This window comes from Amycolatopsis vancoresmycina (assembly GCF_000716785.1).
Classification (GTDB): Bacteria; Actinomycetota; Actinomycetes; order Mycobacteriales; family Pseudonocardiaceae; genus Amycolatopsis; species Amycolatopsis vancoresmycina.
The window spans coordinates 169,456-276,238 of the sequence record NZ_JNYY01000013.1; the positions used below are offsets into that span (position 1 = coordinate 169,456).

Genomic DNA, 106,783 nt, shown 5'->3' on the forward strand with positions numbered 1-106,783 from the left:
GTGCGCTCCCGGACGTCCCGCTGATCGTGCTCACCGCGATGGGCCGCAACCCGTACTGGGCGCAGTTCGGTTCCGAGGAGCTCATCGCGGCGGCCCAGCGCGGAATCCGCGACCTGCACGCGTCGATCGCGGCCGCGGTCCCGCGGGGCGAGCACCGGGTGCTGGACGACGCCGCGCACCAGTTCCTGCACATCCAGCGCGAGGACGCCGTCGTGCAGGCGATCCGCGACCTCAGCTGACCGCGCGGCCGGCGCCCTCGAACCGGGTCGAGGCCTTCCGCAGCGCGTCCAGGCACGCCCGCACCGCGCCGGTGTCCTCCTCGCCCGCCCGGCAGATCGCGAAGATCGTCCGCGTCAGTGCGGGGCGGGTGGTCAGGATGCGGACGCCGTCCGGGAGGCGGTCGCGGGCCAGGCGGGGCACCAGCGCCGCGCCGACGTTGCCCGCCACCAGGGCCAGCTGGGTCGGGTAACCGCCGACCGTGCAGCTGATCCGGGGATCCAGCCCCTGCTTGCGCAGCACCTGCACCAGCCACTCGTGGCAGCCGGACCCAGCGGTCCAGCCGATCCACGGCAGATCGTCGACCTCGGACAGATCGACGGTCCGGCGGCGGGCCAGCCGGTGCCCGGCCGGCAGGGCGAGGTCGGCGACGTCGGCGAACAGCGCGGTGCCCGTGGCCGACGGCGGGATCGCGGTCGGGCGGTCGGCCCAGCTCTCCACGACGGCGACGTCGAGGTCGCCGGACACGACCCGGGGGATCGTCTGCTCGGCCTCGCCCTCGTGCAGCGTCACGGCCAGCCGCGGGTGCTGCGCGGCCAGGGTGGCCAGCGCGGGGGGCAGCAGCGCGTGCACCGTCGTCGGGATCGCGCCGACCCGCAGCGGCCCGATGACGTCCTCGCGCAGCAGCTCCAGGTCCGCCTTGGCCTCCGCGACCTGCGCGAGGATCCGCTCGGCGTGCCCGGCCAGCACCTGCCCCGCCTTCGTCAGCCGGACGCCGCGGCCGCGCGGCTCCAGCAGCGGCTGCCCCGCTTCCCGTTCCAGTTTCGCCAGCTGCTGCGACACGCCGGACGGCGTCACGTGCAGGGACGCGGCCGCCGCGGCGACCGAGCCCTGGGTGGCGACGGCGTGCAGCGCCCGCATCCGCTCGAGTCCGAACACGGTAGGGATGCTACCGAAATTCCCGCAGAAACATTCGCTTGTCCTTGACAGTTGCCGCCCGCACGCTGGAGACGTGACCACGACCGCCTCCCGGCCCGCCCGGACGCTCACCGGCCGCCTCGACCCGCGGCTGCTCGCTGCGCTCGGCAGTTTCTGCATCGCGCTGTCGTCGGTCTTCATCAAGATCTCGCACACCAGCGGCAGCACGAGCGCGTTCTGGCGCTGCCTGCTCGCCCTGCCGGTGCTGCTCCTGCTGGCCCGGCGGGAACGGCGGCAGGCCGGCCCGGCACCGCGCCGCCGCGTGCTGCTCCCGCTGCTGGCCGGCACCGGCCTCGGCCTGGACTTCGTGCTCTGGGGCGAAGCGATCCCGCGGGTCGGCGCCGGCATCGCCACGGTCCTGCTCGCCGTGCAGGTGGTGATCGTGCCGCTGCTGGCGTTCGCGTTCCTGGCCGAGCGGCCGTCGAAGCGGTTCCTCGCCGCGGCGCCCGTGCTCGCCGGCGGCATCGTGCTGGCCGGCGGGTTCGCCGGCACCGGCTCCTTCGGCCCCGATCCGGTGACCGGAGCCGTCGCCGCGCTGCTCGCCGGCGCGGGGTACGCCGGCTACCTGTTCCTGATCCGGCTCACCGGCGGCACCGGCTCGCAGGCGCACTCGCTGGTGCTGGCGACGGTGTCCGCGGGCGCGGTCGCCGTCGTGCTCGGCCTCCCGACCGGCACGCTCGACCTGACGCCCGGCTGGCCCGCGTTCGGCTGGCTGGCCGCGCTGGCCGGGATCGGCCAGCTGGCGGGCTGGCTGCTCATCTCGGCCGCGCTGCCGCGGATGTCGGCCACCACCGGGGCGACGCTGATGCTGCTGCAGCCGGTCGGCGCGGTGCTGCTGGGCATCGTCCTGCTCGGCGAGACGCCCGGGTGGGCGCAGCTGGCCGGCTGCGCCGGGGTGGTCGCCGCGGTCTGCTTCGCCGGCGGCGGAAGATCTGCGCGCGAAGGCCGTCCCGGCTAACGTCGCGGGCATGCGGGTGCTGGTGGCCGGAGCGTCGGGGTTCGTCGGCAGCCGGTTGTGCCCGGCGCTGGAGGCAGCCGGGCACGAAGTCCTCGCGATGACCCGCCACCCCGCCAAGTACCGCGGCGCCGGGAAGGCCGTCCGCGGCGACGTCGCCGACGTCGGTTCCCTGCGCGACGCGCTCAAGGGCGCCGAAGCCGCGTACTACCTCGTGCATTCACTCGACAGTGCGGACTTCAAGCGCCGTGACGCCGACGCCGCGCGAGCGTTCGCCCGGGCCGCGGCCGGCGCGGACCTGCGCCGGATCGTCTACCTCGGCGGCCTCGGGGACGACGACGATTCCCTGTCGGAGCACCTGGCCAGCCGCCGCGAGGTCGAACGGCTGCTGGGGGAGACCGGCGTGCCGGTGACGGTGCTGCGCGCCGGGATCGTGATCGGCCACGGCGGCACGTCGTGGGAGCTGACGCGCCAGCTGGTCGAGCACCTGCCGGCGATGGTGACCCCGCGCTGGGTCGGCACGCGCACCCAGCCGATCGCGGTCGCCGACGTCGTCCGCTACCTGGTGGGCGTGCTCGACCACCCGGACGCCGCCGGCCGCACGTTCGACATCGGCGGCCCCGAGGTGCTGGCCTACCGGGACATGCTGCAGCGCGTCGCGGCGATCCAGGGCCGGCCGCTCGTGATCTTGCCGGTGCCGCTGCTGTCCCCGCGGTTGTCGTCGTACTGGTTGTCGCTGGTCACGGACATCGACGTCACGACCGGCCGCGCGCTGATCGACTCGATGACCAACGAGGTCGTGGTCCGCGACGACGCGATCCGCCGGATCGTCGAGTTCGAGCCGATGGGCTACGACGAAGCCGTCCTGCAGGCGCTGGGCGAGCGGGCGAAGAGCCGGCGGACGGCGTGAAGCCGCTCCTCGCCGCGGTGACGGCCGCCGGATCCGGCCTGCTCGGCGCGTCACTGGCCAGCCGCCCCGGATCGCGCCGCTTCCACGTCCTGACGGCGTCGGTGGCGGCGACCTGGCTCGCCGGAGCCCACGCGGCAGGCCCGGTGCCACGGGGCCGCCGGGACGTCGTCCAGCCGGCGGCGGTGGGCGCGGGCGCGTTCGCGGCGTTCTACGGGTGCGCCCTGGTGGCCCGCCGCATCCCCCTGTTGCGCCGCGCGATCACCGGCGTGCTCGACCACGCCCACCGCGGCCCGACATCGTCGGTGGCGGCGACAGCCCTGGTCACGGGCGCGGCGGAGGAGGTGTTCTTCCGCGGAACGCTGTACGACGCCCTCGGCCCCGGCGGAGCGACGGCGGCGTACGTGCTGTCGACGACGGCAACCCGGAACCCGGCGCTCGTCCTGGCGTCGGCGGTGATGGGGACGCTGTTCGCCTGGCAGCGCGGGCGGTCGGGCGGAGTGCAGGCGCCGTTGCTGACGCACGTGGTCTGGTCGGCGCTGATGCTGGCCTTCATGCCGCGGCTGTTCCCGCCGGACTGAGTCAGCCGTTGTCCGGAAAGCGCGGCAACCGGACAGAATCCTTCGAAACCGCCTCGGCTGTTCCTATCCTGGAACGAACCCTGTGCGTGGAGAGGGATGTCGATGCGGACATTGCTCGTGCTGCTGCTCGTCCTCGGTTTCCCGGTCCCCGCTGCCGCGGCGGCCGCGACCGTCTGCGTCACCTACTGCGACACCCGAGATCCGTCGCAAGCCGCGCGCGAAACCTTTCCCCTCCCGGACAAGGTGATCAACGGCCGAGTCCTGCGGCTCCACGCCGACGATCCCGACGGCATGGCCTGGGCGAGCATCGACCAGGGCGTCCCCGGGGACGCCGTCTGGCTCGACCGCTCCTGGGACGGCGGTGCCACCTGGGACGGGCTGCTGGGCAAGGCGAGCATCCCCGGCACGTGGACCGGCACCCGCACGCTCATGTACAACCTCACCGATCCCGCGCACCACCGCCGCGGTCTCGTCCGGGCCTGCGGGGACGCGCAGGCCGTCGGCTGCACCGCGTGGATCTACCCCGACGTCTGCGACACCGCGTGCGACCGCAGCGCCCCGGCGGCGGGGGACAGCCAGCCGGTCGCCGCCACCACGCTCTCCGGCCGCACGATCCGGCTGCACTTCGACGGCCGCGGCCTGGCCTGGGCAGGCATCGAGACCGGCGGGGCCGGGGACGAGGTCTGGCTCGACCGGTCCTGGGACGCCGGTGCGAGCTGGCCGGACGGCTCGTCCCTGGGCCGCACCAGCGTGCCCGCGGGCGCCACCGCCACCCACACGGCGGCGTTCGCCACCCGCGACCCCCGCGGACGGCTCTCCGGCGGCGCGGTGCGGGCGTGCGGGCGCGAAGCCACCCACGCCCAGGGCAGCTGCACGGCCTGGGCGCGGCCGGCGACGACCCGCGCGGCCGGCGCGCTCGACGCCCTGATGTGGTCCTACGACCCGTTCACCGCCTGGTGGCCGTCGAGCTGGTGGAACTCCGCGGTCGCCGTCACCGCGGTCGCCGAGGCGGGCGGGGCCGACGCCGCGCTGGCCCGCACCTTCGACGTCAACCGCGTCGCCTTCCCGGCCGGCGCCCGCAGTTCCGATCCGATCGACGGGCACTTCGTCAGCCGCGCCATCGACGACAGCGCCTGGTGGGGCCTGGCCTGGATCGCCGTCTACGACCGCACCGGCGATCCGCGCTACCTCACCGAGGCGACGACGATCGCCGGCTACGTCCACGGCTTCTGGGACACCGGCACCTGCGGCGGCGGGGTCTGGTGGGACCGCGAGCGGACGTACAAGAACGCCGTCACGTCGGGCCTGTACCTGCGGCTGACCGCGTCCCTGCACCGGCGGATCCCCGGCGACACGGTGTGGGGCGCGCGGGCCCGCACGGCGGGCGACTGGTACCTCGGCAGTGGCCTGGTCAACGCCGCCGGCCTGGTGAACGACGGCTTGACGGCGTCGTGCGCCAACAACGGCCAGACCGTCTGGACGTACAACCAGGGCCTCGGCATCGGCGGCCTGCTGGAGCTGTGGCGCGCGACCGGTGTCCAGTCCTATTTGGACGCAGCGGAGCGGCTGGCGGACGCGGCAATCGCCCGGCTCACGTCGAACGGCGTGCTCGTCGAGTCCTGCGACACCGGCACGGGTTCCTGCGACGACAACCAGAAGCAGTTCAAAGGCATCTTCATGCGGTACTTCGGTGATCTCGCCGCCGCGACGGGCTCGGCGACCTACCGGGCGTTCGCGCAGAAGCAGGCCGACGCGCTGTGGACGGGTGACCGGGACGCGCTCAACCGGATCGGCCAGCGCTGGACCGGCACTGCGCCGAACGTGACGGACTGGCGCACGCAGGCGTCCGGGCTCGAAGCGATCCTCGCGGCCGGCTAACAGATACGGGGTTCCCGGCAGGCTTCCGCCGCGCTCTTGCGGGTCGCCTGCTGCAGCAGTTCGTAGAGCGTCTCGCGCTGGTCGTCGCTGAGGGCGCTGAACACCTCGTCCTCGACCGCGGTCAGCGCGAATTCGGCCCGTGCGAGCAGCTTTGCGCCGACGCCGGTGAGCTCGACGACGTGGCGGCGGCGGTCGGCGGTCGAGCGGCGGCGCTCGACGAGGTTCTCCGCTTCGAGGTCGTTCAGCAGCCCGACGACGTTCGTGCCGTCCATCTCGAGGATCTTCGCCAGGTCCTGCTGCGAGCTCTCGCCGTGGTCGCGCAGGACCGTGAGCGCGATGAGGTGCCGGGGCCGGATGCCGAGCGGCGCGAGCACCGTCTCGCTGCGCAGCCGCAGCCGGCGCGCGACGTGGTCGATCAGCGCGCCGCTCCGGTGGGGTGGCTGGTTGACGACCGGCAGCGAGGACATGTGCCCAGTATATGGGCACAGCGATGGTCGGTGTGCTATGAATGGCTTGTCCTACACCAACGATCTATGGACGGCTAAGAACATGGCGCATCTCCTCCACATCGACTCGAGCATCCAGGGCGAGCGCTCGGTGAGCCGCCGCCTCACCGCACGGGCCGCCGCCGCGTGGCAGGCCGCGCACCCCGGCGGCACGGTCACCTACCGCGACCTGGGCGCGGACCCCCTCCCGCACGTCGACACGGCCGGCGGCCAGGCCGGCGTGGTGCCACCCGAGCAGCACACGCCGGAGCAGGCGGCGGCGTGGGCGCGGACCGTCGCGGTCGTCAACGAGGTGAAGGCGGCCGACACCGTGCTGCTGGGCCTGCCGCTGTACAACTTCGGCGCGCCGAGCAGCGTCAAGACGTGGGTCGACCACCTCATCGCCCGGGGCCTTTCGGTCGACCCCGAGACCTCCGCCGGCCTGCTCGGCGGCCGCGAGTTCGTCGTGCTGGCCAGCCGCGGGGGCGGCTACGGCGACGGCACTCCCCGCGAAGGCTGGGACCACGCGCAGCAGTGGCTGCCCCACGGCGTCGCGCTGACCGGCCTCGAGCCGCGGTTCATCACGGCGGAGCTCACGCTGGCGCCGGTCCGCCCGGCGCTGGCCGAGTTCATCCCGCTCGCCGAGGAGAGCCTCGCGGCGGCGGAACGCGCCATCGACGAGCTGTGGGTGCCTGCCCGCGTCTGACCGGTCAGGAGCCGGCGGCGGGCCCGAGGGTCAGCAGCTGCTCCAGGAACCCGCCGATGCCCAGCTCGCGGTCCACGAGGTGCACCTCGAGGATCCAGTGCGACGTCTGCCCGTTGCGGTCCGGCCGCCGCATCGGGTAGTCGCTCCCGGGCGCGATGTAGGACTCGAGGCGGTCACCGTCGATCGTCTCGTGCGGGAACTGCCCGACCAGGTGGCCCGCGATGGCGCCGCCGAACTCCCAGCCCGCCTCCCGCGCCAGCTCCACCATGTGCGCGTACAGCTCGGCACCCGTGATGTCCGGCCGCGCGGCGAAGTACGCGCGGCCGGCGTCGAACACCACCGGCAGGGTGTCCCGCAGCCGGAGCTTGACCGGGTCGTCGCCGAGCACGTACGTCCGGCCGAAGTCCGCTTCGAACTCCTCGAAGATCGGGCCGAAGTCGGCGAACACGATGTCGTCCTCGGCGAGGACCCGGTCCGGCGGGTTCTCGCGGTACGGCCGCAGCGTGTTGACCCCCGCCCGGACGATCCGCTTGTGCCAGTACCGGCGGATGCCGAGCAGCTCACCGGCCAGGTCGCGGATCGCGTCGCTGGCCTCGGTCTCCCGGACGCCGGGAGCCAGGATGCCGCGCTCGACCACCGCCGCGAACAGCTCGACCGCCTTCTCCTGCGCGTCCAGCAGCCGTTCGGCGCGTACCGTCTCGTCCTCGACCAGCTCGCCCATGGCCCCGACGGTAGCAACGCCCGGCGCGGGCGGTACCGTGCCGCGGCGGGCGGACTGGCAGACTGCGGCGTGGAGCCGCACCTGGGCGAGGAAGGTCAGGTTTGAGCGCGCACACCTCCCAGATGGACGACATCCGGCTCGTCGCGCAGCCCAGCGCGCTGCCGGTCACCGAGCTGTTCGTCCGCCTGATTCTCACCGACTGGTCCCTGCTGCCCATGCTGGAGCAGGTGACGGCCACCGCGAGACGGCTGGTCGGGGCCGTGATCGACGCCAGTGACCCGAAGGCGCCCGCCTTCGTCACGCTGCGGCTGCGGCTGCGCGCCGAGGTGCTTTCGATCGAGGTCGACGACGACGTCCCCGGCCGGCCCGACACGCCGGCCCGGCCCGGCGAACGGCTGGGCGTGTCGCCCGCCGTCGGCGGCGGGCGCACCACCTGGTGCGAACTGGCGCTGCCGGGCGGGATGACCGCGCGCCAGGTGCGCCTGCCGCGGCGCCAGGACCGCCGGACGCTGGTCGACGAACCCGTCTCCGGCGACCCGGTGGCCGCGGATCCCGAGGTGCTGGAGCGCCTCCTGACCCGGCTGAGCGGCTGGTCCGGCCAGGGCTGAACACTTCCGCCCGCGCGTCCGTGCATCCAGGCAGGGGGTGACGTGGACGCGAGGAGGCAGCCGCCGTGCGGATCGTGATCGCGGAAGACGACGCCCTGCTGCGGGAGGGGCTGGTGCTGCTCCTGCGCAGCGAGGGGTTCGAGGTCGCCGCCGCCGTCGACCACCCCGGTGACCTGGTGACGTCGGTCGCGGCCGAGGCCCCGGACCTGGCCGTCGTCGACGTCCGGATGCCGCCGACGTACACCGACGAAGGGCTCCGCGCCGCCCTCGAAGCCCGCCGCCGGGCACCGGGCCTGGCGATCCTCGCGCTTTCGGCGTTCGTCGAAGACGGCTACGCGGGCGACCTCCTGGCCGCGGCCGGCGGCGGAGCCGGCTACCTGCTCAAGGAGCGCGTCGGCAAGCCGGACGAGTTCCTCGACGCCCTCCGCCGCGTCGCCGCCGGCGGCACGGTCCTGGACCGAGACGTCGTGGCGGTCCAGCTGGCCCGGCCCCGGCCGGGCGACCCGGTGGCGACGCTGACCGCGCGCGAGCGCGAAGTCGTGGCTCTGCTGGCCGAAGGCCACTCGGTGCCCACGATCGGCAGGCTGCTCGGCATCGGCACCGCCGCGGCCCGGCAGCACGCCGGGGACGTCAGCACGAAGCTGCGCGTCCCCGACGGCGCGATGCTCAGCTACCTGCGGGCGTGAGGATTTCGGCCTGCCGTTCGCGGTATCGGGCCACGTTGGCCAGCTTGACATCTTCGTAGCCGCGGACGAGGTCGGGCAGCTCCGCGAGGGCCCGCGCGTTGCCGCGGTCGCCGGCGTGCAACGCCTGCAGGACCACCCTGCGGTAGTCCTCGACCAGCTCGCGCTCGACCTGGCGCACCTCGGCGCGGCCGAACGGGTCGAACCGGGTGCCGCGCAGCCGCCGCAGCGCGTGCAGCAGCCGGAACGCCGGGCGGAACCACGGCCCGAGGGCGATCTTCCGCTTCATGCCGAGCGCTCGCAGCACCGGCGGGTGCAGCCGGTAGGCGTACTGCGTGCCCACTCCGAATTGCTCCTCGAGACCGTCGGTGAACGCGGGGTCCAGCGACAGCCGGGCGACCTCGTACTCGTCCTTGTAGGCCATCAGCTTGTACAGGTGCTTCGCGACGGCCTCGGTGATCTCCGTCGGCCCGTTCTCCAGCACCCGCACCCGCTCGACGAACTCCGCGTACGCGCGGGCGTAGGCCTTGTTCTGGTAGGCGACCAAGTCGGGGATCCGGATGTCGAGCAGCCGCGCCAGCTCGGAGCCGGGCTCGGCGTGCACCAGGGCTTCCATCGCGTGCGGCTTCGTCGTCGCGGGCGCCGGGCCTTCCGCCTGCGGCTCGGCGACGAGCCGCCGGCCGTGGCGGAACGCCTGCAGGTTCGCCGCGACCTGGGTGCCGTTCAGCTCGATGGCGCGTTCGATCACCGACGCGGGCAACGGGATGGCGCCGGTCTGGAAAGCGGCGCCGAGCTGCAACACGTTCGCGAATTGGTCGTCGTCGAACAGCGCCTCGGCCAGGCCGCGCGCGTCCAGCGACACCGTCCGCGCCGCCGCTGCTTCGAGCGGCGCGAGCACGCTGCCGGCGTCCGGGAAGGACACCGTCGTATCGACGACCATCCGGCCGGTCGGCACCTCGGTCGTGGAGACGACGGCGGTCGTGCGGGCCGGGTCGGCGACGCCGAGGTTCGCCGCGTCCGCGCCGACGAGCGCGTCGCAGGCGAGGTAGAGGTCGCACTCGCCGGCGGCGAGCTTCGGGGCCTGCTCGACCGGCTCCGCCGTCACCTTGAGGTCGGAGACGACCGCGCCGCCCTTCTGGGCGAGCCCGGTCTGGTCGAGGGTGCGGACGTGCCGCCCGTCGAGCACCGCCGCCGTGGCGAGGATCTGCGTCACGGTGACGACGCCGGTGCCGCCGATCCCGGTGATCCGCACGGTGAAGTCCTTCTCGGCGAACCCGGGCGCCGGAGTTGCGTCGGCGGCCAGCTCGGCGGTCTTCCGGCGGCGCTTGCGGCCGGACGGCACCACGGTGACGAACGAGGGGCAGTCGCCGGCCAGGCAGGAGTAGTCGACGTTGCACGACGACTGGTGGATCGCGGTCTTGCGGCCGAATTCGGTGTCCACGGGCTGCACGGACAGGCAGTTCGACTTGGTGCCGCAGTCGCCGCACCCTTCGCAGACGCGTTCGTTGACGACCACCCGCGTGGCGGGCGCGGTTTGCTTGCCGCGACGGCGTTTCCGGCGCTTCTCGGCCGCGCACTCCTGCTCGTGGATCAGCACGGTGACACCCTTGATCGCGGCCAGCTCCTCCTGCGTGCGCAGGATTTCCGCGCGGTCGCGGACTTCGACGCCACGCGGCAGCTTCCGGTGCTTCGCCGCCGCGTCGCTGGTGATCACGACCCGCTTCGCGCCCTCGACGAGCAGCAGCTCCGCGACCTTCTCGACGGGCAGCCCGCCGACGGCGTCCTGGCCGCCGGTCATCGCCACGGCGGAGTTGTAGAGCAGTTTGTAGGTGATGTTCACCCCGGCAGCGACCGCCGCGCGCACGGCGAGACTGCCGGAGTGGGTGAACGTGCCGTCGCCGATGTTCTGGACGAAGTGCTCCGCTTCGACGAACGGCGCCATGCCGATCCACTGGGTGCCTTCGCCGCCCATCTGCGTCACGCCGAGCACGGTGCCGACCTGGTCGGGCTCCATGAACAGCGCCATGGTGTGGCAGCCGATGCCGCCGCCGACGAGGGTGCCTTCGGGGACCTTCGTCGACGAGTTGTGCGGGCAGCCCGAGCAGAAGTACGGCGTCCGCGCGAGCAGCGGGACGGCGATGCGCTCACGGCGGCGCCGTCCCCGGTAGGCGTCGACCGACGGGATGCCGGCGGGCAGCACCCTGGCCAGCCCGGCGGCGATGCCGTCCGGGTCCAGCTCGCCGAGCTCGCTGAACAGCGTCCGGCCGTCGTGGTCCTTCTTGCCGATGATCCGCGGCGCGTTCGCACAGCCGTACAGGACCTCCTTGAGCGCGGTTTCGACGAACGCGCGTTTCTCCTCGACAACGATGATGTCGTCGAGGCCGTCGGCGAATTCGCGGACGATCGTGGGCTCAATCGGGTGGATCGCGCCGAGCTTGAGCACGCGGATGCCGTGCTTGTCCAGGCCCAGCACGCGCATGGCCTGCTGGAGGTCCAGATAGGACTTTCCGGCGGAGACGATGCCGATCCGGTCGGCGGCACCGCGTGCGGTGATCCGGTTGACCCCGCTCGCGCGCAGGTACTCGAGGGCGAGGGGCAGCCGGACGGTGAAGAGGCTGCGTTCCAGCTCGGCGAGGCTCGCGCCGAGCAGCCGGGACGTCGGCGTGTGGCGGTACCCGCCGTCGAGCCCCGGCACGCTCCACTGTGGACTCACTGTGGCGGTGCCGGAGGCGTCGGCGACGTTGGCGACGACCTTCAGCGACGTCCACAGCCCGCTGGCCCGCGACAGCTCGACGGCGTGCATCCCGAGGTCGAGCACGTCCTGCGCGTCGGCGGGGAAGAGCACGGGGATCGCCAGGTCGGCGAGCGCGAGCTCGGACGCGCACGGAACGGTGGAGGACTTGGCGTTGGGATCGTCGCCGACGAGGGCGACGGCGCCACCACGCGGATCGGTGCCGGCCAGGTTGGCGTGGCGGAGGGCATCGGAGGCGCGGTCGAGACCGGGTGCCTTGCCGTACCAGAAGCCGGTGACGGCTTTGCGGCCGCCGGCTCCCGCGACGAGCTGGCTGCCCATGACGGAGGTCGCGGCGAGCTCTTCGTTGAGCCCGGGCCGGTGCACTACGTCGTGCTTCTCGAGCAGAGTCGAGCGGCGCCCGAGTTCGAGGTCGTAGCCGGCGAGCGGCGAGCCCTCGTAGCCGGAGACGAAGACGGCGGGATCCCCACCGCGGGCCCGGTCGTGCCGGACGCGGTCGAACAGCAGCCGGACGAGGGCCTGCAGCCCGGTCAGGTGCACGGTCCCCGCCTCCCGCAGGTAGCGGTCCTCCAGCGTGAACGTCTCCACGGCGCGGCTCCCTTCGCCTCGGTGCGCTTCGGGGGAGGGTGCGATGCAGACCACACTGACGCAACAGGCTTCGCTGTTCTGCTCGTCTTGGCGCAAAATTCGGCGATCTATGGTGTCATTTGACGCCGAATTTTGCGTGTAGGCTCTCTTGCATGGCCGAAGAGCTGCTCGACGCGACCGACCACGAGATCCTCGCCCTCCTGCGCGAGGACGCGCGCCGGACGCTGTCCGACATAGCGGACCGGGTCACCCTGTCCACGGCGGCGGTCAAGCGCCGCATCGACCGGCTGCGCGAGACCGGCGTGATCACGGGGTTCACGGTCCAGGTCGACCACGCGAAGCTCGGGTGGGGGATCGAAGCGTTCACGGAGCTGCGGTTCGTGGGGAACACGAAGGTGGCGGAGATCCTCCGGACGACAACGCGGATGCCCGAGGCCCAGGCGGTGTTCACGATCGCGGGCGACCCGGACGCGCTGGTGTGGCTGCGGGTACGGGATATGGCGCACCTGCAGAAGACGATCGACGAGATCCGGCGGCAGCACCAGGTGACGGGGACGAAGACGTTGATCGCGCTGGAATCGTGGTCGCGTTAGTACTCGGCCGCATCAGCACATAGGGAATCCACAGCTCGCCTCCGGGGACGTTTCCGCGACGCTCGGGTGACGCCCTGCTGGAACTCTTACCCGTGCCTGTGTAGCGGGAGAGGAGTCCCTCAATGCCGCCGCCACTGTTGGGCCCGGTGAAACGGCCCGTTGCGGTGACTCCGGCGGTGGCGACCCCGGCTGTGACGACTCCGCCGACACCGGTCAGGACCCCTCCGGTCCCGAAGAAGCCGCCGCCACCGGCCGCGTCGAACGCGGCAATGCTGGCCGCGTTGCGTGTGGGCGACAGGAAACCGCCGGCCGAGCCGACGCCGGAGGAGTTGCAGGCCAAGGTCGGCAACGGTGCGGTGGCGGCCGGGCTCAACCGTAGTCCGGGCACGGACCCGAAGTTCGGGGTGCTGAAGAAGGACGTCGCGCGGAAGAAGCGCGCGGTCGCGACGTCGCATCCCCCGGCGAGCAAGGAAGCGGCGTCGGCGCAGGACGCGTCGGTGCCACCCAAGGACGACGCGGTCGCGCAGGGCAAGACGGCCAACGCCGAGAAGATGAACGACGCGAAGCCGAAGGACTTCGACAAGGACGCGTTCATCACGGCCGTCGAGAAGGCGATCGCGGACAAGGCGCCGAAGAACCTGGACGAGGCGGACAAGTTCGCCGACTCCGACAAGCCGGCCGCGATCAAGCAGGACGTGCAGGGCAAGGTCGGCGAGGGCAAAGCGGACTCGGCCGAGCAGATCGCCACCACCACGGCCGCGCCGCCGGACACGTCGGCCGCGGAGGTGAAGAAGGTCGTGCCGATGGCGGCCGACCAGCCGCCCGGCGCGCCGGGCGCCCCGGATCCGGCGAAGGCCACGCCGGACACGCTGCCCCCGTCGGCTACCGACATGTCGGCCGGTCCCGCCGCGGTGAACCGGCGGATGGCCGACGCGCAGGTGACCGAGCCGCAGCTGCGCAAGTCCAACGAGCCGGGTTTCACCACCGCACTCGAGGACAAGAAGACCGCGGAACACCACTCCGAGACCGCACCCGGCCGGCTCCGTGAACACGAGGCCGCACAGCTGAACGCGACCACCGCGCAGGCCAAACGCCTGGGCACGAACGCGATGGGCGCGATCGCGGTCCAGCGGGTGCGCACCGGCGCGAAGGTCAGCACGGGCAAGACCGGCGCGAAGTCCCGCGACGAGGACAAACGCGCGCAGGTCACCGCACTCCTGCAGAAGTGCTTCGACACCATGAAGACCGATGTCGAAACCATCCTCACCGGGCTGGACAAGCTGGTCGACGACCAGTTCACCCGCGGTGAGAAACAAGCCCGCGACGCGTTCACCGCCGAACACCGCCGCAAGATGGACGACTACAAGCACCGGCGCTACGGCGGCTGGGACGGCTGGATCAAGTGGGGCCACGACAAGTTCTTCGGCCTGCCCGAGGAAGCGAACCTGATCTTCGTCGAGGCCCGCGACCACTACGTCACGGCCATGCGCCAGGTCATCTCGGACGTGGCCGACACCATCGGCCGCGAGCTGGGCCGCGCGAAAACCCGCATCGCGAAGGGCCGCGAGGAGCTGCAGAACGAGATCAAGACGCTCCCCGAGGATCTGCAGGCCATCGGCAAGGAAGCGGCCGCCGGGTTCTCCGACCAGTTCGACGCATTGACCCAGTCGGTCGATGACAAGGCCGGCGAGCTGGTCGACACCCTGGCCACCAAGTACACCGACGCGGTCAAGTCCGTCGATGACGAGATCGCCGCGGAGAAGGAGAAGAACGAGGGCCTGGTCGACAAGGCCATCGACGCGGTCGCGGGCGTCATCAAGACCATCATGGAGCTCAAGGACCTCCTGCTCGGAATCCTCGCGAAGGCCGCGCAGGCGGTCATGGGCATCATCCGCGACCCGATCGGCTTCCTGGGCAATCTGATCACCGGCGTCGGCGGCGGCCTGAAGCAGTTCATGAAGAACGCGGGCCGCCACCTGGAGGCGGGTGTGCTGGCGTGGTTGCTGGGCACCGCGGCCACCGCCGGCATCCGGCTGCCGACGAGCTTCGACGTCATGGGCATCCTGACGTTGCTCGCGACCCTGCTCGGGTTGACGTGGGCCAACATCCGGTCGCGCATCGTGCGCAAGGTTCCCGAACAGGCGGTCGCCGCGGCGGAAACCGCCGTGCCGCTGGTGCTGGAAGTCCGGAAGCGCGGCGTGGCCGGTATGTGGGACGACCTCAAGACCCGCGTGGGAGATCTGAAGCGGGACCTGATCGGCAACCTCGTCGACTACCTGCTGCCCACGATCATCATCGCGGGCATCACCTGGATCGTGTCGCTGTTCAACCCCGCCTCGGCGTTCATCCGCGCCTGCAAGATGATCATCGACATCATCCGGTTCATCGTCACCAACGGCCGCCAGATCATCGAGTTCGTCAACTCCGTGCTGGACGCGGTCATCGCCATCTCGAAGGGCAGCACCGGCGGCGTCGCCGCCAAGGTCGAAGCCGCGCTGGCACGGTCGATCCCGGTGCTGATCGGGGCACTGGCCGCGATCCTCGGTATCGGCGGCATCGCCGGCAAGGTCAAGCAGATCTTCCAGAAACTGGCCCGCCCGGTGAACAAGGCCGTCGACTGGGTCGTCGACAAGATCGTCGGCCTGGTCAAGAAACTCTGGGCGAAGCTGAAAGCCCCAGGCAAGAAGGTCAAGGACAAGCTGAAGGCCGGCGCGAAGAAGGTCAAGGACAAGGTCAAGTCCGCCGGAAAGAAGCTCAAGGACAAGTTCGGCCGGAAGAAGGCTCGGCCCGACCAGGACAAGGACCGCGAGCCGGAACCAGGCAAGAAGAAAGGCGAGGCCAAGCCCAAGGACGACGACAAGGCGGAGGAAGCGCCGCCGCCGACAGTGGAGGTCCCGTTCCAGCTGGCCGGCGCGGCCCACACGCTCACGTTCACCCCGAAGGGCGAGGACGTCGACGTCGTCATGGCGTCCAACGTCGCCAGACTGCAGGAGAAGTTCCAGGACGCGCACTGGGCGCTCGCGCACCTCGACGCCTACATCGGGTCGATCCAGGACGAAACGGTGAAGGCGGCCTACCACGCCCAGTTCGGTGCACGACTGGAACAGATCGTCGGCGAGGACATCTCGGCCTACAAGGCCGCGTACAAGAAGATCTTCCAGCACCGTGAGCGCGAGGGCAAACCGGTGTCCCGCAAGACCCGCACGGAGGCGCGGCAGAACATCCAACCGCTGATCAAACGCGCACAGCAGTTGTTGCACGACATCATCGCCTGGGCCGGGAAGCAGGGCATCCAGGACCTCAGCCGCAAGGAGATCGAGAACACGATCGACACCAAGGGCAAGGAGATCTGGGAGAAGCGGTACAAGGAGATCAAGGCGGAGGTGGACAGGACCATAGCCGGCTTCAACGGTCGGTATCGAGGCAAGGAGCTGCACTACGTCGGCAGCATGAGCCGCGGTTATCGCGGCCCGCACAAGGGCCTGACCCGGTTCAACCTCAAGGATTTCGACGTCGACCTGTTCGTCGTGGACGCGGAGGAGTTCGACCGGGTCAGCCGGGAAGGCGTGCATCGGGGAGACCCCCTATACGTCGACAAGGACAAGGTGTTCCCGACGCCCGAGGACACCCCGGACCTGCTGGCGATCAGCCTCGACATCATGAACGCGCTGAAAGTCATCTTCCCGGACAACCCGGGCATCGAAGACACCACGATCGTCCTGCGCAGGAGCGCGAAGTAGACTTGCACCACCCGGCTACCTGGAGAACGCATGAAGCGGACGGTCCTGCATTTCAGCGTCCGACGTTATTCGGAGATGTCGCTCGAGGAGATGGCCACCCGGGTGGAAAAGGCTCTCGGTTGTCGTTTCGAGAAGGGCGAGCTCAACGACGGCGACGCCTTCATCGCGCATTTCCTCGGGCTGAACGTGCACCTCTACGACTGGCGGGGACTGGGCGACCGGGTCGTGTTCGTCCTCGCGAGCGTGCTCGAGGAGTACGGCATGCTGCGGGGGCCCGGCGGGGAGCACGTGGAACTCGAGGTACAAGAGATCGGCGACGCGATCTCAGCACTGCTCGCCGTCCGAGAAGGCGGCGACTGGCACCCGGTCAGCGACGAGGAGGTAGCCGCCGAGCGCGAACACGGCGGCCGGATCAACGAACGCTTCCGCCGCCAGGAAGAAGAAGGGGCCAGGCGCATCAAGAAGCGCTACCGCTAGTACTGCAACGGCAGTCGGGTGAGTGGGTAGCCGCTGCCCTTTGCAGCGCGAACACGGAACGGCCCGCAGCCCCACAGCTACGGGCCCACGCCCACGTCCGCCTTACCCCCGCAGCAAAACTCCGGAAGTCCGCTCCCGCGCAAAGAACGTCTCCGGCCATTCGATCGAGTCCGGTGGCGCATCGATCGCGGTCGCCCTCCGGCGCAGCTCCGTCAAGTAGTCCGTGTCCAGCACCGCTCGCGCCGACAATGGCTCGCGCAGCAACAGATCCGCCGGGCCCTCGTACAAGTACGCGTCCACGCCCGGATACCCTCGCGTCCCCGGCGGGTACTCGCGGTTCACCGGGAAGTACGTCGTCTCCAACGCCCCGAGCCATGATCCCTGCAGGGGCACCAAGGCAGGCCACGATCCCAACTGCCGCTCCAGCCGTGCGTTGTCCGAAGTGAACCCGCGGTGGTCTGCGATGACGTACGCCGCTCCCGGGTACTCGCGCTCGATCTGGGCCACCGCTCCGCTGCCGCCGTCGTGGGTCAGGTGGCCCAAGCCGAACAGCATCAATGCCTTGCGCCCCTTCTGCAGCACCTGCGTCTTCACCACCGAGACGATCGACGCGTCCCGGTCCAGGAACGGCTCCAGGTTCGCCGGTGTGTGGACCCTGCTCCAATCGATCGGTGGGTCGGCTGCTAGCACCCGGATCTTCCGCGCCGCCGGCTGCGTTGTGTTCACCTGGCGGACCAAAGCGAACAACTGCTCGTAGAACGTCGAAAACCCACAACTCGGCTGGGTTGTGTCGCGCCAGACATGGCTGATGTCCGGGACGTCGCCGCCTCCGGTGTACGCGTCCAGCAGTGGCTGGAGGCGCGTGTTGCCGCACTCCACCACGATGTCGTTCACCCGGCCCGGAAACCGGGGGTCGCGGATCAGGTCGAACACGAACGGGCCGACGTCCGGGCTGGACTTGGCCACGATCGAGTGGGTGTCGAACGCCGCCAACAGTGCGGCTGCCGGGTCCGGGCGGGCGTTGGGCTGCCCGGTAGCCGGGGCCGCGGACAGCGTGAGGGCCGCGAGTACGGCCAGGAAGAGTCGCATCAGATCGTTTCCCCATTGTCTTAAGACAGTAAGACAGTGAGGGCAGCATCCAGGGTGAGCGCCAGCGTTGTCAAGGGTGGGTCAGTGGCGGAACGCCTCCGCCAGCCACCACGATCCGCCGTCGTCCGCGATCTTCGCGTCGATGACCAGCGGTTGCGCTCGCGGTCCCGTCAGCCACTCCCGTACCGCCGACAGGTCCTCCGGCCGGCGCACCGTGACGCCCGTGCAACCGAAGCCGCGGGCGATCGCCGCCAGGTCCGTGTCCGGGAAGCGGACCGTTGTCATGTCGGCGTCGCCGAAGTGGTGGACCTCGGCGCCGTACGCCGCGTCGTTGTACACGATCACCACCAGGGGGAGGTGCAGGCGGACTGCTGTGTCCAGTTCGGACAGTGCCATGTGGAATCCGCCGTCGCCGGTGCCCAGGACCGGGAGGCGGTCCGGGCGGGCCAACGCTGCTCCGATCGCCGTCGCCAAGCCCAGGCCGATGCTCTGGAATGCCTGTGTGAAACAGAACCCCTGCTCGTCGGGTACCGACAGGTACGCGCTCGGGTAACCCATGAAGTTGCCCGAGTCGATCGAGACGATCCGGTCGGCCGGCAGCAGCTCGTCCAGCTGCCTGCTCAGCGTGCGCGGGTCGATCCGGCCGTCGCCGGAGAGGTCTTCGTGCTCCACGTCGTTCCAGCGGCCGGTCGCTATCCGTGCCGCGACGTCGTCCGTGCGGTAGCCGGACTGCGGGGGAACCGCAGCGAGCACCTCCGATGCGGTGCAACCCACGTCACCGACGATGCCGAGGTCGATTGGGCGGTGTGCGCCCAGGGCCGCCTGCTCGACGTCGACCTGTGCCAGCTTTGCGTGCGGGCTGAGCAGCTTGCCGTGGCGGGTCGTCCACATGTTCAGCGCGCACCCCCAGCCCACGACCAGGTCCGCGCCCACGATCAGCTCGGCCGCCACCGGGGAGGCGAACCCGCCCGAGATGCCCAACGCGAACGGATCGTCGTGGAACAGGCCGTGCGCAACGGCGGACGTCGCCGTCAGCGCGCCGCACCGTGCGGCCAGCTGCCGCAACGGTTCGCGGCTCGCGCGGGCGCCGCGGCCGGCGATGAACACCGGCCGCTCGGCGGCCGTGAGGAGGTCCGCGAGCGCCGCCACCGATCGCGCGTCCGGCCGGATCGGTGCCGGTCCCGGAATGTCCGGCAGCGGGGACTCCGGCGGTGCCGGCTCGGCCTGGACGTCGAGGGGCAGGTTCAGCACGACCGTCCGCCGCTGCTGCACCGCCGTCCGGAACGCCCGCACCGTGTCCGCCACCGCACTCGCGGCCGAATGCACCCGCTCCGGCACCGCGCCGACCGCGGTGGCCAGGCCGTCCTGGTCGATGCGGAAGTTCGACAGCACCGAAGCCCCCGCCGAGTCGGCCGCGAGCACCAGCATCGGCGTGCGGCTCTTCGCCGCCTCGGTGATCCCCGTGACCGCGTTGGTCAGGCCGCAGCCCTGGTGCAGCGACAGCACCGGCACCTTGCCGCTCATCCGTGCGTAGGCGTCGGCCATGCTCGCCGCGCCACCCTCGTGGCGGGCCGCGACGAACCGGACGCCGCCCGCGCGCAGCGCGTTCGTCACCTCGAAGTTGCCGCTGCCCACCACGCCGAACGCCATGCCGGCGCCCAGTTCCGCCAGGGTCCGGCCGACCAGTTCGGCGACGTTCACCGCTCCACCAGGGCCAGCACGCGGGCAGGACTGCCCGACCCGCCGACGATCGGCAGCGGCGAGACCACCAGCAGCACGCCCGTCGGCGGCAGCGAGGCCAGGTTCTGCAGCTGCGTCAGGCCGTGCTTGCCGGCGCCGAGCAGCAGCTCGTGACACGGGAACATCGGCTCGAGCCCCGGTGCCTGGCCCGCGTCGGTGCCGACCGTCTCGACGCCGAGCCCGGTGATCGGCGTCTCCTCGGCGAGCCAGCGGGCGCACTCCGGGGACACGCCCGGCGTGTGCGAGCCGGACTCGTCGGCGTTGAGGAACGCCGCCTGGTCGGCGCTGCGCGCGTCCCAGCCGGTGCGGTAGAGCAGCCAGCCGCCGTCGGGCAGCGGGCCGTGCTCGGCCGTCCAGGCGCGGACGTCGTCGACCGACAGGAGGAAGTCCGGGTCCGCGGCCGCCCGGGCCGAGAAGTCGAGCACCACCGCCGGGGCCACCAGCGTCTTCAGCGGTACCTGTGAGACGTCGTGACCGTCTTTCCCGGACACCCAGTGCACCGGGACGTCCAGGTGCGTGCCGGTGTGCTCGCCGGTGTGGATGTCGTTCCAGTACCAGCGCGGGCCGCGTTCGTCGTAGCGGCTGATCTCCTCCAGCCGGAACGGGATGGTGTTCGCGAACGGCTCCGGCAGCTGCAGGATCGGCGTGCTCGAACTCAGGGGAGCAGTCAGGTCGACGATCTCGATCGTCCCGCCCGCGATCGCCTTGCTCAACCCGTCCAGCAACGACATGCCTGCCTCCCGGTGTGTGCGTTCCGGCAGCCTATGACGAAGGGCGGGTCCTTGACAGCGGCTCGCCCGAAGGTGTTGTCTTAATGTCGTAGGACAATAGGAAGGTGTCGGGTGATCGAGTTCGTCCTGGACGGCCGCTCCAAGGTCGCCACGTACATGCAGCTCGTCGTGCAGGTGAAGCAGGCGCTGCGCGTCGGCCTGCTGCGCCCCGGCGACCAGCTGCCGAAGGTGCGCGACGTGGCCCAGGCGCTGGCGATCAACCCGAACACCGTGCTCAAGGCCTATCGCGAGCTGGTGCTGGAGGGGCTCGCCGAAGGACGGCCCGGGGTGGGCACGTTCGTCACCGGCAGCCTGGCCGGCCCGTCGCTGGCGAACCAGGCGGAGCTGCGCGACGAGCTGGTGGCCTGGCTCGGGCGCGCCGAAGCCGCGGGGATGTCCGGCGACGACATCGCCGCACTGATCGAGACCACGATGCGCGGCGCACGGGCGCCGCAGGACCTGGCGTAGGGGAGTCGGATGGAACTGGCGGTGGAGACCCGGGGTCTGGGGAAGCGGTACGGGCGCACCTGGGCGGTGCAGGACTGCACGCTCGAACTGCCCGCCGGCCGGATCGCGGCCCTGGTGGGCCCGAACGGCGCGGGCAAGACGACGTTGCTGCACCTGCTCGTCGGGCTGCTGCGGCCCGACGCGGGGGAGGTGCGCGTGTTCGGCCGCGACCCGCGGGCCGTGCTCGCCGACGTCGGGTTCGTCGCGCAGGACACCCCGCTGTACCGGGACTTCACCGCCGCCGAGCTGGTCACCATGGGCGGCAAGCTCAACCGCCGCTGGGACGCCCCGCTGGCCCGCGACCGGCTGGCCAGGCTCGGCATCCCGCCGGACAAGCCGGTGGGGAAGCTGTCCGGCGGCCAGCGTGCCCAGGTCGCGCTGGCCATGGCGCTGGCCAAACGGCCGCGGCTGCTGCTGCTCGACGAGCCCATCGCGAGCCTGGACCCGCTGGCACGCCGCGAGTTCATGCAGACACTGATGGGTGCCGTCGCCGAAAGCGAGACGACCGTGCTGCTGTCGTCGCACCTGCTGGCCGACCTCGAGCGCGCCTGTGACCACCTCGTCGTCCTGCAGCAGTCGCGGGTGCAGCTCACCGGCGGGGTCGACGAGCTGCTCGACACCCACCGCACCCTCGCCGGCCCGCGGGCCGGCAGCGGGTCCATCGCCGGCGTCGCGGCGGTCGTCCGCGCGAGCCACACCGAACGCCAGTCGACGCTGCTGGTCCGCCGCGGCGAGGGCCCGATCGATCCACTGTGGACGGAGCATGGCGTGACCCTGGAGGACGTGGTGCTGGCGTACCTCGCCGAAGCCGACGCCCGCGTCCCGGCGTCCGCCTGGGAGGTGCCGGCATGATCTGGCTGACCTGGCGCCAGCACCGCAGGCAGGCGCTGTTCACCCTCGGCGCGCTGGCCGTGCTCGCCGCGATCATGGTGCCCACGGGCCTGGCGATGCACACGAAGTACGACAGCCTCGGCCTGGCCGCCTGCCGGGCCGCGCTCGGCACCGCGCCGATGATCACGCAAACCGAGGCGGTGGCCCGCTGCGAAAGCCTCGGCCACCAGTTCCAGGACCAGTTCAGCGGCCTGCTGTTCGTCGCCGTCCTGTTCGTCGTCCTGCCCGTGCTGGTCGGCGTGTTCTTCGGCGCGCCGCTGGTCGCCCGCGAGGTCGAGCAGGGCACCCACCGTCTCGTGTGGACGCAGGGGGTCAGCCGCCGGCAGTGGGCGCTGGCGAAGTTCGGTCTCGTCGGCGCGATCACCGCGGTGCTGGCCGTCGGGTACGCGCTGGGCGTGTCCTGGTGGTTCCAGCCGCTGGCCGGCGCGACCACCGGCCGGCTGACCTACCTCACGTTCGACGTCCAGGGGATCGTGCCCGTCGCGTACACGCTGTTCGCGCTCGGTCTCGGCATCTTCGCCGGGACGTACTGGCGGAAAGTCCTGCCCGCCATGGCCGTTTCCCTGGCCGGGTTCGCGGCGGTCCGGGTCGCGGTGGAGGTGCTGGCCCGGCCGCGGTACCTGCCGGCGCAGACCCTTTCGTTCTCCCCGTCGGGCACGCAGACGCCGAATCCCGCGTCGGGTGACTGGGTGATGCAGCAGGGTGTCCGCAACGCGGCGGGGCAGCTCGTGCTGCCGGACGCGCAGATCGGCCCGTGCCCGCCCACCGGGTGCGGGGCCGGCCCGGGTGCCGGGGACGCGGGACCGGGTGCGTACAACTGGCTGCAGTACCAGCCGGGGGACCGGTTCTGGCTTTTCCAGGGCATCGAAGCGGGAATCTTCGTGCTCCTGACCGCCGCGCTGGTGTTCTTCGCGCTCCGCCGCCTGCGCACCATCGCCTGATCCGGCGCGGGTTCTCCACCGGACGCCGGCGCGGGTTCGTGAGTTCTTTACGCGGCCGGGGTGTTCTGCGGCCGATCGGGTGATCTGCCGGGGTAAGCGGGGGAACCCTCCCCGGAGTGTCGGTACAGCGTCGTACAGTCACACCCGGTGAGGGAGGACAACGGTTTTTCGGCTGGGCGCACGGGGGGTTCGGAACCGTGGCGGGTATGCCTGCTGAGTTCGTCGGGCCGGATTCTGGGCGCCGGGATGCTGCTGGCCGAAAGCACCGTGCTCACCTGCGCCCACGTCGTGCAGGCCCTGGAAAAGGAAGCGCTTTCGGGGCAGCACCTGCGGGTCCGGTTCGTCGGCCTCGACGGCATGCCGGAAACGCGCGCCGAAGTCCGGCCCGGCTGCTGGGTGCTGCCGTCGGCGGACCGCCGCGGTGACGTCGCCCTGCTGGACCTGGAAGAACGGTTTCCGCAGGTGCCCGGCGCGCCGCTGGTCCGCCTCGGCGTCGTGCGCGACCGGGCGGTCCACACCTACGGCTTCCCGCGCCCGCACGACCACGGCCTGTGGGTGAACGACGCCGTGCTGGCCGGGCCGGCGGGAGAATGGGTCCAGGTCAATTCGAAACTGCCGGGTGAACGGGTCCGCCGCGGTTTCAGCGGTGCCGGCGTGATCGACAAGGCGACCGGCGCGGTGCTCGGCATGGTGGTCACCGAATACACCGATGAACAGGTCGGAACGGCCTTCATGCTCCCGGTCGAGGTGATCATCCGGTACGTACCGGAAGTGGCCAGGTGGGTGGGCCCGCCCCCGCGGCCGCCGTCCGGCCCGCTGATCGTGCTCATCGGGGAAATCGGCTCGGACGTGCTGCCGTACCTGCTGGCGCAGGTGCGGCGGGAGCGCCGGGTGGCGCAGCGGGTGCCCGGCGAGCGGCTCGCCGCGATCGTGGACGCCACCGGCCGGACCGCCGAGAAGGTGGCCGAGGACGTCAGCGCCGGCATCAGCACCGAAGAGGTGACCACCGTGCTGGCGACCACGCCGGAAGCGGTCGCCGTCGCGGTGACCGGCATCGACGCGGCCCGCGCGCCGGAAGAGGTGCTCACCGGGACGGTCAAACCGTTGGTGGACAAGGGAGCCACCGTGCTGGCCCAGTTCGCCGCGCCGGACTCGCCCGGCCTGCGCCTGGCCCGCCGCTGGGAGAACGAGCGGAACGCGCACGGCCTGGAGCGGCTGGCGCTGCTGGTGGACATGGTGGAGCACGAGGAGGAACGGACGCGGGAACTGGTCGTCCGGCTGGGTTCCGCGATGGCGGTGCCCGGCCGGTCGGCGGACCTGCGCCTGCGGCTGGGCGCGCTGCGGTCGGCGGGTGAGCGGATCGAACCGGGCCGGGTGCGGCGCGCGCTGGCGGGGACCGAGCGGGACGCCGAGGCCGCGTGGCGGGAGCTCGGCCGGCTGCACGCCGACCTCGGCGTGCGGGGCGCCCGGCACGACGAACTGCACGGGCGGCTGCGCGGTTACAACGCGAAAGCCACCAGCGCGGGCTTGATGGAGGACGAAGAGCTGGCGGAGCTGTACCGCCCGGCGATGGCGGCCCTGACCACGCGGCCGGACGAGCCGGAAGCCGCGGCCGGGCTGGTCGAGCGGTACGTGCGCGCGGTCCGCCGCCGGCTGGAGGGCGCGTGACGGCCGCAACGGTGTGGTGCCACGGGCAACCGGTCGGGCCGATCGGGTTCTGCGAGATCTGCGGCCGCCGCCGGGTCCCGGCCGAGCGGCCGGCCGACGGCCCGACGGCGGTGAGCACCCGCCGCAGCGTCGAATTCCGGGCCGGTGACGCGGATTTCCAGTCCCTGCCGGCGATCGAGGTGCCGGACCCGGAGAAGCTCGTCCTCGCCGAGCCCGACTACCCCGAGCAGCACCGGTTCTGCGGCCGCTGCGGTGAGCCGGTCGGCCGCGCCTACGCCGGTGAGCCGGCGTTCGCCGAAGGGTTCTGCGAAGAGTGCGGCGAGCCTTTCTCCTTCCTGCCCAAGCTGACGCGCGGCGAGCGGATCGGGGAGCGCTACGACGTCCTCGGGTGCTTCGCCCACGGCGGTCTCGGCTGGATCTACCTGGCCGCCGACACCGCGCTCGGCGGCCAGCACGTCGTGCTCAAGGGCGTGATCAACAGCGGCAACGCGGTGCGGCGCGCGCAGGCGCGGGTCGAACGGGACGTGCTCGTCCGGCTCGACCACCCGAACATCGTGCGGATCACCGACTTCGTCGAGTACGGCGACGAGCCGGAAACCTACCTGGTGATGGAGTACGTCGGCGGGCGGTCGCTGCGGGATCTGCTGCAGCACGGCCCGCCGCCGCGGGTCGAGCACGTGATCGTCTACGGCCAGGCGATCCTCGCCGCACTGGGCTACCTCCACGGCGAGGGCCTGCTCTACTGCGACATGAGCCCGGCGAACGTGATCCACGGCGACAAGCGCGTCAAGGTGATCGACCTCGGCGCGGCCCGCCCGGTCGACGCGCCGGCCGGCCCGAGCGTCGGGACGAAGCGGTACCAGGCGCCGTCGCACGAAATCGCCCGGTACGGCCTGACCGTGCGGTCGGACCTGCACGCCGTGGGCGCGACCCTGCAGGACCTGCTCGCGGCCGCGGGCGAGGACACCGACTCGGACCGCATCGCCGGCGGCGTCGACTCCCTCCGGAGGGTGCTCGCGCGGGCGGTCGTGTCGTACGAACGCCGGTTCGCCGGCGCGGCCGAAATGGCGGAGCAGCTCGAAGGCGTCCGCCGGGAAATCCTGTCGCTGCGCGACGAACAGCCCCGGCCGGCGGTGTCGGCGCTGTTCGAGGACACCGCGGAACTGCTCGACGAGGGCCTCGGCGCGGTGCCCGGCCTCGACCACTGGGTCACCGGCGACCACGCCGCCGACCAGCTGGACCTCGGCCTGCCGCGGGCGGCCGACGGCGCCGGCAGGCTGCCGATCCCGCGGGTCGCCCCCGACGACCCGGCGGCCGGGTTCATCGCCGCCGCGGGCGCACCCGGGCCGCGCCGCTGGCTGGACAAGCTCGGGATGTTCGGCGAACGCTCGGTCGAGATCGCGTTCGCCCTGACCCGGGCGCAGGTCGCCCTGCACGAACCGGGCGAAGCCGCGGTGGCCCTGTCCGCGGCCGAACAACTGCTCGGCGTCGAGGCCGAACGCGACTGGCGGGCGGCCTGGCACCACGGCCTGCTGGCGCTGGCCCGGGGCAACGCCGAGGCCGCCGCGGCCAAGTTCGACAAGGTCCACGGCAGCTGGCCCGGCGAGATCGCACCGAAGCTGGCCCTGGGGTTCTGCGCCGAACTGCGCGGGGCGACCGCGCAGGCCGAGCGCTGCTACCGCTCGGTGTGGCACCGCGACCACGCCCAGGTCAGCGCCGCGTTCGGGCTGGCCCGCTGCGCGTTGCGGAGCAAGGACCGCGACGCCGCGGTCGCGCTGCTCGACACCGTCCCGCCGATCTCGCGCCACTACGACGCCGCGCGGATCGCCACCGTGCGGATCCGGGCCGGCCGCCTGCCGTCCGGGCCGCCCGGCCGCGACGACCTCGGCGACGCGGCGCGGCGGCTGCCCGAGCTCTACCTCGACCGGGAAGCCCAGGACCGGCTGGAAGCGCTCGTCCGCGAGGCCGCACTCGCCGCGCTCGGCCGCGACGAAGGCTGGAACGGCGGCGCGCTCCTCGGCGAGCGCGTCACCGAACGCGGCCTGCGCTCGCTCCTGGAGCAGTCCCTGCGCCGGCTCGCCGAACGGGCGCGGGACCGCAACGAGCACGGCCTGCTGGTCGACCTCGCGAACGCCGTCCGGCCGAAGACGAGAAGGTGATCGGATGCCCGACCGGGACCGCCCGTCGTTCACCCTCCAGCTGAGCCAGCGAAAGTACCTCGCGCCCGGCGACGACCGGATGGACGTCGTGCTCACCGTGCGGGTCGGCGAGACCGGCGCCGTCGCCCCCGAGCCGCCGCCCACTGCCGAGCTGCTGCTGGTGGACTGTTCCAGCTCGATGGACTGGCCGCCGACGAAGATCGAGGCCGCGCGGCACGCCTGCCGGGTGGCCATCGGCGCCCTGCGTGACGGCGTGCTGTTCGGCGTGCTCGAGTGCACCGGACGCGCGCGGCTGGTGTACCCGGCCGCGCCGCCGCTGGCGGTGGCCGGCGAGCGGACCCGCCAGGAGGCGAAGGACGCCGTCGCCCAGCTGATCGCCGGGGGCGGCACCGCGATGAGCACGTGGCTGGACCGGGCCCGGGAGCTGTTCGCGGAGACGCCGGCCGCCATCCGCCACGCCGTGCTGCTCACCGACGGCCGCAACCAGTCCGACCGCGTGGGCGCGCTGGAGGCCGCGCTCGGCCGCTGCCAGGGCGAGTTCGCCTGTGACGCCCGCGGTATCGGCGACGACTGGGAACCGCGGGACCTGGACCGCATCACGTCCGTGCTGCGGGGCAGCGCGGACGCCGTCCTGGAGGACGCCGAGCTCGCCGCGGACTTCCGGCGCCTGGTCGAGCGGGCGATGGGCCGGACCGTGCCCGACCTGCGGCTGCGGATGACCACCATGCCCTACAGCCGGCTGCGGTTCGTCAAGCAGGTCTTTCCCACCGAGGTCGACCTCACCGCGCAGTGCCGGACCGAAGGCCGCGTGCTCGAATTGCCCACCGGGGCGTGGGGCGAGGAACTCCGCGAGTACCACCTCTGCCTCGACGTCGCGACGGCGGAGCTGACCCGGTACGAGGACCTGCTGCTCGGCACGGTCACCCTGGTCGAAGGCGCCGGCGACCCGGCGGGCGAACAGCAGGCCGTGGTGGGCTTCCTGACCGACGACCTGGCGCTGTCCGGCGTGCCGGACGAACGCGTCGCCCGCGTCACCGGGCAGGCCGAGCTGGGGAACGCGGTGCGCGCGGGCTGGGACGCGTTCGAGCGCGACGACCGGACGGCGGCGGCCCGCGAATGGGGGACCGCGGTCCGGCTGGCGACCGAGCTGGGCAACGAGGAGATCCTCAAGCGGCTGGGCCGGCTGATCGACGTCCGCGACGACGGCGGCGTGACGTTCAAGGAGGGCGTGCGCCCGCGCGACGGTTTCTCGCTGGTGCTCGGTTCGACCATCTCCACCTACACCGGCGCGGCCGAACCCGCCGCGGCCGTCCCCGCCGAAGTGGACGGTGCCCCGCGCGAATGCGTCCGCTGTGGACACAAGGGGCGGCCTTCGGCGAAGGTGTGCAAGCACTGCGGTGCCCCGTTCGAGGCCGGCGGGCCGTCGTGACGGCGGCCAGCACGACCCGGCAGACCCTGTGGTGGCTGCGGCTGGGCCTGGTGGCCGGCAGCGTGCTGGTGCTGGCGACCGCGCTGGCGACCTTCCTCGGCGTGCGCTCCAGCATCGGCGAGGTGCGGGACCGCACCGCGCCCGCGGTCCTCGAGGTGTCACTGGCCAAGGAAGCGATCGTGGCCGCGCACGGGGCGGCGGTGACCGCGTTCGAGACCCGGCAGGCGCGCCTGACCGGTCCCAGCGAGCAGTACGAGGACGAAATCGCCCGGACCAGCCAGCAGCTCGCCCAGGTCGCCGAGCACAACGCGGCCGGCGCGGCGGGCAGCCAGACGCTGCGGCTGATCGAAGGGCTGCTGCCGTCGTACAACGGCTTCATCGGGCAGGCCGACGCCCACTTCCGCCAGGACGACGGCGGTGCGCTCGCCGCGAGCAACCTGCAGTCCGCCTCGGACCTGCTGACCGCGCCGGACAACGGGATCCTCGCCCGGCTCGACGCGCTCGAAGGCGCCCAGCGCGCAGCCCTCGACGAGCAGCTCGGGGCGAACTGGCTGAGTCCCGCGATCACGGCGTTGTGGGCGGTGCCGCTGGTCCTGCTGCTGGCGGCGCTCCTGTGGGCCCAGCGGTTCCACGCCAGGCGGTTCCGGCGCACGGTGAACACCGCGCTGCTGGCCGCGACGGTGGCGTGCGTGCTGCTGGGTGCGGGAACGGCCCTGCTGCTGGGCATCCAGTCCGACGCCCGTGACGGCGGTGCCGCGCTGGAACACGCCGTCGACGCGCGGTCCGCGGCCACCACGGCCGCCGCCGGCCGGGCCCGGTGGACCCTCGCCCAGGTGCTGACCGCCCAGTGCGGCACCGAAGGGGTCGCCGCCTGCGGGGACACGGTGACCGCGTTCGCCGCCGGGACGCCCGTCCCGCCCGCCGTCACGGCCCCGCCGCCGGGCGCCGTCGACGAAGCGGCGTTGCTGGGCCCCGGCCTCACCGAACCGGGGTGGAACGGGGTCCTCGGGTACGGCATCCCGGTGCTGGCCGCCGGGATCGGCCTCCTCTCGGCCGGTGGCCTGCAACCGCGGCTCGACGAGTACCGGTTCCGCGCGAGGAGGGAGCCGTGATGATGCGCTGTGTCGGCTTGGTGCTGGCCGTCGTCCTCCTGGTCTCCGGGTGTTCCGCCGGGACCGGCGCGGAGCCGGTGACCGTGCTGGGGTCGTGGACCGGCGACGAGCAGGCGGCGTTCCTGCGGGTCCTCGACGGGTTCACCAAGGAGACCGGGATTCCGACGAACTACCAGGGCACCCGCGCGCAGAGCCAGGTGCTGCGCGGCGACCTGCAGCAGGGCACCCCGCCCGACGTGGCGGTACTGTCCAACCCGGCCGAGCTGGCGGGGTACGCGCGAACCGGGCAGCTGAAGCCACTGGCCGGCGTCCTCGACGCGGGCGCGACCGCCGCGTACAGCCCGCAATGGCGGAAACTGCAGCAGCTCGGCGGGACCACGATGTACACGGTCGTGGTGAAGGCGGACCTGAAGAGCATCGTCTGGTATTCCCCGGACCGGTTCCGGGAAGCCCCGCCGGCCAGCTGGGACGCGCTCGTGGCGACGGTCCGCCGGCTCTCCGCCGCCGGGCAGCAGCCGTGGTGCCTCGGCATGGGGGCGCCGCCGAACTCCGGGTTCCCCGGCACCGACTGGCTCGAAGACATCCTGCTGCACCAGGCCCCGGAGAAGTACGGCAAGTGGGCGGCGGGCGAGGTGGCCTGGACCGACGAGGTCGTGCGCACCGCGTGGCAGAGCTGGGGCACGCTCGTCCTGGCACCGGGTGCGGTCGGTGGCGGCAGCACGGCGGCGCTGCTCACGTCGTTCGCCGACGCCGGCCGGGGCCTGTTCGCCGATCCGCCCGGCTGCCTGCTGGAGCACCTCGGCTCGTTCGCGATCGGCGGCTACCTGGGGGCCCGGCGGCCGGCCGGGCCGCCCGTGCCCGACCGGGACTTCCGGTTCTTCCCGTTCCCAGGCGCCGGGAAACCCGCGCGCTCCGAGGTGTCGGCCGACCTCGCCGGGATGTTCCGCGACACCCCGGCCGCGCGCCGGCTCATGGTCTACCTGGCCGGGGAGCAGGGCCAGCGGATCTGGCCGTCCGGCGGGACGACGTTCTCGGTGCACCAGCGTCTCGTCGGCCAGGACGTCTACCGCAGCGACGTGACCCAGCGGATCGCGACGACCCTCGCCAAGGGCACCGACCTGTGCTTCGACGCGTCGGACCTGATGCCGTCGGCGATGACCAGCGCGTTCTACCAGGCGGTGCTGGAGTACCTGGCCCACCCCGACCGGCTGGACACCCTGCTCGGGGAGCTGGAGCAGGTGCGCCGCGGCATCGGCCGCGAACAGTGGCTCGACCTGCCGTGCTGAACCCGTGCTGAAGAAGGAGATCCGGTGCAGGAGTTCGTGCGTTTCCCGCTCGCCGACGGCGGTTCGGTGGTCGTCGAGGTCGAGGGCGAACCGGGGCTGGAACCCGCCTCGGTGCCCTCGGGCGTGCTGCGCAAGGCGACCACGACCTTCGAGCACGCGCTGGGCGAGGTCCGGGTGGCCGCGGCCGCCGCGCTGGCGGAGTTCCGCGGCCTCGGCCCGGACGAGGTCGAGCTGAAGTTCGGCGTCAAGCTCGACGCCCAGGCCGGGGCGGTGATCGCGCGCACCGGCCTGCAGGGCCAGTTCGAGGTCAAGCTGAAGTGGGTACGCGGCGAACCGTCCACAGAGGACACAGCCGCGGAGCCGGAGGCGTGAGCCGCTACGGCTTGTAGCCGACGACCCCGGCGACGCACCGCGCCGAGTCGCTCAGCGGGGTGAGCCGGGGGCCGTCCGGCCACCATTCGTCGCACACCGCCATGCCCGGCCCGGACGTCGCGTTCGGCTGGACCAGCTCGAGGCCGTCCATCAGCGCCTCGATCTCCGCGCGGGTCCGGAAGCGGCCGGCCCCGAGCGGGCCCTGGACCAGGATCTGCTCGATGCGCTTGGCGATCGCGGTCAGCTCCGGCACCTCGGGGTCGAAGAAGTGCGAGAGCACCACGTACGAGCCCGACGGCAGCGCGTCGATGTACTGGCGCATGATGTCGAAGACGCCGTCGCCCTCGAAGTGGTGCATCGTGCCCACCTGCAGCAGCGCGACCGGCTCGGAGAAGTCGACGTGCCGCAGCACGTCCTCGTGGCGCAGGACCTGCGGCGGGTCGAAGATGTCGGCCTCGACCATGTGCGTGAAGTCGTTCTCGACCAGCAGGGCCCGGCCGTGGGCGAGCACCACCGGGTCGTTGTCGACGTAGACGACGGTGTTGTCCTTGTCGATGCGCTGCACGATCTGGTGGGTGTTCTCGGCCGTCGGCAGCCCGGACCCGCAGTCGACGTACTGGCGGATCCGGGTCTGGCCGGCCAGCATCCGCAGCGCGCGGTTGTGGAACCCGCGGTTGCCGCGGGCGATGTCCACGGCTTCCGGGACCGCGGTGCGGATCTTGTCCATCACCACGCGGTCGACCTCGTAGAAGTTGTTGCCGCCGAGGAACCCGTCGTAGATCCGCGCGATGCTCGGCCGCGCGGGGTCCACCCCCACCGGCTTCTGGCTGGGGGACAGCGTGGACGGGACGTCGGACATGGCGACCTCGCAGGACTTCGGCGGGTGGCGTTGCGCCACCCAGCGTAGTAGGTCGCGTTCCCCCGGTTGACCCGGCCCGCTCAGCCGCTGGGCCGCAGGCGCTGGTCGGGGATGTCGGCGGCGCGCTGGGCGCGTTCGCGGCGCAGCCGCTCGAGGTGCTGGTCGATCCGCCGGTCGAGGTCCCGCGCGGCCTCGGACAGGTCCGTCAGGTCGCGACGGGACGCCGGGCGCCCGGTGACCGCCCCCGTGTCCACTTCGTCCCCTGCCCTGTCCACTACCGGCACCTCCCGGATCGGCCTGGCCCCGCCTCTTGGCGTTACTGCCCCATCGGGGGCTTGCCAAAACCCCACCCCGCGTGAGCCGTGGCACGCGGGCGCGAGCGCCGACGGGCCGGATTTTCCGCGAAACGCCCTGGTCACAATTTTGACCAGGTGGTAGAAATTGAGCAGCCGTGGCGGACGGCCGCCACCGGGAACTGGAGGAGCTGGGGATGAGCCTGCCTTCCGTACAGCTGTATTCGGTCCGCGACGCCTTCGCGGCCGACCCCGCCGACACCCTGCGGCGGCTCGCCGCGATCGGCTTCACCCAGGTGGAGCCGTACGGCGTCGTCGAAAACGTCGAGGCGCTGCGGGCGGGCCTGCCCGCGAACGGACTGACCGCCCCGACCGCGCACGCGCGCCTGCTCGGCGCCGACCAGCCCGCCGTCTTCGCCGCGGCGGCCGAACTGGGCATCGGCCTGGTGATCGATCCGTGGGTCCCGGCCGAGCAGTGGCAGGACCCGGCCGACATCGCGGCCACGGCGGAGGGGCTCAACGCCGCCGCGAAACTCGCCGCCGAGCACGGCGTCCGGGTCGGCTACCACAACCACTGGTGGGAGCTGCAGTCCCGGATCGACGGGCGCAGCGCGTTCGAGGTGTTCGCCGACCAGCTCGACCCGGCCGTCGCTCTGGAGGTCGACACCTACTGGGCCACCGCGGGCGGCGAGGACGCCCCCGCGCTGCTGCGACGGCTCGGCGACCGGGTGCGCGCCATCCACGTCAAGGACGGCGGGCTCGCCACCGACGCCACCGGCCAGGTGCCGGCCGGCCAGGGCCGGGTGCCGGTCGCGGACGTGCTCGCCGCCGCGCCGGACGCCCTGCGGGTGGTGGAGTTCGACGCCTTCGACGGCGACCTCTTCGAGGCCCTCGCCGCCAGCCACGCCTTCCTGACCGGCGCCGGCCGGTGAGCGGCGGGCCGGTCGGCGTCGGCATCATCGGCGCCGGTGTCATCAGCGGCACCTACCTCGAGAACCTGACCGCCTTCCCGGATGTCGACGTGCGCTGGGTCGCCGACCTCGACACGGACCGGGCGGCGGCCCGCGCGGCCGAGTACGGCGTCGGCCGCTCGGGCGCCGTGGCCGAACTGCTCGACGACCCGGACGTCGAGCTCGTCGTCAACCTGACCGTGCCGGTCGCGCACGTCGAGGTCGGGCTCGCCGCGCTGGAGGCGGGCAAGCACGTGTGGGCGGAGAAGCCACTGGCCCTGGACCGCCAGACCGGCCGCAAGCTGCTCGATCGCGCCCGGGAGAAGAACCTCCGCGTGGCCAGCGCTCCCGACACCGTGCTCGGCGCCGCCCTGCAGACCGCGCGGCGGGCTGTCGACGCGGGCCGGATCGGCCGTCCCCTGACCGCGCTGGCGCTGTTCCAGGTGCCCGGCCCGGAGGTGTGGCACCCGGCGCCGGAGTTCTACTTCCAGGCCGGCGGCGGCCCGCTGCTCGACATGGGCCCGTACTACCTGACGTCGCTGGTGCACCTGCTCGGCCCGGTCCGCCGGGTCACCGCGGCCGGCGCCCGGGCGCGCGACACCCGGGTCATCGGGTCCGGGCCGCGGGCGGGCACGGCGTTCCCGGTGTCGGTGACCACGACGGTCACCGCACTCGTCGAGTTCGAAAGCGCTTCCGCGCAGCTGGTGCTGAGCTTCGATTCGGCGCTCAAGCGGGCCGGGCTGGTCGAGCTGACCGGCACGCTCGGCACCGCCGTGCTGCCGGACCCCAACCGGTTCGACGAGCCGACCCGGCTGCACCTGCTCGGCCACGAGGAGCCGGAAGAGCTGGCCCCGCAAGGGCACGCGGCTTCCCGCGGCACTGGCGTGCTCGAGCTGGCGCGGGCCATCCGGGCCGGCGTGCCGGAGCGCGCGTCCGGCGAGCTGGCCTACCACGTGCTCGACGCGATGCTCGCCATCGACGAGTCCATCACCCGCGGGCAGAGCGTGGAGGTCGCCAGCACGGTCGCCATCCCGCCGCCGCTGCCGGTGGGCTGGGACCCGTACGCGAAGACCCTCTAGAGCGGGACGGTGAGGAGGTTCTGCAGGTAGAAGCGCAGCGAGCCGACCAGGTCGACGTCGCCGGGGACGGTCAGCCACTGCACCTGCAGGCCGTCCATCAGGGCGATGAACGTCAGCGCCGCCAGCCCGGGCTCGACACCCGTGCGCAGTTCGCCGCGGGCGGCGAGGGCGTCGAACGACTCGTGGACGCCGTCGCGGGCGGCCCGGTAGTGGCGCACGAAGTACTCGTGCGCCGGGTGGTCCGGGGCGACCGCTTCGGCGGCGAGCCGGGAGTAGAGGTCGACGATCCCGGGGTGGCGGACGTTGTGCTCGGCGAGCGCGACGAAGTGGCGCAGGACTTCGAGCCCGGGCGGCACGGTGAGCTGCTCGCGCTCGGAGTCCTCGGCGTCCCGGCGTTCGAGCACGGCGGCGAGCAGGGCCTCCTTGGTGGGGAAGTAGTAGAGGAGGCCGGCGTGGGAGATCCCGACGCGCTTGGCGATCTCCCGCAGCGACGAGCCGTGGTAGCCGAGCTCACCGTAGGCTGCGGCCGCCGCCGTGATGATGTCCTCGCGGCGGATCCGGCCCTTCAGGTAGCCCCCGGTCACGGGGTCGCGGTGGTCTCGGCGGCGTGCACGGCACCATCATGCCGCAGGGCAATTTCGCACATTCGGCGTGAGCGGACGAACAAACCGGTTGTGCGAACGCGGGTGGCTTGCGAACATCACGGCGTGAAGAGCGCGGAACGGCAGCGGGTCATCGTGGAGCGGCTGCGCGACGCCGACCAGGTGGGCGTCGCCGAGCTGGCCGAAGCGACCGGCGCGTCGGAGATGACGGTCCGCCGCGACCTCGACCAGCTGGCGTCCCGCGGTGTGCTGCGGCGGGTGCACGGCGGTGCGGTCCCGGCGGCGCCGTCGGGGATCGAACCGCCGTTCGCGGCCCGCGCGACGGCGGCGGTCGCGGCCAAGCGGGCCATCGCCGCCGCGGCGGCCGAGCTGATCCGCGACGGCGAAACGATCGTCCTCGACAGCGGCACCACCGCTTTGGAGCTGGCGCGGCTGCTGCGCGGGCGCCCGGTCACCGTGATGCCGCTGTCCCTGCACGCGGTCCGGGAGCTGGCCGAGGCCCCCGGCGTCCGGCTGCTGCTGCCCGGCGGCGAACCGCGGCCGGGGGAGCAGGCCCTGGTCGGGCCGCTGACGCTGGCGTCGCTGCGCGCCCTGCGGTTCGACGTCGCCGTGCTGAGCCCGTGCGCCTTCGGGCTCGACGCCGGGCTCACCGCCTTCGACCTGGGCGACGCCGAGGTCAAGCAGGCCGCCCTCGACGTCGCGGCCCGGGCGATCGTGCTCGCCGACGGCGCCAAGTGGGGCCGGGCCGCACTCGCCCACGTCTGCCCGGCCGACCGCGCCGACGTGGTGATCACCGACCCGGGCGCGCCCGAAGACCAGCGGGCCGCGCTGGCCGACCGCGGCGTTCTCGTGCACGTCGCCGTTCCTTGGGAGAGCCGATGACCGTCCTGCCCCGCCCGCGCGCCGCCCGGTTCGCGACCTTCATGTTCTTCGGCCTCAACGGGTTCGCGATGGGCATGTGGGTGGTGCACATCCCGAACGTCGAGCGCGCGACGGGCATTTCGCACAGCACGCTGGGCGCGCTGCTGCTGGTGCTCGGCGGCGCCGCGTTCGCCGGCATGCAGGTGTCCGGCCCGCTCGTCGACCGGCTCGGCCACCGGCGTATGGTACCGGCCGCCGGCATCCTGATGGGCCTCGCGGTGTGCGGGCCCGGGTTCGCGACCTCCTGGTGGGCGCTGGGCCTGTCACTGATCTTCTTCGGCTTCGGCAACGGCGCGATCGACGTCGGGATGAACTCCCACGCGGTCGTGGTGGAACGGGCCTACCCGCGCCCGATCATGGCGGCCTTCCACGCGATGTGGTCGATCGGCGGTGCGTTCGCCGCGGTCATCGGCGCGGCCACGCTCGGCGCGGGCGTTCCCACCGGCGTCACGCTCACCGGCACCGGCCTGGTGTGCGTGCTGCTTTCCGTGGTCTCGGCGCGGTTCCTGATGGAGCCGGCCGACGCCCCCGCCGCGTCCGCCGAGGCTGCCGAGCCGGTGCGGACGCGCCGGACGCCGGGCCGCGTGGTCTGGCTGCTCGGCCTGCTGGCGCTGGCGCTGATGCTGTCGGAGGGCGTGGCGAACGACTGGGCCGCGCTGCACATGGAAAAGGTGCTGGGCACGTCGGCGTCGACGGCGGCGCTGGCGTACGGCGCGTTCGCGGTGGCGATGACGACCGGCCGGTTCCTGACCGACCGCGTCGCGGCCTGGGCGGGCCCGGCGGCGATCGTCCGCTACGGGGCGACGCTGGCGGCGGTGGGCCTGACGACGGCCGCGGCGGCGCCGTGGGTGCCGGTGTCGCTGGTGGGCTGGGCGCTGTTCGGCCTCGGCCTTTCGGGCGGCGTGCCGCAGCTGTTCACCGCGGCGGGCAACCTGGACACGCGGGCGTCGGGCGCGCTGATGGCCCGGGTGGTCGGCCTCGGGTACGTCGGGCTGCTGGCCGGCCCGGCGCTGATCGGCGGGCTGACGCGGTGGATGCCGCTGAACGTGACCTTCGCGGTGCCGGTGGTGCTGTGCGTGCTCGCCGCGCTGTTCGCCGGCGTGCTGAGCCCGAAGCCGGAACCGGCGGAGCAGCCCGTCGGCTGAGCTCGCGTCACCGGTGGTGGGCGACGGTCTCGTGCGCCCGGTCCGCGCCGGTGGCCGGTTCGGTGTGGATCACCACCGCGGTCAGCCGCGGGATCGTGTGCAGCAGCCGGTGTTCCACCTCGTGGGCCAGCGCGTGCGCGGCCTCGACGGTCAGGTCCGCCGCCACCGTCACCGCCAGCTCGGCCCGCAGGTGGTGCCCGATCCAGCGCATCCGCAGGTCCCGGGTGCCGAGCACGCCGCCGACACCGCGGGCCGTGCGTTCGGCCAGCTCGACCGACGCCGGGTCGACGGCGTCCAGCAGCCGCCGGAACACCTCCTTCGCCGCGTCGCGCAGGACGAACAGGATCGCGACGGTGATCCCGAGCCCGACGATCGGGTCGGCGGCGGGGAAGCCGAACGCGACCCCGGCCGCGCCGGCTACGACGGCCAGTGACGTGAAGCCGTCCGTGCGCGCGTGCAGCCCGTCGGCGACCAGAGCGGCCGAGCCGATCTCGCGGCCGATCCGGATCCGGTACCGCGCCACGAGTTCGTTGCCGGCGAACCCGATCACCCCAGCGACGGCCACCACCCACGGGTGCGCGACCGGCTGCGGATCGAGCAGCCGCCGCACGGATTCGTAGCCGGCGACCGCCGCCGAAGCCGCGACGGCGAGCACGACGACCACCCCGGCGAGGTCCTCGGCCCGGCCGAGCCCGTAGGTGTAGCGCCGCGTCGCCGCGCGGCGGCCGAGCAGGAACGCGATGCCGAGCGGCACGGCGGTCAGCGCGTCGGCGAAGTTGTGGACGGTGTCGCCGAGCAGCGCGACCGAGCCGGTGACGAGCACGAGCGCGAGCTGCGCGACGGCGGTGACGGACAGTGCGGCGAACGACCACCCGAGCGCCCGCATCCCGCGCCGGCTGGTCTCGAGGGCGTGGTCGACGCGGTCTGCGCTGTCGTGAGTGTGCGGCCGCCACTTCGCGTGGCGGTGCCCGTGTCCGTGTCCGGTCATGCATCGAGTCTATCTGCGCAGGCATGCAGATACGCAAGTAGTAAGGTCATGGTCATGCACACGTCGCTGCCGGACTTCGACATGCCCACCGAAGAGCAGGTCCACCTGGCGGCGGAGTCGTTCCGGCTGCTGGCCGACCCGACCCGGATCAAGGTGCTGTGGGCCCTCCTGCAGGGCGAGTCCTCGGTGGCCTGCCTGGCAGAGCTGGCCGGCGCGGCCCCGACGGCGGTGAGCCAGCACCTGGCGAAACTCCGCCTGGCGGGCTTGGTGAAGGGTCGCCGCGAAGGAACGTTCGTGTACTACTCGGCGGCCGACAACCACGTGCGCGGCCTGCTGGCCCAGGCGCTGCACCACGCGGACCACGTGGACCGCGACCTCCCGTCGGGCGCCCACGCCCACCACCCGCGGTCCAGCTGACCGGACATCGAGGCGTTTTCGTCGCCCGCCACACCGGGTAGTCCACGAGGTGATCGCCGTCCGAGCCGTGGGCGGCGCCGCCTGGCGGAGGGAAGTCCGATGTCGACCGCACCCCCGGTGTCACCCGAGCCCGTCCAGCCCGAGCCCGCCGTGCCGGAACCCGGCCCGCCCGCGCCGGAGCTGCCGCATCCGGAACCCGGCGTGCCCGTGCCCGATCCGCTGCCGCCGGAAACCGAACCCGGTCCGGAGCGCGAGTAACTACGGGTTCGAGATCATATGAGTTTCGTATGATCTCGTGTACTGTCGCGGGCATGACAACAGCGCAGAACTACCGGCGGATGGTCAACGCCGGCAACCGGATCGTCGTGGGGTTGCAGCGGCTCGGCGTCGCCTTCGGCCCGATGCAGCTGCTCACCGTGCCCGGCCGGCGCACCGGCGTCCCGCGCACGTTCCCCATCGCCGTCATCCCGCTCGACGGCGAGCGCTACATCGTCCAGGCCTATCCGAAGGCGGCCTGGGTGGCGAACGTGCGGGCCGCGGGGGAGGTGACGCTCACCCGCGGCCGCCGCTCGGCGGCCGCGCGGCTGGCCGAGCTGCCCGTCGAAGAGCGGCGGCCCGTGCTGCGCCGGCTGGTCGGCACGAGCCCGCCGAGCGTGGGGAAGCGGTTCGTGACGACCGGCCTGGCCGACGCGCCCACGCCGGACGGCGTCGCGGCGGCCGCCGAGCGCATCGCCGTCTTTCGCGTCGAACGGGCCTGACAGTCAGCGGCGGGTGCCGCCGAGGGCGCGCAACAACTGGTCCGCGGCGCGGCGCGCGGCCGGTCCCGGGGTGATCGTCCGGTCGCCGTCCGGCTGGGGTGCCGGTGCCCCGGCGAGCAGTTCCACCAGGGCGACGGCGAGCTCGCGGACCTTGACGTTGAACTCCTGGCTCGCCCGCCGCAGGGTGGACCACGCCTCGTCGGGGTCGCAGCGGCGCAGGGCGATGACGATGCCCTTGGCCTCCTCCAGCGCCGCCCGCGACTGCAGGAGGTCCAGCATCTGCTCGGTGCGGTCCGGCCGCGCCGCTTCGGCGACGACCAGGGCCATCGCGGCGAGCCGTTCGTGGCGCCGCAGCACGTTCACCGTCTCCTCGGTGGCGGGGCGGTTGAGCGTCACCGACAGGACCAGGAGCCCTTCGCTGTCCCAGGTGGCGGGCAGGGCCGCGACCCCGCGCACGCGCGGCCAGTCCGCCGCGAACTCGGGATGGCGGTCCAGCAGGCCGGTGAGCGTCAGCGCGGGCCAGCGGTCGTCGGCGAAGACGTCGGCCGTCACCACCGGCGCGCCGGTGGTGACGGCGACCTGGACCGGGCCGCCGAACCCGGCCAGCTGCGCGGGCACGAAGGCGGCGGCGAGCCCGTACGTGGCCGCCGTGTGCATCGTGCTGCCGCGCGGGTGCACCGACACCGCGGCGCCGAGGGTGCCCGGCACGTCGGCCGCGATCCGGGCGAGCAGTTCCTCCAGCAGCGGCGTCGCCACGGACGTCGTGGGTGTTCCGGTCACCGCAAACCCTCCTCGGCGCGGTGGAGGCGGGGCCGGGCGCGCGCCCGGCCCCGCCTTCGTCGGGGTCAGGCGTGGATCTGCTTGCGGTCGCCGGCGCCGTCGATCTCGATGCGGCGCGGCTTCGCTTTTTCGGCGACGGGGATGCGGACGGTCAGCACCCCGGCGTCGTAGTTCGCGGTGATGTGCTCGGTGTCCAGGGTGTCGCCGAGGAACAGCCGGCGGGAGAACACGCCGAGCCGCCGTTCGGAGACGTGCATCCGGACGTCGTCACCCGTCGGCAGGGGCCGTCGTTCGGCCTTGACGGTGAGGACGTTGCGCTCGACGTCCAGCTCGACGGCGCCGGGATCGACGCCGGGGAGGTCGAAGCACACCACGAACTCGTCGCCGGCGCGGTAGGCGTCCATCGGCATCGAGGCCGGTTTCGACCAGGTGCCGGCGCCGAAGACCTGCTGGGCGAACCGGTCGAGGTCGCGGAACGGGTCGGTGCGCATCAACATCGGGATCCACCTCCTGGAACTCGTCAGCTCTGGTGTCAACACGCGCGTCTGTTCTAGCATGTCGTCAAAACGATGACAAGAACCAGGTCGTCGAAAGGATGACGATGGACGGAACCGATCCCGCCGGCGAGCTCCGGCACATCCACGAGGTCGTCGCGGGCGCCCGGGCCGGCGCGGCGGACCGGGACCAGTTGCTGACCGCGTTGTCCGGCCTGCGCCTGCTGCGCGACGAACTCGCGAGCTGGGAACCGGAGCTGATCACCGCGGCCAGGGCGGCCGGCGCCAGCTGGGTCGCGCTCGCGCCCGCGCTCGGGGTCGCGAGCCGCCAGGCCGCCGAACGCCGCTACCTGCGGCTGCAGCCGTCGCACACCGGGGAGACGACCGGCGAGGGGCGGGTCGACGCGGAACGCGACCGGCGGGCGGGCGACCGGGCCGTCGCCGACTGGGCCCGCCGCAACTCCGCCATCCTGCGCCGGATCGCCGGCCAGGTCAGCGCGCTCGACGGCCTCGGACCGGCCGCGCAGGAAAGCGCCGACCGCATCGGCGCGGCCCTCGGCGACGACGACCCGGCGACGCTGCTCCCGCCGCTGGCCGCCGCCCAGCCGCACCTGACCGGCCCGCACGCGCAGCTGGCCGAAGAACTCGGCGAGATCTCCGCCCGCACCGACCAGCTCCGCCGCGACGCCGCCGGCCACCGCCGCTCCCGCGACTGACGCCGGGTTTGCCCGGCTCCCGGCCGGGCACCCGCCGGGGGAGCGACGGAAGGACGGTGCGCCATGACCGCCACACCCCCGGATCCGGACCCCCGCCGGACGCCGGACCTGGAACCCGGGGGCGGGGTGCCGCCGGGCAGCACGCCCCCGGACTCCGCCCAGACGTCGGGGTTGTCGCACCCGCAGCCGATGCCGTCCAAGGCGATGCCGGTGCTGTGGCTGGTCCTCACCGGCGTGCTGGTGCTGATGGTGGCCGGGCTGGTGCTCTCGCTGGCCGTCGGCTGGCTGCGTGTCTGAGATCCCGCTCGACCGGGTAATCGCCCACCATGGACGACACCCCTGACCGGACCGAAACCCGCGCCGAACTGCTCCCCGAAGAGCAGGCGGTCGACAGCGCGGACCCCGAAGGCCAGGCCCGCGAGGTCCTGCGCGAGTCCGACCGCCGCACCGAGCACCCCGAGGCGACGCTGGGCCGCCGGAAGCCCGAAGACACGGTCTAGCCGGCGGACACCGGCGTCAGCCGCGCCTCCGTCCGCGTCTCGCCGCGCAGCAGCAGGACCGCGCCCAGGCCGAGCACGGCGACGACGGCGAAGAAGTAGAAGCCCCACGGGTAGGCGACCCCCGCGGTCACGAGCGCGCCGGTGACGAACGGGCCGAGGATCGAACCCAGCCGCCCGACCGCCGAGGTCAGCCCGAGCGCGGTGCCGCGCGCCTGCGCCGGGAACGCCTGGGCGACGTAGCCGTAGATCAGCACCTGCGCGGAGAACACGAACACGCCGGTCAGCAGCACGACCGTGTTGAGCAGAAACGCGTTCCCGATGCGCAGGCTCAGCGCCGCCAGCAGGACGGCGCCCGTGCCGAACCAGATCCGCGCGATCGGCCGGATGCCGAACCGGTCGGCGATCGTGCCGGCCAGCACCAGCCCGAGCACCGCGCCGATGTTGAGCACCAGCAGCAGCGTGATCGACGTCGAGATCGGGTAGCCCGCGGTGCGCATCAGCTGCGGCAGCCAGGTGTTGAGCCCGTAGACCAGCAGCAGGCCCATGAACGAGCCCGTCCACACGGCGATGCTGATCCGCCGGAACCGGGCGCCGAGGAGGTCCCTCAGGCTCACCCGCTCCGCCGTCTCGCGGGCCTCGAGGTAGGCCGCGGATTCCGGCAGCTTCCACCACATCAGCGGCACGGCGAGCAGGCCGGCCAGGCCACCGCCGTAGAACAGCAGGTGCCAGTCCTCCTTCGCGTACAGCGCGAGGATCGACGTCAGCACCGCGCCGACGTGGTAGCCGGTCATGGTGAACGTGCTCGCGCTGGCGCGGCGCCGCGCGGGCAGGTTCTCCGACATCACGGTGAGCGCCACCGGCATGCACGCGCCGAGCCCGAGCCCGGCGGCGAACCGGAAGACGCCGAACGTCGCGACGTTCGGCGCGAGCGGCGTCAGCAGGGTGAACAGCGAGAACAGCAGCACCGAGCTGATCAGCAGCACGCGGCGGCCGAACCGGTCGGTGAGCGGCCCGAGGCAGGCCGCGCCGACGGCCACGCCGATCAGCGACACGGTCGCGACCAGGGTCGCGCCGGCCGCGGTGAAGCCGAGGTACCCGCTCTTCAGCAGGGTCGGGATGGTGGCGCCGAGCGCGACCAGGTCGTAGCCCTCGAGCAGGACGGTCAGCCAGCAGAGGACCGCCGTCCACACGGGACGGGCGGGAGACGTCGTCATTGCCGTGCTCCTTCTAGAAGGGGTAACCCGCGATGTCCGCGCGGACGGTCAGCCACTGGGTTTCGGTGAAGGCTTCGATGTTGGCCTTGGCCCCGCCGAAGCGGGAGCCGTTGCCGGAATCGCCGACCCCGCCGAAGGGCGCGGTCGGCTCGTCGCCGACGGTCTGCTCGTTGATGTGCACCTTGCCCGAGCGGACCTCGTCGGCCAGCTTCATCGCGGTGCCGACGTCGCCGAGGATGCCGACGGACAGGCCGTACTCGGAGTCGTTGACCAGCCGCGCGGCCTCGTCGAGGTCGCGGTAGGCGCGCACCGGCGCGACCGGGCCGAAGATCTCCTCGCGCCACGCCGGGCTCGCGTCGTCGAGTCCGAAGAGGACGGTCGGCGGGTAGAACGGCGCGTCGGGCTTCCCGCCGGCCAGCACCCGTGCGCCGGCCGCGACGCTGCGGTCGACGACGTCGGTGACGTGCGCGAGCTGGCGGTCGTCGATGATCGGGCCGAGCGCGACCTCGCCGTCGGCCGGGTTCCCCACGGGCAGCCGCCGCGCCTTCTCGGCGAGGGCTTCGACGTATTCGTCCACCTGGGACTCGTGGACCAGGTGGCGGCCGGTCGTCATGCAGATCTGGCCCTGGTGCAGGAACGACCCGAACGCGCCGGCGGAGGCCGCCTTGGCGACGTCGGCACCCGGCAGCACGACGAGCGCGTTGTTGCCGCCCAGCTCCAGGTGGACGCGCTTGAGGGAGCGCGCGGCGGCTTCGCCGACCTTCCGCCCGGCCGCGGTGGAGCCGGTGAACGACACCACCGACACCTCCGGAGCGTCGACCACCGCGGCGCCGACTCCCGTGTCTCCGGGCAGCAGGTGCAGCAGCCCGTCCGGCAGCCCGGCCGCCTCGAAGACGCGCAGGATGCTGACGCCGCCGGACACCGCGGTGCGCAGGTCGGGCTTGAGCAGCACGGCGTTGCCGAGCGCGAGGGCGGGCGCGACCGAGCGGATCGCCAGGATGAGCGGGAAGTTGAACGGCGAGATCACCGAAACCACGCCGGCCGGTACCCGCCGGGCCAGCGACCAGCGCGGCTCGCCGGTGCTCAGCACCTCGCCGAGGGGGTGGGTGGGCAGGGCGGCGGCCTCGAAGCAGATGCCGGCCGCCATTTCCGTCTCGATCCCGGCCTTGGGCCGTGTCGAGCCGGCTTCGCGGACGATCCACTCCTGCACCTCCGCGGCGTGCGCCTCCCACAGCTCGCCGGCGCGGCGCAGCACGGCAGCCCGTTCGGCGGGCTTGCGCCGGGCCCAGTCGCGTTGCGCCTTCGCCGCGGCCGCGGCGGCCTCGGCGACGTCTCCCGGCGTCGCGACGCCGACGTGGCCCAGGGTGGCGCCGGTGGCCGGTTCGACGACCGGGTGGGTCCCGCCGGACCCGCGGGTGAATTCGTGCTCGAACAGGGTCATGATCACTCCGGTGTGGTCGGTTCGGTGTCGACCTGGATCAGCCGCGGGCCGTCCGGGGTCGTCTTGAGCTGGGTGCGCAGGTGGTCTTCGTCGGCGACCGTGGTGGCTTCGACGCCGTAACCGGCGGCGATGGCCGTGAAGTCGAGCCCGGGGATCTCCGTGCCGGGCACGTCCGGCGTCCCGAGCAGCTCGCCGAACCACCGCAGCGCGCCGTAGACGCCGTTGCGCAGGATCACGAAGGTGACCGGGACGCGGTAGTGCGCCGCGGACCACAACGCCGTGATGCCGTAGTTCGCCGAGCCGTCGCCGATGACGCCGACGACCGGGCGGTCCGGGTCGCCCAGCGCGACGCCGACCGCGGCGGGCAGGCCGAAGCCGAGCCCGCCGGCGGCCGGGAAGAAGTAGGAGCCTTCGCGGCGCAGGTCCATCTGCCGCCACCAGGCCGAGTTCGTCGACGTCGATTCGACGACGTAGCGCGTGTCGGCGGCCTGGGTGTCGCGCAGGGCGGCGAACACCTGTTCCGGGTGCAACGCCGTCTCGCCGGTCCTGGGTTCCGGGGTCTCGACGTAGCCGCGTTGTGCTGCGCGGGCCGGGATGTGCTGCAGCAGCGCCTCGATGACCGGCGCGGGGTCGGCGACCAGGGCCTCGCCCATCGGCGCGCGGGCCGCGGCGCCGAAGTCGTCGGTCACCTGGATCAGCCGGGTGCCCGCGGGCAGGAACCGGCCGGGGACGTGCTGGTGGTAGCGGAACACCGGCGCGCCGAGCACGAGGACGACGTCGTGCCCGGTCAGCGCGGCCGACACCGGCGCGATGCCGGCCGGCAGCACGCCGCGGAAGAGCCGGTGCCGGTTGGGGAAGGGCAGCCGGTGCGGCGACGGCGCCACCCACGTCGGCAGGTCCAGGTGCTCGGCCAGGGCGACGGCCCGGTCGAACAGGCCGCCGGCGTCGATGTCGCCGCCCAGGACCAGCGCCGGGTTCTTCGCCGCGGCGACGGTCGCGACGAGGTCGTCGAGCTGGGCTTCGGTCGGGGCGAGACCGGCTCGGACCTGCCGGTCGAGCACCGGGTTCTCGGCCAGCTCGGCGGCCCAGTCGTCGTAGGGCACCGAAAGGTAGCTGGGCCGCCGGTTCAGCTCGGCCTCGAACACCGCCTGCGCGAGCGACCGCGGGACGTCGGCGGCGCAGCTCGGCTCGCCGGACCAGCCGACGAGGGGACGCATCAGCTGCGTGGCGTCGGTGTTGGCGAGCATCGCCTCCAGCCCGATCGCCGTCCGGACCTGCTGGCCGGCGGTGAGCACCAGGGGAGTGCGCGAGTGGACGGCGTTGGTGAGCGCGCCCATGGCGTTGCCGGAGCCGGCGGCGGCGTGCAGGTTGACCAGCACCGGGCGGCCGGTGGCCTGGGCGTACCCGTCGGCCATCCCGACGACGACGCCTTCGTGCAGGCCGAGGACGTACCGGAAGTGCTCGGGCAGCTCGGCGAGGAAGGGCAGCTCGTTCGAGCCGGGGTTGCCGAAGATGGTGGTCAGGCCACGGCGGTCCAGGAACTGGTGGGCGAGCCGGCGGGCGGTGGGCATCGGTGGGTCCTCCTCGAAGTCGGATCGACCCTATGGAGCAGCGCGCTTGTGTTCCAATAGATGTTGGCTCGTGGCTTGATCGATGGGATCGATAATGCAGGACTTCGACCTGAACCTGGTGCGCACGTTCGTGCTGCTCTACGAGACCCGCAGCGTGACGGCGACGGCCGAGGCCCTGCACGTCACGCAGCCGACGATCAGCTACAGCCTGCAGAAGCTGCGGCGCCGGTTCTCCGACGAGCTGTTCCGCCGCACCGGCGGCGGCCTGGTGCCCACGACGACGGCCCGCACGCTCTACGAACCGCTGCACGGCGCGTTGTCGGAGATCGAGGCGGCGGTGAGCGGCGCGTGGTCGTTCTCGCCGTCGACGGCCCGGGCGGCGTTCACGCTGTGCCTGTCGGACCTGGGGGAGATCTCGCTGCTGCCGCGCCTGATGGCGGCGCTGCCCCCGGTGGCGCCCGGGGTGACGCTGACGGTCCGGCCGCTGGACGTCGACCGCGCGGCCGACCAGCTCGGCCGCGGCGAGCTCGACGCGTTCATCGCGTCGTCCCTGATCAGCTCGCAGCGCGTCGCCCGCATCCCGCTGTTTTCCGAGGGCTACCTGGGGATGGTGGCGGCGGACCACCCGCGCCTCGGCGGCGTGGTGTCGTTGGGCCAGCTGGCCGGGGAACGCCACGTGACGGTGTTCGGCCCGACGGGCCACGACGGCCCCCGCCGCGCGCTGGAGGCGTGCGGCCTGCTGGACCGGGTGGTCCTGGAGGTGACGCGCTTCGCGGCCCTGCCGTACCTGGTCCAGGACGGCGAGCTGGTGGCGATGGTGCCCCGCCTGGTGGCGGAGATGTTCGCGGCCGACCACCGCGTCCGCCTGTTCGAGCTGCCCCTGGAGGTCGAGCCGGCCCAGGTGTCGGTCTACACGCGGCACACGCACGCCCGCAGCCCGGCCCAGCACTGGCTGGTGGGCTTCATGCGGTCGGTGCTGGGTTAGTTCGTCTTGCAGGCGGCGCCGTTGAGGGTGAACCCGACGGGCGCGGGGTTGCCGTGGTCGTAGGAGCCGTTGAAGCCGATGTCGACGGTGGCACCGGGGGCGAGGGTGAGGTTGTAGGAAACCGCTTTCATGGTGACGCGCGAGCCGCTCTGCGAGTAGTCGCCGTTCCAGCTGTGCGTGACCTGCTGCCCGGCGGTGAAGGTCCAGGTGACGGTCCACGGCGAGAGCGTCCGGCTGCCGGTGTTGGTGACGGAGACCCCGGCGGTGAAGCCGACGTTCCACTGATCGGTGACGGAGTACCGAACGGAACAGGCGGAGCTTTCAACGGGCGGCGGAGCAGGGGCTGGCGAGGAGGTCGCCTTCGTCGTCGTGGCCGGCGTGGTGGTGGGGACGGCCGAGGTCTGCCGGAGCACGGTGGGCACGGGCGTCGCACTGACGGCCGACGTCCGGGCAACGGAGGAAGAAGCGGCGGTGGCGGGCGCAAGCGGATCGGGAAGAACGGCGGCTTGCCGCCCGGGCGAGCTCTCGGAGGTGACGGCAATGATGACAAGGCTCCCGACGACGACAACGGCCCCACAGAGGGCGGAGACCCACCGAATCCGCCGCCCGGCCCGCTGCTGCCCGGCGGCGGCCTCCCGCGCCCGCTGCTCGAGCCGTTCCCGGTAACCCTCGCCGGTGTCGTCATCCCGCACCCGGATCTCAGGAGGAGGGCCGAGCAGAGCCCGCGGAGTGGCCCCGGTTTCCCGAAGAAGATCATCAACGGAGAAGCGATCATCACCCGCCCGCCCGGCGCGCGCCATAACGGAACCTCCAGTCCCCTGAGGGCGCTCGACGCGCAGGTTTGCGGCCGAATCCTAGGAAGCTGCGACGGTCTTGTAAACCACGCCGGGTGGCTGGTTGGGGAGCTCTCCTCTTCTGGTCCTGCTGGTCTGGATCGATGCAGGAGGGGCAAACTTGCCGATCTTGCCAGAGGGGCGGGGTGGGGCGATGTGCACCCCCCTGAACGAGGGGTGGGAGGGGCCGTATACTCTTTCTTCAGCAGGTCCGAGTGGCGGAATGGCAGACGCGCTAGCTTGAGGTGCTAGTGCCCTTAACGGGCGTGGGGGTTCAAGTCCCCCCTCGGACACACGCACTATCTACACCCGGGCTGGTCGTCGCATAGACGGCCAGCTCTTTTGGTTCGTAGCGTAGCTCCAGGTTCAGCGCTCGGTACAGGCGGCTCATGCCTGCCGTGGTTGCGTCGGCCAGGGTGCCGCAGACGTCGCCGAGTGCATCGATTCTCGCGTAGATCTCGGCACGGCTTACTGTCGAGTCGGCTGGAACGCTCTCGATCTGGGCTTTCGCGGCTGCTCGTTCCGCCTGTGCCTGGTTGATCGGGTTGACGAGGGCTTCGGGTTCGACGCCGGCCGCGATCGCGGCCTGATACCGCTGAAGCTTCGCCTCTGCGTCCGCCAGCCGGTTTCGTGCCGCCTCCAGCGGTCCACCGCCAGCCGTGCTTCCGTCCGACCCGAGAAGCGCGGCCGCCGTCCGGTCGCGGTTGTCCGGGTGGAACAGCTCGTGAAGCCATCCGTTGATCGCCTCGCTCATTCCCGAGCAGGGCGGCCGGACCATCACGTCGGCGGGAACGGGTGGCGCCCCGACCGCGCCCGTTCCCGCGGATCACCAGGTCCGGCGGTGCGCCCGATGACGGTTCGCTTGGTCATCGCGCGCCCGTTGCCCGGCACGGTTGGCGGGTCTCGCCGCGTCGTCCACGTGTTCCCGGTCCCGGCGGAGGAGACCACGCCGGAGCGGCTGACCGCGTACTGTGGCGAAACCTTCGGGCCCGGCGAGCTTGAGCTGCTGGAACGCCCGCTTGGCATGCCCTGCGTGACCTGCCTCCACCGTGCACCCACCCCGGAAAGTGCGGAACAGCCGGCGATCGAGCAATGACGTCAAGTCCGCGGCCGATCGTGCCGGCCTTCCAACGCGAGCTGGACCCGCTGCTGCTTCTGCCAGTGCGGCTGTTCATCGCGTGCCTGCTGGCCGACATGCGCTGGTGCGACGATGTGGCTGTCCAGGGCGTGTTGCGTCTGAGTGAGCGGAGGTTCGAGCCACACGTCGAGCGGCTGCGCGCTGCTGGGTACGTGGAGGCCCGAACCGAAGGACGTTGCGTAAGGCTCCGGCTCACGAGGCTCGGGCTCGACCGGCTGACCGAACACGTGATCGCTCTCGACAGGGTCGCGGCCACGGCCGCCGAACTCGTCGCCTCGCAGCGCGCAGCATTACGTCCGACCGAGAAGCCGTGACGGCCGCTCCGCCGATGCTAACAGCGTGTACGGGGCCTGTAGTGACGGCTGTGACGGGTTCGAACACGCCCGTCACAGCCGTCCGAAGCAACGTTTCCGCAGGTCGAGGGCTGATCGAAGCTGTCACAGCTCATGTGACGGTGTGACGGCTCGCGAGATGCAGTGTGACGGCTGATCTGCGACAGCCGGGGCTAAGGTCGAAGCCGCTTGATCTCAATGCTGCATATCGCGTAACAGGCGGACGCCGAACGCCGACCACGGTGGGTGAAAGTCTTGGGTGCAACGTTTAGCGGATGGGTGTCACCCGTCCGGGGTGGCGTGTAACCCCAGAGACATGGGCCTGCTGGGGGTAGCGTCGAGTGGTGGAAGTCTCGGAATCGGAGCGACGTCGGGCGCTGGCGGAGGAGTTCAGCCGGCTTGAGGAGAGCGCGATGTATAGCGCTCAAAACCAGTTCGAGCAGGCGAAGCAGTGGCGCGGCATCAATTTGATGCTCGGGCTGCCCGCGAGCGTGTTGGCAGCCGTGTCGGGCGCGACCGCGCTCGCCTCGACGGCCGGCCGTGTCTGGGCCGGTCTGCTTGCGCTCGCCGCTGCCGCGTTCGGCGCTGTCCTGACCACGGTGAACGCGAGCCATCGCACGAATCAGGCATCGTCGGCCGCGAACGCCTACTTGGAGATCCAGACCGCGGCCCGCCAGGCCCGACTACTCGACTTGCCATGTACTGACGTCGAGGAGATGCGGGCCGCGCTGGCAGAGATCACCGCCCGGCGGGACGAGCAGAATAAGACGGCCGAACCACCGAACCGGTGGGCGTGGCGTCGCGCGCAGAAGAATATCGATGCCGGGGGACAGACATACGAGGTGGACTCCGCCGAGACGGGAGCGTGAAATGGCCAAAACTGTTGCTCAGGGTTTCGACACGTTTCTTGAGCGATTAACGCCGCTGGCGTCGCAGCGGACAGCAGCGGCGGCGCACAGGTCCCGAGTTGAAACGTCGTTGAAGAACGCGCTGTCGGTGCTGGCAATGCGCGAAACTGGGTCGTTTCACCACGGTACTGGCGTCCGAAACTACAGCGATGTGGACGTCCTCGTCAGCATCGGCAACACCAAGCCAGGCACGTCCGACACCGCCCTTAACTGGGTGAAGAACGCGCTTTCGGCATCATTTCCCGCAACGACCGTGCGTGTGAGCCGCCCGGCGGTTGTCGTGGAATTCGCAGGAGGTGCGGAGACGTGGGAAGTCATTCCCGGTTTTCTCAGGTCGTCCGATCCGTCAGTGCTATACGATATTCCCGGCGCTGCAAGCGGTTGGATCGAATCGGCACCCACTGAGCATCTGGACTACGTCAACGAGTGCAACCAAAAGAACGGCATCCAGGGCGCAGCCAAGAAACTGGCAAGGCTGATCAAGGCGTGGAAGTACTACTGCAACGTCCCCGTGTCCTCGTTCTACCTGGAGATGCGGGCTGCGCAGCATATGGCTACACAGTCTGCTTTCATTGCGGTATGGGATATGTGCCTGCTGTTGGAAGACCTTCACTCCAATAGCCTGGCTGCGATGAACGACCCGAAAGGTCGCACTGGGCGGTTTCACCCCTGCTCGTCGGACTACCGAAAAACTGACGCGCTCTCAAAACTCTCAACCGCTGCGACTAGGGCACGTAAGGCGCTGGACGCCTACCAAAACGACAAGCTCGACGACGCGTTCCACTACCTCGACCTTTTATTTGGTGGACACTTCCCGGCGCGCTAAGAAAGGGCGCCGGTGCTCTCCGTGGTCTCGCGCCGTATTCACTCTTACAGGGGTAGTATTCCGTCCGATGGTAGTGTAGAAAATTGCGGTGACCTACCTGTATGAGCAGCTCACCGATCGAACCTTCCAGCAACTATGCCAGTCGCTTCTGACGCGCAACTTTCCTGGGACTGTGTGCTTTCCAGTAGGTCACACTGATGGAGGCCGCGACGCCGCTTCGAGCGACAAGGTCACTGTCTATCAAGTCAAGTGGACTGAGTTTCCTGAGCGGATCAAAGATGGTACGAGCTGGCTGAAGAGAGCGCTAAAATCCGAGGAAGAAAACATCCGCGAGCTCTACGAAGATGGCGTTCGCCAGTACGTGATGATGACGAATATTCGCGGGACCGCGGCGCCATCTTCAGGGCAGATTGACCGCTTTAAGCAGATTCTGGATGATACCTTAGGCGATCTAGAAGACATGGCCCTCGATTGCTGGTGGCGGAATACTCTAGATCGACATCTGGATAACGCCCACGAACTCCAGTGGGCCTTTCCGCAAGTCCTGTCGGGTCCGCAGGCATTGAGAATCCTTCTTGAGGACGTCGCAGATGTACGCGCGAAGGCGCGAACCGAAACCTTTCTTGCGTATGTTGCTATGCAGCACGCGGATGATCTGAAGCTCCGGTTCAAGCAGGTCGAGCTAGACACAATCGAAATGATCAAGTTGTTTGTGGATGTGCCGGCGGCTCCAACATTCCCAAGTTACGTCGAGTCTTCGCCGTCTTGGCGAGAGATGATTTCATCTTCAGGTCTGGTCGAGCGTCGAGTCCGAGTGAATTGGTCCGATCGTGATGCCGTGCGAAGCGAACTAGGTCGGATCGAGGCAGTGCCGGCGGCTAGGCTAATTCTAGGACCAAAAGCGTTTAACAGAATCCTCATAAATGGCGCACCTGGTCAGGGTAAATCTACCCTACTGCAGTATTCGTGTCAGTTGCTACGCGCGAGGCTGCTTGATGAATCGATCGACGAGGCGTTTGGGTCCAATGCGCAGGTTACTAGTCAACGCCTTCCAATAAAGCTTGAGCTGAAGGAATTTATCGGATGGCGTCAGCGGTCCAACGGGGAACGCGGTGGATCGCTCGAAGGAATGATAGCCGACGAGATTAGTAATTTGTCGGGCGGGGCCGATTTTACGGTAACTGACCTGCATGGACTACTTAAATCAGCGCCCGGCTTCATTGCGCTCGACGGATTGGACGAAGTTCCTGATCCGACGGACCGCGCCACCGTAGTGGAAGAAATTGAAGCAATGAGTACGAGGCTGGCTAGAATTAGTCCTCGTACAATGATTGTCGTAACATCGCGGCCAGTTGATCAGCGGGCGCGTAGTCTTTCTCAGAAAGATTTCATGCATTTGACGCTGCAGGACATACCGCAGCCGTTGGCGGAGGCTTACTTAGAAAAGTGGCTAGCTGCCCAAAACCTTCCTGCCGAAAATGCGGACATTGTTAGGAGGACATGGGCGCAACGACGCCAGGATCCGCATGTTCAGGATCTCACAAGGAATGTAATGCAACTTTCGATCCTGTTGCATTTGATCAACTCTCGCGGATCGTCACTTCCTGATCGGCGAACGCTTCTGTATGACGACTATGTGCGAACTCTCCTCGATCGAGAGGCGGAAAAAGATGCCCGCGTTGCCATGTATAGAGATGTTCTACTGGACCTACATGGCTATATCGCCGTCCATCTTCATGGAGAGGCAGAAAGAAACCATGGGAACGGACTAATTTCAGAAGTACATCTGAATGTACTTATATCTGAATTTCAAACTTTGCGAGGAGGTGGTGTGTCTCAGGGTGTTGAAGATTTATTTGCTGGTGTGCAGAGAGTTGTGGCGCTCGTATCTCGAAAAGAGGGTTACTTCGAGTTTGAGATCCAGCCGTTGCGGGAGTACTTCGCTGGGCGATTCCTGTATAATTCTGCCCCCTATGTTCTGCCTGGAATAGTAAAAGCGGGACAAAAACATGAGCGTCTTTTTGCCTTGCTGCAGCGCCCCTATTGGAGTAACGTTCTGCGGTTCTTCGCCGGTTGCTTCACGTTCGGGGAGCTTGACGGCTTGACGCAGATGATCTCAAATTCATCTAGTTACATTGATATTTCAACAGCAATGACTTCCAGGCGGCTCATGGCGACCTTGCTGGCCGACCGAGTGTTTGCAGAGAACCCTCTTGCGGAACAGGCGTCCCTTCGATATGCGCTCGATGTCTCCGGTCTTCGACAACTTTCTGCTTCAAACGTCAATTTTTCGCTACCGGCTACCGAATCGGTAAGGGAATTCCTGGCAAAGATTGTCGAAGATGTAAAGGCAGGCGACTACATGGGTGCGCGGGCATATGCGCTGCGAGCGATTGCGCCACGCGAGCTTCTCGTTGACGAAAGTTTGCGCCTGCTTCGGGGGGACCTTACGGACAAGGACCTCAATTTTTTTGGTTTCCTGCGTGTCGCAGAACTGCTGCCGCGAGACGAAGTCAGAGAAATAATTAGAGTCGCTAACGGTTTGCAGCGATTGAAGGTTCTTCAGGTGTTAGGCCAGGGGAACGCAGAGTTTGATCTCGCTGAGAGTGTGCAAGACTTCTCCATGTGCATATTGAATTGCCTTCGTGATCCGAAGACTTCGATGATCGTGGATCGTCGTGTGCTAGCCAATAATCCGATTACGTCTAGCCTTCAGCAGTTGGAATCATATTGGCACTATTTGGTCTATAGGAGTCGTAGGTATAGTGTCAGTGGCGGCTTTGGGAGATGGTCGACTGTAAGGGATAAGTCGCCGGAGGAACCTCAAGTAGTTGGCAGTTATTCTCTTGATCCGGCTGTCATGAGAATGCCACTAGACTTGATTTGTGAACTTCAAAGTCGAACAGGTGACAACTGGCTGACTCGGCGCATGGCTATCGCATATGCAGCGCGCGGCTCGCGGAGGCTTGCTGGCCAGGCTTCGCTTTTTGAGCAAGGAGACAGTCTGTTGATTGGCGTTGATTTAGTCGCGCTGGCAGACTTCCTGCGCAGAGATCAGGCAACGACGCATTGGTGGGTTGATCAGTACGACGCGGTGATTGATTCAGAAGAAATTGAGCGTGCAACGTGGCTCCTCGCCGTTGCTGTCATGTGCGGGCCGGCTCAGCTGGTCTCCCTTGCGAAGGAATTCGAACGAGCTGCATCGACACTTCCTGCTGATTGGATGCGCAGTATTGCCGCTACGGTCGATGATTTGGCGAGTGAATATGGCCCAGGAATGCTGGACCAAAAATTTCTTATGCGGAAGTTATTTTCGGATTCGCCAACAATGCTTTTGACGGTACTGCCGCGATTTGGGCAACGACCAAATTGGTTGTTCGAGTCGGCAGTATCCGCAGTCCAGGCTCTCCCTGAGCATCAGCATCTTCGTGATCGTATCGCAGGAGCCAAACTTAGGCTGGTTGTGAGTCGTGCCAGGAATGAAGCATCGAAGGCCGAACTCAGGAGTCGTCTAATCGATGTCGCTCAGTGTGGACTTGAAACGCCGCTTGTCGGAGGTGATCTGGTGCAAGACGGCTCTGGTTTAATAATGCCAAATGAAATTGCTGCTGAGATTATTCGTACGTCAGATAATTGGCCTGCTTCGGTGGTAAGGATCGCCGATTTGGCACTTCGGTTTGATCGGAGTGTTCGGCCATTGCTCGATATCATTCATGGCGAGGAATGGTTTCGTATGAGCTAAGGTGCCTTGTTCAATTGATCTGATCGAGCCCGTTTTGGTCGGAAAGGTGGGGTAGCTAATGAGCAAGACCGTCTCAGGCACACCATTGCCCCGTGGCAGCTAGTCGGTGCGCCCACGGGCACGAGAGACTGTCACTGTCCGTAGTTTTCCGCCTCGATTTCCGACCAGGGCTTTCGCTTCATGTCCATGTACGTCAAGGCGTCTGTCCGCGTTCCTGGACGAAGTTTGGCCTCGATAGTGGTCCAACCAAGGCGTCGAGCGGCTTCGACACGGTGATGCCCGTTGACCGTGACTCGCTCCCCGTCACTTGGTGCCTCATAGACGAGGATGCCCTCGATCTCGGTCGGGTGGTCGATGAAGTACTGAATCCGCGATTCGTCGAGGCCACTACGCTGTGTGTCGAGGTTGCCCTGGTGCAGAGACTTGATCGGAATTGTTGTCATTACTGGGTCGTTCCCTCCGTTCAAGCCTTGTCGCCGACAGGTTAGCGATGGGAGCGTGACGAGTCACGAGGTGACACGTTCAGTCCAGGGACTGTCATCGTGGTGGGTAACTTCGGGACTTGCCGACGGACTATGCGGAGACCGGCTCACGACGTCACGAGACCACGGCGGAGTTCGGTGCTGCTGGGCATTCGGCGTGCGTCCAGCCTCGAGTGCTGTGCAACTGAAGCGTGTCGGACACGTCATTGCCACATGACGGAAGCTTGGCGAAGTGCCGGTGCTAACACAGATCAACCGCGGAACAGCCGCGTAGTAGTGAGCAAGATTCGGACATTCAATTACCCCATGAGGCACGAGGTGACTTCGGGCCCAATCCGCGGGAACCTGCAGGTCAAGCTGGGAGTTGCAGGCGTGTAGATAGTGAGCAAGATCGTCCTCGGACACAGTATTACCCCACGAATCGCGGAACGCGATCTTGAAGCGTGATCGTTCGTAGTCTAGCTCGAATCGATTTCTTCCAGTCGCCGTCCGGCGCTGTCGTAGATGATGAACAGTCTCGAGTCTCGTAGCGCTGTGGCGACGCGTGTGCTTCCTGTTGGCCCGGCTCAAGCTTGACGACGCCTGCGCTGCCCTGGGCTCCAAGTCTCAAGTCGAGATGGTCTTCGCGGATGTAGAGGGTCCTCGGTCGCGGCTGGCTGGCGCGTTGGGGTGCTGGTGTAGCCGTGGTGGCAGCCGTAGGTCGGACGTCCCCGGTGCCAGTGCGAGTCCAGCCGTCGGCTGCAGACACCGCAGCGGATCAAACCGGCCAGAACGAACCGGCGAGTTCGGGCCGCGGCAGGTGCGGGGTGGCGGTAGTGGGTGCTGTTGCGGAGCACGGCGTAGCGGACTCCGTAGCGGCGGCGGGCCAGGCAGATGAGGGTGGCGTTGTGGTTCTTGCCCCCAGCCCATTCTTCGATCGCGTCCGGCAGTCCAAACCGCGCATTCCGGTTGCCCTGCCGCCGGGTCCTCCAGAGTGAACGGCACGCGCGGCAGTCAGCCGCGCCGGACGTTAGGCTGGCGTCCCGATGAACACAGGCCGGTCAGCGGCCGTCCCCGAGGAGCCGTTATGCCAGCCGATCGGGCCGTGGCCCGGACTCGTCATCCCCGCCACCGGCGCCGCGGCGAGGCCCGGCTGCCGGCCGCCGTTGCGACGCTTGTGGCCATCGCGCTGTACCTGGCATTGCCGGAACAGTTGCTGGTCGCTCCCCGGTTCGTCGTGCCCGCGCTGGAGTTCCTGCTGCTGGTCCCTTTGATCGCGATCAACCCGCGGCGTGTCACCCGGCAGACGCGGCTCTCCCGTGTCCTGTCGCTGTCGCTGGTCGGGGTCATCGGCCTCACCAATCTGGGGCACTGGGGCTGCTCATCCACGACCTGGTAGCCGGCGCGGCCGACAGCGGCCAGGCCCTGCTGCTGGGTGCGCTGCAGGTGTGGCTGACCAACGTGATCGCCTTCGGCCTGACCTACTGGGAGCTGGACCGCGGGGGCCCGGTCAAGCGCACCCAGGCCAGCCGCGCCGACCTGCCGTTGGCCGACTTCCGGTTCTCGCAGGACGAGAACGACGACGCCGTCGAAGAGGTCGCCGAGGGCTCCAGCGTCAAGTCCGACTGGGTGCCGACCCTGGTGGACTACCTGTACGTGTCGGTGACCAACTCGACGGCGTTCAGCCCCACCGACACCATGCCGCTGTCCTCGCGGGCGAAGGTGCTGATGGCGGTGCAGAGCGTCGCGGCGTTGCTGACGTCGTTGCTGGTCATCGCTCGCGCAGTCAGCGTGCTGAAGTAGCTGCCCGGTGGTCATGGACTTCCCCGACGGCGGTCAGCAGCGTCGTCGCGGCAACCCGCCGGCCTGGCCGGATTAGGAGAGCCACCACCGCCGCCGTGGGGACCGCCGAAAGCGCGGCACACAACAGCACGGTGGTGTTCCCGGCGCCGCTGATGAGCACGATCGGCGAGCTGGGCACGTTCCTGGCGCGCGAGGCTGCCGCAGCCACGACGTCGAACGGCGAAGCCGCGGTCCGCGGCGACGGGCCCGGCCGCCTCTAAGCTGGCCGGATGGACGAGCCGACCCCGCCGCGCATCCTCGTGATCGAGGATGCCGAAGCGATCCGGGTGCCGGTCGAGTCCGCGTTGGCCGACGCGGGGTTTTCGGTGCGGTCGTGGCCCGACGGCGCCAGGCTCGAGGCGGAGCTGGCCCGCGCTCGCCCCGACCTGGTCGTGCTGGATGTGATGCTGCCCGGCCGCGACGGGTTCGAACTGCTGCGGGTGATCCGGCGCAGCTCCGCCGCCGGGGTCGTGATGCTGACCGCCCGCGACGGGGTCGAAGACCGCCTGCACGGGCTCGGCGAGGGCGCCGACGACTACATCGTGAAGCCGTTCGTGCTGGCCGAGCTGGTCGCGCGGGTGACCGCGGTGCTGCGCCGGACCGGGCGCACCCGGCCGGCCGTGGAGATCGGCGACCTGGTGATCGACGTCGAAGGCGGGCGGGCCCGCTATGGCGGCGCCGACGTCGAGCTGACCTCCACCGAGTGGAAGGTGCTGCTGTACTTCGCCCGGCACCGCGACCGCGTGGTGTCCAAGACGCAGGTGCTCACGGCCGTCTGGGGCTACGGCGAACTGGCGCCCAACCTCGTCGAGGTCAACGTCAGCACGCTGCGCCGCAAGCTCGAAGCACACGGCCCGCGCGTGCTGCACACCGTGCGCGGACAGGGGTACGTGCTGCGCGGTGAAGCGTGAGCGGGCTGCGGACGGCGTCACTGCGCCGCCGGGTCACCGTCACCGTGCTGGTGGTGCTGGCGGTGGTGCTGGTCGCCGTCGGCCTGGTCGTGGACACGGTGTTCCGCGCGCAGGCCGAGCGCGACGTCACCGCCGTGCTCACCGCCCGGGTCCAGCTGGCGCAACAGCTGGCCAAGCAGAACGCGGCCCCGCAGAACCTGGTGCGGCGCGTCGAAACGCGCGGCGTGCAAGCGTCGCTGTCGATGCCGGACGGCGCCTTCTTCGGAGCGGCGGACCTGCCACCGGACGCCCGGATCCGCCAGGTCCGCGCGACGCTGTCCGGGCCGCCGCGGATCAACGGCGCGAAACTGACGCTCACCGCGGACGAGTCCCTGATCGCGGCGGCCGAGCAGAGCCTGCGGTGGGTGCTGCTGGCCACCGGCGTCGCCGCGCTGGTCGCCGCCGCCGTCGCGCTGCTGCTGGCCGTCCGGTTCGCGCTCGCGCCCCTGGACGCCATGACGCGGCTGGCCCGCTCGATCGTCTCCGGCGGTCGCGGCGGCCGGCTCGCCCCGGAGAAGACCGGCACCGAGCTGGGGCGTGCGGCGGCCGCGTTCGACTCCGCGCTGGACGCGCTCGAGGGCGCGGAGCGGGCGGCGCAGGCGTCGGAGGAGCGGACCCGGCGGTTCGTCGCCGACGCGGCCCACGAGCTGCGCACGCCGTTGGCCGGCGTGCAGGCGGCGGCCGAGGCGCTGCTGCAGCAGGCGCCGGACACGCCCCACGAGCAGCGGGAGCGGCTGCAGCTGCTGGTGGTCCGCGAGTCCCAGCGGGCCGGCCGGCTGGTGGCGGACCTGCTGGACCTGGCCCGGCTCGACGCGGGCGCCGAGCTCGAGCGGGCGCCGGTGGCGCTGCGGGAACTGGTGGCCGCGCAGGCCGAGCAGGTGCGGCTGACCGCCCCGGAAGTAACGGTGGAGGTGACGGGCCCGGACACGGTCGTCCTCGGTGACCGGGCGCGGTTGACGCAGATCCTGGCCAACCTGACCGGCAACGCGGTCCGGGCGATGGCCGGGCGGGGCACGTTGACCTTGGAGGTCACCGGCGACGGGGTGACGGTGACCGACACGGGCCCGGGTGTGCCGGGGCCGGAGCGCGAGCGGATCTTCGACCGCCTGGTCCGCTTGGACGCGGCTCGAGAGCAAGGTGGGTCCGGACTGGGTTTGCCGATCGCGCGCGGTTTCGCCCGCGCGCATGGCGGCGACCTGTGGTGTGAGGCCGCGCCGGGCGGGGGAGCGCGGTTCCGGCTGACCGGGCTGACGCCGCACTTTTAGTCCGGTGGCCGTTATGGGCTTACGCAGGGGACTACCATGTTTCGGTGAACCTGGTGGAGCGGTGGAACGGCCGACAACTCTCAGGCGAACAGGCCGTCCATCCGTCCACTGTGGCCGGTGAGTACCTTGCCGGCGTCGGTGCCGAGGACGTCCTCCAGCACCGTTGCGTAGACGTCGCGAAAGTCCGTCGTCAGCTTCAGATCGCCGTCGTCCAAGTCGGTCAGGCTCGGTTCCGCGCCGTGGAAGCCGCCCTTCACTTTGGAGCCGATGACGAACACCGGGCCCGCGGTGCCGTGGTCGGTGCCCTGGCTCGCGTTCGCCGTGACCCGCCTGCCGAACTCCGAGTACACCAGCACCGTCGCCTGCTTGCCTCGGTCGGACTTCGCCAGCCGCTGGACGAACGGCGCCAGCGCGCCGTCCAGCTCGGTCAGCAGCCGCTGCTGCGTGCCCCGCTCGTCGGCGTGCGTGTCGAACCCGCCCAGCGACACCGAGTACGCCCGCGTCGGGACGCCCGCCTCGATCAGTCCCGCGACCACGTCCAGCTGGGCCGCCAGCTCGCCCTTCGCCTTCTCGCCCTGCTGAGAAGACGGTCCGCCCAGCGTCTGCACGGCCCGGTGCAGATCGGTCACCGACCGCGCCGCCCGCGCCTGCCAGAAGCCTTCACCCGGCTGGGCCGTCCCCAGGTCCGCGAACGCTTTGCCCAGCGCGCCTTCCGGGAGCTTCAGCCCGCCCACCGGCAAGGACGCCGCTGCGGTTCGCTCGCCGGCCAGCAGCGGCGGCAGCACCGGGTCGACCGACACCGCGCGCAGCGGGTCGTCGCCGGTGGCGTCCAGCCAGCGGCCGAGCCAGCCGGTCGGCACCGACGTCTCGGGCGACGCCGTCTGCCAGATCGCCATCGACCGGAAATGGCTGTGGTCGGGCTTCGGGTAGCCGACGCCGCGCAGCACGGCGAGCTGCCCGCCATCCCAGAGCCCCTTGAACCCCTTCAGCCCAGGGTTCAGCCCCAGCCCTTCGCCGAGGTCGAGCACCTCTTCCGGCTTGTACGCCAGCTCCGAGCGGGCGTTCTGGTACGCCGGGTCGCTCGCCGGGACGACGGTGTTGAGGCCGTCGTTGCCGCCGTAGAGGGTGACGACCACGAGCACGCCCGCGTCCGGGTCGAGGGGGTTCACCTGCGCGGCCGACATCAGGTGCCCCCAGTCGACCTGCGTGGCGCCTGCGGCCAGCGCCGCGGCGGCCGTCACGCCGGTCGCGGTGAGGAACCTGCGACGGTTCACCTGCTGCACGATCGTCACCCGCTCACTACGTATTCGGGGGCACAAGCGGCCACTGTGGACAGTTGGCGGACGTTGCCGGCGACGCCGGCCAGCGCGGCGCGGGTCCGGTCCGACCACGCGTCGACCCCGAGCAGATCGCCGATCGCCGCGGCCTTGTCCCGGGCTTTCGCCACCGCCCCGAGGTCGGCGTGCTCGGCGACCAGCTGCGCGGCGTGCAGGCGCGCCACACCCGCCGAGGTCGTCAGCCAGGCGCCGCCGGCTGCCCAGCCTCCGACGCTGGGTGGCTGGAACGGCACCTGGCCCATCCCGCGCAAGGCAGCCAGTAGCTGCGTCCTGGTCTTGTCGTCGAGCTTCGCCGGCCGCACGCCCAGGGCGCGCAGCAGCCCGGCCAGCCACTCGACCGGCTGCTTGACCAGGGACGTCGCGCTGTCGTGGAACGCCGGCTCGTCGGTAATCGCGCGCAGCAGCGAACGGATGTCCCGGTGGCTCCCGTAGGCGGCGACGAGGCGGTTGAGCGTGTCGGCCGGCGGCGCGGTCGTCGACACCAGCCGGAACCAGACGCGCCCCGCGACGAACGGCGCCGACTCCGGGCGGCTCAGCACGAGGTCCACGAAGGACCGCGCGTCGAAGTCACCGCTGGTGCCGAGGATCCGCTTCACGCCGTCGTCGTGCCGCTTGGCGACGAGCTGGGACGCCGTGCCGTCGCGCTTCGCGGTCCAGCCGGTGAGAGCGCGGGCGGCTTCGCGGACGTCGTTTTCGGCGTAGTGCCCGACCCCGAGGGCGAACAGCTCCATGAACTCGCGGGAGAGGTTCTCATTGGGCTTGCCGGCTTTGTTGCTGTTGCCGTCGAGCCACAGCAGCATCGCCGGGTCGACGACCATCGCGCGGGCCAGCTCGGTGAAGCTGCCGAGCGCGTGCTCACGCTGAGCCTGGTTCTGGGCGAGCATCAGCCGCGGGCTGCGCACCTTCTGCTCGCCGGTGGCGAAATGGCCGTGCCAGAACCAGGTCAGCCGTTCGACGGACGCGAGGTCGGCCGCCGCCATCCGGTCCAGCCACCAGCTCACGGCCTGCGTGGCCTGGGCCTGGGTCTGCTTGCGGGCCTGCTGTTTCGTGGCTTTGTCGGCGTTCTTGTCGGGCTTGTCCGGCGGCGGGCCGGGGTCGGGCATCGGTGTCGCGGCCGCCCCGGCGTCCGGGCTGCCGGCCAGCAGCCGGTCGCGGGTCTCGGCGAACCCGCGGTCGAGGTCGCCGGGCCGCGGCCCGAAGCCGAGGCGGTCGTGCAGCCGCCGGACGGCCGCTCGTTCGGAAAGCACCACCATGCTCCCGATGGTGGGACGCGCGCCGGGCGCCCGCGACCACCTGGCGGAAACCTTAAGCCGATCCACAGCTACCGTGGGTCACCGGGCTGGCTGGATCTTCGCCGCGGCTGAGCAGGTCGGGACGGCGTCACGGGCGAGTAACGGATCCCGGCCGCCCGTCGACACATGCCCCGTGGCAGAAAAGCAAGGTGCATCACGCAAGAAGATTGTCGGGTGGGTGGCTGCGGTGGGCACGGCCACCGCGGGTCTGGCGACCTTTCTGACGAATGTGACGACGATCGCTGATTTCTTCAAAAGTGAGGAAGTTTCCGCCGGGGCCGCCACTACGTCGGCAGCGGCCGGGCCGCGAACACGTGTTGTCCCACCGATAGGTGATTCCGGCGTGACCCCTACGCCTTATGAAGCGGGAGAATCGCGTCAGTCCGTGCCGGACCCTTTCCTGGCGACGTGGACCGGAATCGTCTTCCAGCGAGGCGGGCCGTCGACGAAGTTTCCGGTCGAAATCGAGCTCGCCGGAGGGCGGCCGGGGGAGCAGATCGCCCGGGTGCGGTACGACACGCTGGACTGCGGTGGCGTGTGGCGGTTGCAAACGGCGTGGGCCGAGGCGATCCGGTCGACGGAATCCATCCAGTCCGGCCGGTCACACTGCGAGGACACCGTCACCGTCACCCTTTCGATGCAACCGGACGGGCAGGTCTATTACGAATTCCTGGACGCGGAAGGCCGGGTCGGTCAGGGAATCCTGCACAAATCTTGATTGCGTCCAGTGCGCAGTGTGAGGCCCGGGAGGTCCCGGGCGGCGGGGACCCGTACTTCGTAACGACCTAGGACGCCGCGGCGACCTTTCCTGGCATGGGACCACGGAGGAGATGGGTTCTCGTCGGAGTAATCGCGCTGATGCTCAGCGCGTGCAACCCGGGCGCCGGCGAACCTGTCGTGGACGCGGCAACGCGTCAAACGGTGTCACCTGCTCGAGGCGCCGAACTCGAGGCCGGTCCACATCTGAAGGTCACCGTGGGCGCAGGCGCCGTTGATCGGGACGCGATCGTCTCCGTTACGCCGGCGGGAGTCGAGGCGCCCCGGCTGCCGGGGTTCACGTCTGCTGCTCCGCCGGTGGAGATCGCCGTCAGTGCTCCTCTTGTGCAGCCGGTTCGGCTCACCTTCGACGGCGTCGGTGGTCCTGAGGGCGCGGTTCCGGCGTTGTTGCACTATGACGCCGTGGTCGGCTGGTATCCGGTGGAGGTGGGCGAGACCGCCGGACCGATCGTCGCCGAACGGACGGCGCTATCGCCGTTCTCGACCGGATGGATCTCCAGCGCAGCGGAATGGCTGCGCGACCGCGCGGTCGGCAAGGCATCGCCTCCGACCTGCGGGCCTCCTCCGCCCCAGTGGGCTCGGCCGGCGATGGCGAAGTCGGATATGACGACCGGCTGCGTCACCGACAACTCGGGCAAGGTGGAACTGAGGATCCGCAACAACCGGGGCCTCCCGGTCGAGGTGGTCGTACCGCGCGGTGTCGCCTACGCAGACGTCCAAGGCCAGAACGAAACCGTCCGCAAGATCATCCGGGACTACGTGGGCGGAGACAGGGTCGTGCTGATGCCCGGCCAGGACGTCACGATGGGTTGGGCACGCCCGAGTGAAGACACCCAGGTCAGGGTGCAGACGGAGTTCACGGCAGGCACAATCCTGCCGGGCCTGGCGATGGAGTTGCTCGGCCTGGACGACTCGACCTCGTTGGCCGCGCTGGCCTACTTCCTCGCTGATTGCGGCGACGCCAAGACGCTGGCTCTGGACGTTCCCAGCAGTTCAGAGGTTTTGGGCGTCGTCATCAAGACGCTGGTCACCTGTGCGGCCAAGGCCGTTACGTCACCTGGTGGCGCCATCACGGCCGCCGTCTCGGCAATTGCTGCCGCTTACGGACGCGACAACGCCACGGTTGTCGCCGACCGTGAGTTCGCCGGCAAGGTCGACAAGCTGGCCAACGGGCTCCGTCTGCTCGGCAAGTTCGTCAAGGTCTACACCGCGGTGAAGCTCGCCGCGGCTCTCACCCAGGTCGTCGTGGACAGCACCGCGCCGGCGCGGGACCGAGCGTTCGTGTTGAACCTCAGCGGCAGCGCGTCCGCCCAGCGGATAGCGACCTTCACCGGTTACGGCGGCGTCGCAGTCGGCATGACGAAACAGCAGGCTCTGGACAAAAGCAGCACACCGTTGAGTGAACATCGAATCGGTCCGTGCACTTACCTCACGGACTCGGGCGGCGACCGGCCTGGCGGACTTTCGATCCTGCTCAATCGCGACGGCCGGGTCATCGGGATCAGAGTTCCCGCGAACGCCAGAACGGACAAGGGAATCCGGGTAGGTAGTACTTATGCCCAAGCCGAGGCGGCGTACCGGGGAAGACCGACTGAACGAGATGCGGACGCGGGCGGCTACCACCTTCTTGTGACCGGTCCCGGTGGCGCGATCGGGTTTCACTCGCTGAACGAGGCGGGCCCTGTCGAGAGCATCGCCGTCGGCCGGGAGGACTACGCGAAAGGGTTCGAGCTCTGCTCGGACAGCGAACCGCCGAGCTGACCGCGCTGGGTGCCAGTCGAGGCGGCGGCCGCCTTCGCTGCGGGCCGGCCGAGGACGTCACGCAGATGAGCTCTGCCCGCTGCCGCGGCGGCAGGTGCTGGACGGCGACGGTGAAGGCCAGCTCGAGGAAGCCTGCGAGGCGGCGGATTTCCGATCGGTTCGTCAGGGCCGGTCTTCGGCGTCGCGGACGATAGACCGGGCCAGCCACGCGAACACCCGGTCGTGCGCCGGTTTCTGGAGGTGCCAGTACGCGTGGCCCAGCGGCGAGGCCGGGGTGAACCGCACCCGCTGCCGCAGCAGGCTTCCGGGGCCGGCCGGGTCCGCGCGCAGGGTGAGCTCGGCGTCGCCGGGCAGGCGCATGTCGGCGGTCAGCACGAGTTCCCGGTGGGTGTCGTCGCGGTGGCGGACCGTCCAGAAGTCGACGACGTCCCCGGCGACCGGCCGGTGGGGTCTTCCGCGGTAGGCCCCCGGGCCGCCGAGCAGCCCGTCGAGCAGGCCGCGCAGGGCCCACGCCGGTGCGGGCGGGAACCGGCCGTGGTCGCCGCCGAGCGCGGTGATCGCCTGCCACAGCCGGTGCGGGGCGGCTTGCGACGGCCGGGTGCGCTCCTCCTGGTACGCCGGGCCGGCCGGCGCCGGTGGCACCGGCACGCCGAGTGCCGCGCGCAGGGCGTTGTCCAGGCTCGTCGGGCCGCCGGGCGGTGGCGGCAGCACGGATTCGACCGGCGTGTCGGCCGGCAGCAGGTCGTGCTCGAGCGACGCGAACAGCGGGCCCGCGACGGCGGCGGGCACGGGCGAGGTCAGCCCGGCGATCCGCGCGGCGGTCCCGTGGGACCAGAACGGCGACGGCAGGGCGAGCGCGGCGGGTCGCCCCAGCAGGCGTGCGCACCGCCGCACGAGGCCGTCGTAGCTGATCGTCTCCGGCCCGCTGATGTCGAACCGGCCCCGCAGCGGTGGGTGGCAGGCGGCGGCCCGCAGGTAGTGGCGGACGTCGGCGAGCGCGACCGGGCGGCTGCGGCGGGTGGTCCACCGGGGCCGCGGCCGGACCGGCAGCCGGGCGGTGCGCGAGAGCAGCTCGACCCCGGCCGATCCGCGGCCCAGGATCATCGAGGCCTGCAGCGCGATCGCCGGGACCTCGCCGTCGAGCAGGATGCCGGCCACCTCGGAGCGGGACGCCAGGTGCGGCGACGTCGTGGCCGACGGCCGGGGGCCGCCGAGGTAGACGAGCTGCCGGACCCCGGTGGCCGCGGCCGCGGCGGCGAGGTGCTGCGCGATGGCCCGGTCCCGGCCGGCGAAATCCGCGTGGCCCAGCGAGTGCACGAGGTGGAAGACCACGTCCGCGCCGGCGCACACGGTCTCGAGCGCGCCGGGGTCGGTGGCGTCCCCGAGCGTCACGCCGATCCGGCGCGGGAAGCCGGGTGCCGCCGCGCGGGCGAGGACCCGGACCGGGCGCCCGGCGGCGGCGAGGTCGGCGACGAGCGCGCGGCCGACGAAACCGGTCGCGCCCAGCACCGCGCAGCGGGGTGCCGGTGTCATCGCGAGTCCGGCCGGGCCGCGGTGCGCCGGTAGACGGCGGCGAACCGGCCGGCGACCTCGTGGATGCCGAAGCGGCCGACGACGGTCTCGCGTCCGGCGGCGGCCATCGCGCGGGCCCGCGCCGGGTCGTCGGCGGCCCCCCGCACGAACGCGGTCAGCGCGTCCCCGAACGCGGTGAGGCCCGAGGTGTCGGCGAGCAGGCCGTTGCGCCCGTGCTCGATGTAGTGGCCGAGGCCGCCGCGGCGCGGCCCGAGCACCGGCAGGCCCGCGTCCATGGCTTCGACCACCGCGATGCCGAACTCCTCCTTGCGGCTGGGGCAGACGTAGAGGTGCGGCGTGGGCGCGGGGAGCCGGTGGGCGAGGCCGTGTTCGAGCAGGCGGACGTCGTCGTTGCCCAGCGCGGCCAGCATCGCGAGCCGGCCGGCGGCGCCGGGGTGCCGGCGGTACAGGTCCAGGATCCGGTCCAGGAGCCGCTTTTCGTCGCCGGTCGGGTTCGTGGTGTCCCCGCCGACGAGCACGAGCGCGGTGTGCTGCCACAGGCCGCGGGTGAGCCAGGCCTCGACCAGCAGGTCCTGCTGCTTGACCGGGTGCAGCCGGCCCACGCACAGCACGATCGGCAGCGCCCGGGCGGCCTCGGTCAGCCGGGGGAGACCGGCGCCGGGGGCGAACAGCGAGGCGGTGAGCTGCTGCTGGCGGGCTTCGGCCGTGGCCGTCGGGAACAGCCGCGGGATGCCTTCGGCCGGGGATTCCGGCTCCGGGCGCCCGCGCAGCTGCGGGAAGTACTTCACGAGTTCGCCGTCGGGCCGCCCGGGCAGGCCCAGGACCGTGTCGGCGGCCGCGACCAGCCGGTCCGCGGCGTAGAGCCGGTGCAGGTCGAACCGGGCGGCGGCCCGGTCGCCGCCGGGGCCGGGCCGGTGCCGTTCGGCCAGCGAGCGGTGCGGATCGGCGGTGAGGGTGAACACCGTCCGCGCGCCCATGGCCCGGGCCGCATCCACGACCGCGGCGGACCCGTCGTCGGCGTAGCGCACGTGGACCACGTCGGGGGTGCAGCCCGCCAGCCACAGCAGGTGCCGGGCGAGGAACGTGATCGACGGCCGGAGCCGGGACAGCTCCGCCTGCGCCGGCGGACCGGGCGCGTCGACCGGCAGCCGCAGCACCACGTGCCCGGCACCGCCGGAGTCCAGCAGCGTGGTGCGCTCGCCGAGCCGGTCGTGGCCGAGCAGCGTCACCGTGACGACCCTGGCGATTCCCTCGTGGCGCGGCAGCTCCGCCCCCAGGTGTCGCAAGAGGACGGTGAGCCCGCCGCTGGCCCCGGCGCCGGGCTGGTCGAACGAGCCCAGCAGCATCGACTGCGCGACGGTCAGCCCGGGCCGGTCCGCCGGCGGGCAAGTCCACAGTGGACTGCTCGCCGCGGTTTCGTCCTGCCGGGCCAGGCAAACCGCAGTCAGAACGTGTTCGTAGGGGTCTTCGGCGCGCTCGTGGGCCGCGGTCAGTGCGCCGGTCGCCGCCGGCCGCCCGCCGCACTGGGACAGGTAGCGCCAGGCGGCGTGCCGGTACCGGCGGTCGTCGAGCCCGCTGGCGAGCACGGCGCCGACCGGCAGGCAGCGGAGACCGTGCCGTTCGGCCAGCTCCAGCAGGAGAGCGGCCCGGCTCGGCGTGGCGTGCTCGAAGGCCGCGCGGATCGCGGCCGCGGCGGCGAGCGGGCCGTGTGCGGCGACCGCGTCGGCGAAGAGGTCCACGGCGATCGAGGCGGCCAGCTCGCCCGGCAGGCCGGTTTCGGTCGCCGGCACGGCCTCGAGCACCTCGGCGGGGCCGGGGCGGCGCGCTCCGCGAGCCATCGCCCGGAACGCGGCCACCTGCGCGTCCGGGTCGTCCGGCGCCGGCCGCTCACCGGCGTACTCGACGAGGGCGAGGCCGGCGAAGTCCGGGTGGAAGGCCCGGCGGAGCCGCTCGAGCTCGGCGGAATCGGGGGCGCCCGCCCAGGCCCGGAGGGCCGCCAGCGGGTCGGCCGGGACGGGGGTGCGGAGATTCGGAATGGTCACTGCGCTGCTCCGGCAGTCGGGCCGTAGGGTCGGCGGGGCTGGGGAAGGAGTTCGGCATGGTGGGATCGCGGGTCGTGGTGGTGAGCCCGCCGTTCGCGTCGCACGCGCGGCCGATGGCGACGGTCGCCGCGGCGCTCGCGGCGGAAGGCGCGGACGTCACGTTCGCCTGCGCGCCGGCGTTCGCGGAGCTCGCCCGCGAACACGGCCTGGCCTTCGAGCCGTTCGCCTTCGGGGACAACGCGAACACCGGGATCGCCGAGCGCACCCGGCAGGAGGCGGCCGGTGCGCGGCGGCTGGCGGAGTTCCTCGACGCGACTCGCGCCGGGGCCGTGCCGGCGCTGCTGGCGCAGGCCCGGCACCGGCGGGCGGACATGCTGCCCGACCCCGAAGGCGTGCTCGCGTCGGTCCGGGCGCTCGACGACCGCCTCCGCCCGGACTGGTACCTGGTCGACCAGCTCGCCTACGCCGTGACGCTGGCCGTCCACGCGCTCGGCCGCCGCTGGGCGGCGTACTGCCCCGGGCACCCCGGTTACGTCATCGACGGTCCCGGCCGGTTCTTCGGGCTGCCGCCGTATTGGCCGCGCGCCCTCCGGCCGGCCGAGGCGGACCTGGCCGCCTTGCGGACCGAGGTCGAAGCGAACGACCGGACCTTCACCGAGCTGTTCGCCCGCTTCCTGGCCGAGCACGCCCCCGGCCGTCCGGTGCCCCGCAGCGCTTTCGGCCTGACCTCGCCGGAGGCCGTGCTGTTCAACTACCCGGACCTGCCCTGGCTGCCCGCCCTGCCGCCGGCGCCGGCCCGGCTCTTCGCCGGCCATTGCAGCGACGTCGGCGAAGCGCGGCTGCCCGGCGACTGGGCCGGCCGGGCCGGCCGGCTGACCGGCGGCGGACGGCACCGGCTCGTGCTGGTGTCCTTCGGCACCTTCCTCTCCGCCCGCGACGACGTGCTGGGCACCGTCGTCCGGGGGCTGATCGGGGTGCCCGGCGTGTCGGTGCTGGTGGCCGCGGGGAACCGGAAGGCGAGCGTGCGGGCGGCCTTCGCCGCCGAACCCCGGGTCGAGGTCGCCGACCAGGTGCCGCAGCGGGCGCTGCTGCCGCGGACGTCGGCGGTCGTGCACCACGGCGGCAACAACTCGTTCACCGAATGCCTCGCCGCCGGGGTGCCCGCGGTGGCCCTGCCGTTCTCCAGCGACCAGTTCGCGGTGGCCCACGACCTCGAACGCAGCGGAACGGGCAGCGTGCTCGATCCGCACCGGCTGACGGCGCAGGCGGTGACCCACGCGGTCACCGGCGTCCTGGCGAAGGCTCATGAGATCCGGGACGCCGCGCACCGGCTGCTCGCCGGACGAGGGCCGCGCCACGCGGCGCGCGGGCTGCTGTCGGCCATGCGACGTCCTTCCCTAACCGATGCAGAGTCGTTGCAAACGTAGGTCGTCGCGGCCGCTGCTGCCTAACGAGCGAGCCTGTCCTCCGCCCGAGGCGTGCGGTGCCGCCGGGTGGCTCTGTGGCGTCGTCAGGGGATAAGTGCAGGTAGAATCAAAGTCGGGCGACCGTCCCGGATGCTGCTCGGCTCGAGAAGTGGGCTCGAAACTGCATCGGATTTGAATCGTATGGCGCGATGCCGTGCGCTGGAGGTGCCATGCCGCCGAACTTGCCGCCGGGGGTGTCGCTGGTCCGTGCGCGGCTGCGGGACGCCCTCTTCGCCCGGGTGGCGGGACCCGACGGGCCGCGCAACCGCGCCCGCATCCACGGCGCGCCGGGGGAACGCTGGTTCGCGCCGGACAGCGCGATCCGGCGGGTCCACGGGGACACGGCCATGTTCGTGGGCGGCCTGCGCGCGCTGCTGCTGCAGTCGCTGCACCCGCTGGCGATGGCGGCGGTGGCCGCGCACTCGGGCTACCGCGGCGACCCGTGGGGCCGGCTGCAGCGCACGAGCACCTTCCTCGCCGTGACGACGTTCGGCACGGCCGAGGACGCCGGGCGCGCGGTCGAAACCGTGCGCGCGGTCCACCGGCGGGTGCGGGGCGTGTCCCCGGACGGGCGGCCCTACCGGGCCGACGACCCGCGGCTGCTGGCCTGGGTGCACCTCGCCGAAGTCGACAGCTTCCTGCGTGCCCACCAGCGGTACGGCGCCCGGCCCCTCGACGACGCGGGGTGTGATTCCTACGTCGCCGAGACGGCAGTGATCGCCCGCGCGCTCGGGGTGCCCGACCCGCCGGTGACCCGCGCCGGGCTCGACCTCGCCCTGGCGGCGTACCGGCCCGAGCTGCGCGGTACCCCGGAGGCCCGCCAAGCCGCCCGGTTCCTCCTGCTCACCCCGCCGATCCCGTGGCCGGCGCGGCTTCCCTACGCCGCGTTGGCCGCTTCGGCGGTGGCGATGCTGCCGGCGTGGACGCGCCCGGAGTTGCGCCTGCCACGGCTGCCGGTCGCCGAAGCGACCGTCGTCCGGCTCGCCGGGCACAGCCTGGTGAAGGTCGTGCGCTGGGCGATGACCGCGGCCTGAGCGGCCGCCACCGGCACCCGGACGGGTCTCCCGGGAAGCGGCCGGCGCCGTTTGGTTGCGACCCCGCCGGGTACGGCGTGGACGGGGGAGCCCGACGAACGAGGAGCGCACTGTGGAGCAGGATCAGGTAAGCGCCGTGCTGACGGCGGAAGGGCCGTTCGCGTCGGTGTTCCTCGACGATTCACACGACACCGAGGACGCGGACCGGCAGCTCGAGCTGAAGCTGCAGGAGATCGGCGGCCGGCTGGGCGAGCAGGGCGTCGACGAAGCGACGGCCGAGGCGGTCGTGACGGCGATCCGGGACAGCGAGCCGCCGGTCGGCCGGAGTGGCCGCGGGGTGGTCGCCGCCGGCGGCCGGGTCGTGCTGGACCGGCGGCTCGCGGATCCGCCTGCCACCCAGGTCGTCCGCGTCTCGGCCCTGCCCTACCTGCTGCCGTTCTTCTCGCACGGTTCGCCGGAGATCCCGTACCTGCTGGTCAAGGTGGATCACCGGGGCGCGGACCTGGTGACCTACGACCGCGAGGGCCGGGAGGTCGCGACCGAGACGGTGACGGGGGAGGAGGCGCCGCTGCACAAGGTGCGCGGCGGCGGGTTCGCCCACCGCCGGATGCAGGCCACCGTCGAGGAAACCCGCAACCACAACCTGGAAGACGTCGCCGAACGCGTCGCGGCGGTGCACCCGGGGCTGGTGCTGCTGGTGGGGGAGCAGCAGGCGCGGCGGGCGTTGCACGCGAAGCTGCCGAAGGCGGTCCAGGACGTCACCCGCGAACTGGAGGCAGGCAGCCGGGCCCCGGGAGCCTCGGAAGAGGACCTGGAGCAGGAGATCCGGGCCGCGCTGGCCGGTCAGTGGCTGAAGCGGCTGGACGAGCTCGCCGAGCGCTTCCGCATCGGGCTGGGCCGGCCGGACGGGCTCGCGGTGACCGGGCTGACCGAAGTCGTCCGGGCGCTGGCCGAGGCCAACGTGGACACGCTGCTGATCGGCGACCCCGGCGACGCCGAAGCCTGGGTCGGCCGCAACGCCGGCGAGATCGCCCTCGACCGCGACGGGTTGACGGCCTTCGGCGTCGAGGACGGCCGGCTGCAGCGGGCGGACGAAGCCCTGCCGTGGGCGACGCTCGTGTCGGGCGCGCCGGTGACGGTCATGGACGAGCGGGTCGACCTGAAGGAGGGAATCGGGGCGCTCCTGCGGCACACCTGAGCCCGCGGGGCGCGGCGAAGAACATCGGAAAGCCGGGTCCCCGAAACCCGATGGATCGGAGACCCGGCAGCCGGCGATGGGGTCAGGCTTTGTGCTGCATGCTCGACCGGGCCGGGTTGCCCTGGTCGGCGGCTTTCGGGTCCTTCTCGTCCCGCTTGGCCCGGACGCCGGATTCGATCCGGTCGCCGAGCCCCTTGTCGACGTTGCGCCAGTAGTCGAACGCCCGCGTCAGCACCGGCTCGGACACGCCGTTGAGCAGGTGCCCGACGACGTTGTCGACCAGCCGTTCGCGCTGGTCGTCGTCCAGCACCTCGCGGACCATCGTGCCGGCCTGGCCCCAGTCGTCGTCGTCCTCGCGCAGCGTGTACGCCGTCCGGACCATGTCACCGTCGGTGTGCCAGCCCGCGGGAGTCCCGTACCGTGCCGGGTCGGCGTGCGGGCCGCCCTTGGAGTTCGGTGCGTAGACCGGGTCGGAGACCTTGGTGTAGCGCATCGCACCGTCCTTGCTGTAGCTGTGCACGGGCGCGACGGGGGCGTTGACCGGCAGCTGCTTGTAGTTCGCGCCGATCCGGTAGCGGTGGGCGTCCGGGTAGGAGAACAGCCTGCCGAGCAGCATCTTGTCCGGGCTCGCTCCGATCCCCGGCACCAGGTTGCTCGGCTCGAACGCGGCCTGTTCGATCTCGGTGTGGTGGTCGGTCGGGTTGCGGTCGAGCGTCATCCGGCCGACGTCGATCAGCGGGTAGTCGCCGTGCGGCCACACCTTCGTCAGGTCGAAGGGGTTGAAGCGGTAGACCTTGGCGTCGTCGAACGGCATGACCTGCACCTTCAGCGTCCAGCTCGGGTGGTCACCGCGCTCGATCGACTCGTACAGGTCGCGCGTGTGGTAGTCGGTGTCGGCCGAGGCCATCTGGTCGGCTTCGTCCTGGGTGAAGCACTCGACGCCCTGGTCGGTTTTGAAATGGTACTTCACCCAGAAGCGTTCGCCCGCGGCGTTGATCCACATGTAGGTGTGCGAACTGTAGCCGTTCATGTGCCGCCAGGTGCGCGGGATCCCGCGGTCGCCCATCAGCCACGTCACCTGGTGAGCCGACTCCGGCGACAGCGTCCAGAAGTCCCACTGCATGTCGTGGTCGCGCAGGTTGTTGTCGGCCCGGCGTTTCTGCGATCGGATGAAGTGCTGGAACTTCAGCGGGTCCCGGATGAAGAAGACCGGGGTGTTGTTGCCGACCATGTCGTAATTGCCTTCGCTGGTGTAGAACTTCACCGCGAAGCCGCGCGGATCGCGCCAGGTGTCGGGACTGCCGCGCTCGCCGGCGACGGTGGAGAACCGCACCAGCAGGTCGGTCTTCGTGCCCGGCTGGAACACTGCCGCCTTGGTGTACGAACTGACGTCGCCGGTCGTCTCGAACCGCCCGAACGCGCCGCTGCCCTTCGCGTGCGGTTGCCGCTCGGGGACGCGTTCGCGGTTGAACTGCGCCATCTGTTCGATGAGGTAGTTGTCGTGCAGCAGGATCGGGCCGTCGGGGCCGACGGTGAGGGAGTGTTCGTCGCTCTCGACGGGGATGCCCGCGTCGTTGGTGGTCGGTTCGGGACGAATCTGCGTCACTGTGCTCCTTTTTGCGACAACCGTAGGGAACCAGCCGTGCCAATGCCCATGGGTCGCGTACCCGATCCTTTCCGGGCCAAAACGCACTCGGTGCTGCAGGGAGGGGTCACCGAGCCCGGTCCCGCCGCGGAACTGGCGCCCGCCTCGGCATTCGACGCGGGCGCCGAATCCACCGGGCGGCCGCCGTGCGATGTCGCCGACGGGTCGGATGTGGACCGTCGGCGACACTGCCGCGCGGCGGGTGTCAGATCCCGCTGACCTGGCGGATCCAGCCGCGGCCCGCCGCGACGCTGCCGTAGGTGGTGGTGCTGGACCGGTCGCTGGTCGAGCAGACCCCGACCTGGACGCCGTCGTCGATCATCGGGCCGCCGGAGTCGCCGCCGGCCACCGCGCCGTCGAGGGTGTCGGCCGCGATGGCCGGGCCGCCGAAGTAGTCGGTGGCACCGGTGTCGGCGATCCGCACCGAAGCCTGCTTCAGGACGGCCGACTGGTGGTTGCCTTCGTCGGTGGACTGGGTCGCGCCCCAGCCGTAGACGCGGGCCGAGTCGCCTTCCTGTGCGTCCGACGAGCTGCCGGCGAGCCGGGCGAACGTGCCGCCGCCGGTGGTGTTCAGCTTGATCAGGGCGAGGTCGCCGCCGGAGTACACGTACGTCGCGGACGCCTTCGCGTGCACGCCGCCGGAGGCGCTGTTGGAACCGACGTAGAGGTCGATGTCGGTCAGCCGCCGCCCGTTGTCGTCGTACATGCAGTGCTTGGCCGTCAGCACCCACCGCGAGCCGATCAGCGTGCTGGTGCAGAAGAAGGTGTAGCCGTTGGCGTGGCCGTTGAACCGGGTGATGTAGCCGGGGTTCTGGGCCGTGCTGCCGTCGATGATCGACGGCTCGGCACCGGAGGGAACCGGCGTGACCGGGGTGCCGGCCGACGCCGGGGCGGCCGCGAGGGTCGCGAACGCGGCGCATGACACGGCGAGCAGGGCAGCGGATCGGGCGAGAGGACTGCGCATCAGGACTCCTTGGCGGGGACCAGTGGGACTCACTGAACGTAATCGGGTGACGTGTCTCCGGTAACCGTCCGAAGACCGGAGCCGATCAACGGAACAAGACGGATCTTTCGGCGGGTTGTGCGGCTTCCGCCGACGTTCGTCGGGTGACAGGCGTGGTCCGCGCCTGTTAGACCGGTGGTGATCCGGCACGACCGGACGCTTCCGCCACACCGGCGCGATCCGCCGGACGGCACCTCGTTCCTCCGCACCGACGACGAGGATCGCCATGCCGTTGTTCGCGGTGCCGCCGCCGGAGGCCGCCAGGCGGGACCTGGCGCAGGTCCTCGCCGAGGGCCCGTTCAGCCGCGCGCTCTCGCTGGCCATCGACCGCAGCGGCCTGGGACTCGCCCGCCTCGGCAGCCGCCTGACGGCCGCGGGTGTTCCGGTCAGCACCACGACGCTCAGCTATTGGCGCACCGGGCGGACTCGCCCCGAGCGGCCGCATTCCCTGCGCGCGGTGACGGTGCTGGAAGACGTCCTCGGTTTGCCGGCCCGCTCGCTGACCGGCCTGCTGTCCCGCCCCGGCCACTGCGGCGCGCCCGATCCGGTGGGCTGGGAACGCTTGTGGGGTCCGCGCAACGGCGTGCTGCCGGTGCTGCGTTCGTTCGACGCGGCCGACGAGACGTCGTTGCTGGTGCTCAGCCTGCACGAGGCCGTGTATGTGGGCGCCGACCGGTGCCTCGCCCGCCTGCGGGTGCGCGAGGTCGTGCGGGCGATCGAGGAACCGGTCCAGGCCAGGGTGGTGGCTCTGCGTGGCTGCGCCCCCGGCCGCCCGCCGCGGCTGGTGTCGACGCGGTACTGCCGGGCGGTGCGCACCGAAGTCCTGGCGGAGCCGGGGTTCGTGATCAGCGAGCTGGTCCCGGCCCGCCCGCTGGCGGTCGGCGAGATCGCGATCCTCGAGTACGAGTTCGAATACACCGATGACGTACCCGACACGAGCTACGATCGCCGCTTCCGGCATCCGGTGGCCGAGCACCTGGTGGAGGTGCACTTCGCGCCGGAGGCGTTGCCCTCGGCTTGCCACGCTTACCGGCTGGACGGGCCGGCTGGCGTGGAGCGCGAGGTCGCCGCTGTCCCGGTGGCGCCGGAGACGCCCGCCCTCTGCTTCGCGAGCGAGGTGGGCGCCGGCATCCGCGGGCTGCGCTGGGGCTGGCCCTGATCGGCGCCACGGCCGGTCGTCGAGTCCTATGAGGCGTGGAAGATCCAGGGCGGCACGAACACCGCCTTCGAGGTGCTGGACGTGCCGAATCCCTCGCCGGCGAGCAGAAGGCCGCCGATTCCTTCGTGGAACCGGGCCCGGCCGGTCACGGCGATGAGGTCGCCGGCGGTTTCCGGTGTGCGGCAGCCTCTACCGAGTGTGGCCCGCGGGCGGAATTGCCGTCACCTGGGTGATGCAGTCGTTGCGCTGGTGGGCTGATCGCGTTGGGCAAGCGTCGATCGCTGTTCGGTTCGGTGCTAGCGTCCGCATTCGGTGGTGGATCCGGCACTGGGGGCATTCGTGGTGAAGCGGTCGCTTGTCGTCTTCGTGGTGGCTGTTCTCGGGCTGGCCGGGTTTTCCCCGGTGGCGGGGGCGGTTGCGCCCAGCGGCTGCACGACGTCCATCCAGTGGGTGCAGCAGGGCAGCGACTACTTCAACGGGCTCGGCAGCGTGCAGTGCACGAGCGGACGGTACAAGGCGAAGGAGGTCTGCCTCAACAACCAGACCGGCGCCGGGTACGTCATCTACGGCACGCAGGTCGTGAACGCGCCCGCGACGGCCACGGTGCTGTGCCGCACCGGGAACTCCGGGCTGTCCGTGGCCGCCGTGACCGATCCGCCGGACTCGGGGCTCACCGGGTGTGTCTCCTGGACCGAGTGGGTCACCCAGGGCAGCAACCTGTTCTACGGCCGCGGGCAGGCGCAGTGCGACACGGGGCGGTACCGCGTCAAGTCGTTGTGCAAGAACGAGCAGACCGGCGACTACTACATCCTGTACGGCACCCAGGCGGTGACCGCGCCGAGCGCCGTCTCGATCACCTGCAACACGGGCAACACGGCCCAGATCGTGCAGGCGGTCGCGGATCCGGCGGCCACGGGCCTGGCCGGGTGCATGACGTGGAGCGCGTGGATCGTCCAGGGCAGCACCTTGTACTACGGCCGCGGCAGCGCTCAGTGCGACAGCGGCCGTTATCAGGCTCGCCTTGCGTGTCACAACGTTCAGACGGGCCAGGACTACGTGGTCTACGCGCCGGTTGTCACGGCGCCGGCCACCTCGACCGGGACCTGCCTGTCGGGGAACAGCGCGACCGCGGTCACCACGCAGGCGGCCTGACTCGCGCCAAGCGCTACTGGTCCCGCACTTTGGCCCGCAACGCAGAGAGGGTGTCGTCGACCGGGACCGCCCGGCGCCGCCATCACCGGTCGCCCAGCTGGTGGATGGTCAGCGAGCCGATGTCCCTGGCCTGCACCACGGTCCGTCGACCGTGCCGGTGACCGAGCTGGACGTCGACCCGGGGCCCGCCGGTTGCGGGCGCGTCTCGGCGGGCTCGGTCACCACCACCTCCACCGATCTCCGATGCCCGGGACGGGCCGTGCCGACGCCGACGTGGTGACAAGTCGCGTGGAACTCGAGCCCGTTGCGGTAGGCAACTGTCGGTGCGCATCGGCGGGTGGATCGCCGCCCGGCCCGAGCTGCTGGGTGGCCTTCGAAGCGTGATCGCGAGGTGAGCAGAGCCGTGGCGTCGTAGCCGCGTCTGCTCGATGTAGCCGAGCGCTCCTCGTAGAACTTCTCGCGAGAACCCGGCGCCTTTCCGGGCTACCTCACGAGCACAGGGGCGGGCGTTGGCCGGACCGGCCGATCAACAAAAGGCGGCGCCGTCCTCTCCGGTCAGCCTCGGTCAAACTGGACGTTCTTCGCGCAGTAATTTTTCGAGTTGATCGCGATCGTCTGCCTTGGAGGTTGCGGGTTTCGGGTCGGGTTCTGACTTGCTGCGGTCCGGCTGATTCGGTTCCGGATGATCCATACTGCGCTTTCCCATCAAACCCTCCACGATCGATTCCGGTTGACATCCTGCGCCTGCCCGGCACGATCCCACAATGCCACGTCTGCCTCAACTCGAACTCGATCGACGATGACGCTATCCTCGCGAAACAACCCGGCCAACGCTCAAGCGGCTCTGTTTCTTTCAGCTGTTGCGGGTCACCCTCAGCTCCGGCCTGCGCGTCGGGGCCGCCATCCTCGTTCGCCGGGCCCGCTCGACGCCTCCCGCGCCCTGCCCGACCGCGTCGGCCACATGGTCTCCGCCGGCCAGCTCGAGGTCCACATCGACCGCGCCTACGGTCCCACTCTCCTCGCCGCCCTCCGCCACAGCAAGACCGGCCGCCGGTAGCGCTCGAGCAGCACCACCAGCGACAGAAAGTGCTCGTCCAGGCCGGTCTCGGGACTCGAATCCTCAGCGGGTGATCGCTGCGGCGGTGGTCCTAGCTCCGAGAGCGTGGTGTTTGATGTTGGCGTGGAGCAGAAGAAGTCCTCCGAGCGGCTGGTGTTCTTCACCGACGCCGTGGTCGCGATCGCCCTGACGTTGCTGGTCCTGCCGCTCACCGACCTGGTGCCCGAACTGGTCGCGGAGCACAAGCCGGCGGTCGAGGCGGTGACGCACAACTGGTCGAAGATCGTCAGCTTCGTGCTCAGCTTCGTCGTGATCGGCCGCTTCTGGGGCGTGCACCACCGGATCTTCGAGCACGTGCGGTCGTACAGCCCCGCGCTGGTCCGCGTCAACTTCTGCTGGCTGCTGACGATCGCGCTGCTGCCCTTCCCGACCGAGCTGATCGGCGCGTACCAGTCCGAGCGCTTCACCGTGCTGTTCTACCTGGGGACGTTGCTGGCCAGCAGCCTGTGCCACACGACGATGGTGACCATCATCCGCCGGAACCCGGACATCCGCGGGGACGCCGAACCGGTGTCGGACGAGGTGTTCTGGAACCACGCGCTGAGCTCGGTCGTGTTCGCGCTCGCGGTCGTGGTGGGGTTCGTCAAGCCGCCGCTCGGCTACTACGTCCTGTTGCTGCTGCTGTTCCCGGCGAGGATCGCCTTCTGGCTGCGGGCGCGCCGCGCCGACCGGTAGCCCACGCCACTCGGCTCCACCAGCATCGGCAAGGCGATGCCGCGTAGCTGTCCGATGATGGCGATCGCGGCATCGCCGGGCTTCAGGCCGGGGTCGACGACACCGTCCGCGATGCCGGCCTCGATGTCGTCGCGCAGGTCGGCGCGGAAGATCGCGTGACGATCCACGGCTGTAGCCGGCTCGCGCCAGCGTCAGCGAACCGGAGTCCGGCAAAGAAACTTGCGTGCCAACCAACAAGTATGTGTAGAGTGGCGGCACAGCAGGCTCTGGCTCCGGGAAGGCTCCGCGCCGGGTCCGGCGCGGGACGGTGCACGAACCGCCTTCGCCCGACCTCGTCACGGTGGATCTCGAGGGCGAGGGCCTCAGGGAGTTTTCGCCGGCTGATCCTGTCCAGCTCAGCCACGTGGCCGGTGCCTGCCGCTGCGTGGTGGCGATCGGTTGAACCACGACTATTCGAGAGGTGGCCTCGTGTTGCACACTCCGCTCGTTCTCGTCCACGGCAACCCCGAGTCGGCGGCGGTCTGGGGACCGCTCATCGGCGAGCTGGGCCGCGCCGACGCGATCGTCCTGTCCCCGCCCGGGTTCGGCGTCCCCGCGCCCCGCGGCTTCGCCTCGTCGACGACGGCCTATCGAGACTGGCTGGCGTCCCAGCTGGAGCTGTTCCGCGCCCCGGTCGACCTGGTGGGGCACGACTGGGGTGGAATCCACGTCGCGGCGCTGGTCATGAGCCGCCCGGATCTGGTGCGCAGCTGGGCTTCCGACGCGCTCGGCGTGTTCGCGCCCGACTACGACTGGCATCCGCGGGCGCAGGTGTGGCAGCAGGAGGGCGCGGGTGAAGAGTCGGTGCGGGAGTTGTGGGGCGGCGATCTGGCCCAGCGGCTCGCCGTGACGTCGGCTCTCGGGATGACCGGGCGCCTGGCGGAGCGGGTCGCGGCGGGCATGGACCCCGAGATGGGCCGCGCCGTCCTCAAGTTGCTGCGGTCGGCGCGGCAGCCGGCGATGGCCGAAGCGGGACGGCTGCTGCCGCGCGCCGCACAACGCCCGGGGCTCGCCCTCATCGCCGTCGACGACTTCGAGCGAGCGTCCGGGACGCTGGCCCAGCACGAGTGGGCCGCGCGGCAAGCAGGCGCGACGATGGCACACCTCGAGGGCGTGGGCCACTGGTGGCCCGAGGAGACGCCGGCGCCGGTTGCCGTGGCCCTGACGAACTTCTGGGCGGCGTTGCCGGATTCCGAACGAAGCCCGGTTTCCGCGTCCTGACGCCTCGAGCGGGGACATCGGCGGCCGCTGCGGTGTCGGCGGAGCGGCCTACGCGCGCTGCGCCGTCACCACGCGGGCCGCTTCGGCGATCGTGCGCAGGGCCCGACGGGCACCCTGCAGGAGACGATCGTCGAAGTCGGCTCGGAGCCCCGGACCTGGACGGTGCTGCGCGCCGCTTGGCGACGAACAACCGCTGCAGCGCTTCCGGTCGCGATCCCGGGCCGGCTACGGGACGACCACCCGGACCCCGGGCAGCGCGATGCGCACCTCGATGTCCGGAGCCAGGCGGGCGACGGCGTCGGTGTAGTGACGCGGATCCTGGTCGCCCTTGGTGATCAGGCGGTCGCCGAGGTAGCCGCTGTGGAACGCGTAGTGGTGGGGGATCGCGAGCGTCGGCCGCAGCACGGCGGTCAGCTCGGCCGCTTGCTCGGCGTTCATCACCACCTGGGCCAGGTTCGCCGGTCGGATGCAGAGGCCGTTGGTGGGCAGGATCGTCAGGTCGACCGGCCCGAGGCGATCGGGGATCCGGTCGAGTTCGGGCACCCGCAGCGAGTCGCCGCCGAAGAACAGGGTTCGGCCGCCTGCCTGGAGCACGAACGTCACCTCGTGGACGCCGTGCTGGCCGGGGGTGGCGGTGACCGTGAGGTCGCCGACCCGGGTGGACTCCCACGTCTCGACGGTGTGCAGGGTGGTGAATCCCTTGGCCTTCGCGATGGCGGTCACGGTGCCCGGCCCGACGAGTGGGGTGTCCGGGTCGAGGCCGCCGGCGAGGAGGGCGTCGAGGTCGCAGTGGTCGTAGTGCTCGTGGCTGATCACGACCGCGTCGAGCCGGCCCAGTGCGGATACCGGCGCCGCGACCCGTTCGCCTTGGTGGTACGTGGCTTTCTCGGTGAACCACGGGTCGGTGAGGATCCGCAGGTCGCCGAGCTCGATCAGCTGGCACGCGTGGGCGATCCGGGTGACCGCGAGGGAGGTGCTCATGGCGTGGTGGTCCTCTCCGGGAATGGTCAGAGGTCGGTGATGGCGCCGAGGAGTTCTTCGGGCGTCTCGACCTGCGGCAGGTGGCCGGACCGGGGCAGCACGGTGAACTTCGCCATCGGGATGGCCGCGGCGTAGGCCTTGCCGTACTCGGTGCTGACGATCCCGTCGCTCTCGCCCCAGATGACGTGGACGGGCAGGTCGATCGTGCGGAGCCGGTCCAGCAGGGTCGGATCGGACATGGCCGGTCCCGTGTACGAGATCAGCGCCTGGACGTCCGGGCCTGGCCCGGTGCCGCCGGCCGCGGGCGGTGCCGGTGCCTTGCTCGGGTCGTGGAAGGACAGTTTGCTCAGTTCGGCGGGCGCGAGGCCGGCGACGCTGGTCACGGGGTGCCCTTCGACCTCGATCCCGATGCCGTCGACGATCACCGCGCCGCCGACCCGGGGGCTGCCCAGGAGCGCGATCTCGGCGGCCAGCCAGCCGCCGAACGAGTTGCCGATCACCGTGACGTCGCTGAGGCCGAGCTCGTCGAGCAGGCCGACGTAGGCCGCCGCGAGGGCGCGGGTCGAATCAACGCCCGGCGCCCGCGGGGTGCCGCCGAAGCCGGGGTGGGTCGGGGTCAGCACGCGGGAGTGCGTGCGGTGGGCGAGCAGGTCGGCGAAGCCGGTCACGGTCGCCGGGCCGCCTCCGCCGTGCAGGAGGAGGAAGGGCCGGGTGTGGTCGCGGTCTTCGACGGTGACCACACCGCCGGCGGCCGGCGTGCTGAGGGTGCGGGTGGGCCGGAGGCTCCCGGCGGGGACGGGGTTGCTCATGAAGTCGCTCCTTCTGGGTACGCTGTCTAAACAACCTTATATAAACATGCTTAGTCTGGCAAGCCGGAGGTTCGCGGGTGGTGGGTTACGCTGCGTCGGTGTCACCGTCGCTTCAGGAAATCGGGCTCGCTGTGAAGCGGCTGCAGTGGAGTCATCACCGCGAAGCCAACCGCCGGCTGGCCGAACACGGGCTGTCCCTCGTGCAGTGGGACGTTCTCCGGCACCTGCACCAGCAGCCGGACGCCACGCTGCACACCCTGGCGGAGCTGACCTTCCAGACCGACCAGTCGATGGGCGCCCTCGCCAAGCGCATGATCGAGCGGGGCTTGCTGAAGCGGGTGGCCGGGCCCGGCCGGGCCACCCGTCACCACCTGACCGGCGAAGGCGAGCGCGCCTTCGAGGCCGGATCGTCCGTCCTGGAATCCGTCCTGGCCGAGACCGTCGGGACGCTGACCGAGGCCGAGCGGGCTGTCCTGCACGAACTCCTCATCAAAGCCGCCGGGTCGCGGTGACTCCGCCGGGCCCGCGGGGCCGGACGGTCTCCCTTCGTCAGGGCGCCGGTGACCGGCCGGACTCCCGCAGTCAGGCGCGGGCGAGCACCTCTCCGTGCGGGATCAGCAGCCAGCCGTCGGGGTGCGCCGCCCAGTCGAGCCACGCCCGGGCGATGGCGTCGAGGTCGGCCTGGGTGGCCAGCCCGCGGTCGAGGGCCATCGAGCCCACGGAGGAGTGGATCCGCTCGGCCCACATGTCGCCCCACGTCGAGCGTTCCTCCGGGGTTGCGTAGCACCACACGGAAGCGGTCGGCGTGACCTCGGTGAAGCCGGCTTCGTGGGCCCACGCGAGCAGCCGGCGGCCGGCGTCGGGCTCGGCGTCGTTGCCGCGGGCCACGGCCCGGTACAGGTCCTGCCAGTCGTCGAGCCTGGGGTCCTCGGGCCACCACCGGAACGCGCCGTAGTCGGCGTCGCGCACCGCGACGACTCCGCCGGGGCGCGTCACCCGCCGCATCTCGCGGAGGGCGGCGACGGGGTCGGAGAGGTGCTGGAACACTTGGTGGGCGTGGGTGACGTCGTAGCTGTCGTCGGGATCGGAGAGCGAGTACGCGTCGTCGACGGCGAACTCGACGGAAACCCCGCGCCGAGCGGCGTTGGCCCGGGCGGCGGCGAGCGGGGCGTCGGTGATCTCGACTCCGCGCACCCGCCCGGGTGCGACGGCTTCGGCGAGGTCGACGGTGATGCTGCCCGGACCGCAGCCGACGTCGAGCAGGTCCAGGTCCGGGCGGAGCAGCGGCAGGAGGTAGGCCGCCGAACTGGCCGCGGTGCGCGCCGCGTGGCTCGCCACGACGACCTCGGCGTGGCCGTGGGTGTAGACGTCCTTTCCTGCGATAGCCACCCTCCGTCTCGAATATTGAGATAGTGCGTCCGCATGATGAACGCTACCGTGGCCGTCCCGCTCGGGCAACGGACTGCCGTGGACGACGAGGCAAGCTGCGGACTGGTGACGGTTACGGGCGCAGCAGGTGGCCGAGCATCCGCCTGCGGGCCGCCGCGTTGTCTCGCCGGGGGTCGAACACCGCGTCGAGCAGGGTCAGCACCTCGTCCCGGGCGGCTCTGGTGCGCATGATCCGCCGCCACAGCCACAGGTTCAGCGCGTAGCGGCGGGGTGAGGTGGTGGCCAGGCGGATGACATTGGCGACGTTGCGCCGGACCCGGTCCGGAAGCGAGTGCAGGTCCGAATGCTGCTCGAGCAGCATTTCCGGCAGCACGTCCAGGCCGTGCTCGGTCATGAAGCCGAAGTCGGTCCGCCAGGCCGCCGCCCCGAGGTAGTCGACCATCCGGCACCAGCCGCGCAGGAACGTCAGTTCGAGCGGCGCATACGGGGCCGGGTCGATGCCCGCGATCGTCGTGACCACGACGTCGAGACAGGTCTTGTGCGCCTTCCACAGGGCGATCCGGAGCGGCTCCGAATCGGCCGTGGCCGGGGTCTCGTCGACCATCGCGAAGTAGCGCCGCCACTGCTCGACGCTGGGCGCGAGCTCGTCCGGGACCACGCCGCCGCGCACGTACCGGAACCGGGCCGCGCCGGGGGCGTCGGCGATTTCGAGCGGAGCGACCACGCCGGCCCGCTCCGCGCCCAGCCACGGGATCACGCTCAGCGTGTAGTTGCCGTAGGCCCACGGCGCGTCCGGATCGATCGTCCCGTCAGCGCGCGTGGTGGATCCCAGCCGGCCGGTGCGGCACTGCCACTGGAGCTGGAACGCCCAGGCCCACAACGGGTTGTGCCGGTTGTCGGCCCCGAACAGCCCACCGGCGTTCGTGACGTCGATCAGGCGCCGGTAGGCCGCCACCCGGTGCTCGAACCGGAACGGGTCGAACCGGTCCGTCAACTCCGGCGCGGAGACCCAGACCGCGTACAGGTCGAGGTCGGCCAGTTCCCGCGGATGGACTGAGGTCACCCGCGCAATCTTACGCGGTCAGCGAATCAACCCGGCTTTTTGGGCGCAACAGCGGGTCAATCCTCCTGCCGATAACGCAGATTGGTGGTTTGCGGTCGTACGTGTGCCAAACGCACCGATATTCGAGTGCGCGACACGCGGCTCGTTCGCCCGTCGGACTGACGAGCGGCGCGAACAGGCGTGCGGCTATGGTCGTAGCGTGGCTACAGTGCGCGTACGGCGGATCGTGCCGGGTGCGCGACATGCGAGTGGGGCAGTCTCGCCGAACCGACGCTGCGTGTTCGTCCAACGGATGTCGGCTTCTTCGCTCCCATCCTTTCCGGGCTATTGCTGTCGACCCTCCTGACGTGTCGCACCGGCATTGCTAAATTCGACCGGAGAGCCGGAAAATCTGCGGAGGCAATGATGAAGAAAGTGCTGGCGTCCGGGGCCGTATTAGTGCTGTTCGCGCTCGTGTTCGCCGTCGAGTCGAGCGCGTCGGCCGATCCGGCGGCGGATACCGGCCGGGTCGTCGTGTTTTCATCGGAAACGCAGGCGCTCGACACCTGGGATGATCCGGAGGGATGCCGGCGGCTACCGGTCGCCGCGCACGTGCTCGTCAACGAGACCGACCGGGTCGTCGACACCTACGCCGATCCCTTCTGCACGACGCCGGGCGTCTCGGTGCAGCCGGGGTACGGCACGCACGTCGCCCCGGGCACGGGCTCGTTCTCGGTCGGCGAGTGAGGCTCCACGCGGACTTGGCGGTGATCGGGCTGGGCTACGCCGGCCTGCCGCTTGCCGAGGCGGCCTGTCGATCGGGGCTGCGCACCAGGGGATTCGACATCGACGACAGTGTCGTCGCGACTCTGACGGCAGGCCGGTCGCCTGTCGCGGGAGTGTCCGATTCCGGCGTGGCCAGCATGCTGGACGCCGGGTTCACCGCCAGCGGCGACCCGGCGCAGCTCGGCGCCGCGGACACCGTGGTGATCTGCGTGCCGACCGGCCTGACCGCCGATCGCGCGCCGGATCTCGGACCGCTGCGCGCGGCGTGCGCCACCCTCGGCGACCGGCTGCAGCCGGGCACGCTCGTCGTCCTCGAGTCGACCAGTTTTCCCGGCACGACGGAGGAGGTCGTGCTGCCGATCCTCGAACGGTGCAGCGGGCTGCGGGCCGGCGAGGACTTCCACCTCGCGTTCGCGCCGGAACGGATCGATCCGGGCAACACCCGGTTCGGGCTCGTGGACACCCCGAAGGTGATCGGCGGTCACACCCCTCTGTGCGCCAAGTACTGCGCCACGTTCTACAGCCGCTTCGTCGACGCAGTGGTCGTGGCGCGCGGGACGCGAGAGGCGGAGCTCGCCAAGCTGCTCGAGAACACCTACCGGTTCGTGAACATCGCGCTGGTCAACGAATTCGCCCGGTACTGCGCCACGACCGGCGTCGATGTGTGGGACGTGGTGCACTGCGCCGGGACCAAGCCGTTCGGGTTCGCTTCGTTCACCCCCGGCCCGGGCGCGGGCGGACATTGCATCCCCGTCGACCCGGTGTACCTGGCCGCCCGTGCGGAACAGGACGGCTTCACGTTCACCCTGGTGGAGGCGGCCGCACGGGTCAACGAACACCGGCCCGCGGACGTCGTGGACCGGGCCGGGACGCTGCTCGGCGAGCTGCGGGGCGCCTCGGTGTTGCTCCTGGGGGTGACCTACAAGGCGGACGTGCCGGACGTGCGCGAGTCGCCCGCCCGGCCGGTCGCGGCGCACTTGCTGGCGCGCGGCGCGGACGTCGCCTACCACGATCCGTACGCGCCCGGGTTCGACGTGGACGGCCGGCTGCTGCGGCGGGAAACCGATCTGCGCGCCGCCGCGGCGGCCGCGGACCTGACGATCCTGCTGCAGGACCACCAGGCGTACGACCCCGTCCAGCTGGCGAGCGCGTCGCGGCTGCTGCTGGACACCAGGGGCCGGGTTTCCGGCAGCTGCGTCCGGTACCTGTGATCTTCCCGGTCCACGCCGGGCCGGGCAGTTGTTCGTCCATCCAACGAAGGGACAACCAGTTATGACCACCGCAATCAGCGCCGACCGGCTTCGCCAGCGCTTCGCCAAGTGGGACGTCGACGGCAGCGGCACCCTGGAGCGCTCCGATTTCGAACGTGAGGCGGAGCGCGTCGCGGGCAAGTTCGGTGCCCAGCCCCAGTCCCGGGAGGCCGTCGCGCTCCGGGACGCCTTCCGGAACCTGTTCGACTTCCACGCCCGGGAGGCGGGTGTTCCGCCGAACGGCTCGGTCACCGAGGAGCAGTTCATCCGGATCAACGAGAAGCTCATGTTCTCCGAAGGGGAAGCGAGCTTCAACCGGGTTCTGCGGCCGGTCATGCAGGCCATCGTCGGCCTCTGCGACCGCAACGACGACGGCATGATCAACCGGGAGGAGTTCATCGCGTACCTCCAGGGTGTCGGGGTGGACCAGTCCGCCGCGCAGGAGGCCTTCCGCCAGATCGACACCGACAACAGCGGCGAGCTGACCGTCGACGAGCTGCTGGCCGCGGTGCGGAACTTCCACTACGGCAAGCTCGACGTCCCCTTGCTGGGCTGAGCAACGGGGGAGTGCGGGGGCAGTCCGGTCTCGGGCCGCCCCCGCACGTTCGCGTGCCCGGACCGCTCAGCTCGCCGGCCGGAAGACGACCGGCAGTTCCGGGGCCAAAGCGAGATCACCACCCGAGACCGGCACCGGGGCGGCGATGAGGATGTTGTAGTGGTTCGGGAAGTGGCAGGCGTCGAACCCGTGCACGGTGCCGATGCGCCGGTCGCCGATCCACACTTCGTCGCCGCGGTCGATCACGCCCGCATTGTGCAGCTCGGTGAACCCCAGGAAGCCCACCCGGTCGATCCGCGCACCCGGTGCGGTTTCGGCGTGGTCGGTGGTCACGAGTTCGTGGACCTCTCCCTCACGCACGCACCGGCTCGCGTGCGGTTCGAGGGTCATGCCGCGCTCGTCGCGCCGGTGCAGCAACACCTTCACCAGCGCACCGCGGACGGTGCGCTTGGCGCCGTTCTCGTCCGTCACGCCCGACTCACCCGGCTTTCCGCCCGGTAGCAGGACTCCACGAGTTCGAGCGCCGCGAGGCCATCGCCCGCGACGACGGCGCCGGTCCGCAGGAGCCGGGCGAACTCGGCGGCCACACCCCGGTATTCGTGGTTCAGCGACTGCTTGAACCCCGGGTGGCCGGCGAGCAGGTCCGCGTACCGGACGGTGCCGTCGGCCGACGCCACCCGCACGTCCTTCACCTCGCCGGGGAACGACCAGTCCAGCTCCACCCGCGCGGTCGCGCCGCAGGAGGCGCGCAAGGCGACCACGGCCTGCCGGTCCACTCCGCCGTCCCGCGTGATTTCGACGTCGGTGACCGTGACGTCGCCGAGGAACAGGCGGACCAGGTCGAACGCGTTCGGCCCGTTGTCGGCCACGCAGCCGCCGCCGCACCGCACCGGGTCGAGGTACCACGCGTCCACCCCGACGTGGTCCTCGATCCGTTCGAGGTACCGCACGGTCACGTGCCGGACCGGGACATCCACGGCGGCCCGCAGCGCGAGCAGGTTGTCGTTGTACCGCCGGTGGAACGCGGTGAACAACGGCCGTCCCACCGCGCGCGCGAGCCGCTCGAGGTCGACGGCGTCGGACAGCGTGGTCGCCAGCGGCTTCTCGACGCACACCGCGAGACCGGCGGCGAGCGCGTCCCGGCACACGGCGGCGTGGGCGTCGTTCGGCACGGTGACCACGACAGCGTCCAGACCGGCTTCGGTGCACATCCGGCGGTGGTCGGTGTAGCAGGCGACAGGATCGTCGAGCAGTTCCGGCCGCAGATCGCACACCGCGGCGAGGTGCATGTCCGGTCGGGCGGCGATCGCCGCCCGGTAGAAGGCCCCGATCACGCCCAGACCGACCAGACCGACCCGGATCATCGCGGCAGTCCCAGCGCGCGGAGGTCTTCGTGGACGTCCCGGGCGAGGGGCACGCCCTCTTCCCGGTGCCGGGCGGCCCGCTCGGCCTCCAGCCACCCGGGGTAGCGCACCGCGTCCGCGTCCGCCACGGGCGGGCAGTCCAGGAGCGTGCCGAACATCGTGCGGACGGTGCCGGCGAACCCGCCACCGGGCCGCAGCGTCTCCGGGGCGACCACGAGCACCAGGTAGCCGATGTCGTCGTCCACACCGTGCGGTCCGCCGTCGCCGTCCAGTGCCGCGGGGGCCGGCCCGAGGGCGGCGCCGGACAGCGCCGCGGCGAGCAGCTCCACCGCGAGAGCGAGCCCGAAACCCTTGTAGGCGCCGGTGTCCGGGGCACCGCCCAGCCAGCGCAGGTGGGCCTCGCCCCGGTCGAACGCCGCCGGGTCGGTGACCGGGCGGCCCTGGTCGTCGGCGAGCCAGCCGGCCGGGATCGTCTCGCCGGCCCGCGCGGCCGCCCGGACCCGGCCGGTCGGCACCACGGTCGTGCTCATGTCCAGGACGAACGGCCGCCCGGGCCGGGCCGGGGCCGCCACGCTCAGCGGATTGGTGCCCAGCATCGCCACCGCCCCTCCGGGAGGCCGCGCGATCCGCTGGCCGCCGCAGTTGCTCGCGACCACCCCGAGCATGCCGCGCGCGGCGGCGACGGCCGCGTGGTGCCCGGCACAGCCCAAGTGCGTGCCGCCGCGCACCGACACGAGCCCGACGCCGTGGTCGCGCGCCTTGTCCGCGGCGAGCTCCACGGCTTCGGTGGCCGCCCACAGGCCGAGCGCGGTGCGAGTGTCGACCACCGCGGCCGGGCCGGTGTCGCGCACCACTTCCGGTTCGGCCGCGGGATCGCAGCGGCCGCTCTCCAGCAGCGGCAGGTACAGCCGGCGCAGGTTGGCGAGGCCGTGGGACCCGAGCCCGTGCAGGTCGCCGTACAGCAGGGCCGTGGCAGCTGTCTCCGCTCGCGCGGCGGGCACGCCGCGGTCGTGGAACACGCGGGTGGTGAAGGACAGCAGCTCCGCGTACGGCACGCGGATGCCGGTGTCAGGCAGGGTCAGGGACATGGTCCTCCTCGTGGCGCGCCGCGAACTCGGTGAGCACGCGGGTGACGGTGGCGGCGAAGGCGTCGAGCTGGGTCAGTTCGGCGAACTCGCCCGCGGCGTGGGCGTTGTTGCCCGCGAGGTCGCCGGGCCCGAGGACGACGGTGGCCGTACCGGGCACGTCCTGCATCCAGATGGCATCGCAGGTGAAGGCGGGTTCGGCCGGCGGCCAGGCCGCGACGCCCGCCGAGTCGAGCAGCGCGGTCGCCCACCGGTCACGGCAGTCCAGGGCGGGCAGGCCCCGCTTGTGCCACCGCAGGGACACGATCTTCGCGGCGTCCTCCGCGGTCCGGCGCAGCTCTCCGGTCGCGTGGAAGCGCTCGCGGAATTCGGTGAGCCCGGCCCGCAGTGCACGCGCGAGGAGTTCCTCGAGGCGCCGGCCCGCGGCGGCCGTCGGGTAGGACAGGTTGAGCAGCAGGCGGCCGGTGCCGTACACCCGGTTGTGGGCGGTGCCGGTGTGCAGTCCGGCGACGCACACCCGCCCGCCCGGTTCCGCGCCGTCCAGTGCGGTGGCGAAGTGCTGGGCCAGGAAACCGAGCAGCACGGTCGCGTTGTGCCCGGCGCCGGGTTCGTCGTCGACGCTGCCGGCGCCGTCGACGGTCACGCAGGCCGTCATCGCCGCGGTCGACCTGGTCAGGTAGCGCAGGCCGGTGGGTTCGCAGAACACGTTGAGCCGCCCGACGTGTCCCGCCTCGATGAGCGGGCGGGTGCCGTAGACGCCCATGGCGCCGCCCTCTTCCCCCGCGACGGCCTGCACCAGCACCGCGACCCGGTCGCCGAGCACCGGCAGCGCGGCCCGCACCCCGGCCAGCATCGCCACCGCCGGGCCCTTGGCGTCGATGGCCCCGCGGCCGGTGAACCGGACGCCGTCGAAGCCGGCGGGCTCGATCCCGGCGACGGTGTCGAGGTGCACGTTGAACATCACGGCCGGCACGCCGGCCGGTCCGTGACGCAGCACCAGGCTCGGCTGCGCAGCGAGGAAATCCGGCTCTCCGGCGCGTTCTCGCACGGTCAGGGGCACGTCGTCGCGGTCGAGGACGGCCGGGTCCGGCGCGGTGCGGTGGACGGTGGTGAACCCGGCCGCCGTGGCGGCCGCGGCGAAGACCCGCTGCGCCGCCGGCAGGTCGGTGTCCTCGCCCGCCTCCTCGAGCGGGTTGACCGTGGGGATGCGCAGCAGCTCGAGGAGCAAGTCGTGGTCGGCGGGGCTCAGCACGGCGTCGCCTCGACCAGCTCCACCAGCCGGCGTCCGGCGGCGGCGAACGGCGACGCGCCCGTCGAATCGGCCCACCGGCCCTCGTGCGGGCGCGTGGCCAGGTGCGGCTCGAGGGACAGGGCGCCGGCGTACCCGGCCGAGCGGAGGAGCCGCAGGCATTCGGCCACGCCGGCCCGGCCGTCGCCCGGCAGCGTGTAGACCGGGCCGGCCTCGCCGTCGACGGCGTCCTTGACGTGGACGTGGGCCACGAACGGGAGCAGCTCGGCCAGCAGCGTCGGTGCGTCGTAGCCGTGGGCGACCCCGTTGCCGACGTCGAACAGCAGCCGCAGCGCCGGGCTGCCGACCGCGTCGAGCAGTTCGAGGCTGCGCTCGGCGCTGGTCGCGGCCCAGCCGGCGCAGTTCTCGTGCAGCAGGGTGATCCCGGCCCCGGCCGCCAGCTCGGTGAGGACGCGGATCCGCTCGATGACCGCCCGCCGCCAGCCGGGTGCCGGCAGCCCGGCGTTCGGGTACGACATGATGCGCACGAAAGGAGTGCCCAGATCGGCGCACAGCCCGGCCAGTGCTGAAAGTTCGGCGGTGTCCCCGTCGAGCGGGTCGAGCACGGAACCGGCCCAGCCGCCGATCCGGGAGTCGAGGCACACCACGGTGAGCCCGGCCGCGTGTACCGCCCGGACCAGCCGGACGCGCCCGGCCCGGTCGAGGTCGGCGACGGCGTGTCCGTCGACGGTCCGCAGTTCCACCGCGTCCCAGCCGAGGGCACGCACGGCGGCGAGCTGGCCGTCGAGGTCCGGGGCCGCTTCGTCACCGATTCCGGCGAGTCCACCCGCCGGCCAGGTCTCAGTGTGCACGGGCAGGCTCGTTCCCGGGCGAACGGGCGGCGTCGCGGGCCGCGGCCAGCAGCCGCACCACGGTCGCGTGCACGGCGAACTCACCGGGCGGCGCGGCCGCCGCGCCGGTGAAGTACCGGTAGGCCGCGACCAGGAAGGCACCGAGTGCTTCGTCTTCGAACACCTCGCGTGGACCGGCGCCGACCCGCAGCTGGGCGTGGTGGTCGTCGGCGGAAACCGGGTAGTGGCCCACCACCGTCGTGTCCCGCAGGCGCAGGGTGATCTCGCGGCGGCGCACCGGCGAGGTGAGGTCGGAGTGGATGGTCGTCTGCGGGCCGCTGCGGTGCCGCAGCGACAGCCAGGCTCCGCCCAGCGGTCCGGCGTGCGGATCGGTCCACCCGGCGCCGGTCAGCTCGGCCGGTCCGGCGATGGTGAGCGCGACCGCCAGCGCGTGCGGAACCTCGACGTCGAACGCGTCGGCATGCGCCGGGTCGCTCGCCCGGGCGAACCTCGGCTTGTCCTGCCGCACGGAGATCGACGCGAGCGGACCGTGCTCGCCCGACCGCACCAGCCGCGCGAGCCGCCCGGTGAGATCGGCGGCGAGCCACTGCGTCACGACGACCACGTCGAGGCCGTGCTCGGCGCGAAGCCGCTCGATCGCCGCGAGCGCATCGAGGTCGCCGGCGACCGGCTTCTCGACCACCAGCCGCCGGAACCCCTGCGCGGCAAGGGATGTGAGCACGGCGGCGCGGCTCGCGGGTGGGGTGCACACGTGCACGACGGTGTCGCCGGGCGGGACCAACGCCGTGAGCCGGTCGAGCGAGTCCGTGATGATGTCCACACTTCCGTCACGCAGAGCCATTCCGGCCGCGGGATCGACCCCCACGATCGGCTGACATCCGAATATTTCCGGGAATTGCGCGCGCAAGCGCCGCAACACCGGCACGTGCAGGCCGGCGCCGGACCGCCCGAGCCCTGCGACAACGCTGTGCGGCATCGCCGTCCTTTCGTCGTGACGTGGGATTCGCCATGTGTGGCAACGAGAACACGATCGACCGTAGCGCCATGTCCGGTCCGCGGCGACAGTTCGTGGCTCCGGGCCGCTCGGGCAGCTTTGCGCTGTGTTGCCGGGTTGGTCCATTGGATCATGCTCGCGCCTCGTCCGGATGATTCCGGGCCGAAGTCCTCGCCGCACTCGCCGGGCGCGGGCTACGTTCGAAGGGCGTCCACCCGCGACCGACGAGGAGCCATGTCCGTAACCTCCCTGCCCCGCAAGGGAAACGATCCCGCTGCCGGGTCCACGCCGATACCGTTTTTCAGTCAGGCGGCCGGTTTCCGGCGGCTGTGGCCGGAAATCGAGGAGCGGCTGCACGAGGTCGCCGACAGCGGGAAGTTCTCCCACGGTGCCCAAGTGGCCCGGCTGGAGCACCGGCTGGCCGAGTACACCGGCGCGGCCCACGTCGTCGGCGTCAACAGCGGCACCGACGCGCTGATCCTGCTGCTGCGCGCGTGCGGGCTGGGCGAGGGTGCGGGGGTGCTCGTCCCGGCGTTCACGTTCGTGGCGACCGCGACCTCGGTCGTCCACGCGGGCGGACGGCCCCAGTTCACCGACATCGATCCGGCGACGTACCAGATGTGCCCGGAAGCGGCCGAGCGGGCGATCACGCCCCGCACGCGCGCGGTCATGCCGGTGCACCTGTTCGACCGGATGGCCGACGTGGCCGCGTTCGCCACGCTCGCGGCCCGGCACGGTCTCACCCTGCTGGAGGACAGCGCGGAGGCGATCGGCATGCGCCGGCAGGGCAAGCACGCCGGGCTGCACGGTGTGGGCGGCGTCTTGTCGTTCTTCCCCAGCAAGACACTCGGCGCCCTCGGCGACGCGGGTGCGGTGCTCACCGATGACGCCGGGCTCGCGGCGAAGGTCGCCGCGCTGCGGCACCACGGCCGCCCGGGCGCCACGCTCGGCGATTTCCCCGCCATCAGGACCGGCAGCGAACTGGCCGGGGTGAACAGCAAGACGGACGACGTCCAGGCCGCCGTACTCCTCGCGAAACTGTCCGCTTTGGAGCAGGACATCGCCCGGCGGGCGGAGCTCGCCGCCGCCTACACCGAGCGCCTGTCCGGCACCCCCGGTGTGCGCCGGGTACCCGGTCCGGTCACCGGCGGCGGGGACGATCGCGACGTCTGCTACGTCTACGTGGTCGAGGTGGACGACCGAGACGGCCTGGCGAGCACGTTGGCCGCCGCGGGAATCGGCACGGATGTCTTCTACCCGGTTCCGCTGCACCTGCAGCCGTGCTTCGCCGACCTCGCCCACCGGCCGGGTGACTTCCCGCACGCGGAGGCAGCCTGCCGCCACACGATCGCGCTGCCGCTCTACCCGGATCTGACGCTTGCCGAGGTCGATCGCGTGTGTGCGGAGATCCGGCGCCACTACACGGGGAGTGCGTCATGACCGCCACGCTGCCGTTCTTCCCGCCGGACCTGTTCGAGGCCGACCGCGGCACGCTGATCGGGATCGTCCACGACGTCGGCACCGCCCCGGCCCAGCGGTTCATCCTCGGCGACCACACCGCGCGCTTCGAGCGGGCGCTGCGTGAAACCGTCGCCGGTGCCGACGTGGTGGCCTGCAGCAGCGGCACGTCCGCCCTGTCGCTCGTGCTCGCGGCGCTGGACGTCGGCCCCGGCGACGAAGTCGTGGTTCCCGCCTTCGGCTGTGCGCCGATCGCGGCGACCGTGGTCACCGCGGGCGCCACCCCCGTGTTCGCCGACGTGCGGCCCGGCACCATGACGCTCGATCCCGAGCTCGCCGAGGCGGCGATCACCCCGCGCACCAAGGCGATCATGCCCGCCCACCAGTTCTCGGTCATGGCCGACATGCCCGCGTTCGAGGACATCGCCGCCCGCCACGGACTGCGCCTCGTCGAGGACTCCGCGGTCGCCCAGGGCGCCACGCTGCGCGGCAGGCCCGCGGGAACGTGGGGTGACGCCGGGGTTTTCTCCTTCGTCCAGGTGAAGTCGTTAGGGATGCCGGGGGAGGGCGCAGTGGTGGTCACCAGGAACCCGGACCTGGCCCGGACCGTCCGCATGCTGCGCAACCACGGGCAGGACGGCCGGCAGCGCTTCGTCCATCACCGCATCGGATACAACAGCAGGTTCGACGAGGTGCAGGCCGCCTTCCAGCTGCGACGGCTGCCCGGCCTCGCCGCCCGGCTCGCGCGCCGCGCCGACATCGCCGAGTACTACACCCGGCAGTTCGCGCCCCTGGCCGGCCGCGGCATCACGCCACCCCCACCCGGCCGCGACGGACGCTGCTACTACGTCTACTGCCTGCGCTCCGACCGCCGGGACGAGCTGGCGGCGCACCTCGCCGCGCTGGGCATCGGCACGCACGTGTACTACCCGGCCCCGCTGCCCGCCCAGCCCGCGTTCGCGCGGTATGCCCCGCCGGGGGCGGCATGGCCGAACGCGTCGGCCGCCAGCGAAACCATCCTCGCGCTTCCGGTGTACCCCCACCTGACCGACGCGCAGGTCGAGCGCATCGCCGCCGCGGTGTGCCAGTTCGCCGACCGGAAGGATCCGAGACCGTGAACACGACGACGAGTGCGCCCGGCGGCACCCGGGAAGTCACCGAGGAGGAGATCGCCGCAGAGTGGCGGGAACGCGCACGGCGAACCGGTTTGCGCCGGGTCATGCGGTCCTCGCAGCCGGACAGCCTGAACGCCGGCGTGACCGAACAGACCCGTGCCGTCGTGGCGCAGCAGCTCACGCTCGTCGCGGACCGCCTCGGCCGCCGGCCGCGGCACGTCTGGGAAATCGGGTGCGGCATCGGCCGGCTGACGCCGACCATCGCTGCACACGCCGAGCGGGTCCACGCGATCGACATGACGCCGGCGATGCTGGACCAGGCCCGCGTCACCTGCCGCCACCTGCCCGCCGTCGAGTTCGAACGCGTCCGGGCCGACCGCATGCGGCCGCCACTCGAACGGTACGACGCCGCGGTCTGCGTGTGGGTCCTGATGCACGTGCTCGGCGAAAGCCGCCTCCTCGACACCTGCCGGGTGATCGCGGAATCCACCCGGCACCTCACGCTCATCGAGTACGAGCACGCGCGTGTCCCGGTGAGCAAGTGGTCACGCCTGCGGACCCTCGACGACTACGTCCGGCTGCTGCCGGGGGCCGAGGTCGTCGACGAGCGGGTGGTCGACTACGGCGGCGACCGCTCGTTCGCCGCGCTCATCGCGATCGGTGGCCAGGACGCCCGATGACCGACGCGACCCTTCGGGCGACGCCGTCCACCGCGCGCGAGGCCAAGCTCGTCACCTACGCGAGGCTGGCGAAGCTGGACGTGTTCGACTACTACCTGAGCCTGCTGGTCGTCCTGTCCGCGGTGCTGCTGCCGATCGGCGGCTTCGACCTCGCGGTGCTGGTGACGCTCGGCCTGTTCGGGCTCGGTGCCGTCCTGATGACCGCCTCGCTGGTGGCGTTCGACGACCTCACCGGTCACCGCGACGGCAGCGACACGGCCAACTACCGCGCGAACCCGACCTTGCGCCGCGCCCGGCGAAAACCCCTGGTGACCGGCGCGCTGACCGAACCCGAGGTGGTGTGCTTCGGCTGGCTCACGGCCATCGCGGGCGCCGCCGTCTTCGCGGTAGCGGTGGCGACCGCTCCCCATGCTCCACAGTGGACGGTCTGGCTGATCGCGGCCAACTTCGTGGTCGGCATCCAGTACTCCTACGGGCTGAAGATCAGCTACCACGGCTTCCAGGAGGCGTACATCGCCGCACTGGGCTGGGTCATGGTGCTCGCGCCCTACGGCCTGATCACCGGCCGCTTCGACGGGTTCGTCCTCGTCCAGGCGCTGCTGTTCGGGCTCGGACCACTGCTGTTCGGCGTGTACTCCAACACCAACGACATCGCAGGCGACCGCGCGGTCGGCCGGCCCACGGTGGCCGCGCTGACGAGTCCCCGCGGCAACCGGCGGTTCGTCGCGGCACTGTCGCTGGGGGAGTTTCTCCTCGGCGCGGTGGCGTCGGCGACGGGCGTGGCCCCGTGGTGGTTCGTCCTCCTCATGCTGCCCGTCACCGTCCTGCGCATCCGTCAGTTCGGCATCGGGTTCGGTCCCCGCGGCGACATCCTGCGCGCCCGGGCGATCGGGTTCACCGCCCACCGGGTGGGCGCCGCGCTGCTCGTGGCCGCGAACCTCGTCCTGGCGGTCACGAAATGAGCGGAGGACGGGCGACGGACGTCGACGTCGCCGTGGTCGGCGCCGGGATCGCGGGGCTGACCGCGGCGCACGAACTGGCTCGGGCAGGGCTCGCGGTGCGGGTGTTCGAAACGCGGGACCGGGTCGGCGGCCGCATGGCGAGTCACCGCCACGCGGGCTACACGATGGACGAGGGCGCGGAACAGATCCCGTCGAGCGGGTACCGGGCGACGTGGGAGCTGCTGCGCCGGACCGGGCTTCCCGGGGCGGATGTGCCGCGGATCGGCGGTCCCCTCGCGATGTGGCGCGACGGCGCCGCGCACAGCGGGGTCTCCGGCCTCCGCGGGCTCGTCAGGGGCGCCGGATTGGGCGGGCGTGCCCGCGTCGACCTCGCCCGGTTCCTCACCTGGACGGCCCGGCACCGGCGGCGGTTCGACCCCGACGTGCCCGAGTCGAGCCCGCTGGGGGAGACCACCGTCGCCGGCCTCGCCCGCCGGTACCACCCCGACCTCCACGACTACCTGTTCCAGCCCGTGGTCGGCAGCTTCTTCGGCTGGCAACCGGAACGCTCGGCCGCCGCGCCGTTCGTGAGCCTCATGCTCGACGTCGGGCCGCCCTCGACGTGGCGCACCTACCGGGACGGCATGGACACCCTCGCCCGCACCCTCGCCGGGCACCTCGACGTGCGTACCGGGACCACCGTCACGCAGGTCACCGCCGACACCGGGATCGCCGTGCTCACCACCGACCGCGGCCCGGTCACCGCCGGCGCCGCCGTGCTTTGCGTTCCGGCCCCCGTCGCCGCGCAGCTGCACACCGACGAGCGCGAGCCCGTACGCCGTTTCGTGGGCGCGTGCACGTTCACCCCCGCGTTGAAGGTCAGCTGCCTGCTCGACCGCCCACTGGGCCTTCGCGCCCCCAAGGCGCTCTACACGCTGCTGACTCCCGCCGCCGCCGAACCGGTGCTGGCCGGGATCATCTTCGACCACGTCAAGCACCGTGGCCGCGCGCCGGCGGGCCGCGGACTGCTCACCCTGATGACCAATCCCTCGGCGATCCCGGGCCTGCTGGACGCTCCGGACGAAGCCGTCGCCGCCGCCCTCGTCGAGCCCGCGACGCGGTACGTACCCGGCTTGGCCGACGCGGTCACGGCGACGTTCGTCCACCGGTTCCGCCACGGGCTGCCGGAGGCCACCCCCGAAGCGTTGCGCCTCCGGGCGGGCTTCGCCGCCCGGACCGGCGCGTACCCGGTGGACTACGCGGGCGACTGGGAGTTCCTGCGGCCCAGCAGCGAGGGCGCGGTGCGCTCCGCGGCCCGCACCGCGTCACGGGTCCTCGCGCACTCTCGGACGCCGGTACGCGCGAAGGAGCCGGTGTGAAGCCCTACGACATGGGTCTGCTTCTCGACGAGTGCGCCGACCGGGGCGTGCCGACGGTCGTGCACCTCGACCGCCCGTTCGACATCGCCCCGGACGCCGGGACGACCCACGACCTGCCCGCGCTCGCCCGGCTGGTGCGGACCGCCGCAGGCTGGCTGGCCGCGGCCGGGGCCGGGCGCGGCGACCGCGTCGCGATCGTCAAGGACAACCACTGGGACTACGACCTGCTTGCCTGCGCGGCCGTGCGGGTCGGCGCCGTGCCGGCGAAGCTGTCCGGGCACCTGGCCCCCGAGTCCCTCGCCGTCCTGCTCGGCCGGCTCTCGCCGACCGTCCTGGTCACCACGGCCGAAGTGCTGGCCACCGCGGATTCGGCCGGAGTCGACCTGACCGACGCTTGCCGGACGACGGTCACCGTCGACCGTGCGCACCCACGCGCCGTCCACGTCGGCGAATTCCGCCACGCGGTCCCGCCACGACCGGTTCGGCCCCGCGCGGACGAGCCGCTGGTGATCATGCACACGTCGGGCACGACCGGGCTCCCCAAACTGGTGGTGCACTCCACCCGCACGATCATCGGCGCCCTCGCCCGGATGGAGGCCAGCCGCCTGCCGGTGGCCGGCGTGCGCCGCAGCGACACGGTGACGAACGCCAGTTCGTACGCCCACGGCCGGACGTTCTGCTGGACGGCGAGCGTGCTGAGCCTCGCCCCGGCGGAGGTCGTGGTGCTGACCGACACCGACCCGGACCGGGCCGACCCCGTGCTGCGCGCCCACCCACCGACGGTGATCGAGGCATTGCCCGCCGCCTACGCGCGCCTCCAGCCCCTGACCACGCGGCTCGACAACGCCTTCCGTGCCGTCCGGTTGTTCGCGAGCACCTACGACGCCGTGCACCCGCCGACCGTCCGCAGTTACCTCGCCGCGTCGGCTCGCCGACGTCCACTGTGGATGCAGGGGTGGGGGCAGAGCGAGACCGGGCCGATCACCTTCCGCTTCCTGGGCCGGAAGTCCGCGGCTTGGCGGAACGCCGGCCGCGCCATTCCGTTGCGGACGCGGCTGCGTGTCATCGACCCGGCCACGCTCGACCCGGTTCCGCGCGGCCGTCCGGGTGTCGTGCAGGTCCGCACGCCGGCGCGGTGCCTGGGCTACGTCGGCGAGGCCGAGCGGTTCGCGGGCAAGTGCGCGGACGGGTGGTGGAACACCGGCGACGTCGGGGTGCTGACCCGGACCGGATCCGTGTACCTGCTGGACCGCGAGGTGGACACGGTGCCGGGGATGAGCTGCCTCGCCGTGGAAGACGTGGTCGAGGACCGCCTCGGCGCCGTGACCGAATGCGTGGTGCTCGGCCGGACCGGCGCTCCGCCGCTGCCGGTGGTCGTCACGGCCGACGGCACGCTGGACCACGCGGCCTGGTCGGCTGCGGTCGCGGACCTGCCGCGCCTGGCCGAGCCCGTGGTGCTGGCGCGGGACGACGTCCCCCGCACCGGGACCGGGAAAGTCCGCCGCAGCGCGCTGCTCGCCGCGCTCACCGGGAACGCCGCACCAGCGGGTTCCGGTCGCTGGACGTGAAGGAGCACGATGACCCTCGCCGACCGGCACTACGTTTTCGACAACGACAGCACCCACAGCGACGAGCAGCACCGCTGCCTGGCCGCAGCCTACGACCCCGCCACCACGGAATCGCTGGCCGCGACCGGGGTGGGCCCGGGATGGCAGTGCCTCGAGGTCGGCGCGGGCGGTGGCAGCATCGCGCACTGGCTCGCCGGACGGGTCGCCCCCACGGGCCGGGTCCTGGCCACCGACATCAACCCCCGGCACATCCGCCCCGCCTCCGGTCTCACGGTCGAACAGCATGACGTCGTCCGGGACACCCTGCCGGAGCAGCGGTTCGACCTGATCCACGCCCGGCTCGTCCTGCTGCACCTGCCCGAGCGCATCGCCGTGCTCGGCAAGCTGGCGCGAGCGCTGAAACCGGGCGGCTGGCTGCAGCTCGACGAGTTCGACATCGCCTACGGGCCCGCACTGGCAGGTCCGGAAACCGGTTTGTACGAACGATTCCTCGACGCCAAGGCCGCGCTGATGCGGAACGCGGGTGCGCTGGGCAGGTGGGGACGTTCGGTGGGCGCGGCCATGACCGCGGCCGGTCTGGACCGGGTCGAGGCGCGGCCGCACGTGTCGCTGTGGGACCGCGAATCCGCCGGTCTGCAGCTGCTGGTGCACCACACCCGGCACCTGCGGGACGAGTTCGTCGCGGTCGGGTTCTCCGACGACGACCTCGCTCGCGTGCGGGACGTCATGGCGCACGAAGACTTCCGCGCGTGCTCGTGCCTGTTCTACACCGTGCGCGGGCGGCGGCCGGCATGACCGCGACCCTGTCCACCGCGCACCCCGCGGCCCGGCTCGCCGGTGACCACCTCGCCGCGCTCGGCGCGAGTGGCGGCACGGTCGAGCCGGTCGTCGACTGGGCAGGTCCGGTCGAGCTGCCGCTCACCGACGAGGTGCTCGTCCAGGCGGCCTGCGGGATCATGCACGTCCACGGCCGGGCGCGCGGTGCTCCCGAGCCGCTGGCCGTCGACTACGCGACCGCGGTGGCCGGGGTGCTCGCCGCGGCCGGCGTGCTCGCAGCGGAGTTCGCGCGAGCCCGCGGGATACCGGTGTCGGCCGTGCGTACGTCCGTCGCCCAGGCTGCGCTGCTGTCGGTGGGCCAATACTTGGCGTGCGGGCAGGTCGACACCTCTCACGCGGCCGGTGTGCCGCCGCCGTTCGTGTCCGGCGACGGTGTCCGCTTCGAAATCGAAACCCTCCGGGCCGAGGACTGGCACCGGTTCTGGCGGACGATGGGCGCCGCGGAAGAGACGCTGCGCCAAGGGTGGGCGCCGTTCCTGCACCGGTTCGCGACCGCGACCTGCCCGCTGCCCGCTGCCCTGCACGACGTGCTGTCCACGCACTTGTTTTCCGGCATCCACCGCGCCGGTACCGCGTGCGAGGTGAGCGTCGTGCCCATCGGCGACGTGCCACCGGTGCCGGTGTGGTCCCTCACTCCGTTGCCGGGTGGCACCCTGGACTCGGGGGCCGCCCCCGGCCTCGACGCGCCGCTGCGGGGGATACGAGTCGTCGAGTCGGCGCGCCGCGTCCAGGGGCCGCTGGCCGGGCACGTGCTGAGGCTGCTCGGCGCGGACGTGCTGCGGATCGAGCCGCCGGGCGGTGACCCGGCGCGCGGGGTACCCCCGCTGGCCGGCGGGGTGTCCGCGCGGTTCGCGGCGCTGAACGCGGGCAAGGACGCGGTGGAACTGGACCTCACCCAGTCGGCCGGGCGAGCCGCCGCGAAGGAACTGGTCGCCGGCGCGGATGTGTTCCTGCACAACTGGGCGCCGGGCAAGGCGGCGGCGTGGGGTCTGGACGCGCCGGACCTCGCAGCGGTGCGCCCCGGGCTGGTGTACGCGGCGGCGGCGGGCTGGGGCCACCACCTCGGCCGGCGTCCACCGCTGGGCACGGACTACGTCGTGCAGGCGCACAGCGGGCTCGCCGCAGCGTTGCGGCCGTCCGGCGAGCCGCCCGCTCCGTCCCTGATGACGATCACCGACGTACTCGGCGGACTGGTCTGCGCGGCCGGCGTGCTCGCCGGGCTCGGCCGCCGGGACCGGACCGGCGCCGGTTGCCGCGCCGACACGTCGCTGCTGTCCGCGGCGAGCACGGTTCCCCGGACCCGAGGCCGGTACCGCCGTCCGCTGCGGACCGCGGACGGCTACGTCGCCGCCTCCGCCCCGCACGACTCCACTCCACAGCGGACGACCGAGGAGCTGCTGACCCGGCTCCGCGCGGCCGGTGTTCCCGCCGTGGCCGTGACGACCGACCTCGGCGCACTGGGCGCCGATCCCCGCTTCGCCGCCGCCCTGAACCGGCCACCGTGGGAGTTCCGGTGAGCGCGGTGTGGACGTCGACGGCGGGCGTCGCGATCCCGGACCTCGTACCCGGGGAGCTGCGGCGGGCGTGGGTGCGGCAAGGGCGGTGTCCCGGCACGGACATCTACCGGTCGTTCACCGAGCACGTGGATGCGCACCCGGATCGGCAGGCGGTGCTCGACGACGCCGGCCCGGTGACCTACGCCGAGCTCGACCACGCCGTATCGGCCACCGCGGCCGGTCTGCTCGCCGCCGGGCTCGGCCGGCGCGACGTCATCGGCATCCGGATGGTCAACAGCAGGCACGCGGTCGCGGCCGAGCTGGCGGTGGCCGCCGTCGGCGCGGTCTCCATGCCGTTCCCCGCGGGGCGGGGCCGCCGGGACGCGCTGAGCCTGCTGCGCCGGGCCAAGGCGACCGGGCTGCTGGTCGACCGGGGAACCGAGGGCTTGCGGGCCCTGCCCAGCCTGCGAGTGACTCTTGCCCCCGAGGAATTCGCCACCTCGGCGGCGGCCGCTCGTCCCACGCCCGAAGTGGCTTCCGGCGACCCGGCGCGCATCCTCGTGTCCTCCGGCTCGGAGACCGAACCGAAGATGGTCGCCTACTCGCACGACGCGTTCCTCGGCGGGCGCGCGAACTATGTGCGCGCGCTTCACGAAGACGACACCCCGATGCGCAACCTGGTGCTGGTGCCACTGTCGTCGTCGTTCGGCTCGTGCGGGGTCCCGGTCACCGTCGCGGCTCTCGGCGCGACCCTCATCGTCCAGCGGCAGTTCGACCCCGACGCCACGCTGCGCACGATCGGCGAACACCGGCCGACCCACGTGTTCGGCGTGCCCACGATGCTGAGCCGCCTCGCCGGACGCCACCCGCCCCGCCGCCCGCGTGGGCTCCGTGCGCTGGTTTCCAGCGGTGCGCCCATGCCGCCGTCGACCGAACGCCGGATCCGCGCCGGGTTCCGCACGCCGGTCATCCTCGTCTACGGCTCGACCGACGGCGTGAACTGCCACAACGCCCGCGACGGCCGGCCCGACCCGGCCGTCGCGAGGATCACCATCGCCGACGGATCCGGCCGGCCCCTGCCGCGCGGCGCGACGGGCGAAATCCACGCCCTCGGGCCGATGACCCCACTGTCCTATGTGGCCGATCACGAGCTGAACGCGCGTTACCGCACCCCCGGCGGCTGGGTCCGCACCGGCGACCACGGCTTCCTCGACGAGCAGGGGGTCCTCCACGTCACCGGCCGCGCCCGGCAGGTCGTCCTCCGCGGCGGACGATCGATCAGCCCGGCCGAAGTCGAGCTGTGCCTCTCCGGCCATCCCGCCCTGGCCGAAGTCAGCTGCGTGGGCATCCCGGACCCGGACCTCGGCGAGCTACTGTGCGCGTGCATCGTGCCCCACGCCGACCACCCGGAACCCGACCTGGCCGAGCTGACCGACTACCTCCGCATCCACCACGAATTCGAACCGGTGAAGCTCCCGGAACGCCTCATCGTCCTCCCGAGCCTGCCCCTGGGCCCGACCGGCAAGGTCTGCCGGGCCACCTTGGTTCAGCTTGCCGCGTGCGACTGGCGGTTCTGAACCGCAGCTCCAAGCGAGAGCTTGCCTGCATCATGGCACGCGTTGTCGCGCATTCGATCGCGAACGAGTTCTCCGTCGCGCCCGCGGGACTGCGCCGCTCCGTCTGGTGTGGACACTCGGTGGCGCGCGGAAGTACGAGCTCAGCGACGGGAAGATGACCCGGGCCAAAGCCGGCCACCTCCACCTGACCAAAAGTAAGTTACATATCCTGAATTCGGCCATACGTGCCGTAGATACGGTTTCCTGTCCTGGACAGTGGCCAGGCCGGCGAGTTTGGTGCACTATCCAGGCGAACTGGTCCAGCGAGGCGCTGCCGAACCCGAGGAGGCAATCGTGCAGGATCGCCACGCGTCACACGCAGCTGATCCGGCCGCTGGCCGCGCGCAGTTCTCTCGTCGGATGTTCCTCGGTGCAGGTGCAGGCTTTGCTGCCGGGGCGACGTTGGGACTGGCTGGGCCGGCGTTCGCGGACACGGGCAAGGTGCCTGGAGAGACCCCGTTCGGGCCGGTTGTCGTGGCGGACCCGGGAGGACGGGCGTCCTACGCCCGGGCCGTGCGTCTCAGCGCCGGGCGGCCTGCCGGGATGTCGCGGACGCTGCTCGCGACGTTCCAAGGGGGACGCGGTCCGGGTTTCCCGCTCTACCGCAGCGACGACGATGGCCGTACCTGGGAGAAGCAGGGCAGCGTGCCCAACGCCGGCGAGGCCACCGGAATCTCTCTTCAGCCGTTCCTGTACGAACTGCCCCGGGCGTTCGCCGGCTTGCCCAAGGGCGCATTGCTCTTCGCCTGCAACTGGCTGGACAGCTTCACCAGCACCACCATCCAGCTTTATGCCAGCACCGATGGCGGCCGCACCTGGCAGTTCCTGAGCACGGTCGCCCGGGGCGGACCGCCCGACACGACGAACGGCGCGACGCCGGTGTGGGAGCCTTTCCTGCTGCTGCACGACAACAGGCTGATCTGTTACTACTCCGACCAGCGGGACCCGCACTTCGGTCAGAAGCTCGCCCACCAGACCAGCACGGACCTGCGCACGTGGGGTCCCGTGGTCGACGATGCGACCGGAACGGCGTACGCCGAACGACCGGGTATGACCACCGTGGCCAGGCTGAACAGGGGCCGGTGGATCATGACCTACGAATTCGGGGCGCCCGACGATCCCGACAACCCCGATCAGAACAATTACACCTACCACGTGCACTACCGGATCGCGAAGGACCCGGAGTCGTTCCGGTTCTCCAGGGACACCCCGCTCCTCGACCAGCATGGCGATGCGCCGAACGGAGCGCCCGTGGTGTCGTGGACGGACTCGGGTGGGCCGAACGGAACGATCATCGTCACGGACAACGACAATCAGGACTTCTTCGTCAACCGCGACCTCGGCAACGCCGGGAGCTGGATGCGGCTGTCCTCGCCGATGCCGGCTGGGTACAGCCGGTTCACCATTCCCCTCGACGGTCTTCGGAGCCCTCGGAAGCGCGGCCTGGTCTTCGTCATCACGGGAGCGCAGTACGGAAAATCCGCGCCGGTCCAAGCGGGCATCATCTCGGTGGATGATTGCGAGGACGCGGGCCCCGGAAGGCAGTAGCGATACCGCCTGCTCCGGCGACTGCGCGGACCCGTCGCTGCGGACCAACGATGGTGGGCCCCGTAGACTCACGCCATGGCCGAATCGAGCTCGGTGTCTGCTGGGCAGGTCGTGGTACTGGTCGACCGCTGGCCGGATCCGGTGCCGCCCGTCGAGTTGCCGGTCCGTGGCCCGCTGCGGACGGCCAGCCGCGCCGTGCTCGTGGTGCTCCTCCTCTTCTGCGTGGCCGTGGGCGTCGAGGCAATCGTCCTGCTGTGGACGGAGCCGACCCCCGGCCGGTGGTTCTCGCTCCTCTTCACCCTCCTGTTCACCGCCCTCGTCGTCGTGCTGTGGATCGCCTATTTCGCCGCCGTCGCCCGGAGCGCTGAGCGGACGCGCGCCCGTTCTCGGTGGGCGGAGGCGACGGACCGTGTCGAGTTGCTCGACGGCACGGTCCGCGCGCGCACGGTCTCCACCATCGAGGATGGCGGCGTCGACAGCTTCGTGCTCGTTGTCGACACCGCGAAGGGACAGGTGTGCGCGATGTGGGAGCGCGCGACCTCGCGATCGCCGATGCTCCTTCAGACGCAGGTGCCGGGGGTCGGCGCGCGTGCGCGGGTATGGCGGCTCCAGGACGCGGACGGCGACGCACCGATCGTGATCGAGGTGCGTGATCCGTCGTTCGAAGAACAACGGCGATAGCCTGCGCAGGGGACTGCCGGCCTCGACCGGTCCGGCGGCCTGCCTCGCGCTGCCTGTTGTCGCGGGGATTGCTCGCGCCGGGTCCGGCAAGAGCACCCTGGCCAAGCTCCTGACGCGGATCTACCGCCCGGATTCGGGCGCGATCCGGGTGGACGGCGTCCCGGTGGCGGAGTTCGGGGTCGGCGACTGGCGCCGCGCGACGACCGCGTGCTTCCAGGACCACGTCCGCTTCGAGCCGACCGCCGGGGAAGCCGTCCGGCTGGGCGCCCGGGACGCGGACGTCGGCCGGGCGCTCGCCGCCGCGGGGGCCGGCTTCGTCACGGGGTTGCCGCGCGGCGTGGAAACCCAGCTCGGGCGCGGCTGGCCGGACGGTGTCGACCTGAGCGGCGGCCAGTGGCAGAAACTCGCGCTCGCGCGGGCGCTGACGCGCGTGACGCCGTTGCTCGCCGTCATGGACGAGCCGGCGGCGAGCCTCGACGCCGCCAGCGAGCACGAGCTGTTCCAGCGCCTCTCGGCGCTGCTCGTCGTCATGGACGGCGGCCGGGTGCGCGAAGCGGGTACGCACGAGGAGCTGATGCCGCGCGGCGGGCTTTACGCCGAGCTGTTCGGATTGCAGGCACGGGTTTGCCAGTAGGAGTTGAGCAGTGAACGATCTTCCACCCCACCCGGCCGCCGAGGCCGCGCTCGCCGCGCGCACGGTCGGTGAGCTCGTCGCCGAGCTGACCGCGGACCTGGCCACCGGCCTGGCCGCCCGGCTCGATCTGTCCGCTGTGGACGGAATGGCGCTCGACGCCGGGGAACTGCGGACCGCGGCGAGCCGGGAAGCCGAGCGGCTCGGGGTGGCCTCGGCCCGGCAGGAGCACGTCCTGCTCGGCTGCCTGCGCGTCGTCGATCCCGGGCTGCTGGCCGAGGCCCGGACCCGGTTGCAGGAACGGCGGGCCGAACTGGCGCACGCGGACTACCTGGCCGTGCGCCCGATCGCCCGCGCCGACGCGACGCGGCCGCCGGTCACCATCCTGCTCGCGGGCATCCCGGGCACCGGCAAGAGCACCCTCGCCGAAGAACTGGCCTGGCGGCTGCGCGCCCCGGTCTTCTCGATGGACTGGCAGCTCGGCGCGCTGACCCCGTTCGGGGCGCTGCGTGACGACAACGCGCTGCCCTTGGCCGAGCTGAACCTGACCGCCTCCGTCGCCCGCCAGCTGCAGCTGGGCCTGGACGTCGTCATCGACGCCACCGGGCACCGCCGCGAGGCCAGGGACCGCTGGCGCGAGGTGACCGAGAGCGCAGGCGGCCGGTTCGTCGGCGCCGAATGCGTGTGCTCCGACGAACAACGCCAGCGCGCCCGGGTCGAAGGCCGGGCCAGGGGCATCCCCGGCTGGCCGCAGACGGTGACGTGGGAGCACGTGGTCCGGATGCGGGGGCTGTGGGAGAGCTGGGACGAGCCGCACCTCGTGCTGGATTCCGCCACCCGGCCGCCGGAGGAGAACGTGCGGCAGGTGCTGGCCGCCGTGGACCGGCCGTCGGCAACGGGGGAGTGATGACCGTGCTGGACCAGCGTCAGATCGCCGTATAACCACCTATACGACGAGGCTGGCGCGCTCAGCACATGAATGACGCGCTGTCGTCGACCTGGTCAGCCGCTCGGCTTGTCCGGAGCCGAGCGGCCGAGCGCGGTGGTCAGAATCGCCGTTCTCCTCCGCTGCTAGCGTGCTGGGTGTGAGCAACCCGTTGATCGCGCAGACCCAGGACTCGACGAAGGCCTACTCCGGCATCTCGCTCCTGGAGTCCGCCAACGACCTGAAGTCCGCGATCGAA

The 106,783-nt window shown here is 71.4% G+C and carries 103 protein-coding genes and 1 tRNA gene (1 of these 104 cut by a window edge); 68 read left to right on the forward strand and 36 right to left on the reverse strand.

The window, feature by feature from the left end; all coding sequences use genetic code 11:
* Positions 1 to 239, forward strand: partial view of an alpha/beta fold hydrolase gene (locus OO60_RS28620; RefSeq protein WP_004561267.1) — the final stretch only. 640 nt of this gene lie to the left of the window's left edge; the window shows 239 of its 879 coding nt (coding positions 641–879); its start codon lies beyond the left edge, outside the window; it ends in the stop codon at positions 237 to 239.
* On the opposite strand, the gene OO60_RS28625 is transcribed toward OO60_RS28620, so the two are convergent.
* Positions 232 to 1,155, reverse strand: a complete 924-nt coding sequence (locus tag OO60_RS28625) for a LysR family transcriptional regulator (protein WP_004561268.1) — start codon at positions 1,153 to 1,155, stop codon at positions 232 to 234. The genes OO60_RS28620 and OO60_RS28625 overlap by 8 nt on opposite strands.
* Positions 1,156 to 1,228: 73 nt before the next feature.
* Here OO60_RS28625 and OO60_RS28630 point away from each other — a divergent pair, with 73 nt between their 5' ends.
* From OO60_RS28630 to OO60_RS28645, 4 genes are all read left to right on the forward strand, one after another.
* Positions 1,229 to 2,152, forward strand: coding sequence for a DMT family transporter (locus OO60_RS28630; protein WP_004561269.1), 924 nt, complete (start codon positions 1,229 to 1,231; stop codon positions 2,150 to 2,152).
* A gap of 10 nt (positions 2,153 to 2,162) precedes the next feature.
* Positions 2,163 to 3,059, forward strand: a complete 897-nt coding sequence (locus tag OO60_RS28635) for an NAD(P)H-binding protein (RefSeq protein ID WP_004561270.1) — start codon at positions 2,163 to 2,165, stop codon at positions 3,057 to 3,059.
* Positions 3,056 to 3,637, forward strand: a complete 582-nt coding sequence (locus tag OO60_RS28640; RefSeq protein WP_033262485.1) for a CPBP family intramembrane glutamic endopeptidase — start codon at positions 3,056 to 3,058, stop codon at positions 3,635 to 3,637. The genes OO60_RS28635 and OO60_RS28640 overlap by 4 nt, the downstream gene beginning before the upstream one ends.
* A 102-nt stretch (positions 3,638 to 3,739) precedes the next feature.
* A complete protein-coding gene (locus tag OO60_RS28645) occupies positions 3,740 to 5,515 on the forward strand; it encodes a glycoside hydrolase family 76 protein (RefSeq protein ID WP_244885597.1) in 1,776 nt (591 codons plus the stop codon).
* On the opposite strand, the gene OO60_RS28650 is transcribed toward OO60_RS28645, so the two are convergent.
* A complete protein-coding gene (locus OO60_RS28650) occupies positions 5,512 to 5,982 on the reverse strand; it encodes a MarR family winged helix-turn-helix transcriptional regulator (RefSeq protein WP_003098629.1) in 471 nt (156 codons plus the stop codon). The genes OO60_RS28645 and OO60_RS28650 overlap by 4 nt on opposite strands.
* Before the next feature lie 82 nt (positions 5,983 to 6,064).
* On the opposite strand from OO60_RS28650, the gene OO60_RS28655 reads away from it, so the two are divergent.
* Complete coding sequence (locus tag OO60_RS28655) at positions 6,065 to 6,706, forward strand: FMN-dependent NADH-azoreductase (protein WP_003098626.1); 642 nt, start codon at positions 6,065 to 6,067, stop codon at positions 6,704 to 6,706.
* Positions 6,707 to 6,710: 4 nt separating this feature from the next.
* Here OO60_RS28655 and OO60_RS28660 read toward each other — a convergent pair whose 3' ends face one another.
* The gene (locus OO60_RS28660; RefSeq protein WP_003098624.1) at positions 6,711 to 7,427 is read right to left on the reverse strand and encodes a M24 family metallopeptidase; all 717 of its coding nucleotides are present in this window, start codon (positions 7,425 to 7,427) and stop codon (positions 6,711 to 6,713) included.
* A gap of 101 nt (positions 7,428 to 7,528) precedes the next feature.
* Between OO60_RS28660 and OO60_RS28665 the strand changes: the two genes are divergently transcribed.
* Positions 7,529 to 8,035 carry a hypothetical protein gene (locus tag OO60_RS28665; RefSeq protein ID WP_003098621.1) on the forward strand — a complete coding sequence of 169 codons (507 nt, stop codon included), beginning with the start codon at positions 7,529 to 7,531 and terminating at the stop codon, positions 8,033 to 8,035.
* A gap of 65 nt (positions 8,036 to 8,100) precedes the next feature.
* Positions 8,101 to 8,721 carry a response regulator gene (locus tag OO60_RS28670; RefSeq protein WP_003098618.1) on the forward strand — a complete coding sequence of 207 codons (621 nt, stop codon included), beginning with the start codon at positions 8,101 to 8,103 and terminating at the stop codon, positions 8,719 to 8,721.
* On the opposite strand, the gene OO60_RS28675 is transcribed toward OO60_RS28670, so the two are convergent.
* On the reverse strand, positions 8,702 to 12,058 hold the full coding sequence (locus OO60_RS28675) for an indolepyruvate ferredoxin oxidoreductase family protein (RefSeq protein ID WP_003098615.1): 3,357 nt from the start codon (positions 12,056 to 12,058) through the stop codon (positions 8,702 to 8,704). The two genes, OO60_RS28670 and OO60_RS28675, sit on opposite strands and share 20 nt — an antisense overlap.
* 152 nt (positions 12,059 to 12,210) lie before the next feature.
* Between OO60_RS28675 and OO60_RS28680 the strand changes: the two genes are divergently transcribed.
* The 3 genes from OO60_RS28680 to OO60_RS28690 all read left to right on the forward strand — a co-directional run bounded on the left by OO60_RS28680 (position 12,211) and on the right by OO60_RS28690 (position 16,868).
* On the forward strand, positions 12,211 to 12,651 hold the full coding sequence (locus tag OO60_RS28680) for an Lrp/AsnC family transcriptional regulator (protein ID WP_003098607.1): 441 nt from the start codon (positions 12,211 to 12,213) through the stop codon (positions 12,649 to 12,651).
* A 287-nt stretch (positions 12,652 to 12,938) separates the two neighbouring features.
* Positions 12,939 to 16,391 carry a hypothetical protein gene (locus tag OO60_RS28685; protein ID WP_420835574.1) on the forward strand — a complete coding sequence of 1,151 codons (3,453 nt, stop codon included), beginning with the start codon at positions 12,939 to 12,941 and terminating at the stop codon, positions 16,389 to 16,391.
* Between the two features lie 30 nt (positions 16,392 to 16,421).
* A complete protein-coding gene (locus OO60_RS28690) occupies positions 16,422 to 16,868 on the forward strand; it encodes a hypothetical protein (protein WP_033262487.1) in 447 nt (148 codons plus the stop codon).
* 102 nt (positions 16,869 to 16,970) lie between these two features.
* Here OO60_RS28690 and OO60_RS28695 read toward each other — a convergent pair whose 3' ends face one another.
* The 3 genes from OO60_RS28695 to OO60_RS28705 all read right to left on the reverse strand — a co-directional run bounded on the left by OO60_RS28695 (position 16,971) and on the right by OO60_RS28705 (position 20,428).
* Positions 16,971 to 17,861: a hypothetical protein gene (locus tag OO60_RS28695; RefSeq protein ID WP_240490766.1), complete on the reverse strand. Its 891-nt coding sequence runs from the start codon at positions 17,859 to 17,861 to the stop codon at positions 16,971 to 16,973.
* 177 nt (positions 17,862 to 18,038) lie between these two features.
* The gene (locus OO60_RS28700; protein WP_003098598.1) at positions 18,039 to 19,658 is read right to left on the reverse strand and encodes a thiamine pyrophosphate-binding protein; all 1,620 of its coding nucleotides are present in this window, start codon (positions 19,656 to 19,658) and stop codon (positions 18,039 to 18,041) included.
* A complete protein-coding gene (locus OO60_RS28705) occupies positions 19,655 to 20,428 on the reverse strand; it encodes a cyclase family protein (RefSeq protein WP_003098597.1) in 774 nt (257 codons plus the stop codon). Before OO60_RS28705 ends, OO60_RS28700 begins: the two co-directional genes overlap by 4 nt.
* A 111-nt stretch (positions 20,429 to 20,539) precedes the next feature.
* On the opposite strand from OO60_RS28705, the gene OO60_RS28710 reads away from it, so the two are divergent.
* The 9 genes from OO60_RS28710 to OO60_RS28750 all read left to right on the forward strand — a co-directional run bounded on the left by OO60_RS28710 (position 20,540) and on the right by OO60_RS28750 (position 30,832).
* Complete coding sequence (locus OO60_RS28710; RefSeq protein ID WP_003098593.1) at positions 20,540 to 20,935, forward strand: GntR family transcriptional regulator; 396 nt, start codon at positions 20,540 to 20,542, stop codon at positions 20,933 to 20,935.
* 9 nt (positions 20,936 to 20,944) lie between these two features.
* A complete protein-coding gene (locus OO60_RS28715; RefSeq protein ID WP_003098591.1) occupies positions 20,945 to 21,826 on the forward strand; it encodes an ABC transporter ATP-binding protein in 882 nt (293 codons plus the stop codon).
* Positions 21,823 to 22,806, forward strand: coding sequence for an ABC transporter permease (locus OO60_RS28720; protein WP_003098589.1), 984 nt, complete (start codon positions 21,823 to 21,825; stop codon positions 22,804 to 22,806). Before OO60_RS28715 ends, OO60_RS28720 begins: the two co-directional genes overlap by 4 nt.
* Before the next feature lie 147 nt (positions 22,807 to 22,953).
* Positions 22,954 to 24,474: a trypsin-like peptidase domain-containing protein gene (locus tag OO60_RS28725; protein WP_156081331.1), complete on the forward strand. Its 1,521-nt coding sequence runs from the start codon at positions 22,954 to 22,956 to the stop codon at positions 24,472 to 24,474.
* On the forward strand, positions 24,471 to 26,633 hold the full coding sequence (locus OO60_RS28730) for a serine/threonine-protein kinase (protein ID WP_033262488.1): 2,163 nt from the start codon (positions 24,471 to 24,473) through the stop codon (positions 26,631 to 26,633). The genes OO60_RS28725 and OO60_RS28730 overlap by 4 nt, the downstream gene beginning before the upstream one ends.
* Positions 26,634 to 26,637: 4 nt before the next feature.
* A complete protein-coding gene (locus tag OO60_RS28735; protein WP_003070226.1) occupies positions 26,638 to 28,062 on the forward strand; it encodes a VWA domain-containing protein in 1,425 nt (474 codons plus the stop codon).
* Entirely contained in the window at positions 28,059 to 29,174 is a 1,116-nt protein-coding gene (locus OO60_RS28740) for a hypothetical protein (protein ID WP_003070229.1), read from the forward strand. The genes OO60_RS28735 and OO60_RS28740 overlap by 4 nt, the downstream gene beginning before the upstream one ends.
* Positions 29,174 to 30,460 carry an ABC transporter substrate-binding protein gene (locus OO60_RS28745; RefSeq protein ID WP_033262517.1) on the forward strand — a complete coding sequence of 429 codons (1,287 nt, stop codon included), beginning with the start codon at positions 29,174 to 29,176 and terminating at the stop codon, positions 30,458 to 30,460. The genes OO60_RS28740 and OO60_RS28745 overlap by 1 nt, the downstream gene beginning before the upstream one ends.
* A gap of 24 nt (positions 30,461 to 30,484) precedes the next feature.
* Positions 30,485 to 30,832 carry a CU044_2847 family protein gene (locus OO60_RS28750; RefSeq protein WP_003070230.1) on the forward strand — a complete coding sequence of 116 codons (348 nt, stop codon included), beginning with the start codon at positions 30,485 to 30,487 and terminating at the stop codon, positions 30,830 to 30,832.
* A 4-nt stretch (positions 30,833 to 30,836) separates the two neighbouring features.
* On the opposite strand, the gene OO60_RS28755 is transcribed toward OO60_RS28750, so the two are convergent.
* Together OO60_RS28755 and OO60_RS28760 are read right to left on the reverse strand one after the other, a co-directional pair.
* Entirely contained in the window at positions 30,837 to 31,691 is an 855-nt protein-coding gene (locus tag OO60_RS28755) for an SAM-dependent methyltransferase (RefSeq protein ID WP_003070233.1), read from the reverse strand.
* A gap of 80 nt (positions 31,692 to 31,771) precedes the next feature.
* The gene (locus OO60_RS28760; RefSeq protein WP_033262489.1) at positions 31,772 to 31,966 is read right to left on the reverse strand and encodes a hypothetical protein; all 195 of its coding nucleotides are present in this window, start codon (positions 31,964 to 31,966) and stop codon (positions 31,772 to 31,774) included.
* 215 nt (positions 31,967 to 32,181) lie between these two features.
* Between OO60_RS28760 and OO60_RS28765 the strand changes: the two genes are divergently transcribed.
* Together OO60_RS28765 and OO60_RS28770 are read left to right on the forward strand one after the other, a co-directional pair.
* A complete protein-coding gene (locus OO60_RS28765; RefSeq protein ID WP_033262518.1) occupies positions 32,182 to 32,916 on the forward strand; it encodes a sugar phosphate isomerase/epimerase family protein in 735 nt (244 codons plus the stop codon).
* Complete coding sequence (locus OO60_RS28770; RefSeq protein ID WP_033262490.1) at positions 32,913 to 34,013, forward strand: Gfo/Idh/MocA family protein; 1,101 nt, start codon at positions 32,913 to 32,915, stop codon at positions 34,011 to 34,013. The genes OO60_RS28765 and OO60_RS28770 overlap by 4 nt, the downstream gene beginning before the upstream one ends.
* Here the strand turns inward: OO60_RS28770 and OO60_RS28775 are convergent.
* Positions 34,010 to 34,597: a TetR/AcrR family transcriptional regulator gene (locus tag OO60_RS28775; protein WP_033262491.1), complete on the reverse strand. Its 588-nt coding sequence runs from the start codon at positions 34,595 to 34,597 to the stop codon at positions 34,010 to 34,012. The genes OO60_RS28770 and OO60_RS28775 overlap by 4 nt on opposite strands.
* Before the next feature lie 123 nt (positions 34,598 to 34,720).
* On the opposite strand from OO60_RS28775, the gene OO60_RS28780 reads away from it, so the two are divergent.
* On the forward strand, positions 34,721 to 35,497 hold the full coding sequence (locus OO60_RS28780) for a DeoR/GlpR family DNA-binding transcription regulator (RefSeq protein ID WP_004560983.1): 777 nt from the start codon (positions 34,721 to 34,723) through the stop codon (positions 35,495 to 35,497).
* The gene (locus OO60_RS28785; RefSeq protein WP_004560984.1) at positions 35,494 to 36,681 is read left to right on the forward strand and encodes an MFS transporter; all 1,188 of its coding nucleotides are present in this window, start codon (positions 35,494 to 35,496) and stop codon (positions 36,679 to 36,681) included. The genes OO60_RS28780 and OO60_RS28785 overlap by 4 nt, the downstream gene beginning before the upstream one ends.
* A 7-nt stretch (positions 36,682 to 36,688) precedes the next feature.
* On the opposite strand, the gene OO60_RS28790 is transcribed toward OO60_RS28785, so the two are convergent.
* Positions 36,689 to 37,669 carry a cation diffusion facilitator family transporter gene (locus tag OO60_RS28790; protein ID WP_004560985.1) on the reverse strand — a complete coding sequence of 327 codons (981 nt, stop codon included), beginning with the start codon at positions 37,667 to 37,669 and terminating at the stop codon, positions 36,689 to 36,691.
* Between the two features lie 54 nt (positions 37,670 to 37,723).
* Between OO60_RS28790 and OO60_RS28795 the strand changes: the two genes are divergently transcribed.
* The 3 genes from OO60_RS28795 (at position 37,724) to OO60_RS28800 (ending at position 38,844) form a co-directional block, all read left to right on the forward strand.
* Positions 37,724 to 38,086 (forward strand): ArsR/SmtB family transcription factor, encoded by a 363-nt coding sequence (locus tag OO60_RS28795; RefSeq protein WP_033262492.1) that lies wholly within the window; start codon positions 37,724 to 37,726, stop codon positions 38,084 to 38,086.
* Positions 38,087 to 38,185: 99 nt separating this feature from the next.
* Positions 38,186 to 38,344: a hypothetical protein gene (locus tag OO60_RS47235; RefSeq protein WP_004560987.1), complete on the forward strand. Its 159-nt coding sequence runs from the start codon at positions 38,186 to 38,188 to the stop codon at positions 38,342 to 38,344.
* 53 nt (positions 38,345 to 38,397) lie between these two features.
* Positions 38,398 to 38,844 (forward strand): nitroreductase family deazaflavin-dependent oxidoreductase, encoded by a 447-nt coding sequence (locus OO60_RS28800; RefSeq protein WP_240490895.1) that lies wholly within the window; start codon positions 38,398 to 38,400, stop codon positions 38,842 to 38,844.
* 3 nt (positions 38,845 to 38,847) lie between these two features.
* Here the strand turns inward: OO60_RS28800 and OO60_RS28805 are convergent, their stop codons facing one another.
* Both OO60_RS28805 and OO60_RS28810 read right to left on the reverse strand, forming a co-directional pair.
* Entirely contained in the window at positions 38,848 to 39,624 is a 777-nt protein-coding gene (locus OO60_RS28805) for an ANTAR domain-containing protein (RefSeq protein ID WP_004560989.1), read from the reverse strand.
* A gap of 65 nt (positions 39,625 to 39,689) precedes the next feature.
* Positions 39,690 to 40,121: an Hsp20/alpha crystallin family protein gene (locus OO60_RS28810; protein ID WP_004560990.1), complete on the reverse strand. Its 432-nt coding sequence runs from the start codon at positions 40,119 to 40,121 to the stop codon at positions 39,690 to 39,692.
* A 104-nt stretch (positions 40,122 to 40,225) separates the two neighbouring features.
* Here OO60_RS28810 and OO60_RS28815 point away from each other — a divergent pair, with 104 nt between their 5' ends.
* The 3 genes from OO60_RS28815 (at position 40,226) to OO60_RS47240 (ending at position 41,334) form a co-directional block, all read left to right on the forward strand.
* The gene (locus OO60_RS28815; protein ID WP_033262493.1) at positions 40,226 to 40,834 is read left to right on the forward strand and encodes a hypothetical protein; all 609 of its coding nucleotides are present in this window, start codon (positions 40,226 to 40,228) and stop codon (positions 40,832 to 40,834) included.
* Positions 40,835 to 40,897: 63 nt separating this feature from the next.
* Positions 40,898 to 41,131: a DUF6480 family protein gene (locus OO60_RS28820; RefSeq protein ID WP_003058652.1), complete on the forward strand. Its 234-nt coding sequence runs from the start codon at positions 40,898 to 40,900 to the stop codon at positions 41,129 to 41,131.
* 29 nt (positions 41,132 to 41,160) lie between these two features.
* Complete coding sequence (locus tag OO60_RS47240) at positions 41,161 to 41,334, forward strand: hypothetical protein (protein ID WP_003058648.1); 174 nt, start codon at positions 41,161 to 41,163, stop codon at positions 41,332 to 41,334.
* On the opposite strand, the gene OO60_RS28825 is transcribed toward OO60_RS47240, so the two are convergent.
* From OO60_RS28825 to mdlC, 3 genes are read right to left on the reverse strand one after another with little or no spacing between them, the layout of a single operon-like run.
* A complete protein-coding gene (locus tag OO60_RS28825) occupies positions 41,331 to 42,548 on the reverse strand; it encodes an MFS transporter (RefSeq protein WP_033262494.1) in 1,218 nt (405 codons plus the stop codon). The genes OO60_RS47240 and OO60_RS28825 overlap by 4 nt on opposite strands.
* Positions 42,549 to 42,561: 13 nt before the next feature.
* The gene (locus OO60_RS28830) at positions 42,562 to 43,989 is read right to left on the reverse strand and encodes a benzaldehyde dehydrogenase (RefSeq protein WP_033262495.1); all 1,428 of its coding nucleotides are present in this window, start codon (positions 43,987 to 43,989) and stop codon (positions 42,562 to 42,564) included.
* A gap of 2 nt (positions 43,990 to 43,991) precedes the next feature.
* Positions 43,992 to 45,560 carry a benzoylformate decarboxylase gene (gene mdlC, locus OO60_RS28835; RefSeq protein ID WP_003058640.1) on the reverse strand — a complete coding sequence of 523 codons (1,569 nt, stop codon included), beginning with the start codon at positions 45,558 to 45,560 and terminating at the stop codon, positions 43,992 to 43,994.
* Positions 45,561 to 45,654: 94 nt separating this feature from the next.
* Here mdlC and OO60_RS28840 point away from each other — a divergent pair, with 94 nt between their 5' ends.
* Complete coding sequence (locus tag OO60_RS28840) at positions 45,655 to 46,545, forward strand: LysR family transcriptional regulator (RefSeq protein WP_003058638.1); 891 nt, start codon at positions 45,655 to 45,657, stop codon at positions 46,543 to 46,545.
* Here OO60_RS28840 and OO60_RS47900 read toward each other — a convergent pair.
* Complete coding sequence (locus OO60_RS47900) at positions 46,542 to 47,345, reverse strand: cellulose-binding domain-containing protein (RefSeq protein WP_240490582.1); 804 nt, start codon at positions 47,343 to 47,345, stop codon at positions 46,542 to 46,544. The two genes, OO60_RS28840 and OO60_RS47900, sit on opposite strands and share 4 nt — an antisense overlap.
* Before the next feature lie 242 nt (positions 47,346 to 47,587).
* Between OO60_RS47900 and OO60_RS28850 the strand changes: the two genes are divergently transcribed.
* Positions 47,588 to 47,671: transfer RNA gene (locus OO60_RS28850), tRNA-Leu, on the forward strand.
* Here the strand turns inward: OO60_RS28850 and OO60_RS45965 are convergent.
* Entirely contained in the window at positions 47,653 to 48,132 is a 480-nt protein-coding gene (locus OO60_RS45965; protein ID WP_240490581.1) for a hypothetical protein, read from the reverse strand. The two genes, OO60_RS28850 and OO60_RS45965, sit on opposite strands and share 19 nt — an antisense overlap.
* 96 nt (positions 48,133 to 48,228) lie before the next feature.
* On the opposite strand from OO60_RS45965, the gene OO60_RS28855 reads away from it, so the two are divergent.
* The 5 genes from OO60_RS28855 to OO60_RS45970 all read left to right on the forward strand — a co-directional run bounded on the left by OO60_RS28855 (position 48,229) and on the right by OO60_RS45970 (position 54,324).
* Positions 48,229 to 48,474 (forward strand): hypothetical protein, encoded by a 246-nt coding sequence (locus OO60_RS28855; RefSeq protein ID WP_003058633.1) that lies wholly within the window; start codon positions 48,229 to 48,231, stop codon positions 48,472 to 48,474.
* The gene (locus OO60_RS28860; RefSeq protein ID WP_033262496.1) at positions 48,471 to 48,830 is read left to right on the forward strand and encodes a MarR family transcriptional regulator; all 360 of its coding nucleotides are present in this window, start codon (positions 48,471 to 48,473) and stop codon (positions 48,828 to 48,830) included. The genes OO60_RS28855 and OO60_RS28860 overlap by 4 nt, the downstream gene beginning before the upstream one ends.
* A gap of 362 nt (positions 48,831 to 49,192) precedes the next feature.
* Positions 49,193 to 49,717, forward strand: a complete 525-nt coding sequence (locus OO60_RS28865; RefSeq protein ID WP_205624093.1) for an SLATT domain-containing protein — start codon at positions 49,193 to 49,195, stop codon at positions 49,715 to 49,717.
* A gap of 1 nt (position 49,718) precedes the next feature.
* Positions 49,719 to 50,582 carry an SMODS domain-containing nucleotidyltransferase gene (locus tag OO60_RS28870; RefSeq protein ID WP_003058625.1) on the forward strand — a complete coding sequence of 288 codons (864 nt, stop codon included), beginning with the start codon at positions 49,719 to 49,721 and terminating at the stop codon, positions 50,580 to 50,582.
* An 88-nt stretch (positions 50,583 to 50,670) separates the two neighbouring features.
* Positions 50,671 to 54,324 carry an NACHT domain-containing protein gene (locus OO60_RS45970; protein WP_003058622.1) on the forward strand — a complete coding sequence of 1,218 codons (3,654 nt, stop codon included), beginning with the start codon at positions 50,671 to 50,673 and terminating at the stop codon, positions 54,322 to 54,324.
* Positions 54,325 to 54,455: 131 nt separating this feature from the next.
* On the opposite strand, the gene OO60_RS28875 is transcribed toward OO60_RS45970, so the two are convergent.
* A complete protein-coding gene (locus OO60_RS28875) occupies positions 54,456 to 54,767 on the reverse strand; it encodes a ParB N-terminal domain-containing protein (protein WP_003058619.1) in 312 nt (103 codons plus the stop codon).
* A gap of 1,105 nt (positions 54,768 to 55,872) precedes the next feature.
* Between OO60_RS28875 and OO60_RS47905 the strand changes: the two genes are divergently transcribed.
* The 5 genes from OO60_RS47905 to OO60_RS28890 all read left to right on the forward strand — a co-directional run bounded on the left by OO60_RS47905 (position 55,873) and on the right by OO60_RS28890 (position 58,842).
* Complete coding sequence (locus OO60_RS47905) at positions 55,873 to 56,184, forward strand: hypothetical protein (protein WP_240490580.1); 312 nt, start codon at positions 55,873 to 55,875, stop codon at positions 56,182 to 56,184.
* Positions 56,185 to 56,231: 47 nt separating this feature from the next.
* A complete protein-coding gene (locus OO60_RS47910; RefSeq protein WP_240490579.1) occupies positions 56,232 to 56,588 on the forward strand; it encodes a hypothetical protein in 357 nt (118 codons plus the stop codon).
* A 95-nt stretch (positions 56,589 to 56,683) separates the two neighbouring features.
* The gene (locus OO60_RS46605) at positions 56,684 to 56,848 is read left to right on the forward strand and encodes a hypothetical protein (RefSeq protein ID WP_003058617.1); all 165 of its coding nucleotides are present in this window, start codon (positions 56,684 to 56,686) and stop codon (positions 56,846 to 56,848) included.
* Positions 56,849 to 56,857: 9 nt separating this feature from the next.
* Complete coding sequence (locus OO60_RS28885; RefSeq protein WP_003058614.1) at positions 56,858 to 57,538, forward strand: response regulator transcription factor; 681 nt, start codon at positions 56,858 to 56,860, stop codon at positions 57,536 to 57,538.
* On the forward strand, positions 57,535 to 58,842 hold the full coding sequence (locus tag OO60_RS28890) for a sensor histidine kinase (RefSeq protein WP_003058612.1): 1,308 nt from the start codon (positions 57,535 to 57,537) through the stop codon (positions 58,840 to 58,842). Before OO60_RS28885 ends, OO60_RS28890 begins: the two co-directional genes overlap by 4 nt.
* 80 nt (positions 58,843 to 58,922) lie before the next feature.
* Here OO60_RS28890 and OO60_RS28895 read toward each other — a convergent pair whose 3' ends face one another.
* Positions 58,923 to 60,134, reverse strand: a complete 1,212-nt coding sequence (locus OO60_RS28895) for a DUF1501 domain-containing protein (RefSeq protein ID WP_003058609.1) — start codon at positions 60,132 to 60,134, stop codon at positions 58,923 to 58,925.
* Positions 60,131 to 61,432, reverse strand: a complete 1,302-nt coding sequence (locus tag OO60_RS28900; protein ID WP_003058606.1) for a DUF1800 domain-containing protein — start codon at positions 61,430 to 61,432, stop codon at positions 60,131 to 60,133. Before OO60_RS28900 ends, OO60_RS28895 begins: the two co-directional genes overlap by 4 nt.
* A 172-nt stretch (positions 61,433 to 61,604) precedes the next feature.
* Between OO60_RS28900 and OO60_RS46610 the strand changes: the two genes are divergently transcribed.
* Positions 61,605 to 62,189: a hypothetical protein gene (locus OO60_RS46610; RefSeq protein ID WP_155848821.1), complete on the forward strand. Its 585-nt coding sequence runs from the start codon at positions 61,605 to 61,607 to the stop codon at positions 62,187 to 62,189.
* A gap of 179 nt (positions 62,190 to 62,368) precedes the next feature.
* Positions 62,369 to 64,009, forward strand: coding sequence for a hypothetical protein (locus tag OO60_RS28910; RefSeq protein ID WP_155848820.1), 1,641 nt, complete (start codon positions 62,369 to 62,371; stop codon positions 64,007 to 64,009).
* A gap of 162 nt (positions 64,010 to 64,171) precedes the next feature.
* Here the strand turns inward: OO60_RS28910 and OO60_RS28915 are convergent, their stop codons facing one another.
* A complete protein-coding gene (locus OO60_RS28915; protein ID WP_033262499.1) occupies positions 64,172 to 65,542 on the reverse strand; it encodes a DUF2867 domain-containing protein in 1,371 nt (456 codons plus the stop codon).
* Positions 65,539 to 67,584, reverse strand: a complete 2,046-nt coding sequence (locus OO60_RS28920; protein WP_051767799.1) for a glycosyltransferase — start codon at positions 67,582 to 67,584, stop codon at positions 65,539 to 65,541. Before OO60_RS28920 ends, OO60_RS28915 begins: the two co-directional genes overlap by 4 nt.
* Before the next feature lie 56 nt (positions 67,585 to 67,640).
* Between OO60_RS28920 and OO60_RS28925 the strand changes: the two genes are divergently transcribed.
* The 3 genes from OO60_RS28925 to OO60_RS28935 all read left to right on the forward strand — a co-directional run bounded on the left by OO60_RS28925 (position 67,641) and on the right by OO60_RS28935 (position 71,282).
* Complete coding sequence (locus OO60_RS28925) at positions 67,641 to 69,011, forward strand: glycosyltransferase (RefSeq protein ID WP_051767800.1); 1,371 nt, start codon at positions 67,641 to 67,643, stop codon at positions 69,009 to 69,011.
* 209 nt (positions 69,012 to 69,220) lie between these two features.
* Positions 69,221 to 70,084: an oxygenase MpaB family protein gene (locus OO60_RS28930; protein WP_003091306.1), complete on the forward strand. Its 864-nt coding sequence runs from the start codon at positions 69,221 to 69,223 to the stop codon at positions 70,082 to 70,084.
* Positions 70,085 to 70,196: 112 nt separating this feature from the next.
* A complete protein-coding gene (locus OO60_RS28935; protein WP_003091307.1) occupies positions 70,197 to 71,282 on the forward strand; it encodes an Rv2629 family ribosome hibernation factor in 1,086 nt (361 codons plus the stop codon).
* Between the two features lie 82 nt (positions 71,283 to 71,364).
* Here OO60_RS28935 and OO60_RS28940 read toward each other — a convergent pair whose 3' ends face one another.
* Complete coding sequence (locus tag OO60_RS28940; protein ID WP_003091309.1) at positions 71,365 to 72,888, reverse strand: catalase; 1,524 nt, start codon at positions 72,886 to 72,888, stop codon at positions 71,365 to 71,367.
* A gap of 244 nt (positions 72,889 to 73,132) precedes the next feature.
* Positions 73,133 to 73,891, reverse strand: a complete 759-nt coding sequence (locus OO60_RS28945) for a S1 family peptidase (RefSeq protein WP_003091310.1) — start codon at positions 73,889 to 73,891, stop codon at positions 73,133 to 73,135.
* A 265-nt stretch (positions 73,892 to 74,156) separates the two neighbouring features.
* On the opposite strand from OO60_RS28945, the gene OO60_RS28950 reads away from it, so the two are divergent.
* From OO60_RS28950 to OO60_RS28965, 3 genes are all read left to right on the forward strand, one after another.
* Positions 74,157 to 75,089 (forward strand): hypothetical protein, encoded by a 933-nt coding sequence (locus OO60_RS28950; protein WP_003091312.1) that lies wholly within the window; start codon positions 74,157 to 74,159, stop codon positions 75,087 to 75,089.
* Between the two features lie 342 nt (positions 75,090 to 75,431).
* Entirely contained in the window at positions 75,432 to 76,241 is an 810-nt protein-coding gene (locus OO60_RS28955) for a hypothetical protein (RefSeq protein ID WP_033262500.1), read from the forward strand.
* A 1,180-nt stretch (positions 76,242 to 77,421) separates the two neighbouring features.
* Positions 77,422 to 78,033, forward strand: coding sequence for a TMEM175 family protein (locus tag OO60_RS28965; protein WP_003091317.1), 612 nt, complete (start codon positions 77,422 to 77,424; stop codon positions 78,031 to 78,033).
* Here OO60_RS28965 and OO60_RS46615 read toward each other — a convergent pair.
* Complete coding sequence (locus OO60_RS46615; protein WP_003091319.1) at positions 77,961 to 78,200, reverse strand: hypothetical protein; 240 nt, start codon at positions 78,198 to 78,200, stop codon at positions 77,961 to 77,963. The two genes, OO60_RS28965 and OO60_RS46615, sit on opposite strands and share 73 nt — an antisense overlap.
* A 304-nt stretch (positions 78,201 to 78,504) precedes the next feature.
* On the opposite strand from OO60_RS46615, the gene OO60_RS28970 reads away from it, so the two are divergent.
* The gene (locus OO60_RS28970; protein WP_155848939.1) at positions 78,505 to 79,293 is read left to right on the forward strand and encodes an alpha/beta fold hydrolase; all 789 of its coding nucleotides are present in this window, start codon (positions 78,505 to 78,507) and stop codon (positions 79,291 to 79,293) included.
* 225 nt (positions 79,294 to 79,518) lie between these two features.
* Here OO60_RS28970 and OO60_RS28975 read toward each other — a convergent pair whose 3' ends face one another.
* Both OO60_RS28975 and OO60_RS28980 read right to left on the reverse strand, forming a co-directional pair.
* Positions 79,519 to 80,274 (reverse strand): MBL fold metallo-hydrolase, encoded by a 756-nt coding sequence (locus OO60_RS28975; protein ID WP_003091325.1) that lies wholly within the window; start codon positions 80,272 to 80,274, stop codon positions 79,519 to 79,521.
* A gap of 26 nt (positions 80,275 to 80,300) precedes the next feature.
* Positions 80,301 to 81,083, reverse strand: a complete 783-nt coding sequence (locus OO60_RS28980) for an alpha/beta fold hydrolase (RefSeq protein ID WP_003091327.1) — start codon at positions 81,081 to 81,083, stop codon at positions 80,301 to 80,303.
* Between the two features lie 98 nt (positions 81,084 to 81,181).
* Between OO60_RS28980 and OO60_RS28985 the strand changes: the two genes are divergently transcribed.
* Complete coding sequence (locus OO60_RS28985; protein ID WP_033262522.1) at positions 81,182 to 81,595, forward strand: MarR family winged helix-turn-helix transcriptional regulator; 414 nt, start codon at positions 81,182 to 81,184, stop codon at positions 81,593 to 81,595.
* A gap of 70 nt (positions 81,596 to 81,665) precedes the next feature.
* On the opposite strand, the gene OO60_RS28990 is transcribed toward OO60_RS28985, so the two are convergent.
* Both OO60_RS28990 and OO60_RS28995 read right to left on the reverse strand, forming a co-directional pair.
* Positions 81,666 to 82,472, reverse strand: a complete 807-nt coding sequence (locus OO60_RS28990) for a methyltransferase domain-containing protein (protein ID WP_003091330.1) — start codon at positions 82,470 to 82,472, stop codon at positions 81,666 to 81,668.
* Positions 82,473 to 82,584: 112 nt separating this feature from the next.
* Positions 82,585 to 83,535, reverse strand: coding sequence for a Leg1-related protein (locus OO60_RS28995; RefSeq protein ID WP_003091332.1), 951 nt, complete (start codon positions 83,533 to 83,535; stop codon positions 82,585 to 82,587).
* Between the two features lie 405 nt (positions 83,536 to 83,940).
* Between OO60_RS28995 and OO60_RS29000 the strand changes: the two genes are divergently transcribed.
* The 3 genes from OO60_RS29000 (at position 83,941) to OO60_RS29010 (ending at position 86,106) form a co-directional block, all read left to right on the forward strand.
* Positions 83,941 to 84,261, forward strand: a complete 321-nt coding sequence (locus tag OO60_RS29000) for a hypothetical protein (RefSeq protein WP_240490725.1) — start codon at positions 83,941 to 83,943, stop codon at positions 84,259 to 84,261.
* Positions 84,258 to 85,511 carry a nucleotide sugar dehydrogenase gene (locus OO60_RS29005; RefSeq protein ID WP_033262501.1) on the forward strand — a complete coding sequence of 418 codons (1,254 nt, stop codon included), beginning with the start codon at positions 84,258 to 84,260 and terminating at the stop codon, positions 85,509 to 85,511. Before OO60_RS29000 ends, OO60_RS29005 begins: the two co-directional genes overlap by 4 nt.
* A 61-nt stretch (positions 85,512 to 85,572) precedes the next feature.
* Positions 85,573 to 86,106 (forward strand): EF-hand domain-containing protein, encoded by a 534-nt coding sequence (locus OO60_RS29010; RefSeq protein WP_003091338.1) that lies wholly within the window; start codon positions 85,573 to 85,575, stop codon positions 86,104 to 86,106.
* A 66-nt stretch (positions 86,107 to 86,172) separates the two neighbouring features.
* Here OO60_RS29010 and OO60_RS29015 read toward each other — a convergent pair whose 3' ends face one another.
* Genes OO60_RS29015 through OO60_RS29040 form a run of 6 tightly spaced genes read right to left on the reverse strand, consistent with a single transcriptional unit; the run spans position 86,173 to position 91,475 of the window.
* Positions 86,173 to 86,577 carry a DUF6917 domain-containing protein gene (locus tag OO60_RS29015; protein ID WP_003091339.1) on the reverse strand — a complete coding sequence of 135 codons (405 nt, stop codon included), beginning with the start codon at positions 86,575 to 86,577 and terminating at the stop codon, positions 86,173 to 86,175.
* The gene (locus OO60_RS29020; RefSeq protein WP_003091340.1) at positions 86,574 to 87,470 is read right to left on the reverse strand and encodes a Gfo/Idh/MocA family protein; all 897 of its coding nucleotides are present in this window, start codon (positions 87,468 to 87,470) and stop codon (positions 86,574 to 86,576) included. The genes OO60_RS29015 and OO60_RS29020 overlap by 4 nt, the downstream gene beginning before the upstream one ends.
* Entirely contained in the window at positions 87,467 to 88,558 is a 1,092-nt protein-coding gene (locus OO60_RS29025) for an Ldh family oxidoreductase (RefSeq protein ID WP_003091341.1), read from the reverse strand. Before OO60_RS29025 ends, OO60_RS29020 begins: the two co-directional genes overlap by 4 nt.
* The gene (locus tag OO60_RS29030) at positions 88,539 to 89,807 is read right to left on the reverse strand and encodes a M20/M25/M40 family metallo-hydrolase (RefSeq protein ID WP_003091342.1); all 1,269 of its coding nucleotides are present in this window, start codon (positions 89,805 to 89,807) and stop codon (positions 88,539 to 88,541) included. The genes OO60_RS29025 and OO60_RS29030 overlap by 20 nt, the downstream gene beginning before the upstream one ends.
* Positions 89,801 to 90,655: a sugar phosphate isomerase/epimerase family protein gene (locus tag OO60_RS29035; RefSeq protein ID WP_003091345.1), complete on the reverse strand. Its 855-nt coding sequence runs from the start codon at positions 90,653 to 90,655 to the stop codon at positions 89,801 to 89,803. The genes OO60_RS29030 and OO60_RS29035 overlap by 7 nt, the downstream gene beginning before the upstream one ends.
* Complete coding sequence (locus OO60_RS29040; RefSeq protein ID WP_003091347.1) at positions 90,645 to 91,475, reverse strand: Gfo/Idh/MocA family oxidoreductase; 831 nt, start codon at positions 91,473 to 91,475, stop codon at positions 90,645 to 90,647. Before OO60_RS29040 ends, OO60_RS29035 begins: the two co-directional genes overlap by 11 nt.
* A 408-nt stretch (positions 91,476 to 91,883) precedes the next feature.
* On the opposite strand from OO60_RS29040, the gene OO60_RS29045 reads away from it, so the two are divergent.
* From OO60_RS29045 to OO60_RS45100, 13 genes are all read left to right on the forward strand, one after another.
* A complete protein-coding gene (locus OO60_RS29045; RefSeq protein ID WP_003091348.1) occupies positions 91,884 to 93,089 on the forward strand; it encodes a DegT/DnrJ/EryC1/StrS family aminotransferase in 1,206 nt (401 codons plus the stop codon).
* On the forward strand, positions 93,086 to 94,225 hold the full coding sequence (locus OO60_RS29050; RefSeq protein ID WP_003091350.1) for a DegT/DnrJ/EryC1/StrS family aminotransferase: 1,140 nt from the start codon (positions 93,086 to 93,088) through the stop codon (positions 94,223 to 94,225). Before OO60_RS29045 ends, OO60_RS29050 begins: the two co-directional genes overlap by 4 nt.
* The gene (locus OO60_RS29055) at positions 94,222 to 94,902 is read left to right on the forward strand and encodes a class I SAM-dependent methyltransferase (protein ID WP_003091352.1); all 681 of its coding nucleotides are present in this window, start codon (positions 94,222 to 94,224) and stop codon (positions 94,900 to 94,902) included. Before OO60_RS29050 ends, OO60_RS29055 begins: the two co-directional genes overlap by 4 nt.
* A complete protein-coding gene (locus tag OO60_RS29060; protein WP_003091356.1) occupies positions 94,899 to 95,864 on the forward strand; it encodes a UbiA family prenyltransferase in 966 nt (321 codons plus the stop codon). The genes OO60_RS29055 and OO60_RS29060 overlap by 4 nt, the downstream gene beginning before the upstream one ends.
* Entirely contained in the window at positions 95,861 to 97,222 is a 1,362-nt protein-coding gene (locus tag OO60_RS29065; RefSeq protein ID WP_003091357.1) for a protoporphyrinogen/coproporphyrinogen oxidase, read from the forward strand. Before OO60_RS29060 ends, OO60_RS29065 begins: the two co-directional genes overlap by 4 nt.
* An 11-nt stretch (positions 97,223 to 97,233) precedes the next feature.
* Positions 97,234 to 98,790, forward strand: a complete 1,557-nt coding sequence (locus tag OO60_RS29070; protein ID WP_033262523.1) for a class I adenylate-forming enzyme family protein — start codon at positions 97,234 to 97,236, stop codon at positions 98,788 to 98,790.
* A gap of 9 nt (positions 98,791 to 98,799) precedes the next feature.
* A complete protein-coding gene (locus OO60_RS29075) occupies positions 98,800 to 99,585 on the forward strand; it encodes a class I SAM-dependent methyltransferase (protein ID WP_003091359.1) in 786 nt (261 codons plus the stop codon).
* Positions 99,582 to 101,144, forward strand: a complete 1,563-nt coding sequence (locus OO60_RS29080; protein WP_003091360.1) for a CoA transferase — start codon at positions 99,582 to 99,584, stop codon at positions 101,142 to 101,144. The genes OO60_RS29075 and OO60_RS29080 overlap by 4 nt, the downstream gene beginning before the upstream one ends.
* Positions 101,141 to 102,700, forward strand: coding sequence for a class I adenylate-forming enzyme family protein (locus tag OO60_RS29085; RefSeq protein WP_003091361.1), 1,560 nt, complete (start codon positions 101,141 to 101,143; stop codon positions 102,698 to 102,700). The genes OO60_RS29080 and OO60_RS29085 overlap by 4 nt, the downstream gene beginning before the upstream one ends.
* Positions 102,701 to 103,033: 333 nt before the next feature.
* The gene (locus tag OO60_RS29090; protein ID WP_205624198.1) at positions 103,034 to 104,287 is read left to right on the forward strand and encodes a sialidase family protein; all 1,254 of its coding nucleotides are present in this window, start codon (positions 103,034 to 103,036) and stop codon (positions 104,285 to 104,287) included.
* Positions 104,288 to 104,362: 75 nt separating this feature from the next.
* Positions 104,363 to 104,968, forward strand: a complete 606-nt coding sequence (locus OO60_RS45095) for a hypothetical protein (RefSeq protein ID WP_003091363.1) — start codon at positions 104,363 to 104,365, stop codon at positions 104,966 to 104,968.
* The gene (locus OO60_RS29100; protein WP_081911273.1) at positions 104,937 to 105,602 is read left to right on the forward strand and encodes an ATP-binding cassette domain-containing protein; all 666 of its coding nucleotides are present in this window, start codon (positions 104,937 to 104,939) and stop codon (positions 105,600 to 105,602) included. The genes OO60_RS45095 and OO60_RS29100 overlap by 32 nt, the downstream gene beginning before the upstream one ends.
* A 10-nt stretch (positions 105,603 to 105,612) precedes the next feature.
* A complete protein-coding gene (locus OO60_RS45100; RefSeq protein ID WP_051767804.1) occupies positions 105,613 to 106,506 on the forward strand; it encodes an AAA family ATPase in 894 nt (297 codons plus the stop codon).
* Positions 106,507 to 106,783 lie beyond the last annotated feature (277 nt).

What these genes read in the sequence shown, in the direction of transcription:
- OO60_RS28690 (WP_033262487.1), top strand. Translation starts at nt 16,422, where the DNA reads ATGAAGCGGACGGTCCTGCATTTCAGCGTCCGACGTTATTCGGAGATG.
- OO60_RS29045 (WP_003091348.1), top strand. Translation starts at nt 91,884, where the DNA reads ATGTCCGTAACCTCCCTGCCCCGCAAGGGAAACGATCCCGCTGCCGGG.
- OO60_RS28975 (WP_003091325.1), bottom strand. Translation starts at nt 80,274, where the DNA reads ATGAGCACCTCCCTCGCGGTCACCCGGATCGCCCACGCGTGCCAGCTG.
- OO60_RS29060 (WP_003091356.1), top strand. Translation starts at nt 94,899, where the DNA reads ATGACCGACGCGACCCTTCGGGCGACGCCGTCCACCGCGCGCGAGGCC.
- OO60_RS28855 (WP_003058633.1), top strand. Translation starts at nt 48,229, where the DNA reads ATGACGGTTCGCTTGGTCATCGCGCGCCCGTTGCCCGGCACGGTTGGC.
- OO60_RS28765 (WP_033262518.1), top strand. Translation starts at nt 32,182, where the DNA reads ATGAGCCTGCCTTCCGTACAGCTGTATTCGGTCCGCGACGCCTTCGCG.
- OO60_RS28860 (WP_033262496.1), top strand. Translation starts at nt 48,471, where the DNA reads ATGACGTCAAGTCCGCGGCCGATCGTGCCGGCCTTCCAACGCGAGCTG.
- OO60_RS29025 (WP_003091341.1), bottom strand. Translation starts at nt 88,558, where the DNA reads ATGTCCCTGACCCTGCCTGACACCGGCATCCGCGTGCCGTACGCGGAG.
- OO60_RS28925 (WP_051767800.1), top strand. Translation starts at nt 67,641, where the DNA reads ATGGTGGGATCGCGGGTCGTGGTGGTGAGCCCGCCGTTCGCGTCGCAC.
- OO60_RS28900 (WP_003058606.1), bottom strand. Translation starts at nt 61,432, where the DNA reads ATGGTGGTGCTTTCCGAACGAGCGGCCGTCCGGCGGCTGCACGACCGC.
- OO60_RS28875 (WP_003058619.1), bottom strand. Translation starts at nt 54,767, where the DNA reads ATGACAACAATTCCGATCAAGTCTCTGCACCAGGGCAACCTCGACACA.
- OO60_RS28885 (WP_003058614.1), top strand. Translation starts at nt 56,858, where the DNA reads ATGGACGAGCCGACCCCGCCGCGCATCCTCGTGATCGAGGATGCCGAA.
- OO60_RS29075 (WP_003091359.1), top strand. Translation starts at nt 98,800, where the DNA reads ATGACCCTCGCCGACCGGCACTACGTTTTCGACAACGACAGCACCCAC.
- OO60_RS28840 (WP_003058638.1), top strand. Translation starts at nt 45,655, where the DNA reads ATGCAGGACTTCGACCTGAACCTGGTGCGCACGTTCGTGCTGCTCTAC.
- OO60_RS28735 (WP_003070226.1), top strand. Translation starts at nt 26,638, where the DNA reads ATGCCCGACCGGGACCGCCCGTCGTTCACCCTCCAGCTGAGCCAGCGA.
- OO60_RS28645 (WP_244885597.1), top strand. Translation starts at nt 3,740, where the DNA reads ATGCGGACATTGCTCGTGCTGCTGCTCGTCCTCGGTTTCCCGGTCCCC.
- OO60_RS28715 (WP_003098591.1), top strand. Translation starts at nt 20,945, where the DNA reads ATGGAACTGGCGGTGGAGACCCGGGGTCTGGGGAAGCGGTACGGGCGC.
- OO60_RS28650 (WP_003098629.1), bottom strand. Translation starts at nt 5,982, where the DNA reads ATGTCCTCGCTGCCGGTCGTCAACCAGCCACCCCACCGGAGCGGCGCG.
- OO60_RS45095 (WP_003091363.1), top strand. Translation starts at nt 104,363, where the DNA reads ATGGCCGAATCGAGCTCGGTGTCTGCTGGGCAGGTCGTGGTACTGGTC.
- OO60_RS47235 (WP_004560987.1), top strand. Translation starts at nt 38,186, where the DNA reads ATGTCGACCGCACCCCCGGTGTCACCCGAGCCCGTCCAGCCCGAGCCC.
- OO60_RS28745 (WP_033262517.1), top strand. Translation starts at nt 29,174, where the DNA reads ATGATGCGCTGTGTCGGCTTGGTGCTGGCCGTCGTCCTCCTGGTCTCC.
- OO60_RS28795 (WP_033262492.1), top strand. Translation starts at nt 37,724, where the DNA reads ATGCACACGTCGCTGCCGGACTTCGACATGCCCACCGAAGAGCAGGTC.
- OO60_RS29050 (WP_003091350.1), top strand. Translation starts at nt 93,086, where the DNA reads ATGACCGCCACGCTGCCGTTCTTCCCGCCGGACCTGTTCGAGGCCGAC.
- OO60_RS28820 (WP_003058652.1), top strand. Translation starts at nt 40,898, where the DNA reads ATGACCGCCACACCCCCGGATCCGGACCCCCGCCGGACGCCGGACCTG.
- OO60_RS28815 (WP_033262493.1), top strand. Translation starts at nt 40,226, where the DNA reads ATGGACGGAACCGATCCCGCCGGCGAGCTCCGGCACATCCACGAGGTC.
- OO60_RS47905 (WP_240490580.1), top strand. Translation starts at nt 55,873, where the DNA reads ATGCCAGCCGATCGGGCCGTGGCCCGGACTCGTCATCCCCGCCACCGG.
- OO60_RS28810 (WP_004560990.1), bottom strand. Translation starts at nt 40,121, where the DNA reads ATGTTGATGCGCACCGACCCGTTCCGCGACCTCGACCGGTTCGCCCAG.
- OO60_RS28945 (WP_003091310.1), bottom strand. Translation starts at nt 73,891, where the DNA reads ATGCGCAGTCCTCTCGCCCGATCCGCTGCCCTGCTCGCCGTGTCATGC.
- OO60_RS28800 (WP_240490895.1), top strand. Translation starts at nt 38,398, where the DNA reads ATGACAACAGCGCAGAACTACCGGCGGATGGTCAACGCCGGCAACCGG.
- mdlC (WP_003058640.1), bottom strand. Translation starts at nt 45,560, where the DNA reads ATGCCCACCGCCCGCCGGCTCGCCCACCAGTTCCTGGACCGCCGTGGC.
- OO60_RS45965 (WP_240490581.1), bottom strand. Translation starts at nt 48,132, where the DNA reads ATGAGCGAGGCGATCAACGGATGGCTTCACGAGCTGTTCCACCCGGAC.
- OO60_RS28870 (WP_003058625.1), top strand. Translation starts at nt 49,719, where the DNA reads ATGGCCAAAACTGTTGCTCAGGGTTTCGACACGTTTCTTGAGCGATTA.
- OO60_RS28755 (WP_003070233.1), bottom strand. Translation starts at nt 31,691, where the DNA reads ATGTCCGACGTCCCGTCCACGCTGTCCCCCAGCCAGAAGCCGGTGGGG.
- OO60_RS29020 (WP_003091340.1), bottom strand. Translation starts at nt 87,470, where the DNA reads ATGATCCGGGTCGGTCTGGTCGGTCTGGGCGTGATCGGGGCCTTCTAC.
- OO60_RS28915 (WP_033262499.1), bottom strand. Translation starts at nt 65,542, where the DNA reads ATGACACCGGCACCCCGCTGCGCGGTGCTGGGCGCGACCGGTTTCGTC.
- OO60_RS28720 (WP_003098589.1), top strand. Translation starts at nt 21,823, where the DNA reads ATGATCTGGCTGACCTGGCGCCAGCACCGCAGGCAGGCGCTGTTCACC.
- OO60_RS28785 (WP_004560984.1), top strand. Translation starts at nt 35,494, where the DNA reads ATGACCGTCCTGCCCCGCCCGCGCGCCGCCCGGTTCGCGACCTTCATG.
- OO60_RS28655 (WP_003098626.1), top strand. Translation starts at nt 6,065, where the DNA reads ATGGCGCATCTCCTCCACATCGACTCGAGCATCCAGGGCGAGCGCTCG.
- OO60_RS29080 (WP_003091360.1), top strand. Translation starts at nt 99,582, where the DNA reads ATGACCGCGACCCTGTCCACCGCGCACCCCGCGGCCCGGCTCGCCGGT.
- OO60_RS28680 (WP_003098607.1), top strand. Translation starts at nt 12,211, where the DNA reads ATGGCCGAAGAGCTGCTCGACGCGACCGACCACGAGATCCTCGCCCTC.
- OO60_RS28950 (WP_003091312.1), top strand. Translation starts at nt 74,157, where the DNA reads ATGCCGTTGTTCGCGGTGCCGCCGCCGGAGGCCGCCAGGCGGGACCTG.
- OO60_RS47900 (WP_240490582.1), bottom strand. Translation starts at nt 47,345, where the DNA reads ATGGCGCGCGCCGGGCGGGCGGGTGATGATCGCTTCTCCGTTGATGAT.
- OO60_RS29000 (WP_240490725.1), top strand. Translation starts at nt 83,941, where the DNA reads ATGAAGAAAGTGCTGGCGTCCGGGGCCGTATTAGTGCTGTTCGCGCTC.
- OO60_RS47240 (WP_003058648.1), top strand. Translation starts at nt 41,161, where the DNA reads ATGGACGACACCCCTGACCGGACCGAAACCCGCGCCGAACTGCTCCCC.
- OO60_RS28930 (WP_003091306.1), top strand. Translation starts at nt 69,221, where the DNA reads ATGCCGCCGAACTTGCCGCCGGGGGTGTCGCTGGTCCGTGCGCGGCTG.
- OO60_RS28705 (WP_003098597.1), bottom strand. Translation starts at nt 20,428, where the DNA reads ATGTCGTTGCTGGACGGGTTGAGCAAGGCGATCGCGGGCGGGACGATC.
- OO60_RS28830 (WP_033262495.1), bottom strand. Translation starts at nt 43,989, where the DNA reads ATGACCCTGTTCGAGCACGAATTCACCCGCGGGTCCGGCGGGACCCAC.
- OO60_RS28980 (WP_003091327.1), bottom strand. Translation starts at nt 81,083, where the DNA reads ATGAGCAACCCCGTCCCCGCCGGGAGCCTCCGGCCCACCCGCACCCTC.
- OO60_RS28825 (WP_033262494.1), bottom strand. Translation starts at nt 42,548, where the DNA reads ATGACGACGTCTCCCGCCCGTCCCGTGTGGACGGCGGTCCTCTGCTGG.
- OO60_RS28790 (WP_004560985.1), bottom strand. Translation starts at nt 37,669, where the DNA reads ATGACCGGACACGGACACGGGCACCGCCACGCGAAGTGGCGGCCGCAC.
- OO60_RS29065 (WP_003091357.1), top strand. Translation starts at nt 95,861, where the DNA reads ATGAGCGGAGGACGGGCGACGGACGTCGACGTCGCCGTGGTCGGCGCC.
- OO60_RS28635 (WP_004561270.1), top strand. Translation starts at nt 2,163, where the DNA reads ATGCGGGTGCTGGTGGCCGGAGCGTCGGGGTTCGTCGGCAGCCGGTTG.
- OO60_RS28660 (WP_003098624.1), bottom strand. Translation starts at nt 7,427, where the DNA reads ATGGGCGAGCTGGTCGAGGACGAGACGGTACGCGCCGAACGGCTGCTG.
- OO60_RS29010 (WP_003091338.1), top strand. Translation starts at nt 85,573, where the DNA reads ATGACCACCGCAATCAGCGCCGACCGGCTTCGCCAGCGCTTCGCCAAG.
- OO60_RS29070 (WP_033262523.1), top strand. Translation starts at nt 97,234, where the DNA reads ATGGGTCTGCTTCTCGACGAGTGCGCCGACCGGGGCGTGCCGACGGTC.